The sequence below is a fragment of the Kitasatospora sp. NPDC058492 genome (assembly GCF_042720685.1).
Taxonomy (GTDB): domain Bacteria; phylum Actinomycetota; class Actinomycetes; order Streptomycetales; family Streptomycetaceae; genus Kitasatospora.
Genome location: NZ_JBHXMU010000036.1, coordinates 1 through 93,962 on the forward strand (window position 1 = coordinate 1; position 93,962 = coordinate 93,962).

The following is a 93,962-nucleotide window of genomic DNA, read 5'->3' on the forward strand; positions in this document are numbered from 1 at the left end:
GTTCCGACCGGCCGGCGGCGCGGCGGCGGTGCGCGGCTCGGTGCTGGCGGCCGGGGCGGGCCTGGTGGCGGCGGGCGGGGTGCTGGTGGCGGTGGCGGCGGCGCTGGACGCGGCGGTCGGGGGCGGGCGCGGGATGGCGGTGCTCGGGCGCGGGCCGGCGGCGCTGGTCGGGCTGCTGCTGCTCGGGGTGGTGCTGCTGCCGAACGCGGTGCTCTGGGGGACGGCGTACGCCCTGGGCCCGGGGTTCGCGGTGGGTTCCGGGACGGTGGTGGCGCCGGGCGGCACCGTGCTGGGCCCCGTCCCGGAGTTCCCGATGTTCGCCCTGCTGCCGGCGGAGGGCCCGGGTGGCTGGCGGCTGGCGGCACTGCTGCTGCCGGTGCTGGCGGGGGTGGTGCCGGCGGTGCTGCTGGGCCGGGCGGCGGCCGGCCCGCGCGCAGCGGCCGAGGCCGAGGCCGGGTCCGGGACCGGCGACGGCGACGGCGACGGGGGCGGCGACGGACCGTGGCCGCTCGCGGTGACGGTGGTGGCGGTGCTGGCGGCGGCGCTGCTGACCGGCGTCGCGGTGGCGGCGGCGAGCTGGCTGGCGGGTGGCGCGCTGGCGGGCGGTCGGATGGCCCGGCTGGGGCCGGCGCCCTGGTGGACGGGACCGGCGGCGGCGGGCTGGTTCGCGCTGGTGGCCGTGCCGGGCGCGCTGCTGGTACGCCATCGGGCGCTGTGCCCCGCGACCGTCCCGGAGGCCGACGAAGGGGTCGACGGAGGGGGCGACGGAGAGGTCGACGGGCAGGCCGCCGAGGAACTCGACGCGGACGCCGACGAGGAGGCCCTGCCCGCCGCCCGCGCCCGGTCGGCCGAGCGGCTGCGCCGGGGGGTGCTGCTGCTGCGGGCCCGCGGGTACGCCGCGGTGCTGCGCCTGGGTGGGCGGGCCCCCGGAAGTGACTAGGGCGTGTCCGGCAAGACCGGCCGGACAGGGCCTAGCCGCAATGCCACTGACTTAACAGCGATCACGAGCCGCTGACCTGTGGCGATGCCTCGGTCGGAGGGTCGCGGAGGACCGCAAAGTCAGTGGCATTGGGCCTAGCCGGCGTTCCCGGTGAAGTCGACGTACCACTTGGGCGCGAACCGGTCGCAGTTGTCGGCGCCGACGGAGGTCAGCGAGTCCCGGACGCAGGTGACGTAGTCGTTGTAGTACATCCCGAGGCCGATCACCGAGGTCGCGACCACGACGGTCATCGCGCCGGTGAGGATTCCGGCGAGCGCGGCCGGGGTGAGCGGGTTCGGGGCGGCGGGCTGGCGGGCGGCGCCGGTGACGGCGGCGGCCGGGGCGGGCTTGGGGGTCCGCAGCGCGCTGATGCCCCACACGATGCCGAGCGCGCCGACGAACAGGGCGGCCCAGTGGAAGCCGGCGAACAGGCAGACCAGCGCGAGCGGCCCGGCCAGTGCGGCGTTGCGGGCCCGGCGCTGGGCGGGGTCGGCGGGGTCGAGCTTGGGCGGCTGCGGGGCCGGTGGGGTGGGGCGGCCGTCCTCGGGCCGGCCGGGGCCCCAGGGGTGCGGCGGCGGGAGCTGCGGGTGTTCGCCGGTGCCCTGGCCGCCGGTGCCGTCCGGGCCCTCGCCGGGCCAGGGGTTGCGCGGCTGCCACGGCTGGTCCGGGGCATCCGCCGGCGGCGGCGCGAAGGGGTTGCGCTCGCCGGTGTCGTCACCGCTGCTCATGGTTCAGCCATTCCTTCTCGGTCGGGGCGGCGGTCTCCCGCCTTCCCTATGATCCCGCAGCCGTTCGCCGGTCCTCAGGCGGCCTGCCCGCTGCGCGGGTGCCGGGAGGGCCGGTGCCCGGGGCAACTCCGCTGTGCGGGCCGGAGGAGATCCCCGTCTCAACTACGCGCGTAGCGCCGCCGGGAGGGTGCGGAGGCCGTCCGACCAGCCGTTATCGTGGTGACGGTCAGCAGCTCGCAGAGGTTCCCGGGTGCCCGCGTCGCGGTGGGTTCTCCTGGTGTTCCCCCTCGCTCGACCTGCCGTTCGTAGTGGCCCCACCACCGGTGGACGTACCAGCGGGCGGCGCCCGACCTACGGAGAATCGCGCAGTGGCCGCCGCCCCCGCCCAGCTCTTCCCGCCCCGTACGCCCGGACCGGCCCGCCTGGTGGTGCTGGTCTCCGGTTCCGGCACCAATCTGCAGGCGCTGCTCGACGCCGCAGCCGATCCGGCGTACGGCGCCGAGATCCTCGCCGTGGGTGCGGACCGCGACGGCATCGCGGGCCTGGAGCGGGCCGAGAAGGCGGGCCTGCCGATCTTCGTCCACCGGGTGAAGGACTTCGCCGACCGGGCCGACTGGGACCGCGCGCTGACCGCCGCCGTCGCCGCCCACGAGCCGGACCTGGTGGTCACGGCCGGGTTCATGAAGATCCTCGGCCCCGAGTTCATCGCGGCCTTCGCCGGGCGGATCGTCAACACCCATCCCGCACTGCTGCCCTCCTTCCCCGGCGCCCACGGCGTCACCGACGCGCTCGCGTACGGGGTGAGGGTCACCGGCTGCACCGTCCACCTGGTCGACGCCGGGGTGGACACCGGGCCGATCATCGCGCAGGGCGTCGTCGAGGTCGTCGACGCCGACCACGCCGATGGCGGCGAAGCGCTGCACGAGCGCATCAAGACTGTCGAGCGCAAGCTGCTCGTCGACGTCGTGGGCCGGCTGGCCCGCGAGGGCCACCGCATCGAGGACCGAAAGGTATGGATCCCGGCATGAGTGCCAGCTCCACCACCCCCCCTGTCTCCGAGAACATCCGTCCGATCCGTCGTGCGCTGATCAGCGTGTACGACAAGACCGGTCTGGAGGAGCTGGCCCAGGGCCTGCACGCCGCCGGGGTCGCCATCGTCTCCACCGGCTCCACCGCCGGCCGGATCGCCGCCGCCGGCGTCCCGGTGACCGAGGTCTCCGAGCTGACCGGCTTCCCGGAGTGCCTGGACGGGCGCGTGAAGACGCTGCACCCCCGCGTGCACGCCGGCGTGCTCGCCGACCTGCGGCTGGAGTCGCACCGCGCGCAGCTGGCCGAGCTGGGCGTCGAGCCCTTCGACCTGGTCGTGGTGAACCTCTACCCGTTCAAGGCCACCGTCGCCTCGGGCGCCACCCCGGACGAGTGCGTCGAGCAGATCGACATCGGCGGCCCGAGCATGGTCCGCGCCGCCGCCAAGAACCACCCGTCGGTGGCCGTGGTGGTCGACCCGGCCCGTTACGTCGACGTGCTGCGGGCCGCCCAGGAGGGCGGCTTCGACCTGGCCACCCGCAAGCGCCTGGCCGGTGCGGCGTTCGCGCACACCGCCGCGTACGACGTCGCGGTCGCCTCCTGGTTCGAGGCCGGCTACGCGCCGAGCGACGAGCGGTTCCCGGAGTTCCTGGGCGCCACCTGGGAGCGGCAGAACGTGCTGCGCTACGGCGAGAACCCGCACCAGGGCGCCGCGCTGTACAGCGACGGCAGCGGCGGCCTGGCCGGCGCGGAGCAGCTGCACGGCAAGGAGATGTCGTACAACAACTACGTCGACACCGACGCCGCCCGCCGCGCCGCGTACGACCACGCCGAGCCGGCCGTCGCGATCATCAAGCACGCCAACCCGTGCGGCATCGCGACCGGCGCGGACGTCGCCGAGGCGCACCGCAAGGCGCACGAGTGCGACCCGGTCTCGGCGTACGGCGGCGTGATCGCGGTCAACCGCCCGGTCACCGTCGAGCTGGCCGAGCAGATCGCCCCGATCTTCACCGAGGTCGTGGTGGCCCCCGGTTACGAGGACGGCGCCGTCGAGGTGCTGGCCCGGAAGAAGAACCTGCGGGTGCTGCTGGCCCCCGAGGCGCCGGCCAACCGCCAGGAGCTGCGCCCGGTCTCCGGCGGCGTGCTGCTCCAGGACGCCGACCGGGTGCAGGCCGAGGGCGACGACCCGGCGAACTGGCGGCTGGCCACCGGTGAGGCGCTGTCCGAGGCCGAGCTGGCCGAGCTGGCCTTCGCCTGGCGGGCCTGTCGGGCCGTCAAGTCCAACGCGATCCTGCTGGCCAAGGACGGCGCCTCGGTGGGCGTCGGCATGGGCCAGGTCAACCGGGTCGACTCCTGCAAGCTCGCGGTCGAGCGGGCCGGGGAGCGGGCCAAGGGCGCGTACGCGGCCTCGGACGCGTTCTTCCCGTTCGCGGACGGCCCTGCCATCCTGATCGCGGCCGGCGTCAAGGCGATCGTCCAGCCGGGCGGTTCGATCCGGGACGAGGAGGTCGTCGCGGCGGCCGCCGAGGCCGGGGTGACGATGTACTTCACCGGTGCGCGGCACTTCTTCCACTGATCGCGTTCCACCGCTCGCCCGGCGCACCGCCCGGGTGACGGCATGGCAGAGCGGCCCGGCTCCTCCGGAAGGGGAGCCGGGCCGCTCGTCGTCCGATCGGCTCGGACCGGGCCGGTCAGTGGTGCGGCCGGTCAGTAGCGCGGCCGGGCGAACCAGGCGACGCCGTCCTTGACGCTCATCCCGACGATCATCGTGATCGAGACCGCGAGCCACATCAGCGTGAAGACGATGCCGACCGGGTTGGCGTTGTTGGCGAACGAGCCGGCCAGCCCCAGCAGGCCGAGCAGCGCGCCGAACGAGCCGTACACCAGGGTGGTGATGCGGACCGCGGGCCCGCCCTTGCCGAACTTCACGCCCAGCGTGATGGAGAAGGCCGCGAACAGCGCGCACACGATGCCGACGACCACCAGCACGCCGGCCGCCGCGTTGCCGAAGCCGTTGAACGGGTCGCTCCCGTCGATCTGCTGGGCCCGGTTGGTGACCTCCTTGGCCGCCGCGGCGGCTATCAGGTAGATGCCGCCACCGATGATCTGCACGGCGCCGATGATGAACAGCAGCACCCGGGTGGTGACCACCAGGCCCGGCATGTTCTGCGGGACGGCCGGCGGGTAGCCGTAGCCCGGTCCGCCGTAGCCCGGCGCGGGCGGCGGGTAGCCGTACCCGGCCGGCGGGGCCTGCTGGGGGTAGCCGTAGCCGGGAGCCTGCGGCGGCTGGCCGTACGGGTTGTTCGGGTTGTTCGGGTCGGGCGGGTAACTCATCGATGCCTCCGGGCAGTTGCGGGGACGTGGGGACGGGACGGAGGGCCCGGTTCCGGTTGGCGAGTCGGGTCGCCGGTGGAACGGGACGCTAACGGAGGGGAGTGACAGCCCGGAGCGGATCCGGGCGCGGCCGGCTCAGGCGCGCGGTGAGAGCGCTGAGAGCGGTGAGAGCAGTGCGAGCGGAGTCGTCGACGGGCCCGCTGCGGGCAGGACGGCGCCGCAGTGGTCGGGCGGCTCGGTCTGAAGTGGTCGGCTCACGTGCTCTTTCCCCCGGGTACGCCCCCGCCGGGTGTCCGTCGGCCCGTCACCGGGCCGGGTCGCGGCAGGGAATGCCCGCATATCGTCAACCGGACGGCGGGGCCGTGTCCAGCCGGTTCCGCGCGCCGGACCGAGACTGTGGCGCAACCGCAACGTGGTCCGGGCCTTCCGTACCCGTCCGACCGGAGGGCGGGAGGACGAGGGGGCCGGCGGGAGGTCGGCGGGGGCCGACGGGAGGACGACGGGGGTTCGAAGACGGGCCCTGGTACGGCGGCTTGCCGCGATCCGGGAGAATGGGGTCATGACTGCCCAGATTCTCGATGGCAAGGCCACCGCCGCCGCGATCAAGTCCGAACTCGCCGCCCGCGTGGCGGTCCTCAAGGCGAAGGGCGTCACGCCCGGCCTCGGCACCGTCCTGGTCGGCGACGACCCGGGCAGCCGCTGGTACGTCAACGGCAAGCACAAGGACTGCGCCGAGGTCGGCATCGCCTCGATCCAGCGCGAGCTGCCCGCCACCGCCACCCAGGAGGACGTCGAGAACGTCGTCCGCGAGCTCAACGCCGACCCCTCCTGCACCGGCTACATCGTCCAGCTGCCGCTGCCCAAGGGCCTGGACCAGAACCCGGTCCTGGAGCTGATGGACCCGGACAAGGACGCCGACGGCCTGCACCCGACCTCGCTCGGCCGGCTCGCCCTGGGCATCGAGGGGCCGCTGCCGTGCACCCCGCTGGGCATCGTCGAGCTGCTGCGCCGGCACGACGTCGAGATCAACGGCGCCGAGGTGGTCGTGGTCGGCCGCGGCGTCACCGTCGGCCGCTCGATCGGCCTGCTGCTGACCCGCCGCAGCGAGAACGCCACCGTGACCCTGTGCCACACCGGCACCCGGGACCTCGGCTACCACCTGCGCAAGGCCGACATCATCGTGGCCGCCGCGGGCGTGCCGCACCTGGTCAAGCCGGAGGACGTCAAGCCGGGCGCGGCGGTGCTGGACGTGGGCGTCAGCCGCAGCGAGGGCAAGATCGTCGGCGACGTGCACCCGGGCGTGGCCGAGGTGGCCGCCTGGATCTCCCCGAACCCCGGCGGCGTGGGCCCGATGACCCGCGCGATGCTGCTCAACAACATCGTCGTGGCGGCCGAGCGCCGCGCCGGCGTCTGACCCCGCGACCGACACCACCACGAGGGACGGCGAGCATGACGGAACCGCGACCGGCGCGGACCCCGCGCAGGCCGGTCAAGACCACCGGCACCCTGCCGCCCGAGGGCGCGGCCGCAGCCCTCGGACGCGACCACACCCTGCCGGTCCGGCAGTGGCCGATAACGCTGGTCCTGCTGGTGGTCGGGGCCGGCCTCGCGGTCACCTGGTTCGCCGACTTCAAGGACGGCTTCAAGTACGGGCTGCTGATCCTCGGCTGCGGGGTGCTGCTCGGGGCCGTCCTGCGGCTGGTGCTGCCCGAGGTCGGGATGCTGGCGGTGCGCAGCCGCTTCACCGACGTGATCGTGCTGACCTTCCTGGGAGCGTCGATCGTGCTGCTGACCCTGGTGGCGCAGCCGAACCCGTGGCTGGAGATCCCGTTGCTCGACAACATCGGCAAGTTGATCGGCCGGCCCAAGCACTGACGCCGGGGTGACCGCGACGGCCCCCGCCCTGCGAGCCAGGGCGGGGGCCGCCGTCCGTTGTGACGCATCAGCCAGGCCCGCACCCGCGGCGTACGCTTCCCTTTGCGATAACCTGACGCCGGTCTCTCGATGTCGAGAGACCATCCTCGGCTCCAGCGCGCCGGTGTGCCTGGGGCACCTGGCGATCTGCTGGAGAAGGTAGAAATGACCCGCACCCCCGTCAACGTCACCATCACCGGAGCGGCCGGCCAGATCGGCTACGCGCTGCTCTTCCGCATCGCCTCGGGCCACCTGCTCGGTGCCGACGTCCCGGTGAACCTGCGCCTCCTGGAGATCCCGCAGGGCCTCAAGGCCGCCGAGGGCACCGCCATGGAGCTCGTCGACTGCGCGTTCCCGCTGCTGCGTGACATCACGATCACCGCCAACCCGAACGAGGCCTTCGACGGCGCCAACGTCGCGCTGCTGGTCGGCGCCCGTCCGCGCACCGCCGGCATGGAGCGCGGCGACCTGCTGCAGGCCAACGGCGGCATCTTCGGCCCGCAGGGCAAGGCCATCAACGACCACGCCGCGGACGACATCAAGGTCCTGGTCGTCGGCAACCCGGCCAACACCAACGCCCTGATCGCCCAGCGCAACGCCCCGGACGTCCCGGCCGAGCGCTTCACCGCGATGACCCGCCTGGACCACAACCGCGCGGTCGGCCAGCTCTCCGTCAAGACCGGTGCGCCCGTCTCCGACATCAAGCGCGTCACCATCTGGGGCAACCACTCCGCCACCCAGTACCCGGACATCTTCCAGGCCGAGATCGCCGGCAAGCCGGCCTTCGAGGCCATCGGCAGCGACCAGGCCTGGCTGGACGAGACCTTCATCCCGACCGTCGCCAAGCGCGGCGCGGCCATCATCGAGGCCCGTGGCGCCTCCTCGGCCGCCTCGGCCGCCAACGCCGCCATCGACCACGTGTACACCTGGGTCAACGGCACCGCCGAGGGCGACTGGACCTCCATGGGCGTCGTCTCGGACGGCTCCTACGGCGTCCCGCAGGGCCTGATCTCCTCCTTCCCGGTCACCACCAAGGCCGGCAAGTTCGAGATCGTCCAGGGCCTGGAGATCTCCGACTTCTCGCGCGCCCGCATCGACGCCTCGGTCAAGGAGCTGACCGAGGAGCGCGACGCGGTCCAGGAGCTGGGCCTCATCTGAGCCCCGCAGCACAGCTTTTCCCGACGGCCCGCCGTCTCCTTCCCGGAGGCGGCGGGCCGCCGTGTGACCGGCCGCCGCCCCTTCTTCCACTCCCCGGGCGCCGGCCGGTCCTACACTGACCCGCTGTGAACGAAACCCTCGGGGACGCTCTGCTCGTCCTCGTCTTCATCCTGCTGGGCGGGCTGTTCAACGTCGCCGAGATCTCGCTGATCTCGCTGCGCGAGGGCCAGATCCGGACGCTGGAGGCGCTCGGCACCCGGCGGTCCGCCCGGGCCGCGCACCTGGCCGCCGACCCCAACCGCTTCCTGGCCGCCGTCCAGGTCGGCGTGACCTGCATGGGCTTCCTGTCCGCCGCCTTCGGCGCGGACACACTGGCCGGCAAGGTCGCCCCGCTGTTCGTCCGGGCCGGGCTCACCGAGGGCGTCGCCGACGCGATCGCCCTGGTCGGCCTCACCCTGGTGATCAGCTACGTCTCGCTGGTGCTCGGCGAACTCACCCCCAAGCGGATCGGCCTGCAGCGGGCCGAGTCGATCGCGGTGATCGCGGCCCCGGTGGTGGACGTGATGTCGGTGGCGCTGCGCCCGGTGATCTGGCTGCTCGGCCACTCCACCAACCTGATGGTCCGCCTGCTGGGCGGCGACCCGGCCGCCGGCCGTGGCTCGATGAGCTCCGAGGAGCTGCGCGGCCTGGTCGCCGCCAACACCGAACTCGGCAGCGACGAACGGGCGTTGATCGCGGACGTGTTCTCCGCCGGGGAGCGGCAGCTGCGCGAGGTGATGGTCCCGCGCACCGAGGTGACCTTCCTGGACGCCGAGCGCCCGCTGGCCGCCGTCCGGCACCAGGCGGACACCTCGCCGCACTCGCGCTACCCGGTGGTCGAGGGCAGCGCCGACGCCGTGGTCGGCTTCGTGCACGTCCGCGACCTGTACGGCGCGCGCGGCGAGCAGGCCGCCAAGGTCCGTGACCTGGCCCGCCCGGTGAAGCTGCTGCCCGGCACCAAGCGGGTGCTGGAGGCGATGGGCGAGATGCGCCGCGAGGGCCACCACCTGGCCATCGTGGTGGACGAGTACGGCGGCACCGCCGGGATCGTCACCCTGGAGGACCTGGTCGAGGAGGTGATCGGCGAGATCCGGGACGAGTACGACCGGCCGGAGACCGCCGCCACCCGCCGGCTGGTCGGCGGCGGCATGGAGCTGGACGGCCTGCTCAACCTCGGCGACTTCACCGAGGAGACCGGCGCCACCCTGCCCGAGGGCCCGTACGAGACGGTGGCGGGCTGCCTGGTCGCCTCGCTCGGCCGGCTGCCCCGGGAGGGTGACCAGGTGCGCGTCCCGGTCGAGGGCGGTGGCGGGGTGCTGCTGACGGTGGCCAAGTTGGAGGGCCGGCGGATCGCCCGGGTGAGGGTGAGTGCGGTCACACTGGCGGAACCTCCTGGGGCGGACGTTTCCTGAGCGCCCGGTGGAACTGGAACAATGGCCCGCATGGTCAACGCAGCGGTCACTGGTCCGGTCAAGGACCGTCCCCGGGTTCTCTCCGGCATCCAGCCCACCTCCGGCTCGTTCCACCTCGGCAACTACCTGGGCGCGGTGCGCCAGTGGGTGGACCTGCAGAAGGAGAACGACGCCTTCTACATGGTCGTCGACCTGCACGCGATCACCGTCTCGCAGGACCCGAAGGAGCTGCGCGAGAACACCCGGGTCTCCGCCGCCCAGCTGCTCGGCGCCGGCCTGGACCCGGAGCACTGCACCCTGTTCGTCCAGTCGCACGTGCCCGAGCACGCGCAGCTCGCCTGGGTGATGAACTGCCTCACCGGCTTCGGCGAGGCCTCCCGGATGACCCAGTTCAAGGACAAGTCCGTCCGGCACGGCGCGGACAGCACCACGGTCGGCCTGTTCACCTACCCGGTGCTGATGGTCGCGGACGTCCTGCTCTACCAGGCGGACGCCGTCCCGGTCGGCGAGGACCAGCGCCAGCACCTGGAGCTCACCCGCGACCTCGCCGACCGCTTCAACACCCGCTACAGCCCGACCTTCACGGTGCCGAAGCCGTACATCCTCAAGGAGACGGCGAAGATCCAGGACCTCCAGGACCCGGGCGCCAAGATGAGCAAGTCCGCCTCCTCGGACAAGGGCCTGGTCAACCTGCTGGACGAGGCGAAGGTCAGCGCCAAGAAGTTCAAGAGCGCCGTCACCGACACCGGCACCGTCGTCTCCTACGACGAGGACGGGAAGCCCGGCGTCTCCAACCTGCTGCGCATCCACTCCGCGCTCAGCGGCCAGTCGATCGACCAGCTGGTCGCGCACTTCGAGGGCAAGATGTACGGCGCCCTGAAGACCGAGCTGGCCGAGCTGTTCACCGAGTGGGTCACCCCCTTCCAGGAGCGCACCCGCTCGTTCCTGGACGACCCGGCCGAGCTGGACCGGGTGCTGGCGATCGGCGCCGAGAAGGCCCGCGAGGTGGCCGCGCAGACGCTGGAGACGGTGTACGACCGGGTCGGCTTCCTCCCGGCCGCCAAGCGGTGACTCCCCTCACACGCCTGCCCGATGGTGACGGTCTCCCCGAGGCCGTCACCATCGGCGTGTCCGTGAGCGTTCCGGATCCGTACGGTGCGCAGATCCAGGACGCCCGGGCCGGGCACGGCGATCCGCTGGCCCGGTCGATACCGACGCACGTCACCCTGCTGCCGCCGACCGAGGTGCCCGCCGAGGCGCTGCCGAAGATCGAGGAGCACCTGGCAGCGGTGGCGGCCGCGCACCGGCCGTTCCGGATGCTGCTGCGCGGCGCCGGCACCTTCCGCCCGGTCTCCCCGGTGGTGTTCGTCCGGGTCGAGGAGGGCGCGCAGGAGTGCCGGCTGCTGGAGGCGGACGTCCGCTCCGGCCCGCTGGCCCGCGAGCTGGCGTTCCCGTACCACCCGCACGTGACGGTCGCGCACGGCCTGCCGGACGACGCGCTGGACCAGGCGTACGCGCAGGCGCGCGGCTTCCGGGCGGCCTTCCCGGTGCCGGGCTTCGGCCTCTCCCGCTTCGACGCGGACGAGGTCTGGCGGCCCTGGCGGAGCTACCTGTTCTCCTGAACTACCGCCCTGATCTTCAACTACCGTACTGACCTTCCGAGTTCGAGCATCCGGTCGACCACCCGGCGGGACGCGCCGCCGTCGTCCAGGACGCAGTGCTCGGCCCGGAAGCGCCGGTGGCGCTCCGCGTACCCGGGCGGCAGGGCCGCGCCGGTGTCGGCGAGTTCGCGCAGCGCGCCGAGCAGTCCGGCCGAGGTGGGGACGAGCGGGCCGGGGGCCTGCGGCTCGAAGTCGAAGTAGAAGCCGCGCAGGGTGTCGCGGTAGTGCTCCAGGTCGTAGGTGAAGAAGAGCACCGGGCGGCCGGTGACGGCGAAGTCGAACATGATCGACGAGTAGTCGGTCACCAGGACGTCCGCGACCAGCAGCAGTTCCTGCGGGTCGGGATAGTCCCCGCAGTCGTACAGGAAGCCGTCCCCGGCGCCCGGCAGCGGCTCGCGGACGTGCGCGTGCGGGCGGATCAGCAGCACGTGGTCCCGGCCGAGAAGGCGCCGGGCGTGGTCGAGGTCCAGCCGCAGGCCGAGCCGGAAGCCGTCGCCGTCACCGCGCTGCTGGTCCTCGCGCCAGGTCGGCGCGTACAGCACGATCCGCTTGCCGTCCGGGATGCCGAGCCGGCGGCGGACGGCCGCGGCGGCGGCCTCGTCGGGGCGGGCGAGCACGTCGTTGCGCGGGTAGCCGGCCTCCAGGATCTCGCCGTCGTAGCGGAACGCGCGGCGCAGGATCGGGGTGGCGAACGGGCTGGGGGAGAGCAGCAGGCTCCACTGCGGGGTCTCCCGGTCGAGCGCCTCCAGGTAGCCGTGGTCGGCCAGCCAGGGGTTGTCGACGTCGTGGGCGATCCGTTTCAGCAGCGAGCCGTGCCAGGTCTGGAGCACCACCTGGCCGGGGCGGCGCTCCAGGAAGTCCGGGAAGTGCGTGTTGCCGACCAGGTACCGGCAGGTGGCCAGCGCGCGGTACCACTCCGGGCTCCAGATCCGGACGGCCCGGACCCCGGGCGGCAGTTCGGCCTGGGCGTCGTCGACCACCCAGAGGTGCTCCAACGGCGCTCCGCGGCGGGCCAGTTCGGCGTGCACCGCGCGCGGCGAGTCGGCGTAGCCGCGGCCGCCGAACACGTCGTACAGCACGGCCTCGCGCAGCGGTTCGCGGCGGGCGGCGGGGTAGTGGACGGTGCGTTGGCGGCTCTGCGTCCAGGCGCTGCGCTCGGTGGGGGTGAGCACCGGGGTGGAGTCCACCAGCAGGGTGTCGTGCCAGCGGCGCTGGAGCAGGATCCGCTTGCCGCCGGCCGTGGTGGCGGCGGGCAGCGTGGGAAGGGCGGCGGGTGCGGCGAGCAGCGGGCGGCTCGGGCCGGGCCGCCCGGCGGGCGTCAGCGCGGCCTCCCAGATGCCTTTGCGCAGGGGCAGCGCGGTGCCGTCGGCGCCGGTGCGGGTGGCGGGCAGCAGGACCTTGAAGCGGCCGTCCTGGTCGGCCTCGACGGGGGAGCGGACCTCGCTCGCGGTGCCGGTGTGCCGCAGGACGAGCTCCAGCCGGTCCGCGGCGCGGTCCGGGCAGCGGCCGGTGAGCTCGAAGCCGCCGGCCCGGACGGCGATCCGCTCGACCAGGCCGGCCGCGGGTTGGACGCACAGTTGGAGCCGGCCGTCGGCGAGGTGCTTGAGGTAGAGGGCGTGGTCCGGGGTGTCGGGCAGCCGGTGCTGGCCGGCGACCGGGCCGCCGCGCTCGTCCGGGCAGAGCTGCTCGGTGCTGCCGTCGGGGTGCAGGAACTCGGTGTCCCAGTGCTCCAGTTCGCCGCTGCCGCGGCCGTCGGCGGTGAACGGCCGGTACGGCAGGTGGACGGCGAAGGTGTTGCCGGTGCGGGCGACCGGCCGTTCGATCACGGCGTCGCTCTGCCGGTGGCGCAGCCGCAGCACGGTGCCGGCCGGGCAGGAGTCCGCGCTGCCGCGCAGGTCGAGGCCGTCGGCGGCGGGGGTGGCGTGGGTGAGCCGGATGCCGGGGCGTTCGAGCAGCAGCCGCAGTCGCCCGTCGGCGAAGTGCGGCTGGAGGCGGACGTCGTGGTCCACCCACTGGGCCGGCGGGTACTCGCCGGAGCCGCACCAGTGCGGGGCGAGGGCGCCGTACCGGCGGCGCAGCCGGGTGGGGCGCGGGCGGGTGAACAGGGTGGTCTCGATCTGCCAGTCGCCGAGCAGCCAGTCGGTGCCGTGGCGCAGCCGGCCGGGTTCGATCAGGGCGGTGAAGCCGGACCAGTCGTGGTTGAACTCGGGCTGGGCGCTGTCGTCGGTGACTTCGGGCAGCCGGCGGGGCCGGGAGCGCAGGTGGACGGGCGGCCGGGTCCCGTCGGCGTGGCGCAGGGTCAGCCAGGTCCAGGCGGAGCCGGGGCGGCCGGTGTCGAGGTCGTCCGGGCGGGCGAAGCCGGTGAGCTCCAGGCCGCGGCCGGTCCAGCGGGCGCGCAGCAGGCCGAAGGTGACGTCCTCGTCGGCGGCGGGCTGGTCGGTGCTCACGCGGGGGTCGGCGTGCGGAAGGACGAACCGTGTGAGCGCAGGCATGGCGGGGGTCCTTCGGGACGGGGGCCGGGCCATGGGCGGTGGACCGGGGCCGCCGGACCGATGCCGAGAGGAAACCGGGGCCGAATTCATATCCCATACCGGGACGCCGTCCGGGTCAACAGTGCGGACCGGGGAATTTCCCATGAAATTCGCTGACAAACACTAGTTCGAGTGCAATGTACAGGCAAAGGCCAGGGATATTGTCAGGGAATTCCCAGGAAAGCGCAGAGGCGCCCGACGCGGTTCGCGTCGGGCGCCTCGGTGGGGCTCTCGGGGGTGCTGCGGGCCGCCCCGTGTTACTCGGTGCTGCTCGGCACTACATCGGCACTACTCCGCGCGGAGCATCGCGTCGACCACGCGGGCGGAGGCCTTGCCGTCGTCCAGGTCGCAGTACGCCGTGCGGAACGCGGCGGCCTTGTCGGCGTACTCGGCCGCGACCTCGCCGACCCGGCCGAGCGCGTCGACCAGTTCCTCGGAGGTGGCCAGCAGCGGGCCGGGCGCCTCCGCCTCGAAGTTCAGGCTGAAGCCGCGCAGGTTGTCGCGGTAGTGCTCCAGGTCGTAGGTGAAGAACAGGATCGGCTTGCCGGTCGCGGCGAAGTCGAACACGCTGGCCGAGTAGTCGGTGATCAGCACGTCGGCGATCAGCAGCAGCTCCGCCATGTCGGGGTAGCTGCCGACGTCCCAGATGTAGCCGTTGCCGGCGCCCGGGATCTGACCGCACATCATGCTGTGCCGGCGCACCAGCAGCACCTGGTTGTCGCCGAGCGCGGCCTTGGCCGCCGCCAGGTCGAGCCGCAGGTCCAGCTGGTACCCGCCGTTCGGCCGGCGCCGGTCCTCGCGCCAGGTCGGCGCGTAGAGCACGACCTTCTTGCCCTCGGGCAGGCCGAGCCTTTCGCGCACCTGCTCGGCGGTCTTCTCCCGGTCGGCCGCGAAGAGCAGGTCGTTCTTCGGCGAACCGCTTTCGAGAATCTCGCCCTTGTAATCGAACGCGCGTCGCAGGATCGGGGCCGACCAGCTGTTGCCGGCCGCCAGCAGACTCCAGCTCGGAACCTCCCGGGCGAGGCCCTTCAGGTAGTTCGCATCCGTGAACCAGACCTTCTCGAAATCGAGGCCGATCTGCTTCAGCGGGCTGCCGTGCCAGGTCTGCAGGACCACCTGGCCGGGGCGGCGGACGAAGAAGTCGGGCAGGTGGGTGCTGGTGACGATGTACTTGGCGGTGGCCAGCGCCTCGAACCACTCCGGGCTCCACAGCCGGATCGCGCTCGCCGACTGCGGCAGATCGGCCTGGAGGTCGTCACTGCCCCACAGGTGCTCCAGCGGCAGGCCGCGGCGGACCAGCTCCTCGTGGACCGCCCGCGGCGAGTCGGCGTACAGGCCGCCGAGGCCGACGTTGTACAGCACGGTGTCGCGCACCGGGTGCCGGCGGGCGTTCGGGTAGTCGACGAACCGCAGCTGGCGCAGCCGGTAGCCGCTGCGCTCCTCCGGCAGCAGCGCCGAGTGCGACTCCAGGGAGAGGCCGTCGTGGTGGCGGCGCTCCAGCACGATGCGCTTGCCCCGGGACTCCACCTCCAGCGGCATCGCGCCGAAGCAGTCCGGCGAGATCAGCGCGTACGAGCTCGGAAGCTCCTCGGCCACGGCGCCGACCGGACGGAAGAAGACGTTCCAGGTGCCCTGGGCGAGCGGCACCCGGCCGGCGAAGGAGGCCGTCGGCACGGCGGGCAGCGCGGTCCGGAACCGTCCGTCCGCGATCTCCACCGGGTAGACGTGCTCCTCCTCGCGCCAGTCGTGCCGGACCACCAGCTCCCAGCGGTGCGCGCCGGACAGCGGGAACGAACCGCTGAGCAGGAAGCCGTCCGCGCCGCGGGCGGAGACCTCGTCCACCACCGGCTGCAGCAGCTGGTCGGAGAACTGCAGGTACCCGCTGGGGGAGGGCTTGGAGTAGAGCGCCCGGCGCTGGTCGACCGGGGCGTCCGGGTTGAGCGGCAGGTGCAGCTGCGCCGGGGCGTTGCGGTCGTCCCAGGTCACCGGGACGGTGCTGCCGTCGGCCAGGACCAGCGCGGTGTCCCAGCGGTCACGGGCGCGCTCGGCGGCCACCGGGTCCAGCTCGGCCCAGGCCTCGCGGAGGGCGGTCAGCTCGGCCACCGGGAAGGACACGCTGAACGGCTGCAGGCTGCCGACCGGCGCGCCCAGCTCCAGCGGGAAGGCCAGCTCGCGGTCGGACTCGACGTGGGTGAGCCGCAGCCGGGCCCCGGCGAAGCTGGAGCCGGAGCGGGCCGCGCCCGACACCTCGACCCGGCCGCCGTGCGAGGCCAGGCCGGTCACCCGGGCCTTGACCGTCTCCACCCGCAGGTAGACGGAGCCGTCCCGGACCCACGGCACGATCCGCACGTCCGGCTCGACCCAGTGCGCCGGGATGTACTGCGCGGTGTCGCTCCAGCCGGCCCAGACCCGGCCCTTGTAGACGCCGCCCTTGCCCGCGCCGGCCACCAGGACGCGCCAGTTGCCGTCCTTCCACTGGCCGCGGTGCTTGAGCTTCTTCGGGTCGACGCCGACGGTGAAGCCGGCCCAGTCGCAGCTGTACAGGTCGTGGTGGCAGCTGGCGGTGGCCTCGGGGCTGTACTGGGTCTTCATCGGTACCGCGATCACCCGGCGGCCCTTGGCCTCGCGCAGCACCAGGGTGCGGACCATGTCGTGCTTGCCGGCCGCGCCCAGCTGCTCCGGGTACGCGTGCCCGGTCAGCTGCAGCCGCCCGCCGACCCAGGCCGTCTCGTACAGCCGGCTGCGCATGACCAGCGAGTTGTCCAGCTTGAGCACGCCGGACGGCACGCTCTTGCGCCCGCCGCGCAGGAACGGGTAGTCGGCGTACGGGCGCAGCAGACCGCGGGCCTGGACGCCGCCGTTGCTCTCGCCCTCGTACTTGATCTGCTCGACGAACTCGTCGATCCGGCCCTGGAGGGTCAGGTGGTACTTGAGCCGCAGCGGCGCCCGCAGCTTGCGGACCTGCTCGGGGCCGATCGCCCGCAGCAGCCGGCTGACGCTCTTGATGTAGGCGTCCCGGTACTCCTTGTCGCCGTCCACGACGGACCAGAAGAACATCGGGATCTCCTCGACGAGGGTGTTCTCGTCGTAGGAGCGCAGGTACTGGGCGAAGCGCGGATCGGTCTGCTTGCGCAGCCAGCCGCGGACCAGCTCGACCGAGGTGACGCGGTCGATCAGGCCCTTGGGGTTGGTGCGCATCTGGGTGATCGACATCTCGCCGACCTCGCGCTCGCGCCAGTGGTAGATCGGCTCGCAGAGCACGTCCACGCTCTTGGCGAGGTAGTGGTGCGGCACGCTGACCGGCGCGTCCTCGTACAGGATGCCCTCGGGGTAGAGGATGCCGGCCGCGTCGAAGAAGGAGCGGCGGTACACCTTGTTCCACGCGGTGCGGTCGGTGACCAGCGCCGGGACCTCGGTGATGTGCGTCTTGAGCTTGGTCTCCCTGAACGGCTTCGAGTGCCCGCCGGACTGGTAGTAGCCCACCGCGCGGAACCGCAGCACGTTGCCGGTGGCGAAGTCCGAGCCGGTCTCGTCCAGGGTGTTGATCATCAGCTCGTACGCGCTCGGCGGCATCGAGTCGTCACTGTCGACGAAGCACAGGAACTCGGCGTCCGGGTCGATGTGCCGGATGCCGGTGTTGCGGGCCGCGCCGAGGCCCTTGTTCACCTGGCGGACCAGGCGGAACCGCGAGTCCTTGGCCGCGTACGCCTCGGCGAGGGCCGCGCTGTCGTCCTTCGAACCGTCGTCGACCATGACGCACTCGAAGTCCGTGAAGGTCTGGGCGGCGATCGAGTCGAGGCATTCGACCAGGTAACGCTCGACGTTGTAGATCGGAACGACGATGGAGAGGCGGGGAGCCATCGGCTACGCAGGCCTTTCTCGGGAAGGAGCGTGGCAGCCCGTTGAGGGCCTGACCGCACTTTGGATCGGTGCGTACGTGCGCACCGATCCTACCTCCGGGCCATGGGGCCCTTCGGGGCCACTACGCTGGGCCCGTGCCCCGCTTCAGCGTGATCGTCCCCGTGTACCAGGTTCAGGACTACCTCGCCGAGTGTCTCGACTCGGTGCTCGGCCAGGGCGGCCCCGACCTCGAACTGATCGCGGTGGACGACCGCTCCCCGGACGGCTGCGGCCCGATGCTCGACGAGGCCGCCGCCGCCGACCCGCGGATCCGGGTGCTGCACCTGCCCGAGAACGTCGGCCTCGGCCGGGCCCGCAACGCCGGCCTGGAGGCCGCCACCGGGGACTACGTGATCTTCCTCGACAGCGACGACACGCTCACCCCCCAGCTGCTCAAGAGCGTCGACGACCGGCTCGCCGCCACCGGCGACCCGGACGTCCTGGTCTACGACTACGCCCGCACCTACGCCGACGGCCGGATCACCCGGGCCGCCTCCGCCCACGTGTTCGGCGCCGCCTCCCCGGACGTCTTCGACCTCGCCGCCCGCCCCGACCTGCTCGACCTGCTCCAGGTGGTCTGGAACAAGGCCTACCGCCGCGACTTCGTCACCGCCCAGCAGCTGGTCTTCCCGGCCGGCTACTACGAGGACACCCCCTGGACGTACCCGGCGCTGCTCGCCGCCGCCCGGATCACCCTGCTCGACGAGGTCGGCGTGCACTACCGCCAGCGCCAGGAGGGCGGCAACATCCTGGCCACCGCCAGCCGCAAGCACTTCGACGTCTTCGCCCAGTACGACCTGGTCTTCGCCTTCCTGGACCGCCGCCCCGACCTCGACCACTGGCGCCCGGTCGTCTACGGCCGGATGCTGCACCACCTCAACACCGTCGTCTCCAAGCCCGGCCGGATCCCGCCCGGCGACCGCCGCGAGTACTTCCGCCGCGCCGCCGCCCACTGCGCCCGGCTCCGGCCGGCCGGCTACCGCCCGCCGCCCGGCGTGGACGGCGTGCGCACCGAACTGCTCAGCCACGGCCGCTACGGCGCCTACCAGGCCGTCCGCGCCCTCGCCCGGGCCCGCCGCCTGGTGAAACGCTAGAACCTGCGCCGAGCCTGACGGCCATTCGGAGGACGGACCGGTATAACCGGTCGGGTGGACTTCCTGACCCGCCTCCCGGTCGTCGGCCCGCTCGTCACGTGGGTGCTGCGCAGCCGCCCGTACCGGGTGTACGAGTACTTCTCCGCGGCCCGGGGCAACCGGCTGGCCGGTGCGGTCACCTTCTTCGGCTTCCTCGCCCTGTTCCCGCTGCTCACGGTGGGCCTGGCGATCGCCGTCTCGACGCTCAGCAGCAGCCAGGTGGCGGACCTGCAGAAGCACATCTCCGACCAGCTGCCGGGCATCTCGCAGGCGCTCAACCTGCCGTCCCTGGTGGCCAACGCGGGCGCCGTCGGACTGGTCAGCGGGGCGCTGCTGCTGGTCTCCGGCCTCGGCTGGGTGGACACCATGCGCACCTCGATCCGGGACGTCTGGCAGCTGCCCGACGACGACACCAACGTGGTGCTGCGCAAGGCCTGGGACTGCGCGGTGCTGGGCGGCCTCGGCGTGGTGTCGCTGATCTCGGTGGGCGCCTCCACCGCCGGGACGACGCTGGCCGGGCGGATCGCCGACTGGACCGGCCTGCGCAGCGGCTACCTGCTGACCGGGGTCGGCGTGCTCATCGCCATAGCGTGCGACACGCTGCTCTTCGCCTACCTGCTGGCGCCGTTCCCCGGGATCCGCGGCCAGCGCCGGCGCGACGTGCTGCAGGGCGCGCTGATCGGCGCGGTCGGCTTCGAGCTGCTGAAGGTCCTGCTCGCCTCCTACCTCGGCTCCGTCGCCGGGAAGAGCCTGTACGGCGCCTTCGGCGTGCCGGTGGCGCTGCTGCTGTGGATCAACTTCGTCTCCCGGCTGCTGATGTACTGCGTGGCCTGGACGGCGATGGCCGATCCGGTGGCCGCCCGGGAGCGCACCCGGGAGCACGCCCGGGCGCTGCTGGCGGCGGCCGACGAGGCGCAGGCGGCCGCGGACACGACGGCGGCCCGGCCCCGGGAGGAACCCTGAGGCCGGGCCGTCCGTCCGGCCGTCACCAGCCGGCCGCTCCGCGGCGTCCGCGCCGTAGGACCAGCACCCCGTAGCCGGCCGCGGCCGTCACCAGCACGACGGCCAGCCAGCCGCCGAGGCCGAGCCCGTCGTCCTCGGCGGCGGCGGGGGTGGCAGTGGGGGTGGTGCCGGGCCGGGTGGCGGGGGTGGAGTCCGGCGGGGGCGCGCCGGCGGTGCCGCCGGCCTGGCCGCTCGGCTCGCCGTCCGGCGGGAGTTCGTCGACCAGCTTGCCGACCGGCTGCACCTTTCCGGCCGCCGCGAAGCCCCAGTCCAGCAGGGCCGCGGTCTCGTCGTAGACCTTCTGGTAGCTGTCCGGGTGCATCACGGTCACCAGCAGGGTGCGGCCGTTGCGTTCGGCGGCGCCGACGAAGGTCGAGCCGGCGTTGGTGGTGTAACCGTTCTTCACCCCGATCAGGCCGGGGTACTTGCCCAGCAGGCGGTCCGTGTTGGCGATCCCGAAACTGCCGCGCTGGCCGGTGTTCTTGTCCACCGCGCCCGGGAACATCGCCTGCCGGGTGGCGCAGTACATCCGGAAGTCGGGGTTGCGCAGGCCGGCCCGGGCGAACAGCGACAGGTCGTAGGCCGAGGAGAGCTGCCCGTCCATGTCGTAGCCGTCCGGGGAGATCACCCGGGTGTCCCGGGCCTGGAGGGCGTCGGCGCGGGACTGCATCTCGACGACGGTCTGCTCGACGCCGCCGTTCATGTGCGCCAGGACGTGCACGGCGTCGTTGCCCGAGCTCAGGAACACCCCGCGCCACAGGTCCTCGACCCGGTATTCCAGGTTCTCCTTGATGCCGACCAGGCTGCTGCCCTCACCGAGCCCGAGGATCTCCTCGTCGGCGACCTTGTGCACCGTGCTGCGGTCGAACTTGGGCAGCACGGTGTCGGCGAAGAGGATCTTCAGGGTGCTGGCCGGGGCGAGCCGCAGATGCGGGTTGCTGGCCGCCAGCACGTCGCCCGACGTGGCGTCGGAGACTATCCAGGACTCGCCGGTGAGGTCCCTCGGCAGGGCCGGGGCTCCGGCCAGCGGCGAGACCTGGACGCCGGAGCGCCCGAGCCGCTCGCCGCCGACCACGGAAGCGGCCGGGGGCGGCTCCTGCGGGGCGGCGACCGCCCCCGGGGCGGCTAACAGGGCCGGGAGGACCGCGGCGGTCGTGACGAACAGATGCGCGAATTTCTGACGACGTGTGGACACGCGCAGACCGTACCCACTTCGGGGCATCCGCTGTGCGCCACACCGGGCCGGTCCTCCGTACGAGGGGCCCGCCCTACGCCGATCGGCGGTCCGCGCATACTGGGGGACGCACCCCGCCTCCCCACCCCCGACGAGGACCCCCATGAAGCTCAGCCGCCGCACCTCCTGGTTCCTGACCGCCTTCGGCGTCTGGTCGATCATCATCTGGACCACCTTCGTCAAGAACCTCTGGAAGGACTCCGGCGGCCAGGCCTTCACCAACGGCGACCACTCCCAGCCCACCGCCTTCTTCTGGATCCACCTCCTCCTCGCCGTCACCTCCTTCCTCCTCGGCATCGCCGTCGGCGCCATCGGCCTGCGCGGCCTCCGCGCCACCCGCCGCACCCCGGCCACCGACTGAATCTCCGTTGCCGCTGTCGGTCCCCACTGGAAAGATCCTCACCGCTCGTACACGTAACGAGATCTCTCGATCAAAGGGGTGGGGTACCTCCATGACACTTCGGCATGCCCGCAGACTCGGCGGGGTGACGGCGGCCGCGATCGCGGCCGGCCTGCTCACCGCGCCCGGCGCCTTCGCCGCCGACACCGCGCCGGCCGTCCTCGGCACCAGCCAGGGCAACGAGTACCGCGCCGACGCCTGCGACTCGACCACCGCCCCGAGCTGGGTCGGACGGACCACGAACGGCCCGACGCTCAACGCCAAGGTCACCGGCACCGGTGCCCGGTTCGACATCTGGGACGAGACCACGGGCGCCCAGGACCCGGTCTTCACCGGAACGGCCCAGGCGTACGGCCAGCAGGCCAAGGTCGCCGTCCCCGGTCTGGTGGACGGGCACGGCTACGCATGGCACGCCTGGGCCGTGCAGGACCAGCAGGCCTCCGCCCCGTCGGCGGACTGCCACTTCCGGGTGGACACCACGAGCCCGACCGCCACGGTCTCCTCGCCCGACTTCCCGGCGAGCGGCACCGCCACCAAGTACGCGGGCCAGAAGGGGACCTTCGTCCTCACGACCGCCGACCCGGCCCCGGCCGGCGGGCAGGCCTCCGGTGTCGACTGCGTCCGGTACGGCTTCAGCAACCTCGGTGTCGGCGGCTGCGACTCGTCCGATGCCGTCAAGCCGGGCGCCGACGGCACGGTGACGGTCGGCCTCAAGGTCCGGGACTGGGGGACCAACATCCTCAACGTCCAGGTGACGGACAAGGCGGGCAACGTCGGCGGGGCGTCCTACACCTTCTACGCCCCGTCGAACCCGAACCCGCCGAAGACCCTCGGCGACGTCGACGGGGACGGCACCGCGGACATCCTGCTGCCCGACGCGCAGGGCAACCTGCAGTACCTCAGCGTGAACGCGCCCGACACGACGCCGAATGCGGTGATCACGGGCGCCCACGCGCCGTACGACGGCAACTGGGCGCCGTTCCAGGTGGCCCACCTGGGCTGGTCGAACCAGCACGCGCCGTCCTCGGACGACCTCTTCGTCCACAAGCCGGGCGACGGCTACCTCTACCAGTACCGGAACTTCGACTACGGCTCCTTCTCCCAGACCTGGACGGGTGCCGGGCGTTCGACCCGCTGCGTGGACGGCACCGGGGCAGCCGCGGCGTGCCCCGCCGACTACGCCTCCGACTGGTCGAAGGCGGACCAGCTCGTCGCGTTCGGTCCGGCGACCGGCGGCTTCGCCCCGTCGCTGGTGACCCTTGAGGGAGGCAACCTCTGGCTGCATGCCGGCGGCAACTTCAGCTTCGGCACCCAGAAGGTCCGCAAGCTCACCACCACCGGCGACTGGGCCGGCTACGACCTGATCGCCCCCGGCCCGGACGCCGCCGGCAACCTCGCCCTGTGGGCGCGCGACCGGGCGACCGGTGACCTGCACGCCTACCCGGTCCCGAAGAAGGCCGACGGCACCTTCGACTTCTCCGCGCTCGCGGACCCGAAGGCGAACGTGGTCGCCACCGGCTTCACCACTGCCGCCTACCCGACCCTCGGCAGCTCGGGCGACGGTGACGGGGACGGCACGCCGGACCTGTGGGCCGTGACCGCCGACCGGCACCTGGTGACCTTCAGCGGCTGGTCCGCCCCGAAGGACCTCGGCGCGCTGCGCTGAGCCCATGGCGAAGGCCCCCGTCCGATCATCCGATCGGGCGGGGGCCTTCGCCGTGTCAGGCGGAGATCAGAAGCGGCGGGTGACCAGCGCCCGCTTCACTTCCTGGATCGCCTTGGTGACCTCGATGCCACGCGGGCAGGCCTCGGAGCAGTTGAAGGTGGTGCGGCAGCGCCACACGCCCTCACGGTCGTTGAGGATCTCCAGGCGCTGCTCGGCGCCCTCGTCGCGCGAGTCGAAGATGAAGCGGTGCGCGTTCACGATCGCGGCCGGGCCGAAGTACTGGCCGTCGTTCCAGAACACCGGGCAGGACGACGTGCACGCGGCGCACAGGATGCACTTGGTGGTGTCGTCGAAGCGCTCGCGGTCCTCGGCGGACTGCAGGCGCTCGCGGGTCGGGTCGTTCCCCTTGGTGATGAGGAACGGCATGACGTCCTTGTACGCCTGGAAGAACGGGTCCATGTCCACGACCAGGTCCTTGAGGACCGTGAGGCCCTTTATGGCCTCGATCGTGATCGGCTTCTCCGGGTCGACGTCCTTGATCAGGGTCTTGCACGCCAGCCGGTTGCGGCCGTTGATCCGCATGGCGTCGGAGCCGCAGATGCCGTGCGCGCAGGAACGGCGGTAGGTGAGGGTGCCGTCCTGCTCCCACTTGATCTTGTTGAGCGCGTCCAGGACGCGCTCCTTCGGGTCGAGCGTCAGCTGGTAGTCGACCCACACCGGGTCCGGGTGCTCCTCCGGGTTGAACCGGCGGATCCGGAAGGTGACGGTGATCAGCTCGACGCCGCCCGCCTCGACCGCGTCCAGAGCGGCCGAGTGCTTCTCCACGGTAGGAGTGCTCATCAGTACTTACGCTCCATCGGCTGGTAGCGGGTCGTGACGACCGGCTTGTAGTCGAGGCGGATGGAGGTGCTGCCGTCGGCGGCCACCTCCTGGTACGCCATGGTGTGCTGCATGAACTTCACGTCGTCACGGGTCGGGAAGTCCTCGCGGTAGTGGCCGCCGCGCGACTCCTCGCGGGCCAGCGCGGAGACGGCCAGCACCTCGGCCAGGTCGAGCAGGTTGCCCAGCTCGACGGCCTCCAGCAGGTCCGTGTTGTACCGGAAGCCCTTGTCCTGGATCGAGACGTTCTTGTAGCGCTCCTTCAGCGCGGCGATGTCCTCGACCGCCTGCTTCAGGGTGGCGCCGGTGCGGTACACCATCGCGTTGGCGTCCATGGTCTCCTGCAGCTCCTTGCGGATCTGCGCCACGGACTCGGTGCCGGCGGCCTCGCGCAGGCCGTCGACCAGGGCCTGGACCTTCTCGGCCGGGTTCTCGGGCAGCTCGACGAACTCGTGCACGTTGGCGTAGTCGGCGGCGGCGATGCCCGCGCGACGGCCGAACACGTTGATGTCCAGCAGCGAGTTGGTGCCCAGGCGGTTGGCGCCGTGCACGGACACGCAGGCGACCTCGCCGGCCGCGTACAGGCCCGGGACGACGTCGGTGTTGTTGCGCAGCACCTCACCCTCGACGTTGGTCGGGATGCCGCCCATGGCGTAGTGCGCGGTGGGCTGGATCGGGATCGGGTCCGTGTAGGGCTCGATGCCGAGGTAGGTGCGGGCGAACTCGGTGATGTCCGGGAGCTTGGCGTCCAGCTGCTCCGGCGGCAGGTGGGTCAGGTCCAGGTAGACGTGGTCGCCGTCCGGACCGCAGCCGCGGCCTTCGCGGATCTCGGTGTAGATCGCGCGGGAGCAGACGTCACGGGACGCGAGGTCCTTCATGACGGGGGCGTAGCGCTCCATGAAGCGCTCGCCGTCCTTGTTGCGCAGGATGCCGCCCTCGCCGCGGGCGCCCTCGGTGAGCAGGATGCCCATGCGCCAGATGCCGGTCGGGTGGAACTGGAAGAACTCCATGTCCTCCAGCGGCAGGCCGCGGCGGTACACCAGGGCCTGGCCGTCACCGGTGAGGGTGTGGGCGTTGGAGGAGACCTTGAAGAACTTGCCGGTGCCGCCGGAGGCGAACACGACGGACTTGGCCTGGAAGACGTGGATCTCGCCGGTGGCCAGCTCGTAGGCGACGACGCCGGCCGTCTTGCCCTCGTTGATCAGCAGGTCGAGGACGTAGAACTCGTTGAAGAACTCGACGCCGTGCTTGACGCAGTTCTGGAACAGCGTCTGGAGGATCATGTGACCGGTGCGGTCGGCCGCGTAGCAGGAGCGGCGGACGGGGGCCTCACCGTGGTTGCGGGAGTGCCCGCCGAAGCGGCGCTGGTCGATCCGGCCCTGCTCGGTGCGGGAGAAGGGCAGGCCCATCTTCTCCAGGTCGAGGACGGCGTCGATGGCCTCCTTGCACATGATCTCGGCGGCGTCCTGGTCGACCAGGTAGTCACCACCCTTGACCGTGTCGAAGGTGTGCCACTCCCAGTTGTCCTCCTCGACGTTGGCGAGGGCGGCGCACATGCCGCCCTGGGCCGCGCCGGTGTGGGACCGGGTGGGGTAGAGCTTGGTCAGGACGGCGGTGCGGGTGCGCTGCGTCGACTCGATGGCCGCGCGCATGCCGGCGCCGCCGGCGCCGACGATGACGGTGTCGTACTGGTGAATCTGCATGGGGGTTCTAACTCGCCTCTGGCCTCTGCCGATTGCCGATTAGATGCTTTGTCGTCAGATGTTGGGGTCGAAGGTGAAGATCACCAGGGTGCCGAGCAGCACGGTGAAGACCGTGGCGGTACCCATGAGCCCCTTCAGCCAGAGCCGGGTCGAGTCCTTCTCGGCGTAGTCGTTGATGACCTGCCGCATGCCGTTGGCGCCGTGGAGCATGGCGAGCCAGAGCATCGTGAGGTCCCAGACCTGCCAGAACGGCGAGGCCCAGCGGCCGGCCACGAAGGCGAAGCCGATCTTGGAGACGCCGCCGTCGAGCACCAGCATGATGAGCAGGTGCCCGAGGATCAGGACCACGAGGACGATGCCGGACAGGCGCATGAAGAGCCAGGCCAGCATCTCGAAGTTGGTGCGGGTGCGGCGCGGGGTCTTCGGGGTCCGCTTGCGCGGCGGCTCGATGACGAACGCGTCGGCCGGGTTGCCGGTGCCGAGGCCCTTGCCGGTGTGCGCGTGCGCGGAGGGGACGACCAGCGCGTCGGAGTATTCCGTGGACATGTGTCAGCTCACTTCCCGAACCAGGAGATCAGCGTGTGCTGCAGGATCCCGTAGAAGGAGCCGGCCATCAGCACGACCCAGACCGCCACGACGGTCCAGAGCATCTGCTTCTGGTACTTCGGGCCCTTGGACCAGAAGTCCACGGCGACGACCCGCAGGCCGTTGAGGGCGTGGAACAGGATGGCGGCCACCAGGCCGTACTCCATCAGGTTCACGAGAGGAGTCTTGTACGTCTGAATGACGGTGTCGTACGCCTCGGGCGACACTCGCACCAGAGCGGTGTCCAGGACATGGGCGAACAGGAAGAAAAAGATGAGGACGCCGGTGACTCGATGAGCCACCCAGCTCCACATGCCTTCCCGGCCGCGGTACAGCGTTCCAGCCGGCACGGAAAAACCCTCCGGAAGCGATTGGGGGCTCGGCCGGCTTCGGTGTCGGTCAGCCCGGCCAGGTACGGTCCACCGGCCGCCAGCATCCTATCGACGCTGCGTCGGGAACCGCCTCCGGGGGTCTCAGGTGTGATCAATCAGGCACGACTGGCCTAGCCGGACGGGAACCGGCGGCGCTTTGGTCGCTCTGGGTGACGGCTCGACTGCGTTACGGTGGCGGCCCGCTCCGCCGCCGACACCCTGCCGAGGCCCCCGTGCCGCTTCGCCCCGTCCGACCGTCCGCCGCCGCCCTCGCGGCCCTGCTGCTGCTCGCCACGGGCTGCACCACGGTCGGCGGCTCCTCCGCGGACCGGGCCGGGCCCGGCCGCGAGCTGTCCGCGGCCGAGCTGCGGGCGGCCGCGGTGGCCGGTGCCGACCTCGGGGCGGGCTACACGGTGACGGTGATGACGCCCGGCCACGGCGACACCGGGGCGGGCGCGGGGCGGGAGGTCGCGGACGTCCCGGCCTGCCAGCCGCTGCTGGACGCGGTGACCCCGGCCGCCTCGGCCGGCGCCGGCACCGCCTCGGCCTCGCCGGCCCCGGGCTACCCGTACGCGGAGACCGACCTGAGCGTGGCCCGGACCGCCGACCCCAGGGGCGGCGTGTACGGCGGCCTGCTCGGCTACCGGACGGGGCGGGCGGCCGCGCTCCAGACGGAGCTGGAGAAGCTGTTCGGCCCGTGTGCCGCGTTCACCTCGACGGCCCCGGCGCCGCCGGCCGAGAAGCCGGGGAAGAAGGCGCCGATCCGGACCAGGCACCGGCTGAACCGTGAGGACACGCCCACCCCCGGGGGAGCGGACGCCGCGCTCGGATTCACCCTGACGAATGAATCGGGGAGCGCGGTGCTCTCGCAGCGTGCGGTGCTGGCCCGGATCGGGCCGGCGCTCGCGGTGTTCACCACCTTCGGGGTCGCCGCCGAGCCAGCCGCCGCGCCGGACGAGGTGATCGTCCGGCAGCAGGTGGCCAAGCTGCGGGCCGCCCAGGCGAAGAAGAAGTAGCGGGCGGAGAGTTAGCGGGCGGAGAGTTAGCGGGCGGGGAGGGAGTGGGCGGGATGGAGGAGACGGCGGCTGCTCAGCGCGCCCCGGCCTCCGAATGGGTGGCGACCAGGTGCTCCAGTCGGGTGAGGGCGATCCGGCGGAGCTCGTCCGCCGCGATCAGCCGCTCCTCGTCCGGGTCGTTGGCCAGCCGGGTGCGGATCGAGGAGAGCACGGTGTCGAGCATCTCCTCCGGGGCCACGCCCTCCAGGCAGACCACGAAGACGTGGCCGAACCTGGCCTCGTACGCGGCGTGGGCGGCCCGCAGCGCGGTGTGCGCGGCCTGGCTGCCCGGTGCCCGCATGCCGAGCAGCGGTTGCGGCATCCAGCTCTCGTCGGCGAGCGCCTCGGCCAGGTCGGCCGGGCGGAGGTCGTAGGAGGCCTCGCTGGCGGCGGCCAGCAGGGACTCTATGTCGGGGTAGGGCCGGTGCGCGGTGAGCCGCAGGGCCCAGCGGTGGCTGCCGCAGCAGGCCAGGAGGGCCTCCTCGGCGGCGCCGGCATCGGCTTCGTTGAAGCGGTGCAGCCCGAGGAGGGTCGGCTCGGAGCTTGGATCGAGCCGCTGTGGCGGGATGTCGCTGGCCAGCGGGTCCTCCTCGTGAGGGCGGGAAGGTGCCGGTGAAGTGGGGTGGGGTGGGGTGGAGCAGCTGAAGTATGGGGGCTGCGGGCGGCGTCACGGCGCCGGTCGGGCAGCTCCTCAAAGGTAGTTGAGCCGTCATCAGTTGGGGAGGGCGCGTGCGGAATTCATCCGGACGAGCTATCAAGTTGTGACGTTGACATCTTTGTGTCAGCGCCCTCCCCACATTCATCTGTTAATCCGGCACCCCCGCCTCAGGAGGGTGGCTCTGGCGAGGCCCGTGGCCAGAGGCGTACGGGGTGGCCGGGCCGCCGGTGGATCCGACCGCCGTCAGGCGCGGTGGACCTTGTGGTTGGCGGCCTGGGCGCGGGGGCGGACGACCAGGAGGTCGATGTTGACGTGCGGGGGGCGGGTGACCGCCCAGGCCACGGTGTCGGCGATGTCCTCCGAGGTCAGCGGCTCGGCCACGCCGGCGTACACGGCCGCGGCCTTCTCCTCGTCGCCGCGGAAGCGGGTGACGGCGAAGCCCTCGGACTTCACCATGCCGGGGGCGATCTCGATCACCCGGATCGGCTCCCCGCACAGCTCCAGGCGCAGCGTCGCCGCGATGGTGTGCGCGGCGTGCTTGGCCGCGACGTAGCCGCCGCCGCCCTCGTACGCGGCCAGCGCGGCGGTCGAGGAGAGCACCAGCACGGTGCCGTCGCCGGTGGCCCGCAGGGCCGGCAGCAGCGCCTGCGTCACGTGCAGCACACCGAGCACGTTCACCTCGTACATGGCCAGCCAGTCGGCCGGGTCGCCGTGCTCGACCGTCTCGGCGCCGATCGCCCCGCCGGCGTTGTTCACCAGCACGTCGACCCGGCCGACCTCGGCCGCGAAGGCGTCCACGGCGGCCCGGTCGGTGACGTCGAGCGTGACCGCCCTGGCCGAACCGCCCCCGTCGCCGATCTCCTTGGCCAGCGCCTCGATCCGCTCGGTCCGCCGGGCGGTCAGCACCACGTCGAAGCCCTCGGCCGCCAGCCGGCGGGCGGTCGCCGCGCCGATTCCACTGCTGGCACCGGTGACCACGGCCACCTTCTGCTCGGTCATTGCCACTCCCTGGGGCTCATCCGGTCGTTCACCCGATCATCTCAACCGTGTCCGCGCCCGCGCCGCCCGGTCCCGCTCCAGGTCCTGTCCTACATTGCGAGGACCGACCGATGCCCCCGCCGATCCCGTGGAGGGACCTCATGGCAGCCGAGCCGCGCCGCGCCGAGTCAGGCTTCCCGATCGAGCCGCTGTACGGCCCGGAGGCGCTGGCCGACTGGGATCCGGCGAGCAGGCTCGGCCGGCCGGGGGAGTACCCGTACACCCGGGGCGTCTACCCGACGATGTACGCCGGCCGGCCGTGGACGATGCGCCAGTACGCGGGCTTCGGCACCGCCGCCGAGTCCAACGCCCGCTACCGGCAGCTGATCGCGGGCGGCGGCACCGGCCTGTCGGTGGCCTTCGACCTGCCCACCCAGATGGGCTACGACTCGGACGCGCCGCTCGCCGCCGGGGAGGTGGGCAAGGTGGGCGTGGCCGTCGACAGCGTCGAGGACCTGGCCGTGCTGTTCGACGGCATCCCGCTGGGCGGGGTGTCCACCTCGATGACCATCAACGCGCCCGCCGCGCTGCTCCTGCTGCTCTACCAACTGGTCGGCGAGGCCCAGGGGGTGGCGCCTGCCCGGCTGACCGGCACGGTCCAGAACGACGTGCTGAAGGAGTACATCGCGCGGGGCACGTACATCTTCCCGCCGCAGCCCTCGCTGCGGCTGGTCGCGGACGTCTTCCGGTACTGCCGGGCGGAGATCCCGCGCTGGAACACCATCTCCATCTCCGGCTACCACATGGCCGAGGCCGGGGCGGATCCGGCGCAGGAGATCGCCTTCACGCTGGCCAACGGCATCGCCTACGTCCGTACCGCGATCGCGGCCGGGATGGCGGTGGACGACTTCGCCCCCCGGCTCTCGTTCTTCTTCGTGGCCCGGGTCACGCTGCTGGAGGAGGTGGCCAAGTTCCGTGCCGCCCGCCGGATCTGGGCCAGGGTGATGCGGGAGGAGTTCGGCGCGAGGGACCCGCGCTCGTGGATGCTGCGCTTCCACACCCAGACCGCCGGGGTGCAGCTCACCGCCCAGCAGCCCGAGCTGAACCTGGTCCGGGTCTCGGTGCAGGCGCTCGCCGCGGTGTTCGGCGGCACCCAGTCGCTGCACACCAACGGCTTCGACGAGGCGATCGCGCTGCCCACCGAGAAGGCCGCCCGGCTCGCCCTGCGCACCCAGCAGGTGCTCGCCCACGAGACCGACGTGACCGCCACCGTCGACCCGTTCGCCGGCTCGTACGCGGTCGAGTCGCTGACCGACGAGGTGGAGGCCGCCGCGCTGGCGCTGATGGCCCGGGTCGAGGAGCTGGGCGGCGCGGTGGCCGCGATCGAGCAGGGCTTCCAGAAGGCCGCGATCGAGCGCACCGCCTACCGGCTCCAGCAGGAGACCGACTCCGGCGAGCGGACGGTGGTCGGCGTCAACCGCTTCCGGCTGGACGCCGAGGAGCCGTACCGGCCGCTGCGGGTGGATCCGGCGGTCGAGCGGCAGCAGGCCGAGCGGCTGTCCCGGCTGCGGGCCGGGCGGGACCGCGTGGCCGTCGCCCGGGCGCTGGACGGGCTGCGCCGCACCGCGGAGGGGACGGGGAACGTGCTGTACCCGATGAAGGAGGCGCTGGCGGCGCGGGCCACCGTCGGCGAGGTCTGCGACGCGCTGCGGGAGGTGTGGGGCGTGTACGCCCCGGTGGAGAGCTTCTGACGCATCGCCAAGAAGGGGTCGGCCGTGACCGCCGCTCCGGGCGGTCGTTGCACAGGGCAAGCAATCGGGGAAGGCGGCTGAAACGAGATGTCATACCCACCTGTTCGGCCGGTATGCGCCCATCCGGGGACTAGTTTTCCAGAAGTCGGGCCAAATCCCCCCAACAGGCCTACCCTTGTTGAGATGAACCGTCCTGAGCCCGCTCAGCCGGGCGCCACTCTGGCCACCGCACGCCCCGCCGCCGAACTGCGCGCCCGGGTCCGGGGGCTGGAGTCCGAGCTGATCGCCTTCCGCCGTGACCTGCACCGGCACCCGGAGCTCGGCCGCCAGGAGTTCCGCACCACCGGCCTGCTCCGCGACCGGCTGGTGGCGGCCGGCCTGAGCCCCCGGGTGCTGCCCGGCGGCACCGGTCTGATCGTCGACATCGTCCCGGCCAGCACCGCCCCCGGCACCGAGTTCCTGGCCTTCCGTGCCGACATCGACGCGCTGCCGATCGACGACGCCAAGACCGACGTGCCGTACCGCTCGACCGTCCCCGGCCGGGCCCACGCCTGCGGCCACGACGTGCACACCGCGGTGGTGCTCGGCACCGCCCTGGTGCTGGCCGAGGCCGTCCGCACCGGCGAACTGCGCCGCCCCGTCCGGCTGGTGTTCCAGCCGGCCGAGGAGGTCCTGCCGGGCGGTGCGCTGGACGTGATCAAGGCCGGGGGGATGGACGGCGTCGGCCGGATCTTCGCGGTGCACTGCGACCCCAAGGTGGAGGTGGGCCGGATCGCCCTGCGCACCGGGGCGATCACCTCGGCCTGCGACCGACTGGTGCTGCACCTGGACGGCCCCGGCGGGCACACCGCCCGCCCGCACCTGACCACCGATCTGGTGACCGCGATCGCCCGGATGGCCGCCGACCTGCCGGGCGCGCTGGCCCGCCGGATGGACCCGCGCTGGGGCGTCAGCCTGGTCTGGGGCCGGATCGCCTCCGGCTCCGCGCCCAACGTCATCCCGCAGCGCGCCGAACTGGAGGGCACCATCCGCTGCCTGGAGCTGGACGGCTGGCGTGAGGCGCCCGACCTGCTGCACGAGCTGATCGCCAAGCTCGCCGAGACCTATCGGGCGAAGTGGACGCTGGACTACCACCGGGGGGTGCCGCCGGTGGTCAACGAGGCGGTCTCGGTCGCCCTGCTGGACGCGGCGATGACCGACCGGTTCGGCCGGGAGGGTGCGCAGGTGGTGGAGAGCACCGAGCAGAGCCTGGGCGGCGAGGACTTCTCCTGGTACCTGGAGCACGCCCCGGGCGCGCTGGCCCGGCTGGGCGTCCGCGCCCCCGGTGACACCACCGTCCGCGACCTGCACCAGGGCCGCTTCGACGCCGACGAGCGCGCGATCGGGATCGGCGTGGAGCTGTTCGCGGCGCTCGCCCTGGACGAGCCACAGCACTGAGCCGCGGGACTGAGCTGCGGAAATCGAACGGCAGAGCTGAGCGGCAGGACCGAGCCGCCGAAACCGAACAGCAGTACTGAGCCGCGGGATTGAGCGGCGCACACCGTCCTCGGGCATCTCCTCGGGCACTGCGTGAACGCCCTCTCGGGCGACCCTCGGGCGACCGGCCGGCACCTCATCTCGGTGACCGGCCGGTTTACCGCCATCCGGGGTTATCGAACGGTTCCGTAGACTGGGCCGCAAAACCAGCTTTGGATCACCGTCCGCGCACGGGAATAGGGCCTTGGGAAGACCGTGAGACCACGGTTTGATAACAACCCGAATGGTCCGGCAGCCCGTAACCCAACCGTGTTCTACGCGCGTTACGGTGGCGTCCGACCACGCTAATCAGGTGCGTGTGAGAAGGAGATACTCCCTTGCGCCGTTCAATGAAGCTCGCTGCGGTTGTGCTCTCGGGTTCCCTGGGCATGGCCTCGCTCGCCGCTTGCGGCGCAAAGAGCACTGACAGCAACACCTCCTCCGGTTCGGGCGACGGCTCGATCAAGGTCGGTATGGCCTACGACATCGGCGGCCGTGGCGACCAGTCGTTCAACGACTCCGCCGCCCGCGGTCTCGACAAGGCCAAGGCCGAGCTCGGCGTCGCGGTCACCGAGGCCGACGCCAAGACCGGTGAGGCCGAGGCCGACAAGGAGACCCGCCTCAAGAACCTGATCGACGGCGGTTACAAGACGATCATCGCGGTCGGCTTCGTCTACCAGCAGGCGGTCGACAAGGTCGCCAAGGACAACCCGAACGTCAAGTTCGCGATCATCGACTCGAACGACAAGGACCAGCCGTCCAACGTCACGTCGCTGGTCTTCGCCGAGCAGGAGGGTTCGTACCTCGCCGGCGTCGCCGCCGCGAACAAGTCGAAGTCCAAGCACGTCGGCTTCATCGGCGGTGTGCAGACCGAGCTCATCAAGAAGTTCGAGGCCGGTTACAAGGCGGGTGTGAAGTCCGTCGACCCGAACATCCAGGTCGAGACCACCTACCTGACCACGCCTCCGGACTTCACCGGCTTCAACTCGCCCGACAAGGGCAAGGAGGCCGCGCAGGGCCAGCTCGACAAGGGCGCGGACGTCATCTACGCCGCCGCCGGCTCCTCCGGCAACGGCGCCATCGAGGCCGTCGCCAACAAGCCGGGTGCCCTGGCCATCGGCGTCGACTCCGACCAGGCCGCCCAGCCGGCCCTGGCGAAGTACAAGAACAGCATCCTGACCTCGATGGTGAAGAACGTCGACAACGCCGTCTTCTCCTACATCGAGTCGATCAAGAAGGGCCAGCCGTTCACCGGCATCAAGCTCTTCGACCTGAAGGCCGAGGGCGTCTCGCTCGCCACCACCGGCGGCAAGCTCGACGACATCCAGGACAAGCTGAAGGGCGCCACCACGGCGATCACCTCCGGCGCCACCACCGTCCCGACCGCGCCGGCCCAGTAAGGCCCGCGCGTCCCGGACGCACCGGCGACTGCCGCCTGCCCGGCAGCGCCATGAACGGCAAAGCATCACGGGAGGGGCCCGGCAGGGTGCGCTCAACGCGTACCCCCGGGCCCCGTCCCGTCCCCCCGTCTTCCCCTTGGCCCTCCCAGCGCAACGACGCGCCTCCAGACCACCAGGAGATCGCCATCACCGCATCCGACCCCGTCCCCCCGCGCGAGGACGGTACCCCCAGCGCGGGGACGGCGACATCGGCCGTCGAACTGCGCGGCATCACCAAGCGCTTCCCCGGTGTCGTGGCCAACCACGACATCAACCTCACCGTCCGCAGCGGTACCGTGCACGCCCTGATGGGTGAGAACGGCGCCGGCAAGTCGACGCTGATGAAGATCCTCTACGGCATGCAGAAGCCGGACGAGGGCACCATCGCGATCAACGGCGAGCCGTGCGAGTTCAACACTCCGGGCGACGCCATCTCCCGCGGCATCGGCATGGTCCACCAGCACTTCATGCTGGCCGACAACCTCACCGTGTGGGAGAACGTCGTCCTCGGCGGCGAGAAGCTCCACGGCATCGGCGCCAAGGCGAAGGCGAAGATCAAGGAGATCTCCGACCAGTACGGCCTGGGCGTGCGCCCGGACGCCCTGGTCGAGGACCTCGGCGTCGCCGACCGTCAGCGCGTCGAGATCCTCAAGGTGCTCTACCGCGGCGCCAAGATCCTGATCCTCGACGAGCCGACGGCCGTGCTCGTCCCGCAGGAGGTCGACGCGCTGTTCGACAACCTGCGCGAGCTCAAGTCCGAGGGCGTCACCGTCATCTTCATCTCGCACAAGCTGCACGAGGTGCTGGCGGTGGCCGACGCGATCAGCGTGATCCGGCGCGGCACCACGGTCGGCGACGCCGACCCGAAGGCCGTCACCGCCCGTCAGCTGGCCGAGATGATGGTCGGCGCCGAGCTGCCCTCCCCGGAGAGCCGCGAGTCGACCGTCACCACGAGCGAGATGCTCGACGTCAAGGACCTGCGGATCGCCAAGACCGACGCCGAGGGCATCGAGCGCGTCGTCCTCGACGACATCTCGCTGCGCATCCACAAGGGCGAGATCCTCGGCATCGCCGGCGTCGAGGGCAACGGCCAGGCCGAACTGGTCGAGGCCATCATGGGCATGCTGCCGCTGGACGGCGGCACCGTCACCCTGGACGGCAAGGACCTCTCCGGCTCGCTCACCCGGGCCCGCCGCGAGGCCGGCATCGGCTACATCCCCGAGGACCGCCACAAGCACGGCCTGCTGCTGGAGGCCCCGCTCTGGGAGAACCGGATCCTCGGTCACGTCACCGAGGCGCCCAACTCCAAGGGCGTCCTGCTCGACCCGGGCGCCGCCCGCAAGGACACCTGGCGGATCGTCGAGGCCTACGACGTCCGCACCCCCGGCATCGAGGTCACCGCGGCCTCCCTCTCCGGCGGCAACCAGCAGAAGCTGATCATCGGCCGCGAGATGAGCCACCAGCCCAAGCTGCTGATCGCCGCGCACCCCACCCGTGGTGTGGACGTCGGCGCGCAGGCGCAGATCTGGGAGCACATCCGGGTCGCCCAGCGGGCCGGCCTGGCCGTCCTGCTGATCTCCGCCGACCTGGACGAGCTGATCGGCCTGTCCGACACCATCCGGGTCATCTACCGCGGGCGCCTGGTCGCCGACGCCGACCCGGCCACCGTCACCGCCGAGGACCTCGGCACCGCCATGACGGGTGCCGCCAGCGGCCACCTCGAGTCCGATGCGGAGGCCGTCGAGCACTTCCACGAGATCCTCGCGGAGGGCACCGAGGCCGAGTCCGACGCCGGCCCCACCGACACCGCCGACGACCCGCAGGCGGGGGAGTAACCCACATGACCAGTCCCAACACCGCCGCCAAGCGCAGCCTGGCGCAGCGGATCAGCGGTGAGCGGATCGTGCTCGCACTGGCGGCGCCGGTGCTCGCGGTCGTGCTCTCCATCGTGATCTGCTCCGTCCTGCTGGCGACTTCGGGCAAGAACCCGTTCGACGCGTGGAACGTGATGCTCACGTACGCCGGCAAGTCGGACGGCCAAGTGGGGATCCTCAACCGGTCCACCACGTACTACCTGGCCGCCGCTGCCGCCGCCTTCGGGTTCCGGATGAACCTGTTCAACATCGGCGTCGAGGGCCAGTACAAGGTCGCGGCGCTGTTCGCGGCCTTCGTCGGTGCCAAGGTCGACCTGCCCGCGATCATCCAGATCCCGCTGCTGCTGGTCACCGCCATGCTGGTCGGCGGCCTGTACGCGAGCATCGCCGGTCTGCTGAAGGTCTACCGCGGGGTCAGCGAGGTCATCTCGACCATCATGCTGAACTCGATCTCGATCGCGGTCGTCGGCCTGCTGCTCGTCCCCGGCATCTTCGCGCCGAAGACGAGCGCCACCAGCAACTCGATCCAGACCGACCCGATCTCGCAGTCCAGCCACTTCTTCACGCTGGAGACGGCGGGTGGACCGCTCTGGGGCTTCATCTTCATCGCCGCCCTGGTCGGCGTGGTGTTCCAGTTCGCGCTGACCCGCACCCGCTTCGGCTTCGACCTGCGCGCCACCGGCCGCTCGGAGTCGGCCGCGACCGCGTCCGGCGTGAACGTCAAGCGCATGGTGATCATCTCGATGGTGGTCTCCGGCGCGATCGCCGGTCTGATCGGCATGCCCGAGCTGGTGCAGAACTCGTTCTACTACGGCCAGAGCTTCCAGCCCGGTCTGGGCTTCCTCGGCATCTCGATCGCCCTGCTCGGCCGCAACAGCCCGATCGGCATGGCCTTCGCGGCCCTGCTGTTCGCCTTCCTGGACACCACCGGCTCCCAGCTGCCGCTCCAGGGCGGCTTCCCCTTCGAGATCGTCGACGTCATGAAGGGCACCATCGTCATCTGCGTCGTCGTCGCCTACGAACTGGTGCGCCGCTACGGCCTGAAGCGCCAGCAGCAGAAGGTCGGCGCCCAGCTCGCCGCCCAGCTCGCGGCTCAGCTCGCGGCCACTGAGAAGAAGGAGGTGTCCGCATGAGCACGGCTACCGCCGCGCGTCCCAAGGCGCCGGGCGCGCCCACCAAGAAGCGCAAGATGTCCTGGCCGGTGGTGCTGCTGCTGATCGCGGGCGCCCTGGTCCTGTTCTCCGCCGTGGGCATGGCCACCGGCAACCACGCGCTGACCTCCTCCGGCCAGATCACCGCTGCGCTCAGCGCCGCCGTGCCGATCGGCATGGCCGGTCTGGGCGGTCTGTGGTCCGAGCGGGCCGGCGTGGTCAACATCGGCCTCGAAGGCATGATGGTCGCCGGCACCTTCTGCGGTGCCTGGGCCGGCTACCTGGTCAACCCGTGGGTCGGCCTGCTGGCCGGCATGCTCGGCGGTGCGCTCGGCGGTCTGCTGCACGCGCTCGTGACCGTCACCTTCGGCGTCGACCACATCGTCTCCGGCGTCGGCATCAACCTGCTGATCCCCGGCATCTGCGCGTACGTCAACCGGATCTACTACAAGGACTACATCGCGGTCGGCGCGGGTGCGAACCAGTCGCCGCCGGCGGATCCGCTGCCGTACATCACCGTCCCCGGGCTGTCCTCGTGGCTGTCCGACATCGAGAAGCACCACTGGTTCCTGGTCTCGGACGTGGCCGGCGTGGTCGGCGGCCTGGTCACCAACATCTCGGTGGTCGTGCTGCTGGCCGGCGCGATGATCGTGGTCAGCTACTTCGTGCTCTGGCGCACGGTGTTCGGCCTGCGGCTGCGCTCCTGCGGTGAGAACCCGACCGCCGCCGAGTCGCTGGGCGTCAACGTCTACAAGTACAAGTACCTCGCGGTCATCGCCTCCGGCGCCTTCGCCGGCCTCGGCGGTGCGTACCTCTCGCTGGTCGCGGCGCACTTCTACAAGGACGGCCAGACCCTCGGCCGCGGCTTCATCGGCCTCGCCGCGATGATCTTCGGCAACTGGATGCCGGGCGGCCTCGCCATGGGCGCCGGCCTGTTCGGCTTCACCGACAGCCTCCAGCTGCGCGACCCGGAGTCGGTGCACGTGCTGATCCTGACCGTCGCCATCGCGATGGCGCTGCTCGCGCTCTGGCAGCTGTACCGGCGCAAGTTCACCGGCGCGGCGATCTCCTTCGTGGTCGCCGGCGGTCTCGGCGCCTGGTACGCGCTCACCGACGAGGTGCAGCGCCCGCTGATCGTCGCCACGCCGTACGTGATCACCCTGGTGGTGCTCTCGCTGGCCTCCCAGCGGCTGCGCATGCCGAAGGCGGACGGTCAGATCTACCGCAAGGGCCAGGGCAAGTGACGGCGCCTGCGGCGTCGGCCGCGATCGACTGGGAGCGGCTGCGCGCGGCCGCGCGCGAGGCGATGACCCACGCGTACGCCCCGTACAGCAAGTTCCCGGTCGGCGCGGCCGCGCTGGTGGACGACGGGCGGCTGGTCACCGGCTGCAACGTCGAGAACGCCTCGTACGGGCTCGGGCTGTGCGCCGAGTGCGGGCTGGTGTCCGCGCTGCACGCCACCGGCGGCGGCCGGCTGACGGCCTTCACCTGCGTCGACGGCGCGGGCGAACTGCTGATGCCGTGCGGGCGCTGCCGCCAGCTGCTCTACGAGCACGGCGGGCCGGAACTGCTGATCGAGCTGCCCTCGGGGATCCGCCCGATGAGTGAGGTCCTGCCCGACGCGTTCGGGCCGGAGCGGCTCTAGCTTCGACAATTGTTACGCGCGTAGAGTGTCGCGAGTGGGCCGGAACCCGGTCATCTCGCGACACTCTTCGCTTTTGAAACCCCTCTTGGAGCACGCATGGACGCCATCTCCGTCATCAGGACCAAGCGCGACAGCGGAGAACTGAGCGACGCTCAGATCGACTGGGTCATCGACGCCTACACCCGCGGCGAGGTCGCCGACGAGCAGATGTCCGCCCTGGCCATGGCGATCCTGCTGAACGGCATGAAGTCGCACGAGATCAGCCGCTGGACCGACGCCATGATCCGCTCCGGCGTCCGGATGGACTTCTCCTCGCTGCCGCTGCCCACCAGCGACAAGCACTCCACCGGCGGCGTCGGCGACAAGATCACCCTCCCGCTCGCCCCGCTCGTCGCCGCCTGCGGCGCCGCCGTCCCGCAGCTCTCCGGCCGCGGCCTCGGCCACACCGGCGGCACCCTCGACAAGCTGGAGTCCATCCCCGGCTGGCGCGCCCTGCTCTCCAACGAGGAGATGCTCGACGTCCTGCGCTCCACCGGCGCGGTCATCTGCGCCGCCGGTGACGGCCTCGCGCCCGCCGACAAGAAGCTCTACGCGCTGCGCGACGTCACCGGCACCGTCGAGGCCATCCCGCTGATCGCCTCCTCGATCATGTCCAAGAAGATCGCCGAAGGCACCGGCGCCCTGGTCCTGGACGTCAAGGTCGGCTCCGGCGCCTTCATGAAGAACCTCGACAACGCCCGCGAACTCGCCCGCACCATGGTCGGCCTGGGCACCAACGCCGGCGTGAACACCGTCGCCCTGCTCACCGACATGTCCACCCCGCTCGGCCTCACCGCCGGCAACGCGCTGGAGGTCCGCGAGTCGATCGAGGTGCTGGCCGGCGGCGGCCCCGCCGACGTCGTCGAGCTCACCCTCGCCCTCGCCCGCGAGATGCTCGCCGCGGCCGGCGTGCACGGCAAGGACCCGGCCGACGCGCTGCGCGACGGCTCCGCGATGGACCACTGGCGCCGCATGATCGCCGCCCAGGGCGGCGACGTCGACGCCCCCCTCCCGGTCGCCCGCGAGCAGCACGTCATCCCGGCGCCCGCCTCCGGCGTCCTCACCGAGCTCGACGCCTACGCCGTCGGCGTCTGCGCCTGGCGCCTCGGCGCCGGCCGCGCCCGCAAGGAGGACCCGGTCCAGGCCGGCGCCGGCGTCGAGATGCACGCCAAGCCCGGCGACACCGTCGTGGCCGGCCAGCCCTTGCTGACCCTGCACACCGACACCCCCGAGCGCTACGACTACGCCATCGAGGCACTGACGGGCGGCATCGAGGTCTCCCCGGCCGGCACGGCCTTCACCCCGAACCCGATCGTCCTCGACCGCATCGCGTAGTCATGCGATTACCCCATGTTTGGCGGCGTGTCGGCTGCATGAGGGGCCGAGGAGGAGCCCGTACCCGGTTTGCCGGGTGCGGGCTCCTTCCGTGTGTTCAGGCCCGGTCGGCCGGTGTCCTGCGGGTGCGGGTTCAGGCGTAAGTCCGCAGGACGCTGGTGTCGAGCGTCCAGGGGCCGACGGTGATCTTGTCGCCGAAGGCGAAGTCCTTGCGGCGGGTGTAGCCGGGCTCGTCGTGCACGATGCCGGTGCCCTTGCGGGGATCGACCAGGAGGTACAACGGGATGCCCATCGCCGCGTAGTCGCGGACCTTGTTGTGGTAGTCGTTCTCGGGGTTGGACTTGGAGACGATTTCCACGACGAGAAGGATCTCGTGGGGAAGGAAGGCCGGGTCGTCGTCGTCCAGCGCCGCGTCGGGGAACACCATCAGGTCGGGATTCCGAAGCCGACCGAGGCCGACGTCCTCCAGGTCCGCGCCACCGTGGGCGATGTAGCCGGGGTGGGTCTGCGGTAGCTGGGCATTGAGCTGTTGAGCGATCCGCAGTACCGCGAGTTCGTGCCGTTTGACCGGCGACAGCATCAGGACGACCGCTCCGTCGGCGATCTCGACCTTCCCCAGCCCCGGCAGCCGGGGAAGCTGATCGGCGATCTCCCGCAATCGGGCGTACGCCGCCGGATCAACGCTCATGCCCGGAGTGTATCGGCGGTGGTCGTCGGGGGCGGTTGAAGACGTCGTGGGTGCCGATTCGGCGCCAGACGATGTGCGGTTCCTCGCCCTGGAGGGGGAGGCCGTAGTGGAAGGTGGCACGGCCGTCCGGGGCCCAGGTCAGCTCCCAGATGTCCGGGTGGCCCTGCATCTTCTTCACGCGCAGGCCGCGTCGGAAGCCCTGACCGGCCCGCAGGTCGGTGACGAACTGGGCGACGGCGACGAGGAATGCGGCCTTCTGCGCGGGAGTCAGGCCCTTCCAGTCACGGAGGAAGTGGGCCGGCGACTCATGCGTCGGCACGGCGCTTGATCTCCTCCAGGTCCAGGCCGCCCTCGTCGGCGAGGGACTGCAGGAAGGCGTCGCCGTCCTGGAAGACCTCGCCGCGGTCGCCCTCGGCGATCGCCTCGTCGACCTCCTGCTCCTTCTCCTGCCAGCCGGCGCCCCAGAACCACGCCTGGTCGTCGGGGATCACGGAGGCGGGGGTCAGTACGATGCGGCCGTCCTCGATGGCGACCACCAGTTGGTCGCCCTCCTGGAGGTCCAGTTGCTCCCTTATCTCCCTGCGGGATGGTGACCACGCCCTTCTTCCGCACGGGCGTGGACACCAGGTGGGGGCGGCGGCGGCGCTTGAGGTCTGCCATGGGGAAAGTCTACCTGGCAGAAAGTCTGCCCAGCCGATCCTGTTGCCGGGCCGCCGTGTGGGCCTGGCGGGTGGCGTAGAGGGTGACGGCGGCGGCGAGGGTCATGGCGGTGAGGCCGACGGTGGCGGCGCCGGGCCAGCCGGTGGCGTGGTAGGCGTCGGCGCCCAGGGTGCCGCCGAGGCTGTTGCCGAGGTAGTAGGCGATCAGGTAGAGGGCGGAGGCCTGGGCGCGGCCCTCGGTGGCGGTGCGGCCGACCGCTGAGGAGGCGGTGGCGTGGCCGGCGAAGAAGCCGGCGGTGATCAGGACCAGGCCGAGCAGGGCGCAGACCAGGGACTCGGTGAGGGAGAGCAGCAGCCCGGCGGCGGTCACGCCGATGGAGACGTAGAGCGCGCCGCGGCGGCCGAGTCGGCCGGCGAGGCGGCCGGCCGCGGCGGAGGTGCCGGTGCCGACCAGGTAGACGACGAAGATCGAGGCGGCGACGGACTCGGGCAGGTGGAACGGCGCCGAGATCAGCCGGTAGCCGACGGTGTTGTAGACCGCGCCGAACACGGCCATGAACAGCAGCCCGAGCGCGTACAGCCGCACCAGCAGCGGGTTGCGCAGGTGTTGGCCGACGGTGCGGGCCAGGGCGCGGGCGTCCACGGGGGCCGGGGTGAAGTGCCGGGCGGCGGGGATCAGCAGCCGGAAGGCGAGTGCGGCGAGCAGGGCGAGGGCGGCGGAGGCGGCGAGGCCCCAGCGCCAGCCGAAGGCCGCGGCGGTCCAGCCGGAGAGCAGTCGGCCGCCCATGCCGCCGATGCTGTTGCCGGCCACGTACAGGCCCATCGCGGAGGCCAGGGCGCTGGGGTGGACCTCCTCGGCGAGGTAGGCCATGGCGGTGGCGGGCAGCCCGGCGAGCGCGGCGCCCTGGAGGACGCGCAGCACGACGAGGGTGGTGAGGTCGGGCGCGAACGGCAGGGCGAGGGCGAGGGTGGCGGCGGCGAGGGTGGAGGCCGTCATCACGGCGGTGCGGCCGTACCGGTCGGACAGGGCGCTGGCGGGGAGCAGGGCGAGCGCGAGTCCGAGGGTGGCGGCGGAGGCCGTCCAGCTGGCCTGGCCGGGGGTGAGGTCGAGGTCGGCCGAGAGGATCGGCAGCAGGCCCTGGGTGGAGTAGAGCAGGACGAAGGTCGCGACTCCGGCGGCGAACAGGGCGAGGTTGGCGCGGCGGAAGGCGCGCTGGCCGGGGCGGTGGCGGTCGTCGTGCGAGGTGGCGGGGGCGGGGGCATCCGGGGTGGTCACGGATGCCCTGGTATCGGCGGGCTGCATGTCGTCGACGGTAGGCGCGCTGCGGTTGATGCGTCCAATGCATGAACGGTGGATGATCGATGCGTTGTCGTATGAGTCGAGGTGGTGGCGGGATGGCCGGGGCGGACCGGGTGGACGTGACGGACGGCACGGAGCCGTGGTACCGGGTGGCGGAGTTGGGGCCGGACGAGCCGGCGGTGCTGCTGGCGCCCCGGCTGGCCCAGTTCGCGGCGGTGGCCCGGCTGGAGCACGTGACGCGGGCGGCCGCGCTGCTCGGGGTGCCGCAGCCGACGCTGTCGCGGGCGGTGGCCCGGCTGGAGGAGGAGCTGGGTGTGGACCTGCTGGCCCGTCAGGGCCGGACGGTCCGGCTGACCAGGGCCGGCCGGCTGCTGCTGGCCTCGGTGGAGCGGGCGCTGGCGGAGGTCGAGCGGGGTGCGGAGGCGGCCCGGGCGGAGGCCGATCCGGCGGCGGGGCGGGTGGCGTTCGGCTTTCTGCACACGATGGGGACGGACGCGGTGCCGGCGTTGCTGCGCGGGTTCCGGGCGGGGCATCCGCAGGTCCGGTTCCAGCTGGTGCAGGACTACGTCGGGGCGATGCTGGAGCGGTTGCGGGCGGGGGAGTTGGACCTCTGCCTGGTCGCGCCGCTGCCGGACGATCCGGCTTTCACGGCCCGCCCGCTGGACGAGCAGCGGCTGCACCTGGTCGTCCCGGCGGACCACCGGCTGGCGGGCCGGCGGCGGATCCGGCTGGCGGAGGTGGCCGAGGAGCCGTTCGTCGGGCTGGAGCAGGGGTACGGGCTGCGCGCGATCACGGACGGCTTCTGCGCGCAGGCCGGGTTCGTGCCGCGGCTGGCCTTCGAGGGGGAGGAGGCGGAGACGCTGCGCGGGCTGGTCGCGGCCGGGCTGGGGGTGGCGCTGCTGCCGCCGGCGCTGGTGCCGCGGCCGGGGGTGGTGGAGCTGGAGGTGACGGCGCCGCGCACCCGGCGGGCGATCGGACTGGCCTGGGCGGCGGGGCGGCCGCTGACCCCGCCGGTGGCGGCGTTCCGGGACTTCGTGCTGTCCCGGCGGGGCCGGTTGCTGCAGCACGATTGAGCCGCAACTGGGCCGGATGTGCCGGGGATGGCCCGGACGGTGGAATTCCCGGTGGACTTTCGCCGAACCGGCCGTGTTAACAGTGGTGGGTCTACGCGCGTAGGGGCTATATTTCCGCAATGGAGAAGCAGATCCCTGTCACCGCCGCGGGCGCCGGCCCGCGCATCCCCACCCCCGACCAGATCCGCCGCGCGCCGAAGGTGCTGCTGCACGACCACCTCGACGGCGGGCTGCGCCCGGAGACGGTCGTCGAGCTGGCCGCCGCGGTCGGCTACGAGGGCCTTCCGACCACCGACGCCAAGGAGCTCGGCGAGTGGTTCCGCGAGGCCGCCGACTCCGGCTCGCTGGTCCGCTACCTGGAGACCTTCGCGCACACCTGCGCCGTGATGCAGACCCGCGAGGCCCTGATCAAGGTCGCCGCCGACTGCGCCGAGGACCTGGCCGCCGACGGCGTCGTGTACGCCGAGGTCCGCTACGCCCCCGAGCAGCACCTGGAGGCCGGCCTGTCCCTGGACGAGGTCGTCCAGGCCGTGAACGAGGGCTTCCGCCTCGGCGAGGCCAACGCCCGCGCGGCCGGCCACCGGATCCGGGTCGGCACCCTGCTGACCGCGATGCGGCACGCCGCCCGCTCCACCGAGATCGCCGAACTGGCCAACCGCCACCGGGACCAGGGCGTCGTCGGCTTCGACATCGCCGGTGCCGAGGCGGGCCACCCGCCCACCCGCCACCAGGCCGCCTTCGACTACCTCAAGGGCGAGAACAACCACTTCACCATCCACGCGGGCGAGGCCTTCGGCCTGCCGTCGATCTGGGAGGCCCTGCAGTGCTGCGGCGCCGACCGGCTCGGCCACGGCGTGCGGATCGTCGACGACATCACGGTGGCCGAGGACGGCAGCGTCGAGCTCGGCCGGCTGGCCGCGTACGTGCGCGACAAGCGCATCCCGCTGGAGATGTGCCCGACCTCCAACCTCCAGACCGCGGCGGCCACTTCGTACGCCGAGCACCCGATCGGGCTGCTCAGCCGGCTGAAGTTCCGGGTCACCGTGAACACCGACAACCGGCTGATGAGCGGCACCAGCATGAGCCGCGAGTTCGGGCACCTGGTGGAGGCCTTCGGCTACACGCTGGGGGACATGGAGTGGTTCACGGTGAACGCGATGAAGTCCGCGTTCCTGCCGTTCGACGAGCGGCTGGCGATGATCAACGACGTGATCAAGCCGGGGTACGCCGAACTGAAGGCGGAGTGGCTGTTCAGCTCGGGCACCGGCGACAGCTGAGCGGCCCGGCCCGTTCGAATGGTCGGGTGAACGCCCATGTCTCGAAAGGGAGTTGGCGTTCATCCGACTACTCACTCGGGTGAGTGAACACCCTTTGGTCCTCGCGTGGCCCACTCACTACGGTGTGCCCGTCCATGCTGACAGGCCGTGGCGGCGGTAGCCCGTCCGCCCCGTCCCGATGTCGGCCACCGACGACGACCCAAGGGACGAACCATGAAGCAGGCTCTCAAGGCCGCCGGCACCGCGGCGCTCGGCATCGCCATCGCGGCGGTGGGCGCCGGTACCGCCGCCGCCGCCCCCGCGCCCGGCGGCCTCGGGCTGCCCACCGGCGCGGTCACGAACCCCGCGGTGACCGGCGCGGTCACCGACACCGCCGCCAAGCTGCCCGGCGGCGACAAGGTCACCGGCACGCTCGGCACCCTCACCCCGGCCGCCGGCCAGGCGGCGCCCGCCCCGGCCGCCGAGGCCGGTGCCGCCACGCGTGGCGCCATCCCGACCATCCCCGGCATCGACAAGACCCCCATCGGCGGGCTGACCCACACCCTGCCGCTGCCGGGCCTGGCCGGCTGACCTGGCCGCCGGCACGGCGACGGGCCGTCCGCCCCGGTGATCCCGGGAGCGGGCGGCCCGCCGTCGTACCGGCCCCGGCGCGACGGCGCCGGGCGTGCGGCTCCCGGGCTTACGGCTCCTGGGGGAGCAGCACCCAGAGGGCCAGGTAGACCAGGCACTGGAGCCCGGGCAGGATGATCGAGATCAGGAAGATCAGTCGCACGGTCCACGGCGTCACGCCGTAGCGCTCGGCGAGCCCGGCGCAGACGCCGGCGATGACGCGGTTGTGACGGGGACGGGCGAGACGGGCGCTCATGGGTCAACTCCGTGTCGTGGCACCCGATCCGGCCGATCCGGCGGGCTTAATTTCCACTCTCCGCCACCGCGCTCCCGGAAACGTCCACCTGGCAGTCGATTCGCCACCCCGCCGACTCGCCGGTGAGGCGTAGCCGGGTGTCGGGGTCCGTCTCAGGGTCGCCCGGAGGCGGACGCCCCAGGTGGCGCCCGCGCGGCGGCGGGAAAGCCCGTTGCGGTCCGGCGGCGGTCCGGTCTAGCCTCTCCGGCAACACGTCGAGGGAGACGAGTACCTCCGGGCCCCGTGGGTCGAGAGAGCCGCCGGCAGCTGTGAAGGCGGCCCTGCGTCCCGGAGCGAAGACACTCCCGAGTGCGGGGAGGAAATGCCCCGCCGGCCGGCCCCCGTCAACGGGCCGCAATGAGGCCGCCGCCCGTGCGGGCGGCGGTGAAAGTGCGGTGGCACCGCGAGTTGCCCTTCTCGCCCGCACTCCGAAGGGATCACCACGACGCCCCTGGAGGGCCGCGATGATCCACCCGACGACCCGTGTCCTGGCCGCCGAACTACCCGGCCACGTCGGCGAATCCGTAGAGATCAGTGGCTGGCTGCACCGCCGCCGCGCACTCAAGTCCGTCACCTTCCTGGTGATCCGGGACCGCTCCGGACTGGCCCAGGTGGTCACCACCGGCGCGGGCCCCGACCTGCCGGAGGAGACCGTCCTGCGGATCCGTGGCACCGTCACCGCCAACCCGCAGGCGCCGGCCGGCGTCGAGCTGACCTCGCCCACCGTCGAGGTCCTGTCCAGCCTCGCCGAGGCGCCCCCGGTCAGCCTGTTCCGGCCGACCGTCGAGGCCGCCCTCCCGGTGATCCTCGACGGCGCCCCCGTCACCCTCCGCCACCCGCGCCTTTCCGCCCTGCACCGGATCACCGCGGCCTCGGTGGGCGGGTTCCGGGCCACCCTCGACGGCCTGGGCTTCACCGAGATCCAGACCCCGAAGGTGGTCTCCTCGGCCACCGAGTCCGGGGCGAACGTCTTCGCGCTGGACTGGTTCGGCCGCCCCGCCTACCTCGCGCAGTCGCCGCAGTTCTTCAAGCAGGCGATGGTCGGGGTGTTCGAGCGGGTCTACGAGACCGGGCCGGTGTTCCGGGCCGAACCGCACGACACCGCGCGGCACTTGGCGCAGTACACCAGCCTCGACGCGGAACTCGGCTTCATCACCGACCACCGCGAGGTGATGGCCGTGCTGCGCGAGGTGGTCGCCGGGATGGTCGCCTCGGTGGCCGAGCGGGCCGGCGCCGCCGTCGACCTGCTGGAGGTGAAGCTGCCCGAGGTCCCGGCGGAGATCCCGCAGCTCCACTTCGCCGAGGCGATGCGGCTGTTGGGCGTCGACGAGCCGGACCTCGCCCCGGCGCACGAGCGGTGGCTCAGCGAGTGGGCGCTGCGCGAGCACGGCAGCGAGTTCCTGTTCGTGGTCGGCTACCCGATGCGCAAGCGGCCCTTCTACACCCACCCGGAACCGGGCCGCCCGGAGTACTCCAACAGCTTCGACCTGCTCTTCCGCGGGCTCGAACTGGTCACCGGAGGCCAGCGGCTGCACCGGCACGAGGACTACCTGGCCGCGCTGGCGGCCCGGGGCGAGCCGGTCCAGCCGTACGAGGGCTACCTGCGCTCCTTCGCGCACGGGATGCCGCCGCACGGCGGGTTCGCGCTCGGGCTGGAGCGTTGGACGGCGCGGCTCACCGGCACCGACAACATCCGCCGGACCACGCTCTTCCCGCGCGACCTGCACCGCCTGACGCCCTGACATCCGACCCCGACGGGGCGGGGGGCACCGGACGGACCGGAGCCCCCCGCCCGCCGGCGGCGGATCAGCAGGCGGCTACTGCGCCTGCCCGGACTGCCCGGCCGGCGGCACCGGCTGCGCGTACGGGTTGTCCGGCACGGGCTGCGCCGGCGGAGCGTACGGCGCACCCTGCGGCGGGACGGGCTGGTCGTACGGCGCCGCCTGCGGGGCCGGCTGCTGGTTCTTGGCGTTGCCGCGCTCGACGATCGCCTTCACGGAGCTGGCGATCAGCGCGATCGGGAGGATGAACGCCTTGAGGAAGATTCTGTACTCTTCGCCCTCGAAGACGAACGCGAGGTAGTAGGCGTACCCCAGGAATCCGAGGCCGGCGAGGACGTTGAGGATTCGCCAGCCGACCTTCAGGCCGCTACCGGGATTGACCGCTCCGAGGACCAGCATGGCGGCACCGCTGATCGCGAGCGCGACGACGTACCAGGAGAAAAGCGGCTCGGCGCTGAAATTGAGATTGTTCAAGGGGGGATTCCTGTGGGACGGGGGATAAGACGGTGAAGCCTTTGGGGCGACAGCGCAGGTTACCGGAGGCGGCCGACATTCGGCGTCGCCTTTTCATCGCGGAGTCGTCGCACCCCGACGGAACGGCAATTGACGGGGTGGGAAATGACTGACTATGAGGTGCTGCGGGTCTTTTGCGGCCCCGGCGGCGAGTGCGGGAACGCACTCGCCGTGGTGCGGGAGGGCGGGCCTCAGCGGGTGGGGGGCGTGGGCTCGGCGTAGGCGCGGGCGCGCGCGACCGGCGGGCCGACCAGGGTGGTCACCTTCGGCGCGGGCGCGGCTCCGGACGCGGGCACCGGCATCCGGACCCGCGGCCGCCGGTCGCGCAGCAGCCGCCGCAGGCCGGGGACGAGGGCCAGGTGGGTGATGGCCACCCCGATCACGGCGAGCAGTATGTGGTCGACGTTGAGGACGTGCCCGGGTGTCCAGGAGGAGAGGAACTCCAGGCCGGTCGCCAGCAGGGCGGAGGCGCCGGTGGTGCGTAGGAAGGACGGCAGCCAGGGGGCCCGCAGTCGGCCGCCGGCCAGCGGGAGCAGCACGCCGAGCGGGGCCAGCAGGAGGAATTCGCCGACCACCTGCCAGCCGGTGGAGGAGCGGAGGGAGGCCAGTGGCGTCAGGTTGGTGTCGTACACCCAGGGAACCGGCAGCGGCCTCAGCACCACCAGCCAGAGGACGAGGGCCAGGTGGCAGGTCAGGCCCGCCAGTCCGGCTGTTCGAAGGGGACGGTGGACGGCCGTCGCCGGCCGGTTCCTGGTCCGTGCGCCGGAACGCTCGTCGCGTGTCCTGGTGCCATCTCGCTGCACGGGGGGAAGGACGTGGGCCGGTGGCGCGGTGGTTCCACCCGGGCGTGAACATTCCGGGGCGCGCCCCCGGTCGCCCGCCGCCCCGGGGCCGAACGGGCGGGGCGACAGGCAGACAGGCAGACGGACGACGGGCAGGCGGGGCTACCGGCAGGGTGCCGCGGTCGGCACCGCGCCGAACACGTTGTCGGCCGGCGGGGTGGCGGGCACCACCGTGGGCGACGGGCTCGGGCTCACACCGGCCTTGGCGGCGCCGCGGGCCGGCGGGGTCGGCGTGGGCGCCGACGGCGTGGCCAGGGCGGTCGGTATGTGCGGGGCGGTCGGGCAGGCCGTCCGGCTGGCCGGGGCGCCCGCGTCCACCGGGACGGCGGTCGGCCGGATGCCGCAGCCGGAGGCGAGCGCGAGCAGCAGCAGGGCGCCGGCGGTGCGGCGCAGGGCGGTGCGGGTGGGGGCGGTCACGTGGCGTCCTTGTCCTGGGCGGAGTCGCCGACGGGGCCGTCACCGGTCTCGCCCTCGTTCGGCGGAGGCGGCGGGGCCAGCGGCAGCGTCAGCGTGAACACCGCCCCGACCTCCCCGTTCGCCGCCGTGATCGTGCCCCCGTGGATCTGTGCGTTGGCCATCGCGATCGACAGCCCCAGGCCGCTGCCCTCCGAGCGGGCCCGTCCCCGGTCCGCCTTGTAGAACCGGTCGAAGACGTGCGGCAGCACGTCCTCGGGGATGCCCGGGCCGCTGTCGGAGACCTCGATGACGACCGAGCCCGCGGTCTGCCGGACCTTGACCCGCACAGGGGAGCCGCCGTGCTTGAGCGCGTTGCCGATCAGGTTGGCGAAGACCACGTCGAGCCGGCGCGGGTCGACCACGGCCAGGATGCCGCGCGGGGCGTCCAGTTCGACGGCGTCGTACCAGGCCCGGCCGTCGATGCAGGACATGATCAGGTCGGCCATGTCCACCTCGTCGGCGACCAGCTTGGCGGTGCCGGCGTCGAAACGGGTCACCTCCATCAGGTTCTCCACCAGGTCGGACAGCCGCCGCGTCTCGCTGACCACGAGCCGTACGGCCGGCGCGATCATCGGGTCCAGCGACTCGGCCTCGTCCTCCAGGATGTCGGTGACGGCGGTCATCGCGGTCAGCGGCGTGCGCAGCTCGTGCGACATGTCGGCGACGAACCGTCGGCTCTGCGCCTCGCGCGCGCTCAGCTCCTCGACCTGCTCGTGCAGCGACTCCGCGGCCCGGTTGAACGTCCGTGCCAGGTCTGCGAGTTCGTCCCCGCCCTCGACCTCCAGCCGGGTGTCCAGGTGTCCCTGGCCGAGCCGTCGGGCGGCGTCGCCGAGCCGCTTGACCGGCCGCAGCACGGTCGACGAGGCGGCCTGGGCGAGCAGCGCCGAGCCGATCAGCGCGAGCAGCGTGGCGATGGCCAGCGACCAGCCCAGCGTGTTGAGGTCCTTGCGTTCGTTCTCCAGCGACTTGAACATGTACGCCGTCGGGCCGGTCGGCACCACCTTGGTGCCGCCGATCAGGAACGGCTGGCCCGCCAGGTTCTGCCGCTGCCAGTACAGGTGGTACGGGTACGGGTTGTTCTCGGTGACCTCGCGCTGCCGGGCGACGGTGGACTGCAGCGCCGCCGGGACGTCGGCCAGCGTGAACTGCCCCGGGTCGGAGGAGGCCGTGCACTCCGGGTGCGCCGGGTCGGCCACGACCACGTCGTAACTCAGCCCGGAGCTGGCGACGGTGGACGCGAGCGCGGTCAGGTCCGGGCAGCTCGCGTTCAGCGGCAGCTCGGAGACGTTGCGGCTGAGCGAGACCCGGAAGTCGTTGAGCGCGGTGTCCTGGGCGCGCTTGAGCACCGCGTCGCGGTTGAGCCAGTAGGCGATGCCGGAGGCCGAGACGGCGGCGAGCAGCGCGACCGCCGCGAACACCGCGATCAGCCGTACCCGCAGGGAGCGCAGCCTGCGCCACGGGCCCGCGGCGAAGCGGCGGGCCGTCGTCTGATGATCAGTCACAAGAGCCTGTCGTCGTACGGAAGTTCAGGGAGTTCAGGGAGTTCAGGAATTTCGGGCGGCCCAGGCGGATCGGGCGGGCGGCAAGCAGGAGGACGGCAGACAGGAGGACGGGAGCGGCACTCAGGCCGGCGGGTCCAGCCGGTAGCCCACCCCGCGGACGGTGCGGATCAGGGTCGGCGCGGACGGCACGTCCTCGACCTTCGCCCGCAGCCGCTGCACGCAGGCGTCCACCAGACGGGAGTCACCCAGGTAGTCGTGCTCCCAGACCAGCCGCAGCAGCTGCTGGCGGGAGAGCGCCTGGCCGGGGCGGCGGCTGAGCTCCAGGAGCAGCCGCAGCTCGGTCGGGGTGAGCTGGAGGTCCTGCCCGTCCTTGGTGACGGTCATCGCCGCCCGGTCGATCACCACGGTGCCGTACGCGGAGGAGTCGGAGCTCTCCCGCTCGCCGCGCCGCAGCACGGCCCGGATCCGGGCGTCCAGGACCCGCGGCTGCACCGGCTTGACCACGTAGTCGTCGGCACCGGACTCCAGGCCGACCACCACGTCGATGTCGTCCGAACGGGCGGTCAGCAGGATGATCGGCAGCTGGTCGGTGCGGCGGATGCGGCGGCAGACTTCGAAGCCGTCGATTCCGGGCAGCATGACGTCCAGCACGATCAGGTCGGGCCGCTGCTCCTTGAAGAGCCTCAGACCGTCCTCGCCGGAGGCGGCGGTGGCCACACGGTGGCCCTGGCGGGTGAGGGCGAGTTCGAGGCCGGTCCGGATGGCGTCGTCGTCCTCGATCAGAAGGAGGAAAGGCACGGCCCCATTTTGGCCCACTCGAAGCGTCGAATCACCCCCAGGACCGGTCACCGACCGTATGGGAACCGGAAGGAGCACTACCGGCGTCCGGTACGGAGGGAGGCGGACCGGGACGAAAGGCCCGCCCCTGTGACACCCCTGTGACAGTCGGCGGACAGCGCCATCACAACCGGCGGGCAAGATTTTCCATGTCGCCGCAGGACAGCGGGCCAACCCGGCCGGCTGGAAGGCGGCAACAGGAACCGCTCGTACCGACCCAGGGGGCGCACGATGAACGCCATGCTTCAGACCCGGACCAACCCGGCTGTCCGCACCGCGCGTTCGTCAGCCACCGCCCCGCGGACCCGGTACGAGGTCAGGACCGACGAGAACTCCGGTGCCGTGACCGTACGGGGGTGCGCGCACAGCACCGGTGGAAACCCTGTCGCCCGCCGGGTGAGCGGCGGCGCCAGGACGGGGGAGCTGTTCGGGATCGGCCGGGTGGGGAACGCGGCCGACTCCGGCAACACCCTCACGCTGCGGGGGATCCTCCCCGTCCGCGTCGAGGGCAAGGATGCTCCGGCGGGGAACCGGGGCGTCGGCGGGAACGGTCTGCGGACGGTCGGCTCGGGGGAGTCGGCCGGCCGCGAGGCCGCCGGTGCGACGCTGCTGCAGCTGAACCCGGCGGCGGCCCGCACCACCGAGGCGGGACGGGCGGACGTGCAGGGGGAGCACCCGGCCGTCGCGGAGGACCACATCACGGAGTTCACCGCGTACGTGCGTGAGCGCCGCGCCTCCCTGTACGCCACGGCGTACCACCTCACCGGTGACCGCTACGAGGCCGAGGACCTGCTGCAGAGCGCGCTCTTCAGCACCTACCGGGCCTGGGGCCGGATCACCGACAAGGCCGCGGTCGGCGGGTACCTCCGCCGCACCATGACCAACCTGCACATCTCCGCCTGGCGGCGCCGCAAGGTCAACGAGTACCCGACCGAGGAGCTGCCGGAGACGGCCGGCGACACCGACGCGATGGGCGGCACCGAGCTGCGCACCGTGCTCTGGCAGGCGCTGGCGAAGCTTCCGGAGAACCAGCGCACCATGCTGGTGCTGCGGTACTACGAGGGCAAGACCGACCCGGAGATCGCCGACGTGCTGGGGATCAGCGTCGGCACGGTCAAGAGCAGCATCTGGCGGGCGCTGCGCCGGCTGCGCGAGGACGAGCACCTGAACAAGTCGGGCGACACCGTCCGGGCGTTCGGCGAGCTGGTCGCCTGACGCGGACGCGGGTGACGCGAAGGAGTGGAACTCCCGTCGGGGGACGGGTAGCGGACGGTCGCGGTGCGTGGACGCCGGCTCGGGGGAGCGGTGAACACGGGGAGCCCGACGGCCGTTCGGGGAAGGCGACGGGCCCGGTGCGGGGGAGACGCACCGGGCCCGTCGTTCTTCGTGTCTTCGTTCCGCGTCGAGCCCCCGCCCGGAGCCGGCCCACCCGAACGGAGGACGGCCCCAACGGAGGACGGCTCAAACGGAGGACGGCCCCAACGGAGGACGGCTCAAACGGAGCACGGCCCCAACGGAGGGCGGCTCAGACGGAGGACAGCTCCCGCCGCCCGGCCGCAGCACGGATCCGGCGCTCGGCCTCGGCCCCGGCGCACGGGTGGGAGCCCAGGGTGACCTGCCGCCCGACGATGGACCGCTCGGCGCGCATCAGCCGCCAGCCGCGGCGCAGCAGCACCGGCAGCGACTTGCGGCCCTCCCGGACGTCCCGGCGCAGCCGGCGCCAGGCCGTGGTGAGCGCGCCGTTGCGCAGGCACAGGGCATCGCCGAGCAGGCCCTCGGCGGCGCACTCGGCGGTGATCTCGGCGGCGAAGATGCCCTCGGCGATGAACGCGGGGGCGCCGTCCAGCTCCAGGGCGCGGGTGGCGATCCGGCCGTTGTCCGGGATCGAGTACACCGGGACGTCGGCGCGGCCGGTCTCGTACAGGCTGCGGATCGCGGCGACCGCCTGGTCGCGGTGCCAGGCGAGCGGGGAGTCCCAGTCGACCGCGCCGTCGGGCAGCAGCGGCAGGGTGGGGTCGTCCCCGTCCTTGTAGAAGTCGTCCAGTTGCAGGACCGGCAGCCCGCTGCGCTCGGCGAGCGAGGACTTCCCGGAGCCGGAGGGGCCGGACAGCAGGACGACCCGGGCGTGGGTCGTCGGCACAGGATTCAGCGGGTCGTCACTCACGGGACACCAGTCTGACGCATCCGGGCCCGATGCCGAAACCCGTCGGATCACACCTTCTGCGGGCCCCGCGGATCGGCGAGCCGCAGGACGGCGGCGAAACGGCGTCGAAACGGCACGGAAAGGCGACGGACCCGCGCCAGGGGGGGAGAGGCGCGGGTCCGTCCAATGACCGTCCGGGCCCTGGGGGGGAGAGGGCACTGGGGACGGCCAGTCTGTGGAGTTGTTACTCGGTGGTCGACGGGGCGGTCAGATCCCCATCGGGTGCCAGACCGTCTTCGTCTCCAGGAACGAGAGTAGCCGGTCGGTACCGGGCGCATTGGTCCAGTCCTGGGCGAACGGGTCCAGCTCCGGACGGACCACCCTCTTCAGGGTATCCGCAGCGGCCGCTTCCAGCGCCTGCGCCGCGCCGGGGCCGTCGGCGGCGATCGCGCCGGTGAGGTCCACCGCGTTGACGTCCTGGTGCGAGGCCAGGGTGGGCGCGATGTCGGCGGTCCTGCCCGAGATGATGTTGACCACGCCGCCGGGGACGTCCGAGGTGGCGAGCACCTCGCCCAGCGACAGGGCCGGCAGCGGGGCGTCCGCGGCGGCCGCGACCACGACCGTGTTGCCGGTGGCGATCGCCGGGGCGATCACCGAGACCAGGCCGAGCAGCGAGTGCCCGTACCCGGCCTGCGGGGCGACGATCCCGACCACGCCGGTCGGCTCCGGGGTGGAGAGGTTGAAGAAGGGGCCGGCGACCGGGTTGGCGCCGCCCGCGATCTGGGCGACCTTGTCCGTCCAGCCCGCGTACCAGATCCAGCGGTCGATCGCGGCGTCCACCAGCGCGGCGGCCTTCTTCGGGCCGATGCCCTCGGCGGCCGAGACCTCGGCGGCGAACTGCTCGCGGCGGCCCTGCAGCATCTCGGCCACCCGGTACAGCACCTGGCCGCGGTTGTACGCGGTGGTGCCGGCCCAGCCCTTGACCGCCGCGCGGGCGGCCAGGACGGCGTCGCGGGCGTCCTTGCGGGTGCCCAGCGGAGCGTTGGCGAGCCACTGGCCCTTGGCGTCCGTCACCTCGTACACCCGCCCGCTCTCGGAGCGCGGGAACTTCCCGCCGACGTACAGCTTGTAGGTCTTGAGGACGTCAAGACGCGTCGCGACATCAGACATCGAGGTAGGCCTCCAGACCGTGGCGGCCACCCTCGCGGCCGTAACCCGACTCCTTGTAGCCGCCGAACGGCGAGGTCGGGTCGAACTTGTTGAAGGTGTTGGCCCAGACCACGCCGGCCTTGAGCCGGCTCGCCGTCCACAGGATGCGCGAGCCCTTCTCCGTCCAGATGCCGGCGGAGAGGCCGTACGGGGTGTTGTTGGCCTTCGCGACCGCCTCGTCGGGGGTGCGGAAGGTCAGCACCGACAGGACCGGGCCGAAGATCTCCTCCTGGGCGATCCGGTGGGCCTGGCTGACGCCGGTGAACAGGGTCGGCTTGAACCAGAAGCCGGTGCCCGGGAGTTCGCACTCGGGCGACCAGCGGTCCGCGCCCTCGGCCTCGCCGGCGTCGGTCAGCTCGGTGATCCGGGCCAGCTGGGCGGCCGAGTTGATGGCGCCGATGTCGGTGTTCTTGTCCAGCGGGTCGCCGACCCGCAGGGTGGACATCCGGCGCTTCAGGGCGTCCAGCAGCTCGTCCTGGATCGACTCCTGGACCAGCAGGCGCGAGCCCGCGCAGCAGACGTGGCCCTGGTTGAAGAAGATGCCGTTGACGATGCCCTCGACCGCCTGGTCGATCGGCGCGTCGTCGAAGACGATGTTCGCGGCCTTGCCGCCCAGTTCCAGCGACAGCTTCTTGCGGCTGCCGGCCAGCTGCCTGGCGATCGCCTTGCCGACCGGGGTGGAGCCGGTGAAGGCGACCTTGTTGACGTCCGGGTGCGCGGTGAGCGCGGCGCCGGTGCGGCCGTCGCCGGTGACGATGTTGACGACGCCCTTCGGCAGACCGGCCTGGCGGCAGATCTCGGCGAAGCGCAGGGCCGTCAGCGGGGTGGTCTCGGCCGGCTTGAGGACGACGGTGTTGCCGGTCGCCAGGGCGGGCGCGATCTTCCACGCCAGCATCATCAGCGGGAAGTTCCACGGGATGACCTGGCCGGCCACGCCCAGCGGGCGCGGGTTCGGGCCGAAGCCCGCGTAGTCCAGCTTGTCCGCCCAGCCGGCGTAGTAGAAGAACCACGCGGCGACGGTCGGGATGTCGAAGTCGCGGGTCTCGCGGATCGGCTTGCCGTTGTCGATCGACTCCAGCACGGCCAGCTCGCGGCTGCGCTCCTGGATGATCCGGGCGATCCGGAACAGGTACTTGCCGCGCTCGCTGCCCGGCAGCGCCGACCAGTCGGCGAAGGCCTTGCGGGCGGCGGCGACCGCGCGGTCCACGTCCTCGTCGGTGCCCTGGGCGAACTCGGCGAGCACCTGCTCGGTGGCCGGGTTGACCGTCTTCAGGGCCTCGCTGCCGGAGGAGTCGACGAACTCGCCGCCGATGAAGTGGCCGTAGGAGGTGGCGATGTCGCCCGCGGCGGCGGGGGACTCCGGGGCCGGGGCGTAGGCGAAGAGGCCGGAGGCCTTCACGGGCTCCTCGATGTTCTTCTTCTTGGCCATGGTGATCAGTCCACCGTCACGTAGTCGGGGCCGGAGTAGCGTCCGGTGGTGAGCTTCTGGCGCTGCATCAGCAGGTCGTTGAGCAGGCTGGAGGCGCCGAAGCGGAACCAGTGCGGGCTCAGCCAGTCGTCGCCGAGGGTCTCGTTGACCATCACCAGGTACTTCATGGCGTCCTTGGTGGTCTTGATCCCACCGGCGGGCTTCACGCCGACCTGGACGCCGGTCTGCGCCTTGAAGTCGCGGACCGCCTCCAGCATCAGCAGGGTGACCGGCGGGGTCGCGTTGACGGCGACCTTGCCGGTGGAGGTCTTGATGAAGTCGGCGCCGGCCAGCATCGCCAGCCAGGAGACGCGGCGCACGTTGTCGTACGTCTGCAGCTCGCCGGTCTCGAAGATCACCTTGAGGTGGGCGCTGGTGCCGTCCGGGCGCTTGCACGCCTCCTTGACGGCGACGATCTCGTTGAAGACGTCGTAGTAGCGGCCGGAGAGGAAGGCTCCCCGGTCGATCACCATGTCGATCTCGTCGGCGCCCGCGGCGACCGCGTCGGCGGTGTCGGCGAGCTTCACCGGGAGGGCGGCGCGGCCGGCCGGGAAGGCGGTGGCCACCGAGGCGACCTGGATGTCGGTGCCCCGCAGGGCGTCCTTCGCGGTGGCGACCATGTCCGGGTAGACGCAGATGGCGGCGACGCGGGGGGTGGTCGGGTCGGTCGGGTCGGGGGTCCTGCCCTTGGCGCACAGGGCGCGCACCTTGCCGACCGTGTCCGCGCCTTCCAGCGTGGTCAGGTCGATCATCGAGATCGACAGGTCGATGGCGTACGCCTTCGCCGTGGTCTTGATCGAGCGGGTACCGAGGGTGGCGGCACGCGCCTCAAGGCCGACCTGGTCGACGCCGGGCAGGCCGTGCAGGAAGCGGCGGAGCGAGGCCTCGGACGCCGCAACGTCCTGAAGGCCGCTGCCCGCAACGCCGAGGGCATTGGCTGCAACAGTGGACATAGTCACCAGAGCAGCATATCTACGCGCGTAGTCGACCGCTAGGGGGCCTGCCTTTCGTGGCCGGACCGAGACCTCGGGGGAGGCGGAGGGGAGGCGGAGGGGTGGCAGGGGGCGTGTACGGGCGGGAGGCGCGGAGACCGGCGACCGGGTGGTCCGGGGGCGGCATTCGATGCCGGACCGAGACCTCTCCGTGGGGGGCATGGGGCAGAATCGACGGCATGACCGATTCCCACGGCAAGCCCCGCAAGGGTTCCGCCGCCCCCGACGGGGATCCCGCGTACGCGGACCGCGTGTACCGCTCTGTCCCCGGTGTGATCTCCGGAGTGCTGCTGCTGGCCGTCGCCGCCTGGCTGATCGGCGACGCGGTGCTGAACGGGACGGGGAAGACGCCGTACGTCTCGCTCGCGGCGGTACCGCTGTTCGCCTTCCCGGTGATCGCCTACACGCTGCGCCCGGCGGTGCTGGCGGACAGCAGCCGGCTGCTGGTGCGCAACCCGTGGCGGACCATCACCGCGCCGTGGGCCTCGGTGGACGCGCTGCGCGCGGGGTACTCGGTCGAGCTGCTGGCCGGGGGCAAGAAGTACCAGGTGTGGGCGGTGCCGGTGTCGCTGCGGCAGCGCAAGCGGGCGACCCGGGCCCAGCAGCGCGGCGGCGCCGAGCACGCCTCCCGGATGGGGATGGTGTTCGGCCGCCAGACCAACCCGGTGGTGCAGGGCTCGCCCGACCCGACCCGCGCCTGGTCCGACCAGGTGACCAACGTGCTCCAGGAGATGGCCGAGCGCAACGCCCGCCGCCCCGACGCGGCCGGCCCGGTCGAGGTGGCGTGGTGCTGGTGGGTGATCGCGCCGACGCTGGCCGGCCTGGCCGCGCTGATCACGGTGATCGCGGTCTGAGCCGAAGCACGCGAGGGGCCCGCCGGTACGCGACCGGCGGGCCCCTTCTCGTACGGGCGGGCGTCAGACGGCGATGCCCGCGGCCTCGGCCAGGTCGCGCTTGACCGCTTCGAGCAGCTCGGCGGCCCGCTCGCGGGTGGCGGTGAGGTCGGCGGCGGTGGCGACCGGGAGGACGACCTCCAGGTAGCACTTGAGCTTGGGCTCGGTGCCGGACGGGCGGACCACGATGCGGGCCGAGCGGACGGCCTCGCCGGCCAGGTAGTAGCGCAGGCCGTCGGTGGGCGGCAGCTCGGCGGAGCCCGTCGACAGGTCGTCCGCGCGGGTGACCCGGAGGCCGGCCAGGACGGTCGGCGGCTGCTCGCGCAGCCGGCGCATGGCGTCGGCGATCAGCGAGAGGTCCTGCACGCGGACGGACAGCTGGTCGGTGGCGTGCAGGCCGTGCTCCAGCGCCAGGTCGTCCAGCAGGTCGGTCAGGGTGCGGCCGGACGTCTTGAGGGTGGCGGCCAGTTCGGCGACCAGCAGGGCGGCGGTGATGCCGTCCTTGTCCCGGACGCCCTGCGGGTCGACGCAGTAGCCGAGCGCCTCCTCGTAGCCGTAGCGCAGGCCCTCGGCGCGGGCGAGCCACTTGAAGCCGGTCAGCGTCTCGGCGTAGCCCAGGCCGGCGGCCTCGGCGATCCGGCCCAGCAGGGTGGCGGAGACGATGGTGGTGGCGAAGACGCCCTCGGCCTTCTTGGCGACCAGGGCCGCGCCGAGCAGCGCGCCGACCTCGTCGCCGCGCAGCATCCGCCAGCCGGAGGTGCCGTTGCCGCTGCCGGCCGCGTTGGCGAGGACCGGGACGGCCACCGCGCAGCGGTCGGCGTCCGGGTCGTTGGCGATCACGATGTCGGGGCCGACCGAGGCGGCGGTGCGGAAGGCGAGGTCCATCGCCCCCGGCTCCTCCGGGTTGGGGAAGGCCACGGTCGGGAAGTCCGGGTCGGGCTCGGCCTGCTCGGCGACGACGGTGGGCGCCGGGAAGCCGGCCCGGCGGAAGGCGGCGACCAGGGTGTCGCGGCCGACGCCGTGCATCGGGGTGTAGACGACGTCGAGGTTGCGCGGGCTGTGCTCGTCGACGATCGAGACGGCCCGGGCCAGGTAGGCCTCGATGACGTCCTCGCCGAGCACCTCCCAGCCGTCCTCGGCGCGCGGGACGTCGTGGAGCGAGCTGATCGCGTCGATCTCGGCGGCGATCCCGGCGTCGGCCGGCGGGACGATCTGCGAGCCGTCGCCCAGGTAGACCTTGTAGCCGTTGTCCTGCGGCGGGTTGTGGCTGGCGGTCACGGTGACGCCGGCGGCCGCGCCCAGGTGGCGGACGGCGAAGGCGAGCACCGGGGTCGGCAGCGGGCGCGGCAGCAGCGCGGCGCGCAGGCCGGCGCCGACCACCACGGCGGCGGTGTCCCGGGCGAAGTCGTAGGACTTGTGGCGGGCGTCGTAGCCGATCACGACCAGGTCGCCCAGGTTCTGCTGCTTGACGTAGGCGACCAGGCCGGCGGCGGCCCGGATCACCACGGCGCGGTTCATCCGCATCGGGCCCGCGCCCAGTTCGCCGCGCAGGCCGGCGGTGCCGAACTGGAGCCGGTCGGCGAAGCGCTCGGCGAGGTCCGACCAGGCGAGCTTGCCGTCCGTCTCGGCCGCCGGGTCCTCGGCCCGGGCGAGCAGGGCGGTCAGCTCCTCGCGGGTCTGCGGGTCGGGGTCCTCGGCCAGCCAGGTTCGGGCCCGGGCGAGGAGGTCGGTGGTGGTTGCCTGCGTCATGGCTGCCTGCTCCATCGGGAAGTGCGTCGGTTGGTCGGCCGGAGGGTTCCGCAAAGAAGGGGTGGGCACATGCGGACGGGGCCCGCGGGGCGTGATCAGGGGATCACGGCCGAGGGCCCCGTCGCTCATGATTGTGCGCCAGCCGGGCGTCAGATCCGCTCAAGGACCTTCGCGAGCAGCTCGCCCATGCGCTCGGCGGAGGCCTTGCCGGCCTCCAGCACCTCGGCGTGGTTGAGCGGCTCGCCGGTGATGCCGGCGGCCAGGTTGGTGACCAGCGAGATGCCGAGCACCTCGGAGCCGGCCTCGCGGGCGGCGATGGCCTCCAGGGTGGTGGACATGCCGACCAGCTCGCCGCCGATCACCCGGGCCATGTTGACCTCGGCCGGGGTCTCGTAGTGCGGGCCGCGGAACTGGACGTAGACGGCCTCGTCCAGGCTCGGGTCCACCTCGTGGCAGAGCGCGCGCAGGCGCTTGGAGTACAGGTCGGTGAGGTCGACGAAGTTGGCGCCGACGATCGGGGAGTCCGCGGTCAGGTTGATGTGGTCGCTGATCAGGACCGGCTGGCCGGGGACCCAGCCCTCGCGCAGACCGCCGCAGCCGTTGGTCAGCACGATGATGCCGCAGCCGGCCGCGGCGGCGGTGCGCACGCCGTGGACGACGGTGGCCACGCCGTGGCCCTCGTAGTAGTGGTTGCGGCCGAGGAAGATCAGGGCGCGCTTGTCGCCGATCTTCACCGAGCGGATCGTGCCGGCGTGGCCGGCGACGGCGGGGGCGGGGAAGCCCGGGAGCTCGGTGACCGGGAACTCGGCCACGGTCTCGCCCAGGGCGTCGGCGGCCGGCACCCAGCCGGAGCCCATCACCAGGGCGACGTCGTGCCGCTCGGCACCGGTCAGCTCGCGCAGGCGCTCGGCGGCGGCCTGGGCGGCGGCGTAGGGGTCGGCGGAGACGACCGACTGAGGAGATGCGTTCACGGCTCCGAGGATAGACGGGATTCGACTACGCGCGTAGAAAATCCGGCGCGGCATGCCGGATCGTTACCCGGTTGACCCGAAAGCACAGCTCGGTGGCGCCTTTCGGGTGACGTCGCTCGTCGGTACGTACAAGTCGGTGCGGGGTCGGTGCGAGGTCGGTGCGGGGTCGAACCGCAGGCGGTGCGGGCCGGGCCCGGGTTCAGAGCCGCTTCGCGCTGCGCAGCCCCTTCGCGTACAGGCCGTTGTCGTCCAGCCGCGCGGTGCCGCCCTTGTCGCCGAAGGTCGGGCCGTCCGCCTCCTCCCGGCTGGAGATGTACCGGGGGTGGCCGTCGGTGTCCAGGCCCAGATAGATGCCGGTGTGGTCGAGCCGGGCGCCGGTGCGGGCGTCGATCTCGAAGAACACCAGGTCGCCGGGCTGGAGCGGGTCGATCGAGGCCGGCCGCAGGGTGGTGTCCGAGCCCGGCGCGGTGGTCAGCGGCAGCACCGGGACGCCCGGGCCGACCCGGGCCAGGCCGTTGGCGCTGCGCGGCAGGCCGGGGCCGGCCACGTCCTTGGAGAGCAGCGGGTAACCGGAGCGGTAGCCGTAGACCATCCGGACGTACCCGGAGCAGTCGAAGGCGCCGTACCGGGTCCTGTCCGGCTGTTTGGCCACCTTGTCGGCGAACGTGTACGGAACGCCGAGGTAGTCGAGGAAGTCGGTCTGCTCCAGCCGCAGGTCGTTGCCCACCGAACCGTTCGGGTTGAGCGGGCCGAAGGAGGCGTCGCCCTTGAACCGCACGCCCTTGGCGTCCTTCTCCGGCGCCGCGCCGGCCAGGTACTGGGTGGCCACCGCCAGCACGTCGTCCGCGGTGGAGCCGAGCGACTGCTGGAACCAGGTGCGGAACCAGCCCTCCTGCTCGGCGCCCGGCCGCCACGGCTGCGGCATCAGCCGGACCCAGGTGTCGGTCACCACGGTGGCCGTGGTGGTGCCCGGCTCGGCGAAGGTGCGGCTCGGGCCGGCCAGGACGGCGGTGCGGGCGCTGTCGGTCAGGGTGGCGACCACGCCGCCGCGGGCGTCCCGGACCACCGTGCGGTCGGGTCCGCCCAGCCGCTCGTAGCGGTACTCGGCGGCGGTGCCCTGGGCGGGGCTCGGCACGGCGGCGCTGGTGATCAGCGGCGCGCCGCCGCCCGGGTCCGACGGCCGGTCGTGGTCGCGGTCGCGCAGCTGGACGGTGAGGTAGCCGCTGGCGGCCAGCAGGGCCACGGCGAGGCCGCCGCTGAGCAGGGACTTGCGGGTGACGGGCATCGGGGGGTCTTCCTGGGGGTTCCTGCGGGGATTCCTGGCGGGGGTTCCTGAACGGGGGGATCAGGTGCCGGGCAGGGCGCCGAGCAGGACGCCGGCGGTGAGGACCACGTAGTTGGCGAGCGTCACCGTGCTGGTGGCCATCAGGGTGGCCGCCCGGGGCTGGCGGACCAGCTGGTAGGCGATCAGGCCGGGGACGATGAACCCGAGCGTCTGGTTGGCGTACAGGGTGGGCAGTTCGCGCTGGAGGACCAGCATCACGGTGGCCTGCAGCAGCACGCCGATCAGCACCACGGCGGCGAACAGCCGCTTGCCGTACAGGATCACCAGCTTCTGGACCACCCGGGTGGCGAGGTAGGTCAGCACCGTCACGCCGATCACGATGGCCACCCGCTGGAGGTCCTCGACCAGGGTGAGGGCCAGCCAGCCGGGGGTGATCATGCCGCCGGGGGAGAGGTTGGTGGTCAGGTAGCAGACGAGTGAGAAGACCAGGCCGAGCGCGATGCCGATGGCGGCGATCTCGGGGGTGAGCTCGGTGGGGATCACTGCTGGTCTCCGTGGTGGGGGGTGTGGTGGTGGGGCTCGAACCAGGAGTCGGGGAGCGGTTCGGGGTGGTGGACGGGCTGGTACGCGGAGTCGTACACCGGCTCGGGGTAGAGCGGTTCGGGCTCGTGGTACGGGAGTTCGGGGGCGTCGGGCGCGTCCGGGGCCTCGTCGGGGGCGAGCCGGGCCAGCTCCTCCAGGAACAGTTCGCCCTGGCCGTGGATGTTGCCGACGGCCACCAGCGAGGAGTCCGGCCCGAGTTCGGCCAGCAGGTCGGAGGTGAGCCGGGCCGGGTCGCGCTTGTCGCCGCCGAGGTCGACCACCCGGCCGGACCACCCGGCGGGGATGCCGTCCCGGGCGCTCCTGGTGGGGTGGCCGATCAGGAACACGGTGTCCGGGTCGAGCTCGGGCACGATCTGGCCCATCTGGCCGTTGCGCTCCACCCGGTCCGGGCGGCAGTTGATCACCACGTTGAGCGGGCGGTGGATCGCGCCCAGGCCCTCCAGCTGGCGGACGTTCATCAGCGTGGACTCGGGGTCGTTGGCGGCGAAGACGTTGGCGAAGCGCAGCCGCTTGCCGTCCTCGGTGCGGTAGCGCTCGACGGACAGCACGCCCGGGTCCGGCGGGGCCGCCCACATGCCCTGCAGCGCGGTCCGCCGCTCCACGCCGAGGAGTTCGGCGACGGCCAGGGCGATCGCCACGTTCTCCTTGAAGGTGAACCAGCTGAACCCGCGCAGCTCCTCGTCGGTGACCGACTCCGGGTCCACCACGATCAGTTCGCAGTCGCGGCGGGCCGCCTCCGCGCGCAGGATGTGCGCGCGCTCCTGCTCGGCGGTGACGCACACCCCGCCGACCGGCATCGAGCGGGACAGCGAGCGGGCGACGTCGTCCAGGGTCGGGCCCATCTCGGCGAGGTGGTCCTCACGGACGTTGCACAGCACGCCGATGGTGGAGCGGATCAGCTTGGTCTGGTTGACCTCCTGGAGCGCCGGCATGACGGCCATGCACTCGATCACCAGGGCGTCCGGCCGGTAGGTGGCGGCGCGGCGGACGATGCCGATCTGCTCGACCACGTTGGCGATGCCGAACTTGCGGTAGACCGGCTCCTCGGTGGCGTCCGGGTGGATGAACCGGGCCGCCGTGCCGGTGGTCTTGGCGACCGTCACCAGCCCGCCGCCGCGCAGCGCGCCCGCGCAGAGCCGGGTGATCGAGCTCTTGCCGCGGATGCCGTTGACCAGCACCCGGGTCGGGATCTGTTCCAGCGCGGCGAAGTGCCGGCGCTGCTCGACGATGCCGGCCACCAGCAGCACGGCGCAGCACACCAGCAGCACGACGTAGAGGAAGAGCACGGGAGGTCCTTCGGGCGGGGCTCAGCGGGCGTGCGCGGGCACGGGGACGGACGCGGGGGCGGCGGTGCGGCGGGGGCGGGCCGGTTCCTGACGGACCAGCTCCTGGCGGATCAGCTCCAGGCTCCGGGCGACGGCGCCGACCTCGTCGTGGTGGACGGGGTAGAGCACCGTCCGGCGGTCCCCGGCGGCCAGCGCCTCGGCGCTCGCCGCGAGCCGGCGCAGCGGCAGGCCGACCGCGATGAACAGCCAGCCCAGGCAGAGCGCGGCCGCGGCCAGGCCGAGCATGCCGGCCAGCACGGCCCGCCGGTCGGCCCGGTTCTCGTCCAGGTGCAGCCAGGCCACCGGGTGGGCGGTGACCACCGACCAGCCCAGCTTGGCCACGCTGCCGTTGCCGCCGAGCGGGGCGGCGGCGAACAGCGCCGGGTCGCCGCCGCCGCGCAGCACCTCGGCGGCGGCCGACTTCCTCGCCTGGGCCAGCAGGGCCCTGGCGCGGCCCTCGGGCAGCTCGCCGAAGGAGCTGTAGCCCTCGTTGGCGGCGAGCACCCGCTGCCGGTCGTCGACCAGCCAGACCCGGCCGAGGCCGGGGCGGACCAGCAGCGCGCTGAGGAAGTCCGTCTTGAACTCGCCGATCAGCACGGGCCCCGGCGGCTCGGCGGCGCCCTCCGCCTCCGCCTCCGCGTCGGCGGGGGCGGCGGTGAGGGCCGCGCGGGCGGCGATCCGGGGCTCCCGGCCGGAGCTGTTGAGCAGCAGCACGCCGCTCGCGCCGAGGGCCTGCGGGCCGGTGCGGTGCGGGGTGTCGCCGGCGTGCGCGAGGACCTCGCCGTTCGCGCCGAGGACGTACAGCGCGCGGTAGCGGTCGTGCTCGGCGAGGGTGGCGCGCAGCAGGGCGTCGGCCTTGCCGACGGAGGCGCCGGCGAGTTCGGGGGCGAGCGAACGCAGGTCCGCGTAGCCCTCGTTGAGCGCCTGGCGGATCCGGTCGGCGGCGGTGTCGGTGCGGTCGCGCTGGCCCGCCACCACCTGGGTGGGGACCCGTACGGTCGGGTCGTTGCCGCCCAGGAACAGCAGCGGGCCGGACCAGCCGAGCACCAGGACGGCGCACAGCGCCAGCGGCAGCGCGGTGCCGGGGCGGCGCTTCGGCGCGGCGGGGGCCGGCGGGCGGGCCGGGTCGAGGAGTTGCAGCCGCAGCTCCTCCAGGGCGCGGGCGATCCGGCCGGCCTCCCTCCGCTTCGGGCCGCGGACCGGCAGGTCGAGCCGTTCGCCGCGGGTGAGCCGGCGGGACTCCAGGAACAGCCGCAGCAGCGGCCGCTGCAGGCTGCGGCTCAGGTACCACGCGAGCAGCAGGGCCAGGGCGAGCAGCGCGCCGGCGGCGGCCAGACCGAGCGCGGGGTGGCGCAGGCTGCCGGGCTTGCCGTCGACGGTGCTGGTGGAGACCACGGTCAGGCCGAGCGGGGCGGCCGGGTCGTGCCCGCCCGCGGCGCCGACGGCGGCGTAGCCGGCGACCCGGCGCACGCCCTTGGCGTCCGGGCTGCCGGCCAGGCTGCCGGCGGCCGTCCCGCCGGGGGCCGGGCGCTCGCGGGCGGCGCGCTCCCGGGCGCCGGTGACCACGGCGCGGTCGGCCTCGGCGCCGAGTTCGGCGCCGGTGCTGTCCAGGACGGCGCCGGCGGCGTCGAGGACCTGGATGGTCTGTTCCTTGCGGGTCGCGATGCCGGGCAGCCGCAGGTTGTCGGAGGCGACCAGCAGGGCGCGGCCGTCGGCCTTGGTGGCGACCAGGGCGAAGGTGAGCAGCCGGGTGCCGGCGGCGGAGGGCACCAGGACGGGCGCGGGCGCGGTGTCGGTGACCCGGCTGAGGTCGAGGCCGGCCAGCGGCACGGTCTCGCCGCGGGCGGCGAGCAGCCTGCCGGTGTCGGGGCGGACCACCGCCGTGCCGCGCCACTTGTGGTACGCCTGGCCGAGCGCGGACAGCACCGCGGCCGGCTCGGCGGGCGCGGCGTCGTAGCGGGCGGCGGCCCGGCGCAGGTCGGTGGCGCTCTCGTGCAGCCCGGCGCGCAGCGAGGCCGCGGTGTCCTCGGCGGCGTACTGGTGGGACTCCCGGACGGCCTGCGGGGTGTCGTCGACGCGCAGCCCGCCGACGGCGAGCGCGGTGATGGTGGCGACGGCGAGCAGCAGCACCAGCAGCAGCGCGATGGGCGGGCGGATGCCTCCCAGCAGCGGCATGTCGGCCCGGCGGCGATAGCGGTGCTGTCGCGGCGGGTTGGGTGCCGTGCTCACGGGGCCTCGTTCTTCTCGGGGCTCGGCGCACCTGTCCCCGGGAGGTCCGCCGGCCTTCTCGTCGGTCAAGCACTGATCAAGAGTTGGTCAAGCCGGAACAGCGTACGAAGGAGATTTCGAAAAGTTGTCACGTTCCGGTGTCGATCGGATGCCGCTTAGGGATCTCTTTCCGCGAACCGGGCGTGGTGCGCGGCCCCGGGCGGCCCCCGGTGGTCCGCGGCGGGCGGCACGGTAGGTTCGACGGCCATGGAGACTCGGGGTTCGCGACGCCCGTTGCTGCTGTCGGCGGCGGTGCTGCTGGTGCTGGCGGCGCTCGCGGCGGTGCTGACGCTGGCCGTGCGCGGCTCCGACGAGCGGCCGTCGGCGGCGGGCGCTGCGGCGGGCGCCCCGGCGGGCCGGAGCGGACCGACCGGGCCCGCCCCGGTGGACCTGGCGGCCCTGGTCGACGGGTACACCGCCGGGTTCACCCCGGGCGGCCCGTACACCGCGCCGGACGCCGGGCAGCGCCGGGCGATCGCCGACGGCGTGCTCGGCGCGCTGGACGGGCAGGCCGAGCAGGCCGGGCGCTCGCTGGCGCGGGTCGGCTACCGGCTCACCGAGTTCACCGAGGCGGCGACCGGCCGCCGGGTGGCGGAGATCGCCGACGGCACGGACGCCGAGGGCCGCGGCTGGGGCCGGGTCTACCTGGACCTCTCGGCCCGGACGGGCTGGTCCGTGCAGGTGCCCCACCCGGTCTCGGACGCCCGTACCGAGGCGCTCGGGGTGGACCTCTTCCGGGCCGCGCCGGGCGGGGTGCTGGTGCTCGCCGGGGCGCACCGCCGGGCCGGGGCGGACGGCGCCTCGGACGTCGCGCACCGCGCCGACACGGTCTTCGCGGCGGTGGTCGAGGCGCTCACCGGGCGCGGCCTGCCCGGCATCCAGGTGCACGGCTTCGACGAGGGCAGCCTGCCCGGGCAGGACGCGGTGGTCTCCAGCGGCGCCGGCCGGCCGGGCCCGGCCGCCGAGCTGACCGCCACCGGGCTGGGGAAGGCCGGGTACGCGGCCTGCCGGGCCTGGCGGGAGAAGTGCGGGCAGCTCGGGGGCACCACCAACGTCGAGGGCCGGTTCGCGGCCGGGCTCGGCGTGCCGTGGCTGCACGTCGAGCTGGGCAACGGGCTGCGCACCGAGCCGGCCCGCCGCGCGGCGGTGGCCGGGGTGCTGGCGCAGACGGCCCGCGGCTGGGCCGCGAGCCAGGGCTAGTGGGCCAGGGCTAGCAGGGGCGGCGGCGCAGGTCCATCACGTAGTCGTGCGGGGCGCCGGCGCTCTCCGCGGCGTCGGCGACCAGGCCGAGGTAGCGGGCCGCGGGCAGGCCGCCCTCGTAGTCGTTGAGCACGTACGTCCAGACCGGGGTGTCGCCGTCCAGGGTCTGCGCGCGCAGTTTGATCTTGCGGTAGATGCCGAGCTGGACGCCCTCCCAGCGGTCCAGGCCCTCCTCGTCCATCGGCGCGACGTCGTACAGCGAGACGAAGACCTGGTCCTTCCCGTCCTCGACGACGGTGGCCAACGAGCCCTCCCAGCCGAGCTGTTCACCGCCGAAGGTGAGCCGCCAGCCGTCCAGCCACCCGGTGCCGCGCAGTGGTGAGTGCGGGGCGCGGCGGGTCATCTGCCGTGCATCGAGGTTGGTGGCATACGCGGCGTAAAGGGGCATGGGGGGAAGACTAGCCCGGTGGATGGACGGTCCGCGGCGACTGGGCGATCGCACAGAAGCCCGGACCCCGGCGTGGCGGCGTTCCCGGCGTGCGGGACAATGGTGCACGTGACTCGGATCGTGATCATCGGTGGCGGACCCGGCGGCTACGAGGCTGCGCTGGTGGCCGCGCAGCTCGGCGCGGAGGTGACCGTCGTCGACCGCGACGGTCTGGGCGGATCGGCGGTGCTCACCGACTGCGTGCCGTCGAAGACCCTGATCGCGACCGCGGAGGTGATGACCACCTTCGACAGCTCGTACGAGGAGCTGGGCATCACCGTCGCGCAGGACGAGGCCGCGGACGCGGCCAAGGTCATCGGCGTGGACCTGGGCAAGGTCAACCGGCGTGTGAAGCGGCTGGCGATCGCGCAGTCCCACGACATCACCCAGTCGGTCACCCGGGCCGGGGTCACCGTGCTGCGCGGCCGCGGCCGGCTCGGCGGCGGCGGGCAGGCGGTGGACGGCTCCCGCGAGGTGCTGGTGGACGCGCCGGACGGCACCGTCCAGTCGCTGCGCGCCGACGCGGTGCTGATCGCCACCGGCGCCCACCCCCGCGAGCTGCCGGACGCCCAGCCGGACGGCGAGCGGATCCTCACCTGGACCCAGGTGTACGACCTGGAGGAGCTGCCCCGCGAGCTGATCGTGGTCGGCTCCGGTGTGACCGGCGCGGAGTTCGCGGGTGCCTATCAGGCGCTCGGCTCCAAGGTCACCCTGGTCTCCAGCCGTGACCGGGTGCTGCCGGGCGAGGACCCGGACGCCGCCGAGGTGCTGGAGGACGTCTTCCGCCGCCGCGGCATGAACGTGATGGGCCGCTCGCGCGCCGAGAGCGTCAAGCGGATCGGCGACCGGGTCGAGGTGGCCCTCGCCGACGGCAAGGTGATCGAGGGCACGCACTGCCTGATGGCGGTCGGCTCGATCCCCAACACCGCGCAGATGGGCCTGGAGGAGGCCGGGGTCAAGCTCAACGACTGGGGCCAGATCCAGGTCGACCGGGTCTCCCGCACCAGCGCCCCGGGCGTCTACGCGGCCGGCGACTGCACCGGCGTCTTCATGCTCGCCTCGGTGGCGGCCATGCAGGGCCGGATCGCGATGTACCACGCGCTCGGCGACGCGGTGCAGCCGCTGAACCTGAAGACCGTCGCCTCCAACGTCTTCACCGACCCGGAGATCGCCACCGTCGGCTACACCGCGGCCGATGTGGAGTGCGGCAAGATGGACGCGGTCGTGGTCAAGCTGCCGCTGCGCGGCAACCCGCGGGCGAAGATGCAGGGCATCCGGGACGGCTTCGTGAAGCTGTTCTGCCGCCCGGGCACCGGCATCGTGGTGGGCGGCGTGGTCGTCGCCCCGCGGGCCAGCGAGCTCATCCACCCGATCGCGCTCGCGGTGGACGCCAATCTGACCGTCGAACAGGTGGCCAGCGCCTTCACCGTCTACCCGTCGGTCTCCGGCTCGACCGCCGAGGCCGCCCGGCAGCTGCACATCCGCAAGCGGGTCGAGGGCGAATCCTGAGCCTCCGGCGCACAGTTGAGGGCGGCTGCCGATCGGCGGCCGCCTTTTGCGCAGGAGCGATCGTCACCCGGACGGCGGGCGCAGCCCCGGGCTGCTGACGGCGCGTATTGTACGGTCACGCGCCGCTCTTGCGTGAGCAATTCCAGCTACTAGCTGCAAACGCCTGAAAGCAGACGGTCACGCAGGTTACCGTCGGTTCTGTGTTTGCAGCAGAACGTCGCCAGTTGATCCTCGAAATGGTGCGCGCCAACGGAGCGGTCTCGCTCCGGGAGTTGGCCCGCGTCGTCCAGACCTCCGAAGTGACCGTGCGCCGCGACGTACGGGCACTGGAGGCAGAAGGGCTCCTCGACCGCCGGCACGGCGGCGCGGTGCTCCCCGGCGGCTTCAGCCGCGAACCCGGCTACCCGCAGAAGACCCACCTCTCCGCGGCGGAGAAGAGCGCCATCGCCGACCTCGCCGCCGGCCTGGTGGAGGAGGGGGACGCGGTGGTGGTCGGCGCCGGCACCACCACCCAGGAGCTGGCCCGCAGGCTGGCCAGGGTGCCCGGTCTCACCGTGGTCACCAACTCGCTGCTGGTCGCCCAGGCGCTGGCGCACGCCAACCGGGTGGAGGTGGTGATGACCGGCGGCACCCTGCGAGGTTCCAACTACGCGCTGGTCGGCAGCGGTGCCGAGCAGTCCCTGCACGGGCTGAGGGTCTCCAAGGCCTTCATCTCCGGCAGCGGGCTGACCGCCGAGCGGGGCCTGTCCACCGCCAACATGCTGTCCGCGAGCGTGGACCGGGCGCTGGTGCAGTCGGCCAACGAGGTCATCGTCCTCGCCGACCACACCAAGCTCGGCGCGGACTCCATGTTCCAGACCGTGCCCACCGAGAACATCACCCGGCTGGTCACGGACGAGCAGGCGACCGCCGACGACGGCACCGCCCGGCAACTCGACGCGATCGCCGACTGCGGGGTGCAGATCGACCTGGCGCCGCTCGGCGCCGCCCCCACCGGGGACGCCCCGGTGCACGGCACCGGCAGCGGGCCCGTCCACCAGACCCAGCCCGGCCCGCTGGCGCGCCGCCCCGCCCCGCCCCCCGGCGGCGCCCCGCTGCCCGGCCAGCGCCGGCCGGGCGCGCACGGCGGTCCGGGCGGTCCGGGCGGCCTGCCGGCCAGGCTGGCCGAGCTGGGCCTCCCGCGCGGGCGCTGAGGGCCCGTACCGCCGCGCGAACGCGGCCGGCCCGCACCCCCGGAGGGGGTACGGGCCGGCCGGTGCTCCAGGGAGCGCGTCAGTCCTTGATCTCGCACAGCGCGGCGCCGCTGCTGACGCTCGCGCCCACCTCGGCCTTGAGGCCGACGACGGTGCCCGCCTTGTGCGCGTTCAGCGGCTGCTCCATCTTCATCGCCTCCAGGACCACGATCAGCTCGCCCTCGGCGACGACCCGGCCCTCCTCGACGGCGACCTTGACGATGGTGCCCTGCATCGGCGAGGCCAGGGTGTCACCACTGACGGCCGAACCGGCCTTCTTGGCGCCCACCCGGCGCTTGGCCTTCGCGGCACCCGCCGCACCGGCCGCCGGGGCCGCCGAGACGCCCAGCGAGGACGGCAGCGAGACCTCGATCCGCTTGCCGCCGACCTCGACCACGACGGTCTCGCGGCCCTCGGCCTCCTCGCCGTCGCCGGCCGCGCCCGCGAACGGCGGGATGGTGTTGTCGAACTCGGTCTCGATCCACCGGGTGTAGATCGTGAACGGGCCCTCGCCGCCGTGCACCTCGGGCGCGAACGCCGGGTCGGTGACGACCGCCTGGTGGAACGGGATGGCGGTGGCCATGCCCTCCACCTTGAACTCGTTCAGCGCGCGGCGGGCCCGCTCCAGGGCCTGCTTGCGGTCCCGGCCGGAGACGATCAGCTTGGCCAGCAGGGAGTCCCAGGCCGGGCCGATGACCGAGCCGGTCTCCACGCCGGAGTCCAGCCGGACGCCCGGGCCGGACGGCGGCGCGAACAGCGTCACGGTGCCGGGCGCGGGCAGGAAGCCCCGGCCCGGGTCCTCGCCGTTGATGCGGAACTCGAACGAGTGGCCGCGCACCTCGGGGTCGCCGTAGCCCAGTTCCTCGCCGTCGGCGATCCGGAACATCTCGCGGACCAGGTCGAGTCCGGTGACCTCCTCGGTGACCGGGTGCTCGACCTGCAGCCGGGTGTTGACCTCCAGGAAGGAGATCGTGCCGTCCAGCGCCACCAGGAACTCGCAGGTTCCGGCGCCCTCGTAGCCGGCCTCCTTCAGGATGGCCTTGGACGCCCGGTACAGCTCGGCGTTCTGCTCGGCGGTCAGGAACGGCGCGGGCGCCTCCTCGACCAGCTTCTGATGCCGGCGCTGCAGCGAGCAGTCACGGGTGGAGACGACCACCACGTTGCCGTGCTTGTCCGCGAGGCACTGGGTCTCCACGTGCCGCGGGTTGTCCAGGTAGCGCTCGACGAAACACTCGCCGCGGCCGAAGGCGGCGACGGCCTCGCGCACCGCGGACTCGTACAGCTCCGGGATCTCCTCCAGCGTGCGGGCGACCTTGAGGCCGCGGCCGCCGCCGCCGAAGGCCGCCTTGATGGCGACCGGAAGGCCGTGCTCCCGGGCGAACACGACCACCTCGTCGGCACCCGAGACCGGGTCCGGGGTACCGGCGACCAGCGGCGCGCCGGCGCGCTGCGCCACGTGCCGGGCGGTGACCTTGTCACCGAGGTCGCGGATGGCCTGCGGGGGCGGGCCGATCCAGGTCAGGCCCGCGTCGAGGACGGCCTGGGCGAAGTCGGCGTTCTCCGACAGGAACCCGTAGCCGGGGTGGACGGCGTCGGCCCCGGAGTCCGCTGCGGCCTTCAGGACCTTGGCGATGTCCAGGTAACTGGTGCCGGGGGTGTCTCCACCCAGCGCGTAAGCCTCGTCGGCCGCGCGGACGTGCAGCGCATCCCGGTCCGGCTCGGCGTAGACGGCGACGCTGGCGATACCGGCGTCCGAGCAGGCCCGGGCGACGCGGACGGCGATTTCCCCGCGGTTGGCGATGAGCACCTTGCGCACTGTGGCTCCCTTCTTGAACCTGGTCGAGTTTATGGATTCCTGGGCGGTACCGGCGAGTAGCCCCAGGTTGTGAACTATCCCACACGGACGGTGATGAATTTCCGGGGCCCGTCGACCGCCCGTCCGGTGACGCCGCAGGTCGCGGCCGGTGCGGTCGAACCGGCCGGATCCACAGCGGGTGACCGGGCGTTGTCCGGTGCCCCGGTGGCATCGGACACACTCTCGCGCGGCCGGCTCAAACGACGGTGGAACGGGCGGCGGGCCGCCGCCGTCCTGCGGTCCCGGCCGTCAGGCCCAGAGGTCGACCAGCCGGACGTCCAGGTCGGCGAGCAGGGTGCGCAGCAGCGGCAGCGAGAGGCCGATGACGTTGCCCGGGTCGCCGTCGATGCCCTCGATGAACGGCGCCGAGCGCCCGTCCAGGGTGAACGCCCCGGCGACGTGCAGGGGCTCGCCGGAGGCCACGTAGGCGGCGATCTCGGCGTCGTCCGGGGTGCCGAAGCGGACGGTGGTGGACGCGGTCGCCGAGGACTGCCGGCCGGTCGCGGTGTCGATCACGCAGTGGCCGGTGCGCAGCACCCCGGCCCGGCCGCGCATCGACTGCCAGCGGGCGAGCGCCTCGGTGCCGTCGGCGGGCTTGCCGAGGGCCTGGCCGTCCAGCTCCAGGACGGAGTCGCAGCCGATCACCAGCTCGCCGCCGGTCAGTGCGGCGGCGACCGCCTTCGCCTTGGCCTCGGCCAGCACCAGGGCGAGTTCGGCCGGGGTGGCGGCGCTGATCGCGTCCTCGTCGACGCCGCTGACCACCACGCGCGGGTCGAGGCCCGCCTGGCGCAGCAGTCCGAGGCGGGCGGGGGAGGCGGAGGCGAGGACGAGGATGCGCTGGTCGGTCATGCCCCTCAGGGTAGGGGGTGCCGGTGTCCGCCGTTCGGGTGAACGACGGTCGCGGCGGTCGGGTGAGCGGCGGTCACCGCAGTCGGGTGGGCGCCGGTCACAGCAGGAGGAGGACGGCGGCCACCATCGCGAGGGCGGCGAGCACCCGGCCGGCCCGGTGCAGCCGCTCCATCATCCGGCGGGCCTCCGGGGAGGGCTCGTCGCGGGGGTCTGACCAGAGCACACGTCCAGGGTGCGCCGCGCCCGGCCCCGGGCGCCTGAGTATCCGTACTCAGCTTTCGGGCAATCCGGGCGGACGGGCCCGAACGGGTGCGGAGTGGGGCGTTGGTCGGGGGGGGCTAACCCACCGGCCCCGGGGGGGGGTATTGCGCCCGCCGGCGTGCGCCCCGGGGGGAGGCCCCGGGGGGGGGCCGGGGGGGCGCCGCCGGGGCGGGGGGGGGCTGGGGTTTGGCGGGGGGCCCAAAACCCCACTCCGCACCGGGCGGATCAGTTCGCCCAGCCGGACGTCCGCCAGGCGTTGACGCCCGGGTGGACGGCCTGGCGGAACAGGCGGGAACGGTCGTTCCAGGGGGCGGCCGGGCCGGCACCGGCCCGGCGCGCCGCCTCGGCGGCGGCCTGCGCGGCGGCGGCCCGGGCCTGGACCACCGCCAGGACGGCGGCGAGCTCCTCGGGGGTCGGCTGCCCGTGCAGCACGTGGATCGGTGCCATGGCTCATTCTCTCCCGACGAGGGCCTACAGGGGGATGTTGCCGTGCTTCTTCGGCGGCAGCACCTCGCGCTTGCCGCGCAGCGCCCGCAGACCCCGGACGATGTGCCGGCGGGTCTCGCTCGGCGGGATCACCGCGTCCACGTAGCCGCGCTCGGCCGCCAGGTACGGGTTCAGCAGGGTGTCCTCGTACGAGGCGATCAGCTCGGCCCGCTTCTGCTCGGCACCGCCCGCCGCCTCGGCCTCGGCGATCTCCCGCCGGTGCAGGATGTTGACCGCGCCCTGCGCGCCCATCACCGCGATCTGCGCGGTCGGCCAGGCCAGGTTGAGGTCGGCACCCAGGTGCTTGGAGCCCATGACGTCGTACGCGCCGCCGAAGGCCTTGCGGGTGATCACGGTGATCAGCGGGACGGTCGCCTCGGCGTAGGCGTAGATCAGCTTGGCGCCGCGGCGGATGATGCCGTCCCACTCCTGCTCGGTGCCGGGCAGGAAGCCGGGCACATCGACGAAGGTCAGCACCGGGATGTTGAAGGAGTCGCAGGTCCGGATGAAGCGGGCGGCCTTCTCGCTGGCGTTGATGTCCAGGCAGCCGGCCAGGTCCATCGGCTGGTTGCCGACGATGCCGACGGACTGGCCCTCGACCCGGCCGAAGCCGGTGATGATGTTGCCCGCGTACAGCGGCTGGGTCTCCAGGAACTCGCCGTCGTCGACGATGTGCTCGATCACCTTGCGCATGTCGTACGGCTGGTTCGCCGAGTCCGGCACGATGGTGTCGAGTTCGAGGTCCTCGTCGGTGACGGTGAGGTCCGCCTGCTCGGGGTAGGACGGCGGGTCCGACAGGTTGTTGGAGGGCAGGTACGAGAGCAGGCTCTTGACGTACTCGACGGCCTCCTTCTCGTCGGTGGCCAGGTAGTGCGCGTTGCCGGACTTGCTGTTGTGGGTGCGGGCGCCGCCCAGCTCCTCCATGCCGACGTCCTCGCCGGTCACGGTCTTGATCACGTCCGGGCCGGTGATGAACATGTGCGAGGTCCGGTCGGCCATCACCACGAAGTCGGTGATCGCGGGGGAGTACACCGCGCCGCCCGCGCAGGGGCCCATGATCAGCGAGATCTGCGGGATCACGCCCGAGGCGTGCACGTTGCGGCGGAAGATCTCGCCGTACAGGCCGAGCGAGACCACGCCCTCCTGGATCCGGGCGCCGCCGGAGTCGTTGATGCCGATGACCGGGCAGCCGGTCTTCAGCGCGAAGTCCATCACCTTGACGATCTTCTCGCCGAACACCTCGCCCAGGGAGCCGCCGAACACGGTGAAGTCCTGGGCGAAGACGGCAACCTGGCGGCCGTCCACGGTGCCGTAGCCGGTCACCACGCCGTCGCCGTACGGGCGGTTCCGCTCCTGCCCGAAGTTCGTCGAGCGGTGCCGGGCGAACTCGTCGAACTCGACGAAGGAGCCCTCGTCCAGCAGCTCCGCGACCCGCTCGCGGGCCGTCAGCTTGCCCTTGGCGTGCTGCTTCTCCACGGCCGCGGCGGAGCCGGAGTGCACCGCCTCGTCGAGCCTGCGCCGCAGGTCGGCGAGCTTGCCGGCGGTGGTGTGGGGGTCGTACGGCGCCTCGGTCATCCGGTGGCTCTCCCTGATCCATGGGCCGCGACCTGTTCGAGTGCGCGCGGGCCGGAGTGGGGGCCCGCGCATGAGGGCAGGGCGGCGCTGCGAACTACCGTTGGGTAGCGTAGCCAGCGCACCGGCCCGGACGTCATGTCCTGGCGTTATGGCCATCGACACAGTGTGTCAACGCGCGTTCTGCGGGACGATGGGGCGGCCTACGCCCCACGCGACCGGGGACGCCCTAGTGTTCTGGACCATGACCGCACCCGACTCCCCCCGCCGCAGTGGACTGCGCGGTTTCGGCCACGCCGGGCCGTCGCCGTGGACCGACCTGGACCGCCCGCCGCTGGACGAGGCCGCGCTGCGCCGCGACCTGCTGGTCCCGGACGGGCTCTGGACCTCGGTGGACGTCGTCGCCGAGACCGGCTCCACCAACAACGACCTCGCCGCCCGCGCCCGGGCCGGCGCCCCGCAGGGCGCGGTGCTGGTCGCCGAGGTGCAGAACGCCGGGCGCGGCCGACTGGAACGCCAGTGGAGCGCCCCGGCCCGCTCCGGGCTGTTCCTGTCCGTCCTGCTGCGCCCCGAGGAGGTGCCGGTCGAACGCTACGGCTGGCTGCCGATCCTGGTCGGGGTGGCCACCGCCAGCACGCTGAGCCGGGTCGCCGGGGTCGAGGTCGGGCTGAAGTGGCCCAACGACCTCCAGGTGGAGATCGACGGCGCGGAGCGCAAGCTCGGCGGCATCCTCACCGAGCTGAGCGGCGGCGCCGTGGTCGCCGGCCTCGGCATCAACGTCTCGCTGCGCGAGCCCGAGCTGCCCGTCCCCACCGCCGCCTCGCTCGCGCTGGCCGGTGCCGAGGTCACCGACCGGTCCACCCTGCTGCGCGCCCTGCTGCGCGAGTTCGCCGGGCTGTACCGCACCTGGACGGCCGCCGCCGGCGACCCGCACACCAGCGAGCTGCTCCGCGCCTACGCGGACCGCTGCACCACGCTCGGCCGCCAGGTGAAGGTGCACCTGCCGGGCGACCGGGAGCTGGTCGGCGAGGCGGTGGCGATCGACGGCGACGGCCGCCTGGTGGTCCGCACCCCCGACGGCGCACGCCGGGCGGTCGGCGCGGGGGACGTCGTCCACGTGCGCCCCGAGCCCCGCTGAACGGCACTCTTCACCTCTCCTTGACCCGGGCTGATGCCCCGGATCACGCGATTCCGTGCGAACATTCCACCTGGCAGCGGTGTGAGGCGCGCCACTGCCCGCCGGGTGGCGGGCGCGCCCGGACAGGCAGGACACGAGGCAAGTGCGGCGACCGCACGGGGACGGACCGGTGGCAGAGGACGGCAGCAGCGGCGCGACATCGGGGACCCACGACCCCACGGTCGCGCTCGAACTGGAACGCCTGATCCTGGACGCGCCACGCCGCTACACCCCGTACCAGGCCGCGCGGGCCGCAGACGTCCCGATGGAGCTGGCGACCCGCTTCTGGCGGGCCATGGGCTTCCCCGACATCGGTCAGTCCCGGGCCCTCACCGACGGCGACGTGATCGCCCTGCGCCGGCTCGCCGGCCTGGTCGAGTCCGGCCTGCTCAGCGAGTCGATGGCGATCCAGGTGGCCCGCTCCACCGGCCAGACCACCGCCCGGCTGGCCGGCTGGCAGATGGACACCTTCCTGGAGAACCTCACCCAGGCCGTCGAACCCGGCCTGACCCGCGCCGACGTCGCCTACCCGCTGGTCGAGCTGCTGCTGCCGGAGCTGGAGCAGTTCCTGGTGTACGTCTGGCGCCGCCAGCTCGCCGCCGTCACCGGCCGGGTGGTCCAGGCCGCCGAGGACAACGAGATCACCAGCGGCCGCCTCGCCGTGGGCTTCGCCGACCTGGTCGGCTTCACCCGGCTGTCGCGGCGGCTGGAGGAGGAGGAGCTCGGCGAACTCGTCGAGACCTTCGAGAACACCTGTTCGGACCTGATCGCGGGGCAGGGCGGCCGGGTCATCAAGACCCTCGGCGACGAGATCCTCTACGTCTCCGAGGACCCGGTCACCGCCGCCGAGATCGCGCTCAGCCTGATCGAGGCCCTCGCCGAGGACGAGAGCATCCCCGCGCTGCGGGTCGGCATGGCCTTCGGCACGGTCACCTCGCGGATGGGCGACGTCTTCGGCACCACCGTGAACCTGGCCAGCCGGCTCACCTCGATCGCGCCCAAGGACGCGGTGCTGATCGACGGCGAGTTCGCCGCCGCGCTGGAGCAGTACGGCAGCGTGGCCCCGCCGGACGCGGACGGCCCCGGCCTCGCCGAGGCGCTGTCGGCCGCCGCCGGGATGCCCGCCTCGGGCCTGCCGGTGCCGGGCCTGGACGCCGGGCACCGGTTCCACCTGCAGCCGATGTGGCGCCGGCCGGTGCGCGGGCTCGGGCTGGTCGAGCCGTGGCTGCTGTCGCGGCGGCTGAAGCCGGAGTAGGACTCCGCCCCTGCCCCTCCCGGGCCCTTCTCACGCCTCTCCCGGACCCTTCCCGGTCTCTTCCGGGCCCCTTCCGGTCTTCTCCTGTGCCCTTCCCGGCTTTTCCCGGGCCTTTCCGGCCTTCCCCGGCCTTTTCCAGGACGTGGCCCCGGGCCGGTCCCGATGCTTGGGGTGCCGAACGGTTGAAACCCGTACGGCCGGTTGCGGGTCCGCCCCGGCAAACGGGGCATAACCGAACGAAACCGCCATAGTCTTGGTGAAAGCGGCCGGGTGGGTGCGGCCGCCGTCGGGGGTCCGGCAGGACCGAGCACAGGGAGCGAGGCGAGCCGGTGAGCAGTGAGGCGATCATGACGGACCGCGGCTGCGACTGCGACTGCGGCGGCCCGCAGCCGGCCGGCCAACTGCCCGACCTACGGCTGCAGTCCGTGGTCGAGCTGGCCCAGGACATGGCCGGCGCGCTCACCCCGCTGGAGGCCGTCCGGGCCGCCGCCGCCCGCGCCACCGAGGCGCTCGGGGCGACCATGGCGGCCGTCTCCGTCTGGGACCGCGAATCCGGCCGGCTCCGGGTCCTGGTCAACCACGGGGAGCTCGCGCCCGGCGAGGAGGAACTGCCCGAGGACGAGTCCTACCCCGTCGCCGACTTCCCCGAGATCGTCACCTATCTGGAGGAGCGCTGGACCACCGGGCGCCTCCCGCGGGCCTGGCTGCAGACCGCCGAGAACGCCGAACCGCACGCCGGGTACGCCCACCCCACCGCCGGCGCGTACTGCCAGGAACGCGCCGCGGCGCTGCGCCGGCGCGGCCGCGCCTGCTGCGTGGTCGCCCCGATCGTCCTGCACGGGCAGGCCTGGGGCGAGCTGTACCTGGCCCGCAGCGTCGGCAAGCCCGAGTTCGCCGCCGCCGACGCCGACTACGCGACCCTGCTCGCGGCCCAGATCTCGGCCGGCCTCGCCCAGACCGAACGCCTCGCCGACCTGCGCAAACTAGCCTTCTCCGACCCGCTCACCGGCCTCGCCAACCGGCGCGCCGTCGACACCCGGCTGGAGAGCGCCCTGACGGCGCACAACCGGGACAACACCGTGGTCTCGCTCGTCGTCTGCGACGTCAACGGCCTCAAGCGGGTCAACGACCAGCTCGGCCACGAAATGGGCGACCGGCTGCTCGAACGGTTCGCCCACCAGCTCTCGGTCGCCGCGGCCAAACTCCCCGGCAGCCTCGCCGCCCGCCTCGGCGGCGACGAGTTCTGCCTGCTCGCCGAAGGGCAGAAGGCCGACGAGGTCGTCGCCGTCGCCGAGGAGCTCTGCGCCCGGGCCCTCGCCCTGTCCGAGGGCGAGGGCGTCGCCTGCGGCGTCGCCTCCACCGGCGACTCCATCGGCCCGGTCACCACCCCCGACCGGCTCTTCCGGCTCGCCGACGCCGCCCAGTACCGGGCCAAGGCCGCCCGCGCCGCCCACCCCGTCGTCGCCGGGCGCAGCCACGGCCCCGGCTTCTCGCCCGACCCCACCGTGCTGCTCGCCGACGCCGCCGACCCGCACCACCGGGCCGACGGACGCGGTGCCCGCCCCGGCCGGGCCGGAGCGGGCGACCGGCGGCGCTTCCGGGGCGCCGCGCACAGTGCCGACCCGGGCCAGCTGCTCACCGCCGTCCTCGCGGCCCTCGACCAGGCCGCCGCCGCCCGGGCCGTCCACCCCGCCGACACCCTCGGCAAGCTCGTCGTCGTCGCCGAGGCCTCCGCCCGGCTGCTCGACGCCGTCGGCTGGTGGGTCTCCTACGTCCCGCCCGGCTCCCACCTCATGCGCACCGCCCAGCACGCCGTCTACCGGATGACCAGGGGCCCCAGCAGCACCCGCGCCGAGACCCAGCGGGCCCAGATCGAGGCCCCGGACGCCGTCTTCGACCTGCGCCACTACCCGATGACCCGCCGCGCCGTCCGCGGCGGCGCCTTCGCCCTGCGCGCCGGCGCGGCCGGCAACGACCCGGCCGAGGAGGCCATGCTGGTCGTCTCCGGCTACCGCGGCATGGTCGCCGCCGGCGGCCAGAACCCGGCCGGCGGCTGGCTCGTCGAACTCTTCGCCGACGACGCCACCCTGCCGCTCGGCCAGGCCGCCTTCGCCATGCGCGCCCTGGTGGCCGTCGCCCTGGCGGGCGCGGCCTCGCCCCCGGTGGTGTGAGGCCGGGGCGGGCGGCCGGTGCGGTCAGGCCCGCCCGAGGGCGCGCAGGACCGCCTCGACCAGGCGGTCGGCGTGGGCGTGGTCGAGCGGGCCGAGGCGGTAGAGCCAGCGGTAGTGGAGCGGGCCGTAGAGGAGTTCGAGGGCGAGGTCGAGGTCCGCGTCGGGGGCGAGCTGGCCGGCCTCGCGGGCGCTGCGCAGGCGCTCGCGGGTGACGTCGAGGAGCGGGTCCAGCAGGCGGGTGCGGTAGTCGGCGTACAGGGCCGGGTCGTTGAGCAGTTCGGCGGTGAGGGCGCGGTAGGTGCGGTCGAGGGCGGGGTCGGTGAGTTCGTCGGCGGCGGGGCGCAGGACGGCCCGCAGGTCGGCGGCGAGGTCGCCGGTGTCGGGGAGGGCGAGGCTGCCCTCGTGCTCGTTGGCGGCGAGGAAGGCGTCGAAGACGACGGCGCCCTTGGAGGGCCACCAGCGGTAGATGGTCTGCTTGCCGACGCCGGCCCGGGCGGCGATCGCCTCGATGGTGAGCTTGCCGAAGCCGACGTCGGCGACGAGTTCGGCGGCGGCGGTGAGGACGGCGGCGCGGGAGCGTTCGCTGCGGCGGGCCGGGTCGGGGGCGGTTCTGTGGGCCATGGCGGAAATTCTAGGCGAAGTAGCGAGACGGACCGTATCGTCTTGACGCGGCGTCGGGCCCCGGACCATGCTGGAGCGGCGCCAGCGAGACGGATCGTCTCGTCTCATTCTGGACCCTGGAGGCCCCCATGACCCGCTCCGCGCACCCCGCCCACATCCTGATGGTCTCGATCCCGGCCCACGGGCACGTCAACCCCAGCCTCGCCGTGATCGCCGAACTGGTCGCCCGGGGCCACCGGGTCAGCTACGTCAACGACGCCTCCTTCGCCGGGGCCGTCGAGTCGACCGGCGCCCGCTTCGTCCCGTACCCGACGAGGCTGCCGCTCGCCGGCGGCCCGGACGCCTGGGAGGAGGACCCGGTGGCGCTCCAGGAGCTGTTCCTGGACGACGCCCTCGCGATGCACCCCGTCCTGTTGGAGGCCTTCGCGGACGACCGCCCCGACCTGGTGCTCTGCGACATCGCGGGCTTCGCCGGGCGGGCGCTCGGCGAGCGGCTGGGCGTGCCGGTGGTGCAGCTGTCGCCCACCTACGTCGGCTGGGAGGGCATCGAGCAGGACATGGCGGAGGTGTACGAGGCGATCCGCAACGGGCCCGGCGGCGCCGAGCACTACCGGCGGTTCGCCGACTGGCTGGCCGAGGCCGGGACGGTGGAACGCGACGTGGACGCCTTCAAGGGTCGCCCGGCGCGGTCCGTCGCCCTGATCCCGCGCGCCCTGCAGCTCAACGCGGACCGGGTCGACGAGCGGCGCGTGACCTTCGTCGGGCCGTGCTTCGGCGACCGCGCCCACCAGGGTGGGTGGCACCGGCCGGCGCACGCGGAGAAGGTGCTGCTGGTCTCGCTCGGCTCGGCCTTCACCCACCAGCCCGCGTTCTACCGGGCCTGCGTCCAGGCCTTCGGCGGCCTGCCCGGCTGGCACACGGTGCTCCAGGTCGGCGCGCACACCGACCTGGCCGACCTGGGCGAGGTGCCGGACACCGTCGAGGTGCACCGGTGGGTGCCGCAACTGTCGGTGCTCGCGCAGGCGGACGCCTTCGTCACCCACGCGGGCATGGGCGGCTCCAGTGAGGGGCTGTACCACGGCGTGCCGATGATCGCCGTGCCGCAGGCCGTCGACCAGTTCGCCAACGCGGACGCGCTGGTGGGGCTCGGCGTCGCCCGCCGCCTGGACACCGCGCAGGCGACCCCGCAGGCGCTGCGCGGCGCGCTGCTGGAGCTGGTCGGCGACCCGGCGGTGGCCGAGCGGCTGAAGGCGCTGGCCGCCGCCGGCCGGGCCGAGGGCGGCACCGCCCGGGCGGCGGACCTGATCGAGGCCGAGCTCAGGGGGTGACCGGCGCGGCGGGGGAGGGCGCCGCTGTCGAGGGCGCGGCGGGGGAGGGCGAGGCGGGGGAGGGCGAGGCGATCCGGTCCGGCCGGGTGTAGACGTTCGCGCCCTCCCCGCGCAGGAAGCCGACCAGGGTCAGGCCCAGCTCCTCGGCGAGGTCCACCGCGAGCGAGGACGGCGCCGAGACGGCCGCCAGCAGCGGGACGCCCGCCAGCGCGGCCTTCTGGGTCAGCTCGAACGAGGCCCGGCCGCTGACCAGCAGGACGTGCCCGGTCAGCGGCAGCCTGCCCTCGCGCAGCGCCCAGCCGACCACCTTGTCCACCGCGTTGTGCCGCCCGACGTCCTCGCGGGCGCAGAGCAGGTCGCCGCTGGCGGCGTCGAACAGGCCGGCCGCGTGCAGGCCGCCGGTGGACTCGAAGGTGCGCTGGGCGGCCCGCAGTCGGTCCGGCAGGCCGTACAGCAGGGACGGCGGGACGGTGAGCGGGTCCTCGCCCACCGGGTGGCGGACGTGGGTGCGGACGGCGTCCACGGTGTCCCGGCCGCACAGGCCGCAGGCGCTGGTGGTGAGCAGGTTGCGGTGCGCGGACAGCGGCAGCGCGCGGGCGGCGCCGCGCAGGGTGGCGTCGACGACGTTGTAGGTGTTGGCGCCGGACTCGTCCGTCCCGGCGCAGTACCGCAGGGCGGCGAGCTCCTCGGCGGTGTGCACCAGCCCCTCGCCGACCAGGAACCCGGCCACCAGGTCGAAGTCCTGCCCGGGGGTGCGCATGGTGACGGTCAGCGGCTCGCCGCCGAGCCGGATCTCCAGCGGCTCCTCCGCCGCCAGCGAGTCCGGCCGCACCCCGCGCTCGTCCCCCCGCAGCCGCACCACCCGGCGCCGTGCCGTCGCCCGCGTCATCGCCCTGCCACCTCCGTGCGTGTCCGTGGGCACCAGCGTGCGGTACGGGGCGGCCCGGGTGAAAATCCTGCTGGCCGGTACGGGCGTACGATCGTGGCCGTTTCGGATGGCGACCACCTGTTGTCATATCTTCATTCACCTGATGTGATGGTGTATATGGATATGCACAGTGCTGTGGCCCCCGACGCTCCGCTGGTCCAGGTCGGCAAGGCCGACGTCAGCGCCGAGGACGTGCTGGCCGTCGCCCGGGGGAACGCCCGGGTCGAGATAGGCCCCGACGCGCTCGCCGAGATGGCGACGGCGCGGGCGCGGATCGACGCCCTCGCGGCCGAACCGCGCCCCGTCTACGGCGTGTCGACCGGATTCGGCGCGCTCGCCGTCCGGCACATCAGCCCCGAACTGCGCGCGCAGCTCCAGCGGTCGCTGGTGCGCTCGCACGCGGCCGGGATGGGACCGGCCGTCGAGCGCGAGGTCGTCCGGGCACTCGTCTTCCTGCGGATGAAGACGCTGGCCTCCGGCCGGACCGGGGTGCGCCCGCTGGTCGCGCAGACCATGGCCGCCCTGCTCAACGCGGGCATCACCCCGGTGGTCCGGGAGTTCGGCTCGCTCGGCTGCTCCGGCGACCTCGCGCCGCTGTCGCACTGTGCGCTGGTCCTGATGGGCGAGGGCGTGGCCACCGGCCCGGACGGCGTGGAGAAGCCCGCCGCCGAACTGCTCGCCGCCGCCGGCATCGAGCCCGTCGAACTGCTGGAGAAGGAGGGCCTGGCCCTCATCAACGGCACCGACGGCATGCTCGGCATGCTGGTGATGGCCATCGCCGACCTGCAGCGGCTCTACACCACCGCCGACATCACCGCCGCGATGACCCTGGAGGCGCTGCTCGGCACCGACAAGGTGCTCGCCCCCGAACTGCACGCCCCGATCCGCCCCCACCCGGGCCAGGCCCTGAGCGCCGCCAACATGCTGGCCGTCCTCAAGGACTCCGGCCTCACCGGCCACCACCAGGACGACGCGCCGCGGGTCCAGGACGCCTACTCGATCCGCTGCGCCCCGCAGGTGGCCGGCGCCGGCCGGGACACCCTCGCCCACGCCCAGCTGGTCGCCTCCCGCGAGCTGGCCGCCTCGGTCGACAACCCGGTGGTGCTGCCGGACGGCCGGGTGGAGTCCAACGGCAACTTCCACGGCGCCCCGGTCGCGTACGTGCTGGACTTCCTCGCCATCGCCGCCGCCGACCTGGGCTCCATCTCCGAGCGCCGCACCGACCGGCTGCTCGACAAGGCCCGCTCGCACGGCCTGCCGGCCTTCCTGGCCGACGACCCCGGCGTGGACTCCGGCCTGATGATCGCCCAGTACACCCAGGCGGCGCTGGTCAGCGAGAACAAGCGGCTCGCCGTCCCGGCCTCGGTCGACTCGATCCCGTCCTCCGCGATGCAGGAGGACCACGTGTCGATGGGCTGGTCCGCCGCCCGCAAGCTGCGCCAGTCCGTCGACAACCTCGGCCGGATCCTCGCCGTCGAACTCACCGCCGCCGCCCGCGCCCTGGAGATCCGCCAGCAGGCCGACGGCGCGGGCCGGACGGCCCCGGCCACCACGGCCGCCATGGCCGCCGCCCGGGAGGCGGGGGTCGGCGGCGCCGGCCGCGACCGCTTCCTCTCGCCGGACCTGGAGGCCGCGGCCGCGCTGGTCGCCTCCGGGGAACTGGTGCGGGCGGTGGAGCGGGTCACCGGGCCGCTGGCCTGAGCCGGTGTGACCCGGTGCGTTCGGTGCGATCGGCGTGACGGGCCGTCGGGTCCGGTACGGCCGTCGGGTCCGGTGCGGGCGGCGGGGCTCAGTCCCAGTCGTCCCGGGACCGGGACCGCGGCTCGTCCCGGTCCCGGCGGTTGCCGAACGCGGCGGCGAAGTTGACCCCGACGATGCCCGCCCAACTGACCAGCAGGCCGAAGAAACCGCCGCCCTGCGGGCTGGCCGCGATCGCGGTGAGCGGGATGCCGAGGGCCAGCGAGATCACCGCCAACCGGTTGCCGGGCCGGCCGAGCCCCGGCCCCGGCCCCGGGCGGTGCGGTCGGCGCCGGTGCGCGGGCTCGTAGTCGTCCATCCGCTCGGCCACCCGGCGCTCGACCCGGGCGTCCAGGCGGGCGTCCAGGCGGCTCAGGAACGAGTCGACCAACTCCGGCTCGTACTCCTTGCCGAGTTCCTTGCGAGCGTGCAGGGCGGCGTCGAGGTCGCGCCGCAGGTCGTCCTGGCGAGTGTCCATGGGAACAGCCTGGGCCCGTGCCAGGGGCGCGGTCCATCCGTCGGTGGGGGAATCCGGGCGGGTTCAGGGAGAATTCAGGGTTACCCCGAGCCCCCACCCGCTCGGGCCGTCTCGCCCGGCGTCCCGCCGTACGAGACGTCTTTGCCAGGCGCGACGCACTGCTGCACAGTCGTCGTCCGAATCGCTCGCATCCGGAGGTACCGCTGATGACCGCCACCGACGAGGCCGGCACGGTCGGCCCCTCCGCCCGGCTGCTCCAGCTGTTCGAAGGCCACCGACTGACCCCGACCCAGCGGCGGATCGCGCACTCGCTGGTCCGGCACGCCACCGAGGCGCCGTTCCTCTCCAGCGTCGAGGTCGCCGAACTCGCCGGCGTCAGCCAACCGTCCGTCACCCGCTTCGCGGTCGCCCTCGGCTACGACGGCTACCCGGCGCTGCGCAAGCAGCTGCGCGAACTCGGCGCGGGCGAGCCGGCCGCACCCGAGACCCCCGACGACGCGGTGCGCAACGAGCACCAGCAGGCCGTGCTCGCCGAGATCGCCCACCTGCGCCACCTCGCCGAACTCCTCGCCGACCCCGAGCCGATCACCCGCGCCGCCCGGCTGCTCGCCGCCTCCCGCCCACTGCCGGTGCTCGGCCTGCGGGCCGCCTCCGCGCAGGCGCGCGGCTTCGCCTACTTCGCCGCCAAGGTGCACCCGGACATCCGTCTCCTCGACGAGGGCGGCAGCATGCTCGCCGACCGGCTGGAACAGGCCGCCGCGGCCGGGGCCACCGCGCTGCTCTGCTTCGCGCTGCCGCGCTACCCGCGGGAGCTGATGGACGCGCTGACGGTGGCCCGCGAGTGCGGGCTGACGGTGCTGACCGTCGCCGACAGCGCCTTCGCGCCGGTCGCCAAGCTCTCCGACCTGATGCTGCCGGCCGCCGTCGGCACCGGGCTGGTCTTCGACACCGCGTGCGCGCCGATGATGCTCGGCCGGGTGCTGTTGCAGCGCATGTGCGACGAACTCCCGGGCGCGGAGGCCCGGTTGGAGGCCATCGAGCAGTCCGCCGCGGCACGTGGCCTGTTTTTGGAGTAGACACGGCGGGGAGTAGCCGTCACGAACCCGGGCATCCCCTACAGCAGGGGGTGCCGCCCATGCGCGTGATCCACGAGATGAAGTTCGTCGCCCGCCTGGCCTCGGGTGTCGACGAATGGTCCTGCCCCACCTGCGGACGCCGCGTCACCCTGCGGCGCCTGCCCGATCCCGAACTGACCGTCCTCGACCCGGGAGACGAGTCCGCCGTGCACGTCGGCGTCATCGAACCCGACGCCCGCGCCGCCGCCGCGGCCGCCGAGAAGTACGGCCTCGGCCCGGTCCAGAACATCCCCCGCCCGCCGACCCCGCCCACCCCCGACGCCGCCGACCGCCGCTGGCTCGCCGAGATCGGCATCGACTGGGACGGCGACGCCGCGGCCTGACTCAGGCGCGGGGTGCGTACAGCGGCAGTGCGGAGGTGTCCAGCTCGGCGGGCAGCGGCGCGGGCAGCGGGACGGGCTCGCCGTACTTGCCGTGCAGCACGCCCTGGTACTCGCCGTCGCGGGGGTGGGTGCGGAGCGTCCAGACGCCCTTGCGGGGGTCGACCGCGAGGAGGACGGCCACACCTGCGGCGGCGTACCAGTCCGCCTTGGTGCCGATATGGCTGACACGCCCGGGGTGCGGAGTCACGTCAGCGGCGAGGACGACGTCGCTGGGCGGGGCCAGCCGGTTGTCCTGGTTCCCCCATTGCGCGGGTAGGACGACCAGGTCTGGTGTCGCGTAGTCGTCCTCGTCGCCCGGAAGGGCGATGGATGCCGCCTCGTAGACGCCGAGGCCGGGCAGTTGTGATCCGATCCGTTCGCGCAGGCGCCGCACAGTGCCGGCGTGCTTGCCCCTGCGGGGCGGAGACAGCAGCAGGATGCCTCCGATGATCTCGACCCGCAGTCCGGTGCTCCGCTCGATCGCCCCTGCTGCGTGGCGGAGCTTGCCGGGGAGTACGGGGATGGTCGCCATGACGTCCTCTGCTGACCCGAGTGGCTGGTGTTTCCGGCCTCAGGGTACGGCCGGCGGGCGTACCGGCGTGGACGCTGATCGGATGGGTTCGGGGTCTGGTCGGGAGTTGATTGTTTGGATATATTCAGCCGAGCTGAATCTGAATGAATCCATCCGTAGGGAGGCCAGGACATGGTGCAGCAGGCGAGTGGGCCGCGTGAGGTCAGGGCGGCGCGGGGGACGGGGCTGACGGCGCAGGGGTGGCAGCAGGAGGCGGCCCTGCGGATGCTGATGAACAACCTCGACCCGGAGGTCGCCGAGCACCCGTCGAAGCTGGTGGTGTACGGCGGGACGGGCAAGGCGGCGCGGGACTGGCGTTCGTTCGACGCCATGGTGCGGACGCTGGAGGGGCTGAAGCAGGACGAGACCATGCTGGTCCAGTCCGGGCGGCCGGTCGGCGTCATGCAGACCCACGAGTGGGCGCCGCGGGTGCTGATCGCCAACTCCAACCTGGTCGGCGACTGGGCCAACTGGGAGGAGTTCCGCCGGCTGGAGAGTCTCGGGCTCACCATGTACGGGCAGATGACCGCCGGCTCGTGGATCTACATCGGCACCCAGGGCATCCTGCAGGGCACCTACGAGACCTTCTCGGCCGTCGCCAACAAGCGGTTCAACGGCACGCTGGAAGGCACCATCACCCTCACCGCCGGCCTCGGCGGGATGGGCGGCGCCCAGCCGCTGGCCGTCACCATGAACGGCGGCGTGGCGATCTGCATCGACTGCGACCCGTCGCGGATCGCCCGCCGGATCGAGCACCGCTACCTGGACGTCGAGGCCAAGGACCTCGGGCACGCGCTGGAGCTGGCCACCGCCGCCCGCGACAAGCGGCAGCCGCTGTCCATCGGCGTGCTGGGCAACGCCGCCGAGCTGGTCCCGCAACTGCTCGCGATGGACGCGCCGATCGACATCGTCACCGACCAGACCAGCGCCCACGACCCGCTCGCCTACCTGCCGGTGGGCGTCGCCTTCGACGACATGGCGGACTACGCGGCGGCCGAGCCCGCCGAGTTCACCCAGCGGGCCCGCGAGTCGATGGCCCGGCACGTCGAGGCGATGGTCGGCTTCCAGGACGCGGGCGCCGAGGTCTTCGACTACGGAAACTCGATCCGCGGCGAGGCCCAACTGGCCGGTTACGACCGTGCGTTCGCCTTCCCCGGGTTCGTCCCCGCGTACATCCGGCCGCTGTTCTGCGAGGGCAAGGGCCCGTTCCGCTGGGCGGCGCTGTCCGGCGACCCGCAGGACATCCACAAGACCGACAAGGCCGTCCTCGACCTCTTCCCGGAGAACGAGTCGCTGCACCGCTGGATCAAGATGGCCCAGGAGAAGGTGCACTTCCAGGGCCTGCCCGCACGGATCTGCTGGCTCGGCTACGGCGAGCGCGACAAGGCCGGCGAGCGCTTCAACGACATGGTCGCCTCCGGCGAGCTGTCCGCCCCGATCGTGATCGGCCGCGACCACCTCGACTGCGGCTCGGTCGCCTCCCCGTACCGGGAGACCGAGGCGATGCTGGACGGCTCGGACGCGATCGCCGACTGGCCGCTGCTCAACGCCATGGTCAACGTGGCCTCCGGCGCGTCCTGGGTCTCCATCCACCACGGCGGCGGCGTCGGCATCGGCCGCTCGATCCACGCCGGCCAGGTCACCGTCGCCGACGGCACCGCGCTGGCCGGCGAGAAGATCCGCCGGGTGCTCACCAACGACCCGGGCATGGGCGTGATCCGGCACGTGGACGCCGGCTACGACCGGGCCACCGAGGTCGCCGCCGAGCGCGGGGTGCGCGTCCCGATGGGTGAGCTGTGACGTCCTCGTTCGAAGAGATGTGGGCGGAGCTGCTCCCCGTGGGCCGCTCCGCCGCCTCCGGCGGCTACCGCCGCTTCGCCTGGAACTCCGCCGACGCCGAGTGCCGGGCCTGGTTCGAGCAGCAGGCCCGTGACCGCGGCCTCGCCTACGAGCTGGACCGCAACGGCAACCAGTGGGCCTGGCTGGGCGATCCGAACGCGGGCGGGGCGGTCGTCACCGGCTCGCACCTGGACTCCGTCCCGGACGGCGGCGCCTTCGACGGCCCGCTCGGCGTGGTCTCCTCCTTCGCGGCCCTGGACGAACTCCGCGGCCGCGGGGCCGAGTTCACCCGACCGCTGGCGATCACCAACTTCGGTGACGAGGAGGGCGCCCGGTTCGGCGTGGCCTGCATCGGCTCCCGGCTGTCCGCCGGCGTGCTCTCCCGCGAGGCCGCGTACGAGCTGCGCGACGCCGACGGCGTCCGGCTGCCCGACGCGATGGAGCGGGCCGGCTACGACCCGGGCGCGATCGGCGCGGACGACGACCGGCTGGCCCGGATCGGCGCCTTCGTCGAACTCCACGTCGAGCAGGGCCGCCTCCTCGCCGAGGACCGGCCGGTCGGCGTGGCCAGCGCGATCTGGCCGCACGGCCGCTGGCGGTTCGACTTCCACGGCGAGGCCAACCACGCCGGCACCACCCGGATCGAGGACCGCCGCGACCCGATGCTGACGTACGCCAACACCGTGCTCGCGGCCCGCAAGAAGGCCCGGCTGGCGGGCGCGCTGGCCACCTTCGGCAAGGTCGCGGTCGAGCCCAACGGCACCAACGCGATCGCCTCGCTGGTGCGCGGCTGGCTGGACTCCCGGGCCGCCGACGAGGCGACGCTCACCGCGCTGGTCGAGGAGATCGAGCAGGCCGCCGCCGAGCGCGGCGGGCGCGACGGCGTCCGGGTCGAGCTGACCCGCGAGTCCTACACCCCGGTGGTGGACTTCGACGGCCCGCTGCGCGACCGGCTCGCCAAGCTGCTGGACGCCCCGGTGCTGCCCACCGGTGCCGGACACGACGCCGGGATCCTGGCGTCGGCCGTCCCGACCGCCATGCTGTTCGTGCGCAACCCCAGCGGGGTGTCGCACTCCCCGGCCGAGCACGCCGAGGAGGCCGACTGCCTGGCCGGGGTCGCCGCCCTCGCCGACGTACTGGAGGACCTGGCGTGTCGCTGAGCCCATTGACCTCGGGGGCCGAGTCGGTGGCGTACTGGGCGCAGTACGCCTGGCTGCCGCACCCCAACGGGCCGGTGGTCGAGCGGAACGTGCTGATCACCGCCGGCCCCGGCGGCCGGATCACCGCGGTGACCCCGGACAGCGGGCCCTGCCCGCCCGGGGCCGTCCGCCTCGACGGGCTGCTGCTGCCCGGCCAGGCGAACGCCCACTCGCACGCCTTCCACCGGGCGCTGCGCGGCCACGTCCAGGTCGGCTCCGGCACCTTCTGGACCTGGCGCGACACCATGTACCGGTTCGCCGGGGCGCTCGACCCGGACCGCTACCTGGCGCTCGCCACCGCCGTCTACGCCGAGATGGCGCTGGCCGGGGTCACCGCCGTCGGCGAGTTCCACTACCTGCACCACGCCCCCGGCGGCGCCCGCTACGACGACCCCAACGCGATGGGCGAGGCGCTGATCGAGGCCGCCGCCCGGGCCGGCATCCGGATCACCCTGCTCGACACCTGCTACCTGTCCGCCGGCTTCGGCGCCGAGCCGACCAGGCCGCAGCAGCGGTTCAGCGACGGCGACGCCGAGGCCTGGGCGGTGCGGGCGGAGGCGCTCAAGCCCCGCGAGCACGCCCGGATCGGCGCCGCCGTCCACTCGGTGCGGGCCGTCCCGGCCGAGCAGTTGGGCACCGTCGCGCAGTGGGCGGCGGTGCGCGAGGCGCCGCTGCACGTCCACCTGTCCGAGCAGACCGCCGAGAACGACGCCTGCCTCGCCGCGCACGGCGTCACCCCGACCCGGCTGCTCGCCGACCACGGCGTGCTCGGCCCGCGCACCTCGGCCGTGCACGCCACCCACCTCACCGACGAGGACGTCCGGCTCCTCACCGACACCTCCACCACCATCTGCATGTGCCCCACCACCGAGCGGGACCTCGCGGACGGCATCGGCCCGGCCCGCCGGCTCGCCTCGGCGGGCTGCCCGGTCACCCTGGGCAGCGATAGCCACGCCGTCATCGACCCGTTCGAGGAGGCCCGCGCCCTGGAGCTGAACGAGCGGCTGCGCACCCGCACCCGCGGGCACTGGACGGCCAACCTCCTGCTGCGGGCCGGCACCGAGGACGGGCACGCCTCGCTCGGCTGGCCGGAGGCGGGGCGGGTCGAGGCCGGCGCGCTCGCCGACTTCACCGTGATCGCCCTGGACTCGGTGCGCACCGCGGGCCCGCCGCCCCGCCTCGGCGCCGAGACCGCCGTCTTCGCGGCCTCGGCGGCCGACGTGCGGCACGTGGTGGTCGGCGGCCGGCAGGTCGTCCGGGACGGCGTGCACCAGCTCGTCGCGGACGTGCCGGGCGCGCTGCGGGACTCGATCGGCGTGCTGGACCACTGACCTCTTTGTTCAATTCCCTTCGGAAGGCGTTGTCTTGAGCACCAGGACCACCTTGATCACGGGCATCGGCAGCCTGGTCACCAACGACCCCGGGCACGGCACCGGGCCGCTCGGCCTGCTCACCGACGCGGCCGTGGTGATCGACGGCGGAACGGTTGCCTGGGTCGGCCCGGCAGCCCAGGCCCCGGCGGCGGACGAGCGCTTCGACGCCGAGGGCCGGGCGCTGCTGCCCGGCTTCGTCGACTCGCACGCCCACCTGGTGTTCGCGGGGGATCGTACGGCCGAGTTCAACGCCCGGATGTCCGGGCAGGCGTATTCGGCGGGTGGCATCCGTACGACGGTGGCGGCCACCCGGGCCGCGAGCGACGCCGAACTCGACGCCAACCTGGCCGGGTTCGTCCGGGAGGCGCTGCGGCAGGGCACCACCACCATCGAGTGCAAGTCCGGCTACGGGCTGACCGTCGCCGACGAGGCGCGGGCGCTGCGGATCGCCGCGCAGCACACCCCGGAGACCACCTACCTGGGCGCGCACGTGGTCGCGCCCGAGTACGCCGACGACCCGGCCGGGTACGTCGACCTGGTCACCGGCGAGATGCTGGACGCCTGCGCCCCGCACGCCCGCTGGGTGGACGTGTTCTGCGAGCAGGGCGCCTTCGACGGGGACCAGGCGCGGGCCGTTCTGACGGCGGGGATCGAGAAGGGCCTCACACCGCGCGTGCACGCCAACCAGCTCACGTACGGGCCCGGCGTGCAGCTCGCGGTGGAGCTGGGGGCCGCCTCGGCGGACCACTGCACCCACCTGACGGACGAGGACGTGGCGGCGCTGGCGGGGTCGGCGACGGTCGCGACGCTGCTGCCGGGGGCGGAGTTCTCGACGCGGGCCGAGTACCCGAGCGGGCGCAGGCTGCTGGACGCGGGCGCGGTGGTGGCGCTGTCCACCGACTGCAACCCGGGCTCCAGCTTCACCAGTTCGATGGCGTTCTGCATCGCGGTCGCGGTGCGCGAGATGGGCATGACCCCCGACGAGGCGGTCTGGGCGGCCACGGCAGGCGGCGCGCACGCGCTGCGGCGCGGCGACGTCGGGACGGTCGCGGTCGGCTCCCGGGCTGACCTGCTGCTGCTGGACGCGCCCTCGCACGTGCATTTGGCGTACCGCCCGGGCGTGCCACTGACGGCGGCGGTCTGGCGAGCGGGCGTCCGGGAGGTCTGAGTAGCGGCATCACTTCACGTCGCCCCGTCGAGCCGCTGCTCGACGGGGCGACGTGAAGTGATGCGGCAGCCGGAACGGCCAGCATGCCCCGATGCCGATTTCTCCCAAGGTCGTCAGGGCTGACGGTAGGCGCGGACAAGCAGGGTGTCTGCAGCGCGTGTACTCGGCACGGTGGGAGGGAGCCGGTCGACACTGATCTTCGTGAACCCCGCCTCGTCCAACAGCTTCGTCCAGACGGTCTCCTGGAGTCTCAATGATGAAGTCAAGATGCCTGCGCGACCGGTGGGGCGGAGGTGAAGATCCGGTTGTCGCGCAGGAGCGCCCACAGCACGTTC

At 73.0% G+C, this 93,962-nt stretch carries 82 protein-coding genes and 2 pseudogenes; 43 read left to right on the forward strand and 41 right to left on the reverse strand.

The genetic code is table 11. The features are described 5' to 3' along the window. Nucleotides 1-940, forward strand: a 940-nt coding sequence (locus tag ACFWPI_RS23165) for a DUF6350 family protein (protein ID WP_380425005.1), incomplete at its 5' end; no start/stop codon positions are given. A 134-nt stretch (nt 941-1,074) separates the two neighbouring features. Here the strand turns inward: ACFWPI_RS23165 and ACFWPI_RS23170 are convergent. Beyond that, nucleotides 1,075-1,707 carry a hypothetical protein gene (locus tag ACFWPI_RS23170; RefSeq protein ID WP_380370185.1) on the reverse strand — a complete coding sequence of 211 codons (633 nt, stop codon included), beginning with the start codon at nt 1,705-1,707 and terminating at the stop codon, nt 1,075-1,077. A 368-nt stretch (nt 1,708-2,075) separates the two neighbouring features. Between ACFWPI_RS23170 and purN the strand changes: the two genes are divergently transcribed. Continuing rightward, nucleotides 2,076-2,735: a phosphoribosylglycinamide formyltransferase gene (gene purN / locus ACFWPI_RS23175; RefSeq protein WP_380370188.1), complete on the forward strand. Its 660-nt coding sequence runs from the start codon at nt 2,076-2,078 to the stop codon at nt 2,733-2,735. Next, nucleotides 2,732-4,309, forward strand: coding sequence for a bifunctional phosphoribosylaminoimidazolecarboxamide formyltransferase/IMP cyclohydrolase (gene purH, locus ACFWPI_RS23180; RefSeq protein ID WP_063349027.1), 1,578 nt, complete (start codon nt 2,732-2,734; stop codon nt 4,307-4,309). Before purN ends, purH begins: the two co-directional genes overlap by 4 nt. 131 nt (nt 4,310-4,440) lie before the next feature. On the opposite strand, the gene ACFWPI_RS23185 is transcribed toward purH, so the two are convergent. Beyond that, the gene (locus tag ACFWPI_RS23185) at nt 4,441-5,067 is read right to left on the reverse strand and encodes a hypothetical protein (protein WP_063349028.1); all 627 of its coding nucleotides are present in this window, start codon (nt 5,065-5,067) and stop codon (nt 4,441-4,443) included. Nucleotides 5,068-5,626: 559 nt separating this feature from the next. Between ACFWPI_RS23185 and ACFWPI_RS23190 the strand changes: the two genes are divergently transcribed. From ACFWPI_RS23190 to ACFWPI_RS23215, 6 genes are all read left to right on the forward strand, one after another. Then, nucleotides 5,627-6,481 carry a bifunctional methylenetetrahydrofolate dehydrogenase/methenyltetrahydrofolate cyclohydrolase gene (locus ACFWPI_RS23190; RefSeq protein WP_063349029.1) on the forward strand — a complete coding sequence of 285 codons (855 nt, stop codon included), beginning with the start codon at nt 5,627-5,629 and terminating at the stop codon, nt 6,479-6,481. Between the two features lie 35 nt (nt 6,482-6,516). Next, nucleotides 6,517-6,942: a DUF3017 domain-containing protein gene (locus ACFWPI_RS23195; RefSeq protein ID WP_063349030.1), complete on the forward strand. Its 426-nt coding sequence runs from the start codon at nt 6,517-6,519 to the stop codon at nt 6,940-6,942. Nucleotides 6,943-7,146: 204 nt separating this feature from the next. Beyond that, on the forward strand, nt 7,147-8,139 hold the full coding sequence (locus ACFWPI_RS23200) for a malate dehydrogenase (RefSeq protein WP_063349031.1): 993 nt from the start codon (nt 7,147-7,149) through the stop codon (nt 8,137-8,139). Between the two features lie 125 nt (nt 8,140-8,264). Continuing rightward, nucleotides 8,265-9,590: a hemolysin family protein gene (locus ACFWPI_RS23205; protein WP_063349032.1), complete on the forward strand. Its 1,326-nt coding sequence runs from the start codon at nt 8,265-8,267 to the stop codon at nt 9,588-9,590. 30 nt (nt 9,591-9,620) lie between these two features. After that, a complete protein-coding gene (trpS, locus tag ACFWPI_RS23210) occupies nt 9,621-10,661 on the forward strand; it encodes a tryptophan--tRNA ligase (protein WP_371518488.1) in 1,041 nt (346 codons plus the stop codon). A gap of 62 nt (nt 10,662-10,723) precedes the next feature. Next, nucleotides 10,724-11,212: a 2'-5' RNA ligase family protein gene (locus ACFWPI_RS23215; protein WP_347878545.1), complete on the forward strand. Its 489-nt coding sequence runs from the start codon at nt 10,724-10,726 to the stop codon at nt 11,210-11,212. A gap of 20 nt (nt 11,213-11,232) precedes the next feature. On the opposite strand, the gene ACFWPI_RS23220 is transcribed toward ACFWPI_RS23215, so the two are convergent. Both ACFWPI_RS23220 and ACFWPI_RS23225 read right to left on the reverse strand, forming a co-directional pair. Further along, complete coding sequence (locus ACFWPI_RS23220) at nt 11,233-13,743, reverse strand: CDP-glycerol glycerophosphotransferase family protein (protein WP_380370195.1); 2,511 nt, start codon at nt 13,741-13,743, stop codon at nt 11,233-11,235. Between the two features lie 327 nt (nt 13,744-14,070). Next, the gene (locus tag ACFWPI_RS23225) at nt 14,071-17,643 is read right to left on the reverse strand and encodes a CDP-glycerol glycerophosphotransferase family protein (protein ID WP_380370198.1); all 3,573 of its coding nucleotides are present in this window, start codon (nt 17,641-17,643) and stop codon (nt 14,071-14,073) included. Between the two features lie 134 nt (nt 17,644-17,777). Here ACFWPI_RS23225 and ACFWPI_RS23230 point away from each other — a divergent pair, with 134 nt between their 5' ends. Further along, entirely contained in the window at nt 17,778-18,776 is a 999-nt protein-coding gene (locus ACFWPI_RS23230; RefSeq protein WP_380370201.1) for a glycosyltransferase family 2 protein, read from the forward strand. 54 nt (nt 18,777-18,830) lie between these two features. Next, nucleotides 18,831-19,778, forward strand: a complete 948-nt coding sequence (locus ACFWPI_RS23235) for a YihY/virulence factor BrkB family protein (protein WP_380370204.1) — start codon at nt 18,831-18,833, stop codon at nt 19,776-19,778. Between the two features lie 22 nt (nt 19,779-19,800). On the opposite strand, the gene ACFWPI_RS23240 is transcribed toward ACFWPI_RS23235, so the two are convergent. After that, a complete protein-coding gene (locus tag ACFWPI_RS23240; RefSeq protein ID WP_380370207.1) occupies nt 19,801-21,012 on the reverse strand; it encodes a D-alanyl-D-alanine carboxypeptidase family protein in 1,212 nt (403 codons plus the stop codon). A gap of 142 nt (nt 21,013-21,154) precedes the next feature. Here ACFWPI_RS23240 and ACFWPI_RS23245 point away from each other — a divergent pair, with 142 nt between their 5' ends. After that, nucleotides 21,155-21,412 (forward strand): SCO4848 family membrane protein, encoded by a 258-nt coding sequence (locus ACFWPI_RS23245; protein WP_063349038.1) that lies wholly within the window; start codon nt 21,155-21,157, stop codon nt 21,410-21,412. A 91-nt stretch (nt 21,413-21,503) separates the two neighbouring features. Further along, on the forward strand, nt 21,504-23,117 hold the full coding sequence (locus tag ACFWPI_RS23250) for a hypothetical protein (RefSeq protein ID WP_380370211.1): 1,614 nt from the start codon (nt 21,504-21,506) through the stop codon (nt 23,115-23,117). A gap of 66 nt (nt 23,118-23,183) precedes the next feature. On the opposite strand, the gene ACFWPI_RS23255 is transcribed toward ACFWPI_RS23250, so the two are convergent. The 4 genes from ACFWPI_RS23255 to sdhC are packed head-to-tail and all read right to left on the reverse strand — an operon-like array spanning nt 23,184 to nt 26,634. Continuing rightward, complete coding sequence (locus ACFWPI_RS23255) at nt 23,184-23,957, reverse strand: succinate dehydrogenase iron-sulfur subunit (RefSeq protein WP_063349040.1); 774 nt, start codon at nt 23,955-23,957, stop codon at nt 23,184-23,186. Then, nucleotides 23,957-25,699 carry a succinate dehydrogenase flavoprotein subunit gene (sdhA, locus tag ACFWPI_RS23260; RefSeq protein ID WP_063349041.1) on the reverse strand — a complete coding sequence of 581 codons (1,743 nt, stop codon included), beginning with the start codon at nt 25,697-25,699 and terminating at the stop codon, nt 23,957-23,959. The genes ACFWPI_RS23255 and sdhA overlap by 1 nt, the downstream gene beginning before the upstream one ends. A gap of 54 nt (nt 25,700-25,753) precedes the next feature. Then, nucleotides 25,754-26,245 (reverse strand): succinate dehydrogenase hydrophobic membrane anchor subunit, encoded by a 492-nt coding sequence (locus ACFWPI_RS23265; protein WP_063349042.1) that lies wholly within the window; start codon nt 26,243-26,245, stop codon nt 25,754-25,756. A gap of 8 nt (nt 26,246-26,253) precedes the next feature. Beyond that, complete coding sequence (sdhC, locus tag ACFWPI_RS23270) at nt 26,254-26,634, reverse strand: succinate dehydrogenase, cytochrome b556 subunit (protein ID WP_063349043.1); 381 nt, start codon at nt 26,632-26,634, stop codon at nt 26,254-26,256. Nucleotides 26,635-26,888: 254 nt separating this feature from the next. On the opposite strand from sdhC, the gene ACFWPI_RS23275 reads away from it, so the two are divergent. Then, nucleotides 26,889-27,671 (forward strand): hypothetical protein, encoded by a 783-nt coding sequence (locus tag ACFWPI_RS23275; protein WP_380370215.1) that lies wholly within the window; start codon nt 26,889-26,891, stop codon nt 27,669-27,671. 73 nt (nt 27,672-27,744) lie between these two features. On the opposite strand, the gene ACFWPI_RS23280 is transcribed toward ACFWPI_RS23275, so the two are convergent. Both ACFWPI_RS23280 and ACFWPI_RS23285 read right to left on the reverse strand, forming a co-directional pair. Further along, a complete protein-coding gene (locus ACFWPI_RS23280; RefSeq protein ID WP_380338984.1) occupies nt 27,745-28,290 on the reverse strand; it encodes a 2-oxo-4-hydroxy-4-carboxy-5-ureidoimidazoline decarboxylase in 546 nt (181 codons plus the stop codon). A gap of 321 nt (nt 28,291-28,611) precedes the next feature. Continuing rightward, nucleotides 28,612-29,367, reverse strand: coding sequence for an SDR family oxidoreductase (locus ACFWPI_RS23285; RefSeq protein WP_363369213.1), 756 nt, complete (start codon nt 29,365-29,367; stop codon nt 28,612-28,614). A 140-nt stretch (nt 29,368-29,507) separates the two neighbouring features. Here ACFWPI_RS23285 and ACFWPI_RS23290 point away from each other — a divergent pair, with 140 nt between their 5' ends. The 8 genes from ACFWPI_RS23290 (at nt 29,508) to ACFWPI_RS23325 (ending at nt 40,095) form a co-directional block, all read left to right on the forward strand. Further along, complete coding sequence (locus ACFWPI_RS23290; protein ID WP_380370218.1) at nt 29,508-31,097, forward strand: methylmalonyl-CoA mutase; 1,590 nt, start codon at nt 29,508-29,510, stop codon at nt 31,095-31,097. A 183-nt stretch (nt 31,098-31,280) separates the two neighbouring features. After that, nucleotides 31,281-32,534: an amidohydrolase gene (locus ACFWPI_RS23295; protein WP_380370221.1), complete on the forward strand. Its 1,254-nt coding sequence runs from the start codon at nt 31,281-31,283 to the stop codon at nt 32,532-32,534. 416 nt (nt 32,535-32,950) lie between these two features. Then, nucleotides 32,951-34,012, forward strand: coding sequence for a BMP family protein (locus tag ACFWPI_RS23300; RefSeq protein ID WP_380370224.1), 1,062 nt, complete (start codon nt 32,951-32,953; stop codon nt 34,010-34,012). A gap of 347 nt (nt 34,013-34,359) precedes the next feature. After that, on the forward strand, nt 34,360-35,886 hold the full coding sequence (locus ACFWPI_RS23305) for an ABC transporter ATP-binding protein (protein ID WP_380370280.1): 1,527 nt from the start codon (nt 34,360-34,362) through the stop codon (nt 35,884-35,886). Between the two features lie 5 nt (nt 35,887-35,891). Further along, nucleotides 35,892-37,058, forward strand: coding sequence for an ABC transporter permease (locus ACFWPI_RS23310; protein ID WP_380370228.1), 1,167 nt, complete (start codon nt 35,892-35,894; stop codon nt 37,056-37,058). Next, nucleotides 37,055-38,320, forward strand: coding sequence for an ABC transporter permease (locus ACFWPI_RS23315; protein ID WP_063349051.1), 1,266 nt, complete (start codon nt 37,055-37,057; stop codon nt 38,318-38,320). Before ACFWPI_RS23310 ends, ACFWPI_RS23315 begins: the two co-directional genes overlap by 4 nt. After that, nucleotides 38,317-38,721 carry a cytidine deaminase gene (locus tag ACFWPI_RS23320; RefSeq protein WP_063349052.1) on the forward strand — a complete coding sequence of 135 codons (405 nt, stop codon included), beginning with the start codon at nt 38,317-38,319 and terminating at the stop codon, nt 38,719-38,721. Before ACFWPI_RS23315 ends, ACFWPI_RS23320 begins: the two co-directional genes overlap by 4 nt. Nucleotides 38,722-38,817: 96 nt before the next feature. Beyond that, nucleotides 38,818-40,095 carry a thymidine phosphorylase gene (locus ACFWPI_RS23325; RefSeq protein ID WP_380370231.1) on the forward strand — a complete coding sequence of 426 codons (1,278 nt, stop codon included), beginning with the start codon at nt 38,818-38,820 and terminating at the stop codon, nt 40,093-40,095. 133 nt (nt 40,096-40,228) lie between these two features. Here the strand turns inward: ACFWPI_RS23325 and ACFWPI_RS23330 are convergent, their stop codons facing one another. The 4 genes from ACFWPI_RS23330 to ACFWPI_RS23345 are packed head-to-tail and all read right to left on the reverse strand — an operon-like array spanning nt 40,229 to nt 42,745. After that, nucleotides 40,229-40,783, reverse strand: a complete 555-nt coding sequence (locus ACFWPI_RS23330; RefSeq protein ID WP_380370233.1) for a Uma2 family endonuclease — start codon at nt 40,781-40,783, stop codon at nt 40,229-40,231. Next, entirely contained in the window at nt 40,773-41,102 is a 330-nt protein-coding gene (locus ACFWPI_RS23335) for a hypothetical protein (protein ID WP_380370236.1), read from the reverse strand. Before ACFWPI_RS23335 ends, ACFWPI_RS23330 begins: the two co-directional genes overlap by 11 nt. Then, a complete protein-coding gene (locus ACFWPI_RS23340; protein WP_380370283.1) occupies nt 41,089-41,481 on the reverse strand; it encodes an AbrB/MazE/SpoVT family DNA-binding domain-containing protein in 393 nt (130 codons plus the stop codon). The genes ACFWPI_RS23335 and ACFWPI_RS23340 overlap by 14 nt, the downstream gene beginning before the upstream one ends. Next, a complete protein-coding gene (locus ACFWPI_RS23345) occupies nt 41,453-42,745 on the reverse strand; it encodes an MFS transporter (protein WP_380370239.1) in 1,293 nt (430 codons plus the stop codon). Before ACFWPI_RS23345 ends, ACFWPI_RS23340 begins: the two co-directional genes overlap by 29 nt. Before the next feature lie 92 nt (nt 42,746-42,837). Between ACFWPI_RS23345 and ACFWPI_RS23350 the strand changes: the two genes are divergently transcribed. The 3 genes from ACFWPI_RS23350 (at nt 42,838) to ACFWPI_RS23360 (ending at nt 45,662) form a co-directional block, all read left to right on the forward strand. After that, nucleotides 42,838-43,815, forward strand: coding sequence for a LysR family transcriptional regulator (locus tag ACFWPI_RS23350; RefSeq protein WP_363369198.1), 978 nt, complete (start codon nt 42,838-42,840; stop codon nt 43,813-43,815). Nucleotides 43,816-43,934: 119 nt separating this feature from the next. Further along, nucleotides 43,935-45,092: an adenosine deaminase gene (locus ACFWPI_RS23355; RefSeq protein ID WP_063349058.1), complete on the forward strand. Its 1,158-nt coding sequence runs from the start codon at nt 43,935-43,937 to the stop codon at nt 45,090-45,092. 213 nt (nt 45,093-45,305) lie between these two features. Further along, nucleotides 45,306-45,662, forward strand: coding sequence for a hypothetical protein (locus ACFWPI_RS23360; protein WP_063349059.1), 357 nt, complete (start codon nt 45,306-45,308; stop codon nt 45,660-45,662). A gap of 109 nt (nt 45,663-45,771) precedes the next feature. Here ACFWPI_RS23360 and ACFWPI_RS23365 read toward each other — a convergent pair whose 3' ends face one another. After that, nucleotides 45,772-45,957 carry a PspC domain-containing protein gene (locus ACFWPI_RS23365; protein ID WP_063349060.1) on the reverse strand — a complete coding sequence of 62 codons (186 nt, stop codon included), beginning with the start codon at nt 45,955-45,957 and terminating at the stop codon, nt 45,772-45,774. A 503-nt stretch (nt 45,958-46,460) separates the two neighbouring features. Here ACFWPI_RS23365 and aspS point away from each other — a divergent pair. Continuing rightward, complete coding sequence (aspS, locus tag ACFWPI_RS23370) at nt 46,461-47,738, forward strand: aspartate--tRNA(Asn) ligase (RefSeq protein WP_380370243.1); 1,278 nt, start codon at nt 46,461-46,463, stop codon at nt 47,736-47,738. Nucleotides 47,739-47,813: 75 nt separating this feature from the next. On the opposite strand, the gene ACFWPI_RS23375 is transcribed toward aspS, so the two are convergent. Beyond that, complete coding sequence (locus ACFWPI_RS23375; RefSeq protein ID WP_380370246.1) at nt 47,814-48,251, reverse strand: hypothetical protein; 438 nt, start codon at nt 48,249-48,251, stop codon at nt 47,814-47,816. A 144-nt stretch (nt 48,252-48,395) separates the two neighbouring features. On the opposite strand from ACFWPI_RS23375, the pseudogene ACFWPI_RS23380 reads away from it, so the two are divergent. After that, nucleotides 48,396-48,476: pseudogene (locus ACFWPI_RS23380) on the forward strand (PhzF family phenazine biosynthesis protein); the annotation flags it as partial. A gap of 5 nt (nt 48,477-48,481) precedes the next feature. Here the strand turns inward: ACFWPI_RS23380 and ACFWPI_RS23385 are convergent. From ACFWPI_RS23385 to ACFWPI_RS23400, 4 genes are all read right to left on the reverse strand, one after another. Beyond that, nucleotides 48,482-49,093: a VanZ family protein gene (locus tag ACFWPI_RS23385; protein WP_380370248.1), complete on the reverse strand. Its 612-nt coding sequence runs from the start codon at nt 49,091-49,093 to the stop codon at nt 48,482-48,484. Nucleotides 49,094-49,234: 141 nt separating this feature from the next. Beyond that, nucleotides 49,235-49,549 carry a hypothetical protein gene (locus ACFWPI_RS23390; protein WP_363369413.1) on the reverse strand — a complete coding sequence of 105 codons (315 nt, stop codon included), beginning with the start codon at nt 49,547-49,549 and terminating at the stop codon, nt 49,235-49,237. Next, nucleotides 49,546-51,090, reverse strand: coding sequence for an ATP-binding protein (locus ACFWPI_RS23395; protein ID WP_380370251.1), 1,545 nt, complete (start codon nt 51,088-51,090; stop codon nt 49,546-49,548). The genes ACFWPI_RS23390 and ACFWPI_RS23395 overlap by 4 nt, the downstream gene beginning before the upstream one ends. Before the next feature lie 120 nt (nt 51,091-51,210). Then, a complete protein-coding gene (locus ACFWPI_RS23400; protein WP_063349065.1) occupies nt 51,211-51,888 on the reverse strand; it encodes a response regulator transcription factor in 678 nt (225 codons plus the stop codon). Between the two features lie 591 nt (nt 51,889-52,479). On the opposite strand from ACFWPI_RS23400, the gene ACFWPI_RS23405 reads away from it, so the two are divergent. Further along, on the forward strand, nt 52,480-53,142 hold the full coding sequence (locus tag ACFWPI_RS23405) for a SigE family RNA polymerase sigma factor (protein WP_380370286.1): 663 nt from the start codon (nt 52,480-52,482) through the stop codon (nt 53,140-53,142). A 310-nt stretch (nt 53,143-53,452) separates the two neighbouring features. On the opposite strand, the gene ACFWPI_RS23410 is transcribed toward ACFWPI_RS23405, so the two are convergent. The 4 genes from ACFWPI_RS23410 to deoC form a co-directional block, all read right to left on the reverse strand. Then, nucleotides 53,453-54,091 (reverse strand): ATP-binding protein, encoded by a 639-nt coding sequence (locus ACFWPI_RS23410; protein WP_380336031.1) that lies wholly within the window; start codon nt 54,089-54,091, stop codon nt 53,453-53,455. Nucleotides 54,092-54,337: 246 nt separating this feature from the next. Then, a complete protein-coding gene (locus ACFWPI_RS23415) occupies nt 54,338-55,240 on the reverse strand; it encodes an aldehyde dehydrogenase family protein (RefSeq protein WP_380336034.1) in 903 nt (300 codons plus the stop codon). After that, a complete protein-coding gene (locus tag ACFWPI_RS23420; protein WP_063349068.1) occupies nt 55,233-56,708 on the reverse strand; it encodes an aldehyde dehydrogenase family protein in 1,476 nt (491 codons plus the stop codon). The genes ACFWPI_RS23415 and ACFWPI_RS23420 overlap by 8 nt, the downstream gene beginning before the upstream one ends. Nucleotides 56,709-56,713: 5 nt before the next feature. Next, nucleotides 56,714-57,700: a deoxyribose-phosphate aldolase gene (deoC, locus tag ACFWPI_RS23425; RefSeq protein ID WP_079135833.1), complete on the reverse strand. Its 987-nt coding sequence runs from the start codon at nt 57,698-57,700 to the stop codon at nt 56,714-56,716. Between the two features lie 218 nt (nt 57,701-57,918). Here deoC and ACFWPI_RS23430 point away from each other — a divergent pair, with 218 nt between their 5' ends. Next, entirely contained in the window at nt 57,919-58,593 is a 675-nt protein-coding gene (locus tag ACFWPI_RS23430; RefSeq protein ID WP_063349070.1) for a PH domain-containing protein, read from the forward strand. 63 nt (nt 58,594-58,656) lie between these two features. On the opposite strand, the gene ACFWPI_RS23435 is transcribed toward ACFWPI_RS23430, so the two are convergent. The 6 genes from ACFWPI_RS23435 to ACFWPI_RS23460 all read right to left on the reverse strand — a co-directional run bounded on the left by ACFWPI_RS23435 (nt 58,657) and on the right by ACFWPI_RS23460 (nt 66,794). Beyond that, the gene (locus tag ACFWPI_RS23435) at nt 58,657-60,381 is read right to left on the reverse strand and encodes a phospho-sugar mutase (RefSeq protein ID WP_380370256.1); all 1,725 of its coding nucleotides are present in this window, start codon (nt 60,379-60,381) and stop codon (nt 58,657-58,659) included. Nucleotides 60,382-60,530: 149 nt separating this feature from the next. Beyond that, on the reverse strand, nt 60,531-61,352 hold the full coding sequence (locus ACFWPI_RS23440) for a purine-nucleoside phosphorylase (protein ID WP_063349072.1): 822 nt from the start codon (nt 61,350-61,352) through the stop codon (nt 60,531-60,533). Nucleotides 61,353-61,551: 199 nt separating this feature from the next. Then, nucleotides 61,552-62,637 carry an NlpC/P60 family protein gene (locus ACFWPI_RS23445; protein WP_380370259.1) on the reverse strand — a complete coding sequence of 362 codons (1,086 nt, stop codon included), beginning with the start codon at nt 62,635-62,637 and terminating at the stop codon, nt 61,552-61,554. Nucleotides 62,638-62,697: 60 nt separating this feature from the next. Next, a complete protein-coding gene (locus tag ACFWPI_RS23450; protein WP_063349074.1) occupies nt 62,698-63,180 on the reverse strand; it encodes a poly-gamma-glutamate biosynthesis protein PgsC/CapC in 483 nt (160 codons plus the stop codon). After that, nucleotides 63,177-64,526, reverse strand: coding sequence for a poly-gamma-glutamate synthase PgsB (gene pgsB, locus ACFWPI_RS23455; RefSeq protein ID WP_380370263.1), 1,350 nt, complete (start codon nt 64,524-64,526; stop codon nt 63,177-63,179). The genes ACFWPI_RS23450 and pgsB overlap by 4 nt, the downstream gene beginning before the upstream one ends. A gap of 21 nt (nt 64,527-64,547) precedes the next feature. Beyond that, on the reverse strand, nt 64,548-66,794 hold the full coding sequence (locus tag ACFWPI_RS23460) for a HAMP domain-containing protein (RefSeq protein ID WP_380370269.1): 2,247 nt from the start codon (nt 66,792-66,794) through the stop codon (nt 64,548-64,550). Nucleotides 66,795-67,040: 246 nt separating this feature from the next. Between ACFWPI_RS23460 and ACFWPI_RS23465 the strand changes: the two genes are divergently transcribed. Beyond that, nucleotides 67,041-68,033 carry a hypothetical protein gene (locus ACFWPI_RS23465; RefSeq protein ID WP_380370271.1) on the forward strand — a complete coding sequence of 331 codons (993 nt, stop codon included), beginning with the start codon at nt 67,041-67,043 and terminating at the stop codon, nt 68,031-68,033. 10 nt (nt 68,034-68,043) lie between these two features. Here the strand turns inward: ACFWPI_RS23465 and ACFWPI_RS23470 are convergent, their stop codons facing one another. Further along, nucleotides 68,044-68,481 (reverse strand): gamma-glutamylcyclotransferase, encoded by a 438-nt coding sequence (locus ACFWPI_RS23470; RefSeq protein ID WP_063349076.1) that lies wholly within the window; start codon nt 68,479-68,481, stop codon nt 68,044-68,046. Nucleotides 68,482-68,580: 99 nt separating this feature from the next. Between ACFWPI_RS23470 and ACFWPI_RS23475 the strand changes: the two genes are divergently transcribed. Next, nucleotides 68,581-70,029 (forward strand): NAD(P)H-quinone dehydrogenase, encoded by a 1,449-nt coding sequence (locus ACFWPI_RS23475; protein ID WP_380370273.1) that lies wholly within the window; start codon nt 68,581-68,583, stop codon nt 70,027-70,029. A gap of 236 nt (nt 70,030-70,265) precedes the next feature. Then, complete coding sequence (locus ACFWPI_RS23480; RefSeq protein WP_380336068.1) at nt 70,266-71,222, forward strand: DeoR/GlpR family DNA-binding transcription regulator; 957 nt, start codon at nt 70,266-70,268, stop codon at nt 71,220-71,222. A 79-nt stretch (nt 71,223-71,301) separates the two neighbouring features. Here the strand turns inward: ACFWPI_RS23480 and ACFWPI_RS23485 are convergent, their stop codons facing one another. The 5 genes from ACFWPI_RS23485 to ACFWPI_RS23505 all read right to left on the reverse strand — a co-directional run bounded on the left by ACFWPI_RS23485 (nt 71,302) and on the right by ACFWPI_RS23505 (nt 76,287). Beyond that, the gene (locus tag ACFWPI_RS23485; RefSeq protein ID WP_380381033.1) at nt 71,302-73,077 is read right to left on the reverse strand and encodes an acetyl/propionyl/methylcrotonyl-CoA carboxylase subunit alpha; all 1,776 of its coding nucleotides are present in this window, start codon (nt 73,075-73,077) and stop codon (nt 71,302-71,304) included. Nucleotides 73,078-73,365: 288 nt separating this feature from the next. Further along, a complete protein-coding gene (locus ACFWPI_RS23490) occupies nt 73,366-73,965 on the reverse strand; it encodes a nucleoside triphosphate pyrophosphatase (protein ID WP_380381035.1) in 600 nt (199 codons plus the stop codon). A 97-nt stretch (nt 73,966-74,062) separates the two neighbouring features. Continuing rightward, nucleotides 74,063-74,188 (reverse strand): morphogenic membrane protein MmpB, encoded by a 126-nt coding sequence (mmpB, locus tag ACFWPI_RS23495; protein WP_279634918.1) that lies wholly within the window; start codon nt 74,186-74,188, stop codon nt 74,063-74,065. Between the two features lie 263 nt (nt 74,189-74,451). Continuing rightward, nucleotides 74,452-74,673 (reverse strand): acyl-CoA carboxylase epsilon subunit, encoded by a 222-nt coding sequence (locus ACFWPI_RS23500; protein ID WP_380379589.1) that lies wholly within the window; start codon nt 74,671-74,673, stop codon nt 74,452-74,454. Between the two features lie 24 nt (nt 74,674-74,697). Further along, nucleotides 74,698-76,287, reverse strand: a complete 1,590-nt coding sequence (locus ACFWPI_RS23505) for an acyl-CoA carboxylase subunit beta (RefSeq protein ID WP_063349084.1) — start codon at nt 76,285-76,287, stop codon at nt 74,698-74,700. A 241-nt stretch (nt 76,288-76,528) separates the two neighbouring features. Between ACFWPI_RS23505 and ACFWPI_RS23510 the strand changes: the two genes are divergently transcribed. From ACFWPI_RS23510 to ACFWPI_RS23520, 3 genes and pseudogenes are all read left to right on the forward strand, one after another. After that, nucleotides 76,529-77,422, forward strand: coding sequence for a biotin--[acetyl-CoA-carboxylase] ligase (locus ACFWPI_RS23510; protein WP_063351348.1), 894 nt, complete (start codon nt 76,529-76,531; stop codon nt 77,420-77,422). A 169-nt stretch (nt 77,423-77,591) separates the two neighbouring features. Beyond that, nucleotides 77,592-78,716 (forward strand): adenylate/guanylate cyclase domain-containing protein, encoded by a 1,125-nt coding sequence (locus ACFWPI_RS23515; protein ID WP_063349085.1) that lies wholly within the window; start codon nt 77,592-77,594, stop codon nt 78,714-78,716. Nucleotides 78,717-79,162: 446 nt separating this feature from the next. Next, a pseudogene (locus ACFWPI_RS23520) lies at nt 79,163-80,299 on the forward strand (diguanylate cyclase domain-containing protein); the annotation flags it as partial. A 612-nt stretch (nt 80,300-80,911) separates the two neighbouring features. On the opposite strand, the gene ACFWPI_RS23525 reads toward ACFWPI_RS23520, so the two are convergent. Next, entirely contained in the window at nt 80,912-81,508 is a 597-nt protein-coding gene (locus ACFWPI_RS23525; protein WP_063349086.1) for a TetR/AcrR family transcriptional regulator, read from the reverse strand. 128 nt (nt 81,509-81,636) lie between these two features. Here ACFWPI_RS23525 and ACFWPI_RS23530 point away from each other — a divergent pair, with 128 nt between their 5' ends. Next, complete coding sequence (locus tag ACFWPI_RS23530; RefSeq protein WP_380379584.1) at nt 81,637-82,836, forward strand: macrolide family glycosyltransferase; 1,200 nt, start codon at nt 81,637-81,639, stop codon at nt 82,834-82,836. Here the strand turns inward: ACFWPI_RS23530 and fdhD are convergent. Next, entirely contained in the window at nt 82,826-83,725 is a 900-nt protein-coding gene (fdhD, locus tag ACFWPI_RS23535) for a formate dehydrogenase accessory sulfurtransferase FdhD (RefSeq protein ID WP_380379581.1), read from the reverse strand. The two genes, ACFWPI_RS23530 and fdhD, sit on opposite strands and share 11 nt — an antisense overlap. A gap of 156 nt (nt 83,726-83,881) precedes the next feature. On the opposite strand from fdhD, the gene hutH reads away from it, so the two are divergent. Then, nucleotides 83,882-85,465 carry a histidine ammonia-lyase gene (gene hutH / locus ACFWPI_RS23540; RefSeq protein WP_363369169.1) on the forward strand — a complete coding sequence of 528 codons (1,584 nt, stop codon included), beginning with the start codon at nt 83,882-83,884 and terminating at the stop codon, nt 85,463-85,465. A gap of 88 nt (nt 85,466-85,553) precedes the next feature. On the opposite strand, the gene ACFWPI_RS23545 is transcribed toward hutH, so the two are convergent. Further along, a complete protein-coding gene (locus ACFWPI_RS23545) occupies nt 85,554-85,979 on the reverse strand; it encodes a hypothetical protein (protein WP_380345498.1) in 426 nt (141 codons plus the stop codon). A gap of 206 nt (nt 85,980-86,185) precedes the next feature. Between ACFWPI_RS23545 and ACFWPI_RS23550 the strand changes: the two genes are divergently transcribed. Then, nucleotides 86,186-87,055, forward strand: coding sequence for a MurR/RpiR family transcriptional regulator (locus tag ACFWPI_RS23550; RefSeq protein WP_363369166.1), 870 nt, complete (start codon nt 86,186-86,188; stop codon nt 87,053-87,055). A gap of 59 nt (nt 87,056-87,114) precedes the next feature. Beyond that, entirely contained in the window at nt 87,115-87,438 is a 324-nt protein-coding gene (locus ACFWPI_RS23555; RefSeq protein ID WP_063349091.1) for a hypothetical protein, read from the forward strand. 1 nt (nt 87,439) lies between these two features. On the opposite strand, the gene ACFWPI_RS23560 is transcribed toward ACFWPI_RS23555, so the two are convergent. Then, nucleotides 87,440-88,009: a Uma2 family endonuclease gene (locus tag ACFWPI_RS23560; protein WP_380379576.1), complete on the reverse strand. Its 570-nt coding sequence runs from the start codon at nt 88,007-88,009 to the stop codon at nt 87,440-87,442. A 171-nt stretch (nt 88,010-88,180) separates the two neighbouring features. Between ACFWPI_RS23560 and hutU the strand changes: the two genes are divergently transcribed. Genes hutU through hutI form a run of 4 tightly spaced genes read left to right on the forward strand, consistent with a single transcriptional unit; the run spans nt 88,181 to nt 93,627 of the window. Continuing rightward, entirely contained in the window at nt 88,181-89,848 is a 1,668-nt protein-coding gene (gene hutU / locus ACFWPI_RS23565) for a urocanate hydratase (protein WP_380379573.1), read from the forward strand. A gap of 17 nt (nt 89,849-89,865) precedes the next feature. Continuing rightward, entirely contained in the window at nt 89,866-91,047 is a 1,182-nt protein-coding gene (locus tag ACFWPI_RS23570) for an allantoate amidohydrolase (protein ID WP_079136304.1), read from the forward strand. After that, a complete protein-coding gene (locus ACFWPI_RS23575) occupies nt 91,038-92,417 on the forward strand; it encodes a formimidoylglutamate deiminase (RefSeq protein ID WP_380379570.1) in 1,380 nt (459 codons plus the stop codon). Before ACFWPI_RS23570 ends, ACFWPI_RS23575 begins: the two co-directional genes overlap by 10 nt. A 34-nt stretch (nt 92,418-92,451) precedes the next feature. Next, nucleotides 92,452-93,627 (forward strand): imidazolonepropionase, encoded by a 1,176-nt coding sequence (gene hutI / locus ACFWPI_RS23580; RefSeq protein ID WP_380379567.1) that lies wholly within the window; start codon nt 92,452-92,454, stop codon nt 93,625-93,627. The last annotated feature ends 335 nt before the right edge of the window (nt 93,628-93,962 follow it).

Bases quoted from the DNA above. Each gene is read 5' to 3' on its own strand.
- ACFWPI_RS23265 (WP_063349042.1), bottom strand. From the start codon at position 26,245: ATGTCCACGGAATACTCCGACGCGCTGGTCGTCCCCTCCGCGCACGCG.
- ACFWPI_RS23170 (WP_380370185.1), bottom strand. From the start codon at position 1,707: ATGAGCAGCGGTGACGACACCGGCGAGCGCAACCCCTTCGCGCCGCCG.
- ACFWPI_RS23435 (WP_380370256.1), bottom strand. From the start codon at position 60,381: ATGACGCAGGCAACCACCACCGACCTCCTCGCCCGGGCCCGAACCTGG.
- ACFWPI_RS23555 (WP_063349091.1), top strand. From the start codon at position 87,115: ATGCGCGTGATCCACGAGATGAAGTTCGTCGCCCGCCTGGCCTCGGGT.
- ACFWPI_RS23550 (WP_363369166.1), top strand. From the start codon at position 86,186: ATGACCGCCACCGACGAGGCCGGCACGGTCGGCCCCTCCGCCCGGCTG.
- ACFWPI_RS23285 (WP_363369213.1), bottom strand. From the start codon at position 29,367: ATGACCGAGCAGAAGGTGGCCGTGGTCACCGGTGCCAGCAGTGGAATC.
- ACFWPI_RS23445 (WP_380370259.1), bottom strand. From the start codon at position 62,637: ATGCCCGTCACCCGCAAGTCCCTGCTCAGCGGCGGCCTCGCCGTGGCC.
- sdhA (WP_063349041.1), bottom strand. From the start codon at position 25,699: ATGCAGATTCACCAGTACGACACCGTCATCGTCGGCGCCGGCGGCGCC.
- ACFWPI_RS23360 (WP_063349059.1), top strand. From the start codon at position 45,306: ATGAAGCAGGCTCTCAAGGCCGCCGGCACCGCGGCGCTCGGCATCGCC.
- trpS (WP_371518488.1), top strand. From the start codon at position 9,621: ATGGTCAACGCAGCGGTCACTGGTCCGGTCAAGGACCGTCCCCGGGTT.
- ACFWPI_RS23200 (WP_063349031.1), top strand. From the start codon at position 7,147: ATGACCCGCACCCCCGTCAACGTCACCATCACCGGAGCGGCCGGCCAG.
- purH (WP_063349027.1), top strand. From the start codon at position 2,732: ATGAGTGCCAGCTCCACCACCCCCCCTGTCTCCGAGAACATCCGTCCG.
- ACFWPI_RS23245 (WP_063349038.1), top strand. From the start codon at position 21,155: ATGAAGCTCAGCCGCCGCACCTCCTGGTTCCTGACCGCCTTCGGCGTC.
- hutU (WP_380379573.1), top strand. From the start codon at position 88,181: ATGGTGCAGCAGGCGAGTGGGCCGCGTGAGGTCAGGGCGGCGCGGGGG.
- ACFWPI_RS23355 (WP_063349058.1), top strand. From the start codon at position 43,935: ATGGAGAAGCAGATCCCTGTCACCGCCGCGGGCGCCGGCCCGCGCATC.
- ACFWPI_RS23510 (WP_063351348.1), top strand. From the start codon at position 76,529: ATGACCGCACCCGACTCCCCCCGCCGCAGTGGACTGCGCGGTTTCGGC.
- ACFWPI_RS23290 (WP_380370218.1), top strand. From the start codon at position 29,508: ATGGCAGCCGAGCCGCGCCGCGCCGAGTCAGGCTTCCCGATCGAGCCG.
- ACFWPI_RS23220 (WP_380370195.1), bottom strand. From the start codon at position 13,743: ATGCCTGCGCTCACACGGTTCGTCCTTCCGCACGCCGACCCCCGCGTG.
- ACFWPI_RS23255 (WP_063349040.1), bottom strand. From the start codon at position 23,957: ATGAGCACTCCTACCGTGGAGAAGCACTCGGCCGCTCTGGACGCGGTC.
- aspS (WP_380370243.1), top strand. From the start codon at position 46,461: ATGATCCACCCGACGACCCGTGTCCTGGCCGCCGAACTACCCGGCCAC.
- ACFWPI_RS23315 (WP_063349051.1), top strand. From the start codon at position 37,055: ATGAGCACGGCTACCGCCGCGCGTCCCAAGGCGCCGGGCGCGCCCACC.
- ACFWPI_RS23325 (WP_380370231.1), top strand. From the start codon at position 38,818: ATGGACGCCATCTCCGTCATCAGGACCAAGCGCGACAGCGGAGAACTG.
- ACFWPI_RS23305 (WP_380370280.1), top strand. From the start codon at position 34,360: ATGGGTGAGAACGGCGCCGGCAAGTCGACGCTGATGAAGATCCTCTAC.
- ACFWPI_RS23365 (WP_063349060.1), bottom strand. From the start codon at position 45,957: ATGAGCGCCCGTCTCGCCCGTCCCCGTCACAACCGCGTCATCGCCGGC.
- ACFWPI_RS23415 (WP_380336034.1), bottom strand. From the start codon at position 55,240: ATGTCTGATGTCGCGACGCGTCTTGACGTCCTCAAGACCTACAAGCTG.
- hutH (WP_363369169.1), top strand. From the start codon at position 83,882: ATGGATATGCACAGTGCTGTGGCCCCCGACGCTCCGCTGGTCCAGGTC.
- ACFWPI_RS23185 (WP_063349028.1), bottom strand. From the start codon at position 5,067: ATGAGTTACCCGCCCGACCCGAACAACCCGAACAACCCGTACGGCCAG.
- ACFWPI_RS23225 (WP_380370198.1), bottom strand. From the start codon at position 17,643: ATGGCTCCCCGCCTCTCCATCGTCGTTCCGATCTACAACGTCGAGCGT.
- ACFWPI_RS23525 (WP_063349086.1), bottom strand. From the start codon at position 81,508: ATGGCCCACAGAACCGCCCCCGACCCGGCCCGCCGCAGCGAACGCTCC.
- ACFWPI_RS23505 (WP_063349084.1), bottom strand. From the start codon at position 76,287: ATGACCGAGGCGCCGTACGACCCCCACACCACCGCCGGCAAGCTCGCC.
- ACFWPI_RS23420 (WP_063349068.1), bottom strand. From the start codon at position 56,708: ATGGCCAAGAAGAAGAACATCGAGGAGCCCGTGAAGGCCTCCGGCCTC.
- ACFWPI_RS23545 (WP_380345498.1), bottom strand. From the start codon at position 85,979: ATGGACACTCGCCAGGACGACCTGCGGCGCGACCTCGACGCCGCCCTG.
- ACFWPI_RS23530 (WP_380379584.1), top strand. From the start codon at position 81,637: ATGACCCGCTCCGCGCACCCCGCCCACATCCTGATGGTCTCGATCCCG.
- ACFWPI_RS23480 (WP_380336068.1), top strand. From the start codon at position 70,266: ATGGTGCGCGCCAACGGAGCGGTCTCGCTCCGGGAGTTGGCCCGCGTC.
- ACFWPI_RS23310 (WP_380370228.1), top strand. From the start codon at position 35,892: ATGACCAGTCCCAACACCGCCGCCAAGCGCAGCCTGGCGCAGCGGATC.
- deoC (WP_079135833.1), bottom strand. From the start codon at position 57,700: ATGTCCACTGTTGCAGCCAATGCCCTCGGCGTTGCGGGCAGCGGCCTT.
- ACFWPI_RS23465 (WP_380370271.1), top strand. From the start codon at position 67,041: ATGGAGACTCGGGGTTCGCGACGCCCGTTGCTGCTGTCGGCGGCGGTG.
- ACFWPI_RS23490 (WP_380381035.1), bottom strand. From the start codon at position 73,965: ATGACCGACCAGCGCATCCTCGTCCTCGCCTCCGCCTCCCCCGCCCGC.
- ACFWPI_RS23295 (WP_380370221.1), top strand. From the start codon at position 31,281: ATGAACCGTCCTGAGCCCGCTCAGCCGGGCGCCACTCTGGCCACCGCA.
- ACFWPI_RS23470 (WP_063349076.1), bottom strand. From the start codon at position 68,481: ATGCCCCTTTACGCCGCGTATGCCACCAACCTCGATGCACGGCAGATG.
- fdhD (WP_380379581.1), bottom strand. From the start codon at position 83,725: ATGACGCGGGCGACGGCACGGCGCCGGGTGGTGCGGCTGCGGGGGGAC.
- ACFWPI_RS23500 (WP_380379589.1), bottom strand. From the start codon at position 74,673: ATGGCACCGATCCACGTGCTGCACGGGCAGCCGACCCCCGAGGAGCTC.
- ACFWPI_RS23560 (WP_380379576.1), bottom strand. From the start codon at position 88,009: ATGGCGACCATCCCCGTACTCCCCGGCAAGCTCCGCCACGCAGCAGGG.
- ACFWPI_RS23190 (WP_063349029.1), top strand. From the start codon at position 5,627: ATGACTGCCCAGATTCTCGATGGCAAGGCCACCGCCGCCGCGATCAAG.
- ACFWPI_RS23350 (WP_363369198.1), top strand. From the start codon at position 42,838: ATGGCCGGGGCGGACCGGGTGGACGTGACGGACGGCACGGAGCCGTGG.
- ACFWPI_RS23195 (WP_063349030.1), top strand. From the start codon at position 6,517: ATGACGGAACCGCGACCGGCGCGGACCCCGCGCAGGCCGGTCAAGACC.
- ACFWPI_RS23345 (WP_380370239.1), bottom strand. From the start codon at position 42,745: ATGCAGCCCGCCGATACCAGGGCATCCGTGACCACCCCGGATGCCCCC.
- ACFWPI_RS23570 (WP_079136304.1), top strand. From the start codon at position 89,866: ATGTGGGCGGAGCTGCTCCCCGTGGGCCGCTCCGCCGCCTCCGGCGGC.
- ACFWPI_RS23250 (WP_380370211.1), top strand. From the start codon at position 21,504: ATGACACTTCGGCATGCCCGCAGACTCGGCGGGGTGACGGCGGCCGCG.
- ACFWPI_RS23330 (WP_380370233.1), bottom strand. From the start codon at position 40,783: ATGAGCGTTGATCCGGCGGCGTACGCCCGATTGCGGGAGATCGCCGAT.
- ACFWPI_RS23475 (WP_380370273.1), top strand. From the start codon at position 68,581: ATGGTGCACGTGACTCGGATCGTGATCATCGGTGGCGGACCCGGCGGC.
- ACFWPI_RS23430 (WP_063349070.1), top strand. From the start codon at position 57,919: ATGACCGATTCCCACGGCAAGCCCCGCAAGGGTTCCGCCGCCCCCGAC.